Annotated in this window: 133 protein-coding genes, 1 other RNA gene and 1 riboswitch (2 of these 135 only partly in view); of the genes, 30 read left to right on the plus strand and 104 right to left on the minus strand. The window is 40.6% G+C overall.

Features of this window, described 5'->3' with window-relative positions:
* The 3 genes from MHI58_RS10365 to cdaS form a co-directional block, all read right to left on the minus strand.
* Positions 1-476, minus strand: the 5' portion of a protein-coding gene (locus tag MHI58_RS10365) for a superoxide dismutase family protein (protein ID WP_045034996.1). It extends 103 nt beyond the left edge of the window; 476 of the gene's 579 nt are visible here — the first part of the coding sequence; it begins with the start codon at positions 474-476; its stop codon lies off the left edge, out of view.
* A 77-nt stretch (positions 477-553) separates the two neighbouring features.
* Positions 554-1885: a LysM peptidoglycan-binding domain-containing protein gene (locus tag MHI58_RS10370; RefSeq protein ID WP_056408581.1), complete on the minus strand. Its 1332-nt coding sequence runs from the start codon at positions 1883-1885 to the stop codon at positions 554-556.
* Positions 1886-2287: 402 nt separating this feature from the next.
* Entirely contained in the window at positions 2288-2914 is a 627-nt protein-coding gene (gene cdaS, locus MHI58_RS10375) for a sporulation-specific diadenylate cyclase CdaS (protein ID WP_024718575.1), read from the minus strand.
* A 266-nt stretch (positions 2915-3180) separates the two neighbouring features.
* Here cdaS and MHI58_RS10380 point away from each other — a divergent pair, with 266 nt between their 5' ends.
* Positions 3181-4545 (plus strand): MATE family efflux transporter, encoded by a 1365-nt coding sequence (locus MHI58_RS10380; protein ID WP_045034997.1) that lies wholly within the window; start codon positions 3181-3183, stop codon positions 4543-4545.
* A gap of 21 nt (positions 4546-4566) precedes the next feature.
* Here MHI58_RS10380 and bshB2 read toward each other — a convergent pair whose 3' ends face one another.
* The 4 genes from bshB2 to rarD form a co-directional block, all read right to left on the minus strand.
* On the minus strand, positions 4567-5232 hold the full coding sequence (bshB2, locus tag MHI58_RS10385) for a bacillithiol biosynthesis deacetylase BshB2 (protein WP_024718573.1): 666 nt from the start codon (positions 5230-5232) through the stop codon (positions 4567-4569).
* A 17-nt stretch (positions 5233-5249) separates the two neighbouring features.
* Positions 5250-5600 carry a YojF family protein gene (locus MHI58_RS10390; RefSeq protein ID WP_024718572.1) on the minus strand — a complete coding sequence of 117 codons (351 nt, stop codon included), beginning with the start codon at positions 5598-5600 and terminating at the stop codon, positions 5250-5252.
* The gene (locus MHI58_RS10395; protein ID WP_008346472.1) at positions 5597-5878 is read right to left on the minus strand and encodes a hypothetical protein; all 282 of its coding nucleotides are present in this window, start codon (positions 5876-5878) and stop codon (positions 5597-5599) included. Before MHI58_RS10395 ends, MHI58_RS10390 begins: the two co-directional genes overlap by 4 nt.
* Positions 5879-5956: 78 nt before the next feature.
* Positions 5957-6859 (minus strand): EamA family transporter RarD, encoded by a 903-nt coding sequence (gene rarD / locus MHI58_RS10400; protein ID WP_024718571.1) that lies wholly within the window; start codon positions 6857-6859, stop codon positions 5957-5959.
* Positions 6860-6954: 95 nt separating this feature from the next.
* Between rarD and MHI58_RS10405 the strand changes: the two genes are divergently transcribed.
* A complete protein-coding gene (locus MHI58_RS10405) occupies positions 6955-7428 on the plus strand; it encodes a spore gernimation protein GerT (protein WP_024718570.1) in 474 nt (157 codons plus the stop codon).
* 40 nt (positions 7429-7468) lie between these two features.
* Here MHI58_RS10405 and MHI58_RS10410 read toward each other — a convergent pair whose 3' ends face one another.
* Both MHI58_RS10410 and MHI58_RS10415 read right to left on the minus strand, forming a co-directional pair.
* Positions 7469-7687: a hypothetical protein gene (locus tag MHI58_RS10410; protein WP_003215921.1), complete on the minus strand. Its 219-nt coding sequence runs from the start codon at positions 7685-7687 to the stop codon at positions 7469-7471.
* 75 nt (positions 7688-7762) lie between these two features.
* Positions 7763-8095 carry a winged helix-turn-helix transcriptional regulator gene (locus MHI58_RS10415; protein ID WP_008346466.1) on the minus strand — a complete coding sequence of 111 codons (333 nt, stop codon included), beginning with the start codon at positions 8093-8095 and terminating at the stop codon, positions 7763-7765.
* A 141-nt stretch (positions 8096-8236) separates the two neighbouring features.
* Here MHI58_RS10415 and MHI58_RS10420 point away from each other — a divergent pair, with 141 nt between their 5' ends.
* The 3 genes from MHI58_RS10420 (at position 8237) to MHI58_RS10430 (ending at position 10788) form a co-directional block, all read left to right on the plus strand.
* Positions 8237-8854: a nitroreductase family protein gene (locus tag MHI58_RS10420; RefSeq protein WP_017359679.1), complete on the plus strand. Its 618-nt coding sequence runs from the start codon at positions 8237-8239 to the stop codon at positions 8852-8854.
* 237 nt (positions 8855-9091) lie between these two features.
* Positions 9092-9310 carry a DUF3311 domain-containing protein gene (locus MHI58_RS10425; protein WP_017359680.1) on the plus strand — a complete coding sequence of 73 codons (219 nt, stop codon included), beginning with the start codon at positions 9092-9094 and terminating at the stop codon, positions 9308-9310.
* Complete coding sequence (locus MHI58_RS10430; protein ID WP_041507073.1) at positions 9295-10788, plus strand: sodium:solute symporter; 1494 nt, start codon at positions 9295-9297, stop codon at positions 10786-10788. Before MHI58_RS10425 ends, MHI58_RS10430 begins: the two co-directional genes overlap by 16 nt.
* A gap of 40 nt (positions 10789-10828) precedes the next feature.
* Here the strand turns inward: MHI58_RS10430 and MHI58_RS10435 are convergent, their stop codons facing one another.
* Entirely contained in the window at positions 10829-12214 is a 1386-nt protein-coding gene (locus MHI58_RS10435) for a S41 family peptidase (RefSeq protein WP_045034998.1), read from the minus strand.
* A 151-nt stretch (positions 12215-12365) separates the two neighbouring features.
* Between MHI58_RS10435 and MHI58_RS10440 the strand changes: the two genes are divergently transcribed.
* From MHI58_RS10440 to MHI58_RS10450, 3 genes are all read left to right on the plus strand, one after another.
* Positions 12366-13064: a class I SAM-dependent methyltransferase gene (locus MHI58_RS10440; RefSeq protein ID WP_045034999.1), complete on the plus strand. Its 699-nt coding sequence runs from the start codon at positions 12366-12368 to the stop codon at positions 13062-13064.
* Positions 13065-13156: 92 nt separating this feature from the next.
* Positions 13157-13408, plus strand: a complete 252-nt coding sequence (locus tag MHI58_RS10445; protein WP_045035000.1) for a hypothetical protein — start codon at positions 13157-13159, stop codon at positions 13406-13408.
* Between the two features lie 142 nt (positions 13409-13550).
* Positions 13551-14903 (plus strand): IS1182 family transposase, encoded by a 1353-nt coding sequence (locus tag MHI58_RS10450; protein WP_045035328.1) that lies wholly within the window; start codon positions 13551-13553, stop codon positions 14901-14903.
* A 127-nt stretch (positions 14904-15030) separates the two neighbouring features.
* On the opposite strand, the gene MHI58_RS10455 is transcribed toward MHI58_RS10450, so the two are convergent.
* The 5 genes from MHI58_RS10455 to MHI58_RS10475 all read right to left on the minus strand — a co-directional run bounded on the left by MHI58_RS10455 (position 15031) and on the right by MHI58_RS10475 (position 17938).
* Positions 15031-15861 (minus strand): D-alanyl-D-alanine carboxypeptidase family protein, encoded by an 831-nt coding sequence (locus MHI58_RS10455; protein WP_017367458.1) that lies wholly within the window; start codon positions 15859-15861, stop codon positions 15031-15033.
* Positions 15862-15929: 68 nt separating this feature from the next.
* Positions 15930-16625 (minus strand): purine-nucleoside phosphorylase, encoded by a 696-nt coding sequence (gene deoD, locus MHI58_RS10460; protein WP_007500754.1) that lies wholly within the window; start codon positions 16623-16625, stop codon positions 15930-15932.
* A 110-nt stretch (positions 16626-16735) separates the two neighbouring features.
* The gene (locus MHI58_RS10465) at positions 16736-17053 is read right to left on the minus strand and encodes a hypothetical protein (RefSeq protein WP_007500756.1); all 318 of its coding nucleotides are present in this window, start codon (positions 17051-17053) and stop codon (positions 16736-16738) included.
* 54 nt (positions 17054-17107) lie between these two features.
* Entirely contained in the window at positions 17108-17716 is a 609-nt protein-coding gene (locus MHI58_RS10470; protein WP_045035066.1) for a phosphatase PAP2 family protein, read from the minus strand.
* A 51-nt stretch (positions 17717-17767) separates the two neighbouring features.
* A complete protein-coding gene (locus MHI58_RS10475) occupies positions 17768-17938 on the minus strand; it encodes a YozD family protein (RefSeq protein WP_008346445.1) in 171 nt (56 codons plus the stop codon).
* A 118-nt stretch (positions 17939-18056) separates the two neighbouring features.
* On the opposite strand from MHI58_RS10475, the gene MHI58_RS10480 reads away from it, so the two are divergent.
* Positions 18057-18191, plus strand: coding sequence for a hypothetical protein (locus tag MHI58_RS10480; RefSeq protein WP_017359686.1), 135 nt, complete (start codon positions 18057-18059; stop codon positions 18189-18191).
* Here the strand turns inward: MHI58_RS10480 and MHI58_RS10485 are convergent.
* The 7 genes from MHI58_RS10485 to cgeC form a co-directional block, all read right to left on the minus strand.
* Positions 18188-18868 carry a hypothetical protein gene (locus MHI58_RS10485; RefSeq protein WP_008346441.1) on the minus strand — a complete coding sequence of 227 codons (681 nt, stop codon included), beginning with the start codon at positions 18866-18868 and terminating at the stop codon, positions 18188-18190. The genes MHI58_RS10480 and MHI58_RS10485 overlap by 4 nt on opposite strands.
* 147 nt (positions 18869-19015) lie before the next feature.
* Positions 19016-19240 (minus strand): YozE family protein, encoded by a 225-nt coding sequence (locus MHI58_RS10490; RefSeq protein WP_003215834.1) that lies wholly within the window; start codon positions 19238-19240, stop codon positions 19016-19018.
* 79 nt (positions 19241-19319) lie between these two features.
* Positions 19320-19601: a YokU family protein gene (locus MHI58_RS10495; RefSeq protein ID WP_024718564.1), complete on the minus strand. Its 282-nt coding sequence runs from the start codon at positions 19599-19601 to the stop codon at positions 19320-19322.
* Positions 19602-19603: 2 nt separating this feature from the next.
* A complete protein-coding gene (gene ablA, locus MHI58_RS10500; protein WP_045035065.1) occupies positions 19604-21004 on the minus strand; it encodes a lysine 2,3-aminomutase in 1401 nt (466 codons plus the stop codon).
* A gap of 116 nt (positions 21005-21120) precedes the next feature.
* Entirely contained in the window at positions 21121-22497 is a 1377-nt protein-coding gene (locus MHI58_RS10505) for a sigma-54-dependent Fis family transcriptional regulator (protein ID WP_045035064.1), read from the minus strand.
* A gap of 156 nt (positions 22498-22653) precedes the next feature.
* Positions 22654-23949, minus strand: a complete 1296-nt coding sequence (locus MHI58_RS10510; RefSeq protein WP_045035063.1) for a glycosyltransferase family 2 protein — start codon at positions 23947-23949, stop codon at positions 22654-22656.
* Positions 23950-23967: 18 nt separating this feature from the next.
* Entirely contained in the window at positions 23968-24288 is a 321-nt protein-coding gene (gene cgeC / locus MHI58_RS10515) for a spore maturation protein CgeC (protein ID WP_007500768.1), read from the minus strand.
* A gap of 208 nt (positions 24289-24496) precedes the next feature.
* Here cgeC and MHI58_RS10520 point away from each other — a divergent pair, with 208 nt between their 5' ends.
* Together MHI58_RS10520 and MHI58_RS10525 are read left to right on the plus strand one after the other, a co-directional pair.
* On the plus strand, positions 24497-24898 hold the full coding sequence (locus MHI58_RS10520) for a hypothetical protein (RefSeq protein WP_007500770.1): 402 nt from the start codon (positions 24497-24499) through the stop codon (positions 24896-24898).
* 183 nt (positions 24899-25081) lie between these two features.
* Positions 25082-25876, plus strand: coding sequence for a DUF3880 domain-containing protein (locus MHI58_RS10525; RefSeq protein ID WP_231101331.1), 795 nt, complete (start codon positions 25082-25084; stop codon positions 25874-25876).
* 28 nt (positions 25877-25904) lie between these two features.
* On the opposite strand, the gene MHI58_RS10530 is transcribed toward MHI58_RS10525, so the two are convergent.
* The gene (locus MHI58_RS10530) at positions 25905-26627 is read right to left on the minus strand and encodes an acylneuraminate cytidylyltransferase (protein WP_045035061.1); all 723 of its coding nucleotides are present in this window, start codon (positions 26625-26627) and stop codon (positions 25905-25907) included.
* A gap of 254 nt (positions 26628-26881) precedes the next feature.
* Between MHI58_RS10530 and MHI58_RS10535 the strand changes: the two genes are divergently transcribed.
* Positions 26882-27910: an SDR family NAD(P)-dependent oxidoreductase gene (locus MHI58_RS10535; RefSeq protein WP_045035060.1), complete on the plus strand. Its 1029-nt coding sequence runs from the start codon at positions 26882-26884 to the stop codon at positions 27908-27910.
* A 53-nt stretch (positions 27911-27963) separates the two neighbouring features.
* Here the strand turns inward: MHI58_RS10535 and msrB are convergent, their stop codons facing one another.
* Complete coding sequence (msrB, locus tag MHI58_RS10540; RefSeq protein WP_045035059.1) at positions 27964-28395, minus strand: peptide-methionine (R)-S-oxide reductase MsrB; 432 nt, start codon at positions 28393-28395, stop codon at positions 27964-27966.
* The gene (msrA, locus tag MHI58_RS10545; RefSeq protein ID WP_041507060.1) at positions 28395-28928 is read right to left on the minus strand and encodes a peptide-methionine (S)-S-oxide reductase MsrA; all 534 of its coding nucleotides are present in this window, start codon (positions 28926-28928) and stop codon (positions 28395-28397) included. Before msrA ends, msrB begins: the two co-directional genes overlap by 1 nt.
* 138 nt (positions 28929-29066) lie before the next feature.
* On the opposite strand from msrA, the gene MHI58_RS10550 reads away from it, so the two are divergent.
* From MHI58_RS10550 to MHI58_RS10560, 3 genes are all read left to right on the plus strand, one after another.
* Positions 29067-29498: a MarR family transcriptional regulator gene (locus MHI58_RS10550; protein ID WP_007500780.1), complete on the plus strand. Its 432-nt coding sequence runs from the start codon at positions 29067-29069 to the stop codon at positions 29496-29498.
* A gap of 52 nt (positions 29499-29550) precedes the next feature.
* Positions 29551-29811 (plus strand): hypothetical protein, encoded by a 261-nt coding sequence (locus MHI58_RS10555; RefSeq protein ID WP_008346413.1) that lies wholly within the window; start codon positions 29551-29553, stop codon positions 29809-29811.
* Positions 29812-29928: 117 nt separating this feature from the next.
* Positions 29929-30597, plus strand: a complete 669-nt coding sequence (locus tag MHI58_RS10560; RefSeq protein ID WP_045035058.1) for a DUF4397 domain-containing protein — start codon at positions 29929-29931, stop codon at positions 30595-30597.
* Between the two features lie 192 nt (positions 30598-30789).
* Here MHI58_RS10560 and ypmT read toward each other — a convergent pair whose 3' ends face one another.
* The 7 genes from ypmT to ilvA form a co-directional block, all read right to left on the minus strand.
* Entirely contained in the window at positions 30790-30987 is a 198-nt protein-coding gene (ypmT, locus tag MHI58_RS10565) for a protein YpmT (protein ID WP_008346409.1), read from the minus strand.
* A 24-nt stretch (positions 30988-31011) separates the two neighbouring features.
* Positions 31012-31578: a YpmS family protein gene (locus MHI58_RS10570; RefSeq protein ID WP_024718556.1), complete on the minus strand. Its 567-nt coding sequence runs from the start codon at positions 31576-31578 to the stop codon at positions 31012-31014.
* A 9-nt stretch (positions 31579-31587) separates the two neighbouring features.
* Positions 31588-32349: an SGNH/GDSL hydrolase family protein gene (locus tag MHI58_RS10575; RefSeq protein WP_017359696.1), complete on the minus strand. Its 762-nt coding sequence runs from the start codon at positions 32347-32349 to the stop codon at positions 31588-31590.
* A gap of 69 nt (positions 32350-32418) precedes the next feature.
* Positions 32419-33009 (minus strand): SCO family protein, encoded by a 591-nt coding sequence (locus tag MHI58_RS10580; RefSeq protein WP_045035057.1) that lies wholly within the window; start codon positions 33007-33009, stop codon positions 32419-32421.
* A 22-nt stretch (positions 33010-33031) separates the two neighbouring features.
* Positions 33032-33874: a DegV family protein gene (locus MHI58_RS10585; protein ID WP_017359697.1), complete on the minus strand. Its 843-nt coding sequence runs from the start codon at positions 33872-33874 to the stop codon at positions 33032-33034.
* A 187-nt stretch (positions 33875-34061) separates the two neighbouring features.
* Positions 34062-34313 (minus strand): YpmP family protein, encoded by a 252-nt coding sequence (locus MHI58_RS10590; protein WP_008346400.1) that lies wholly within the window; start codon positions 34311-34313, stop codon positions 34062-34064.
* Positions 34314-34349: 36 nt separating this feature from the next.
* On the minus strand, positions 34350-35618 hold the full coding sequence (gene ilvA, locus MHI58_RS10595; RefSeq protein ID WP_045035067.1) for a threonine ammonia-lyase IlvA: 1269 nt from the start codon (positions 35616-35618) through the stop codon (positions 34350-34352).
* 180 nt (positions 35619-35798) lie between these two features.
* Between ilvA and MHI58_RS10600 the strand changes: the two genes are divergently transcribed.
* Together MHI58_RS10600 and MHI58_RS10605 are read left to right on the plus strand one after the other, a co-directional pair.
* Complete coding sequence (locus MHI58_RS10600) at positions 35799-36767, plus strand: sigma 54-interacting transcriptional regulator (protein WP_024718555.1); 969 nt, start codon at positions 35799-35801, stop codon at positions 36765-36767.
* Between the two features lie 13 nt (positions 36768-36780).
* Positions 36781-37416 (plus strand): hemolysin III family protein, encoded by a 636-nt coding sequence (locus MHI58_RS10605; RefSeq protein WP_008346394.1) that lies wholly within the window; start codon positions 36781-36783, stop codon positions 37414-37416.
* A 38-nt stretch (positions 37417-37454) separates the two neighbouring features.
* On the opposite strand, the gene MHI58_RS10610 is transcribed toward MHI58_RS10605, so the two are convergent.
* From MHI58_RS10610 to MHI58_RS10665, 12 genes are all read right to left on the minus strand, one after another.
* Positions 37455-38078, minus strand: a complete 624-nt coding sequence (locus MHI58_RS10610) for a 1-acyl-sn-glycerol-3-phosphate acyltransferase (RefSeq protein WP_035703293.1) — start codon at positions 38076-38078, stop codon at positions 37455-37457.
* Between the two features lie 19 nt (positions 38079-38097).
* Positions 38098-38586 carry a type 3 dihydrofolate reductase gene (gene folA / locus MHI58_RS10615; RefSeq protein WP_024718553.1) on the minus strand — a complete coding sequence of 163 codons (489 nt, stop codon included), beginning with the start codon at positions 38584-38586 and terminating at the stop codon, positions 38098-38100.
* On the minus strand, positions 38583-39377 hold the full coding sequence (locus tag MHI58_RS10620) for a thymidylate synthase (RefSeq protein WP_017367468.1): 795 nt from the start codon (positions 39375-39377) through the stop codon (positions 38583-38585). The genes folA and MHI58_RS10620 overlap by 4 nt, the downstream gene beginning before the upstream one ends.
* 103 nt (positions 39378-39480) lie before the next feature.
* Positions 39481-40008, minus strand: a complete 528-nt coding sequence (locus tag MHI58_RS10625) for a phosphatidylglycerophosphatase A (RefSeq protein WP_008346387.1) — start codon at positions 40006-40008, stop codon at positions 39481-39483.
* Between the two features lie 18 nt (positions 40009-40026).
* Positions 40027-40644, minus strand: coding sequence for a YpjP family protein (locus MHI58_RS10630; RefSeq protein ID WP_024718552.1), 618 nt, complete (start codon positions 40642-40644; stop codon positions 40027-40029).
* Positions 40645-40910: 266 nt separating this feature from the next.
* On the minus strand, positions 40911-41708 hold the full coding sequence (locus MHI58_RS10635) for a class I SAM-dependent methyltransferase (protein ID WP_017367470.1): 798 nt from the start codon (positions 41706-41708) through the stop codon (positions 40911-40913).
* Positions 41709-41773: 65 nt separating this feature from the next.
* Positions 41774-42208, minus strand: a complete 435-nt coding sequence (locus tag MHI58_RS10640; RefSeq protein ID WP_045035056.1) for a BrxA/BrxB family bacilliredoxin — start codon at positions 42206-42208, stop codon at positions 41774-41776.
* A gap of 81 nt (positions 42209-42289) precedes the next feature.
* On the minus strand, positions 42290-43966 hold the full coding sequence (gene ilvD / locus MHI58_RS10645) for a dihydroxy-acid dehydratase (protein WP_007500822.1): 1677 nt from the start codon (positions 43964-43966) through the stop codon (positions 42290-42292).
* A 310-nt stretch (positions 43967-44276) separates the two neighbouring features.
* Positions 44277-45416, minus strand: coding sequence for a conserved virulence factor C family protein (locus MHI58_RS10650; RefSeq protein WP_045035055.1), 1140 nt, complete (start codon positions 45414-45416; stop codon positions 44277-44279).
* Positions 45417-45446: 30 nt separating this feature from the next.
* A complete protein-coding gene (locus tag MHI58_RS10655) occupies positions 45447-46070 on the minus strand; it encodes an HD domain-containing protein (RefSeq protein WP_024718551.1) in 624 nt (207 codons plus the stop codon).
* Between the two features lie 2 nt (positions 46071-46072).
* A complete protein-coding gene (locus tag MHI58_RS10660; protein WP_007500827.1) occupies positions 46073-46555 on the minus strand; it encodes a glutathione peroxidase in 483 nt (160 codons plus the stop codon).
* Positions 46556-46629: 74 nt separating this feature from the next.
* Positions 46630-48312 carry a formate--tetrahydrofolate ligase gene (locus MHI58_RS10665; protein WP_045035054.1) on the minus strand — a complete coding sequence of 561 codons (1683 nt, stop codon included), beginning with the start codon at positions 48310-48312 and terminating at the stop codon, positions 46630-46632.
* 138 nt (positions 48313-48450) lie between these two features.
* Here MHI58_RS10665 and metA point away from each other — a divergent pair, with 138 nt between their 5' ends.
* Together metA and MHI58_RS10675 are read left to right on the plus strand one after the other, a co-directional pair.
* Positions 48451-49359, plus strand: a complete 909-nt coding sequence (gene metA / locus MHI58_RS10670; protein ID WP_045035053.1) for a homoserine O-succinyltransferase — start codon at positions 48451-48453, stop codon at positions 49357-49359.
* A gap of 227 nt (positions 49360-49586) precedes the next feature.
* Positions 49587-50738 carry a diglucosyl diacylglycerol synthase gene (locus tag MHI58_RS10675; protein ID WP_007500831.1) on the plus strand — a complete coding sequence of 384 codons (1152 nt, stop codon included), beginning with the start codon at positions 49587-49589 and terminating at the stop codon, positions 50736-50738.
* A 35-nt stretch (positions 50739-50773) separates the two neighbouring features.
* Here MHI58_RS10675 and MHI58_RS10680 read toward each other — a convergent pair whose 3' ends face one another.
* Positions 50774-51475 carry an AIM24 family protein gene (locus MHI58_RS10680; RefSeq protein WP_007500832.1) on the minus strand — a complete coding sequence of 234 codons (702 nt, stop codon included), beginning with the start codon at positions 51473-51475 and terminating at the stop codon, positions 50774-50776.
* 267 nt (positions 51476-51742) lie between these two features.
* On the opposite strand from MHI58_RS10680, the gene cspD reads away from it, so the two are divergent.
* The gene (gene cspD, locus MHI58_RS10685; protein WP_003215784.1) at positions 51743-51943 is read left to right on the plus strand and encodes a cold-shock protein CspD; all 201 of its coding nucleotides are present in this window, start codon (positions 51743-51745) and stop codon (positions 51941-51943) included.
* 51 nt (positions 51944-51994) lie between these two features.
* Here cspD and MHI58_RS10690 read toward each other — a convergent pair whose 3' ends face one another.
* From MHI58_RS10690 to MHI58_RS10700, 3 genes are all read right to left on the minus strand, one after another.
* Entirely contained in the window at positions 51995-52177 is a 183-nt protein-coding gene (locus tag MHI58_RS10690; RefSeq protein ID WP_008346368.1) for a hypothetical protein, read from the minus strand.
* A gap of 171 nt (positions 52178-52348) precedes the next feature.
* The gene (locus MHI58_RS10695; protein WP_008346366.1) at positions 52349-52531 is read right to left on the minus strand and encodes a zinc-finger domain-containing protein; all 183 of its coding nucleotides are present in this window, start codon (positions 52529-52531) and stop codon (positions 52349-52351) included.
* A gap of 1 nt (position 52532) precedes the next feature.
* Complete coding sequence (locus MHI58_RS10700; protein WP_007500833.1) at positions 52533-53204, minus strand: ribonuclease H family protein; 672 nt, start codon at positions 53202-53204, stop codon at positions 52533-52535.
* 94 nt (positions 53205-53298) lie between these two features.
* Between MHI58_RS10700 and MHI58_RS10705 the strand changes: the two genes are divergently transcribed.
* The 3 genes from MHI58_RS10705 to MHI58_RS10715 are packed head-to-tail and all read left to right on the plus strand — an operon-like array spanning position 53299 to position 54554.
* The gene (locus tag MHI58_RS10705) at positions 53299-53988 is read left to right on the plus strand and encodes a queuosine precursor transporter (RefSeq protein WP_007500834.1); all 690 of its coding nucleotides are present in this window, start codon (positions 53299-53301) and stop codon (positions 53986-53988) included.
* A 1-nt stretch (position 53989) separates the two neighbouring features.
* A complete protein-coding gene (locus MHI58_RS10710; protein ID WP_017359712.1) occupies positions 53990-54385 on the plus strand; it encodes a reverse transcriptase-like protein in 396 nt (131 codons plus the stop codon).
* Between the two features lie 43 nt (positions 54386-54428).
* A complete protein-coding gene (locus MHI58_RS10715) occupies positions 54429-54554 on the plus strand; it encodes a hypothetical protein (RefSeq protein WP_008346357.1) in 126 nt (41 codons plus the stop codon).
* 40 nt (positions 54555-54594) lie between these two features.
* Here the strand turns inward: MHI58_RS10715 and MHI58_RS10720 are convergent, their stop codons facing one another.
* The 7 genes from MHI58_RS10720 to MHI58_RS10750 all read right to left on the minus strand — a co-directional run bounded on the left by MHI58_RS10720 (position 54595) and on the right by MHI58_RS10750 (position 62391).
* On the minus strand, positions 54595-55482 hold the full coding sequence (locus MHI58_RS10720) for a 5'-3' exonuclease (RefSeq protein WP_045035052.1): 888 nt from the start codon (positions 55480-55482) through the stop codon (positions 54595-54597).
* 274 nt (positions 55483-55756) lie between these two features.
* Positions 55757-56020 carry a YpbS family protein gene (locus tag MHI58_RS10725; protein ID WP_045035051.1) on the minus strand — a complete coding sequence of 88 codons (264 nt, stop codon included), beginning with the start codon at positions 56018-56020 and terminating at the stop codon, positions 55757-55759.
* A 41-nt stretch (positions 56021-56061) separates the two neighbouring features.
* Positions 56062-59655: a dynamin family protein gene (locus tag MHI58_RS10730; protein ID WP_368004318.1), complete on the minus strand. Its 3594-nt coding sequence runs from the start codon at positions 59653-59655 to the stop codon at positions 56062-56064.
* 131 nt (positions 59656-59786) lie between these two features.
* Positions 59787-59894 carry a Fur-regulated basic protein FbpC gene (gene fbpC / locus MHI58_RS10735; RefSeq protein ID WP_306172627.1) on the minus strand — a complete coding sequence of 36 codons (108 nt, stop codon included), beginning with the start codon at positions 59892-59894 and terminating at the stop codon, positions 59787-59789.
* Between the two features lie 64 nt (positions 59895-59958).
* Positions 59959-60468: an isoprenylcysteine carboxyl methyltransferase family protein gene (locus tag MHI58_RS10740; protein ID WP_045035049.1), complete on the minus strand. Its 510-nt coding sequence runs from the start codon at positions 60466-60468 to the stop codon at positions 59959-59961.
* Positions 60468-61565, minus strand: a complete 1098-nt coding sequence (locus tag MHI58_RS10745; protein ID WP_039165634.1) for a type III polyketide synthase — start codon at positions 61563-61565, stop codon at positions 60468-60470. The genes MHI58_RS10740 and MHI58_RS10745 overlap by 1 nt, the downstream gene beginning before the upstream one ends.
* A gap of 319 nt (positions 61566-61884) precedes the next feature.
* Positions 61885-62391 (minus strand): GrpB family protein, encoded by a 507-nt coding sequence (locus tag MHI58_RS10750; protein WP_041507047.1) that lies wholly within the window; start codon positions 62389-62391, stop codon positions 61885-61887.
* A gap of 805 nt (positions 62392-63196) precedes the next feature.
* Here MHI58_RS10750 and MHI58_RS10755 point away from each other — a divergent pair.
* On the plus strand, positions 63197-64051 hold the full coding sequence (locus MHI58_RS10755; protein ID WP_041507046.1) for a polysaccharide deacetylase family protein: 855 nt from the start codon (positions 63197-63199) through the stop codon (positions 64049-64051).
* A gap of 64 nt (positions 64052-64115) precedes the next feature.
* On the opposite strand, the gene pbuX is transcribed toward MHI58_RS10755, so the two are convergent.
* From pbuX to MHI58_RS10815, 12 genes are all read right to left on the minus strand, one after another.
* The gene (gene pbuX, locus MHI58_RS10760; protein WP_041507045.1) at positions 64116-65435 is read right to left on the minus strand and encodes a xanthine permease PbuX; all 1320 of its coding nucleotides are present in this window, start codon (positions 65433-65435) and stop codon (positions 64116-64118) included.
* Positions 65432-66016 (minus strand): xanthine phosphoribosyltransferase, encoded by a 585-nt coding sequence (gene xpt, locus MHI58_RS10765; RefSeq protein WP_008346333.1) that lies wholly within the window; start codon positions 66014-66016, stop codon positions 65432-65434. The genes pbuX and xpt overlap by 4 nt, the downstream gene beginning before the upstream one ends.
* A gap of 118 nt (positions 66017-66134) precedes the next feature.
* Positions 66135-66234: riboswitch (purine riboswitch) on the minus strand.
* 341 nt (positions 66235-66575) lie between these two features.
* Complete coding sequence (locus MHI58_RS10770) at positions 66576-68081, minus strand: carboxypeptidase M32 (RefSeq protein ID WP_024718539.1); 1506 nt, start codon at positions 68079-68081, stop codon at positions 66576-66578.
* A 127-nt stretch (positions 68082-68208) separates the two neighbouring features.
* A complete protein-coding gene (locus MHI58_RS10775; protein WP_045035048.1) occupies positions 68209-70146 on the minus strand; it encodes an ATP-dependent DNA helicase in 1938 nt (645 codons plus the stop codon).
* A 75-nt stretch (positions 70147-70221) separates the two neighbouring features.
* Positions 70222-70419: a hypothetical protein gene (locus tag MHI58_RS10780; RefSeq protein ID WP_017359721.1), complete on the minus strand. Its 198-nt coding sequence runs from the start codon at positions 70417-70419 to the stop codon at positions 70222-70224.
* 106 nt (positions 70420-70525) lie between these two features.
* Positions 70526-71680 (minus strand): class I SAM-dependent RNA methyltransferase, encoded by a 1155-nt coding sequence (locus MHI58_RS10785; protein ID WP_039165648.1) that lies wholly within the window; start codon positions 71678-71680, stop codon positions 70526-70528.
* A gap of 108 nt (positions 71681-71788) precedes the next feature.
* Positions 71789-72170: RNase P RNA component class B (gene rnpB, locus MHI58_RS10790), an RNA gene on the minus strand.
* A gap of 60 nt (positions 72171-72230) precedes the next feature.
* The gene (gene gpsB / locus MHI58_RS10795) at positions 72231-72536 is read right to left on the minus strand and encodes a cell division regulator GpsB (protein ID WP_008344631.1); all 306 of its coding nucleotides are present in this window, start codon (positions 72534-72536) and stop codon (positions 72231-72233) included.
* A 75-nt stretch (positions 72537-72611) separates the two neighbouring features.
* Positions 72612-73154: a DUF1273 domain-containing protein gene (locus MHI58_RS10800; RefSeq protein WP_045035047.1), complete on the minus strand. Its 543-nt coding sequence runs from the start codon at positions 73152-73154 to the stop codon at positions 72612-72614.
* 50 nt (positions 73155-73204) lie between these two features.
* Positions 73205-73441 (minus strand): spore coat protein CotD, encoded by a 237-nt coding sequence (cotD, locus tag MHI58_RS10805; RefSeq protein ID WP_072368252.1) that lies wholly within the window; start codon positions 73439-73441, stop codon positions 73205-73207.
* 314 nt (positions 73442-73755) lie between these two features.
* Positions 73756-75003 (minus strand): ribonuclease H-like domain-containing protein, encoded by a 1248-nt coding sequence (locus tag MHI58_RS10810; RefSeq protein ID WP_368004319.1) that lies wholly within the window; start codon positions 75001-75003, stop codon positions 73756-73758.
* A 23-nt stretch (positions 75004-75026) separates the two neighbouring features.
* On the minus strand, positions 75027-77273 hold the full coding sequence (locus MHI58_RS10815) for a DEAD/DEAH box helicase (protein WP_041507040.1): 2247 nt from the start codon (positions 77271-77273) through the stop codon (positions 75027-75029).
* Positions 77274-77433: 160 nt separating this feature from the next.
* On the opposite strand from MHI58_RS10815, the gene MHI58_RS10820 reads away from it, so the two are divergent.
* On the plus strand, positions 77434-78552 hold the full coding sequence (locus MHI58_RS10820) for an NADH-dependent flavin oxidoreductase (protein ID WP_234710323.1): 1119 nt from the start codon (positions 77434-77436) through the stop codon (positions 78550-78552).
* A gap of 49 nt (positions 78553-78601) precedes the next feature.
* Here MHI58_RS10820 and MHI58_RS10825 read toward each other — a convergent pair whose 3' ends face one another.
* A complete protein-coding gene (locus tag MHI58_RS10825) occupies positions 78602-79108 on the minus strand; it encodes a PTS glucose transporter subunit IIA (RefSeq protein ID WP_008344623.1) in 507 nt (168 codons plus the stop codon).
* Between the two features lie 168 nt (positions 79109-79276).
* On the opposite strand from MHI58_RS10825, the gene MHI58_RS10830 reads away from it, so the two are divergent.
* Complete coding sequence (locus MHI58_RS10830; protein WP_007500867.1) at positions 79277-79696, plus strand: Hsp20/alpha crystallin family protein; 420 nt, start codon at positions 79277-79279, stop codon at positions 79694-79696.
* Between the two features lie 21 nt (positions 79697-79717).
* Here MHI58_RS10830 and MHI58_RS10835 read toward each other — a convergent pair whose 3' ends face one another.
* The 3 genes from MHI58_RS10835 to MHI58_RS10845 form a co-directional block, all read right to left on the minus strand.
* Positions 79718-80170: a YppG family protein gene (locus tag MHI58_RS10835; RefSeq protein ID WP_017359729.1), complete on the minus strand. Its 453-nt coding sequence runs from the start codon at positions 80168-80170 to the stop codon at positions 79718-79720.
* Positions 80171-80278: 108 nt separating this feature from the next.
* Positions 80279-80659, minus strand: a complete 381-nt coding sequence (locus MHI58_RS10840) for a YppE family protein (protein ID WP_234710322.1) — start codon at positions 80657-80659, stop codon at positions 80279-80281.
* 49 nt (positions 80660-80708) lie between these two features.
* Positions 80709-80942: a DUF5446 family protein gene (locus MHI58_RS10845; RefSeq protein WP_224558417.1), complete on the minus strand. Its 234-nt coding sequence runs from the start codon at positions 80940-80942 to the stop codon at positions 80709-80711.
* Between the two features lie 196 nt (positions 80943-81138).
* Here MHI58_RS10845 and sspM point away from each other — a divergent pair, with 196 nt between their 5' ends.
* Entirely contained in the window at positions 81139-81243 is a 105-nt protein-coding gene (gene sspM / locus MHI58_RS10850; protein WP_017359731.1) for an acid-soluble spore protein SspM, read from the plus strand.
* Between the two features lie 23 nt (positions 81244-81266).
* Here the strand turns inward: sspM and MHI58_RS10855 are convergent, their stop codons facing one another.
* A complete protein-coding gene (locus tag MHI58_RS10855; protein ID WP_045034305.1) occupies positions 81267-82223 on the minus strand; it encodes a DUF2515 domain-containing protein in 957 nt (318 codons plus the stop codon).
* Positions 82224-82269: 46 nt separating this feature from the next.
* On the opposite strand from MHI58_RS10855, the gene recU reads away from it, so the two are divergent.
* Both recU and MHI58_RS10865 read left to right on the plus strand, forming a co-directional pair.
* The gene (recU, locus tag MHI58_RS10860) at positions 82270-82905 is read left to right on the plus strand and encodes a Holliday junction resolvase RecU (protein ID WP_017359733.1); all 636 of its coding nucleotides are present in this window, start codon (positions 82270-82272) and stop codon (positions 82903-82905) included.
* Positions 82906-82924: 19 nt separating this feature from the next.
* Positions 82925-85597, plus strand: coding sequence for a PBP1A family penicillin-binding protein (locus MHI58_RS10865; RefSeq protein ID WP_045034306.1), 2673 nt, complete (start codon positions 82925-82927; stop codon positions 85595-85597).
* A 35-nt stretch (positions 85598-85632) separates the two neighbouring features.
* Here the strand turns inward: MHI58_RS10865 and MHI58_RS10870 are convergent, their stop codons facing one another.
* From MHI58_RS10870 to MHI58_RS10950, 17 genes are all read right to left on the minus strand, one after another.
* Positions 85633-86142, minus strand: a complete 510-nt coding sequence (locus MHI58_RS10870) for a YpoC family protein (RefSeq protein WP_045034307.1) — start codon at positions 86140-86142, stop codon at positions 85633-85635.
* Positions 86139-86801: an endonuclease III gene (gene nth, locus MHI58_RS10875; protein ID WP_008344602.1), complete on the minus strand. Its 663-nt coding sequence runs from the start codon at positions 86799-86801 to the stop codon at positions 86139-86141. Before nth ends, MHI58_RS10870 begins: the two co-directional genes overlap by 4 nt.
* A gap of 17 nt (positions 86802-86818) precedes the next feature.
* A complete protein-coding gene (locus MHI58_RS10880; RefSeq protein ID WP_045034308.1) occupies positions 86819-87523 on the minus strand; it encodes a DnaD domain-containing protein in 705 nt (234 codons plus the stop codon).
* A 97-nt stretch (positions 87524-87620) separates the two neighbouring features.
* A complete protein-coding gene (asnS, locus tag MHI58_RS10885; protein WP_024718525.1) occupies positions 87621-88913 on the minus strand; it encodes an asparagine--tRNA ligase in 1293 nt (430 codons plus the stop codon).
* Between the two features lie 116 nt (positions 88914-89029).
* On the minus strand, positions 89030-89515 hold the full coding sequence (gene tseB / locus MHI58_RS10890) for a cell wall elongation/penicillin-binding protein regulator TseB (RefSeq protein WP_041507034.1): 486 nt from the start codon (positions 89513-89515) through the stop codon (positions 89030-89032).
* Between the two features lie 12 nt (positions 89516-89527).
* Positions 89528-89698: a YpmA family protein gene (locus MHI58_RS10895; RefSeq protein ID WP_008344594.1), complete on the minus strand. Its 171-nt coding sequence runs from the start codon at positions 89696-89698 to the stop codon at positions 89528-89530.
* Positions 89699-89830: 132 nt separating this feature from the next.
* Positions 89831-92623, minus strand: coding sequence for an ATP-dependent DNA helicase DinG (dinG, locus tag MHI58_RS10900; RefSeq protein ID WP_045034309.1), 2793 nt, complete (start codon positions 92621-92623; stop codon positions 89831-89833).
* 114 nt (positions 92624-92737) lie between these two features.
* Positions 92738-93121 carry an aspartate 1-decarboxylase gene (gene panD, locus MHI58_RS10905; RefSeq protein WP_045034310.1) on the minus strand — a complete coding sequence of 128 codons (384 nt, stop codon included), beginning with the start codon at positions 93119-93121 and terminating at the stop codon, positions 92738-92740.
* Complete coding sequence (gene panC, locus MHI58_RS10910) at positions 93114-93980, minus strand: pantoate--beta-alanine ligase (RefSeq protein WP_039165690.1); 867 nt, start codon at positions 93978-93980, stop codon at positions 93114-93116. The genes panD and panC overlap by 8 nt, the downstream gene beginning before the upstream one ends.
* On the minus strand, positions 93977-94816 hold the full coding sequence (panB, locus tag MHI58_RS10915) for a 3-methyl-2-oxobutanoate hydroxymethyltransferase (RefSeq protein ID WP_008344587.1): 840 nt from the start codon (positions 94814-94816) through the stop codon (positions 93977-93979). The genes panC and panB overlap by 4 nt, the downstream gene beginning before the upstream one ends.
* Before the next feature lie 199 nt (positions 94817-95015).
* Entirely contained in the window at positions 95016-95999 is a 984-nt protein-coding gene (locus MHI58_RS10920; protein ID WP_045034311.1) for a bifunctional biotin--[acetyl-CoA-carboxylase] synthetase/biotin operon repressor, read from the minus strand.
* On the minus strand, positions 95972-97174 hold the full coding sequence (locus MHI58_RS10925) for a CCA tRNA nucleotidyltransferase (RefSeq protein ID WP_045034312.1): 1203 nt from the start codon (positions 97172-97174) through the stop codon (positions 95972-95974). Before MHI58_RS10925 ends, MHI58_RS10920 begins: the two co-directional genes overlap by 28 nt.
* Positions 97167-98312 (minus strand): N-acetyl-alpha-D-glucosaminyl L-malate synthase BshA, encoded by a 1146-nt coding sequence (bshA, locus tag MHI58_RS10930; RefSeq protein WP_024718520.1) that lies wholly within the window; start codon positions 98310-98312, stop codon positions 97167-97169. The genes MHI58_RS10925 and bshA overlap by 8 nt, the downstream gene beginning before the upstream one ends.
* A gap of 2 nt (positions 98313-98314) precedes the next feature.
* Positions 98315-99019 (minus strand): bacillithiol biosynthesis deacetylase BshB1, encoded by a 705-nt coding sequence (gene bshB1 / locus MHI58_RS10935; protein WP_041507027.1) that lies wholly within the window; start codon positions 99017-99019, stop codon positions 98315-98317.
* Positions 99006-99425: a methylglyoxal synthase gene (gene mgsA / locus MHI58_RS10940; protein WP_035702930.1), complete on the minus strand. Its 420-nt coding sequence runs from the start codon at positions 99423-99425 to the stop codon at positions 99006-99008. Before mgsA ends, bshB1 begins: the two co-directional genes overlap by 14 nt.
* A 17-nt stretch (positions 99426-99442) precedes the next feature.
* Entirely contained in the window at positions 99443-100246 is an 804-nt protein-coding gene (gene dapB, locus MHI58_RS10945) for a 4-hydroxy-tetrahydrodipicolinate reductase (RefSeq protein WP_017359745.1), read from the minus strand.
* Between the two features lie 5 nt (positions 100247-100251).
* A complete protein-coding gene (locus MHI58_RS10950; protein WP_008344575.1) occupies positions 100252-100587 on the minus strand; it encodes a nucleotide pyrophosphohydrolase in 336 nt (111 codons plus the stop codon).
* A gap of 137 nt (positions 100588-100724) precedes the next feature.
* Here MHI58_RS10950 and MHI58_RS10955 point away from each other — a divergent pair, with 137 nt between their 5' ends.
* Entirely contained in the window at positions 100725-101597 is an 873-nt protein-coding gene (locus MHI58_RS10955) for a YitT family protein (protein WP_003215598.1), read from the plus strand.
* Positions 101598-101628: 31 nt separating this feature from the next.
* Here MHI58_RS10955 and ypjB read toward each other — a convergent pair whose 3' ends face one another.
* The 15 genes from ypjB to trpC all read right to left on the minus strand — a co-directional run.
* Complete coding sequence (gene ypjB / locus MHI58_RS10960; protein WP_008344572.1) at positions 101629-102435, minus strand: sporulation protein YpjB; 807 nt, start codon at positions 102433-102435, stop codon at positions 101629-101631.
* 65 nt (positions 102436-102500) lie between these two features.
* Positions 102501-103094, minus strand: a complete 594-nt coding sequence (locus tag MHI58_RS10965) for a DUF1405 domain-containing protein (protein WP_007500909.1) — start codon at positions 103092-103094, stop codon at positions 102501-102503.
* A 102-nt stretch (positions 103095-103196) separates the two neighbouring features.
* Entirely contained in the window at positions 103197-103964 is a 768-nt protein-coding gene (locus MHI58_RS10970; protein ID WP_008344567.1) for a menaquinol-cytochrome c reductase cytochrome b/c subunit, read from the minus strand.
* Positions 103965-104005: 41 nt separating this feature from the next.
* Positions 104006-104680, minus strand: coding sequence for a menaquinol-cytochrome c reductase cytochrome b subunit (gene qcrB / locus MHI58_RS10975; protein ID WP_003215804.1), 675 nt, complete (start codon positions 104678-104680; stop codon positions 104006-104008).
* A gap of 2 nt (positions 104681-104682) precedes the next feature.
* The gene (locus MHI58_RS10980) at positions 104683-105189 is read right to left on the minus strand and encodes a ubiquinol-cytochrome c reductase iron-sulfur subunit (RefSeq protein WP_007500911.1); all 507 of its coding nucleotides are present in this window, start codon (positions 105187-105189) and stop codon (positions 104683-104685) included.
* Between the two features lie 144 nt (positions 105190-105333).
* Positions 105334-105780, minus strand: a complete 447-nt coding sequence (locus MHI58_RS10985) for a YpiF family protein (protein WP_045034313.1) — start codon at positions 105778-105780, stop codon at positions 105334-105336.
* Between the two features lie 61 nt (positions 105781-105841).
* Positions 105842-106381, minus strand: coding sequence for a ReoY family proteolytic degradation factor (locus MHI58_RS10990; RefSeq protein ID WP_008344562.1), 540 nt, complete (start codon positions 106379-106381; stop codon positions 105842-105844).
* 75 nt (positions 106382-106456) lie between these two features.
* Positions 106457-107728 carry a lipopolysaccharide assembly protein LapB gene (locus MHI58_RS10995; RefSeq protein ID WP_045034314.1) on the minus strand — a complete coding sequence of 424 codons (1272 nt, stop codon included), beginning with the start codon at positions 107726-107728 and terminating at the stop codon, positions 106457-106459.
* Between the two features lie 290 nt (positions 107729-108018).
* On the minus strand, positions 108019-109305 hold the full coding sequence (gene aroA, locus MHI58_RS11000; protein ID WP_368004320.1) for a 3-phosphoshikimate 1-carboxyvinyltransferase: 1287 nt from the start codon (positions 109303-109305) through the stop codon (positions 108019-108021).
* 10 nt (positions 109306-109315) lie between these two features.
* Positions 109316-110431 (minus strand): prephenate dehydrogenase, encoded by a 1116-nt coding sequence (locus tag MHI58_RS11005; protein ID WP_045034315.1) that lies wholly within the window; start codon positions 110429-110431, stop codon positions 109316-109318.
* A gap of 117 nt (positions 110432-110548) precedes the next feature.
* Positions 110549-111646, minus strand: coding sequence for a histidinol-phosphate transaminase (gene hisC, locus MHI58_RS11010; RefSeq protein WP_045034316.1), 1098 nt, complete (start codon positions 111644-111646; stop codon positions 110549-110551).
* A gap of 11 nt (positions 111647-111657) precedes the next feature.
* Positions 111658-112461: a tryptophan synthase subunit alpha gene (trpA, locus tag MHI58_RS11015; RefSeq protein WP_045034317.1), complete on the minus strand. Its 804-nt coding sequence runs from the start codon at positions 112459-112461 to the stop codon at positions 111658-111660.
* Positions 112458-113657 carry a tryptophan synthase subunit beta gene (gene trpB, locus MHI58_RS11020; RefSeq protein ID WP_007500937.1) on the minus strand — a complete coding sequence of 400 codons (1200 nt, stop codon included), beginning with the start codon at positions 113655-113657 and terminating at the stop codon, positions 112458-112460. The genes trpA and trpB overlap by 4 nt, the downstream gene beginning before the upstream one ends.
* Positions 113638-114306: a phosphoribosylanthranilate isomerase gene (locus MHI58_RS11025; protein WP_045034318.1), complete on the minus strand. Its 669-nt coding sequence runs from the start codon at positions 114304-114306 to the stop codon at positions 113638-113640. The genes trpB and MHI58_RS11025 overlap by 20 nt, the downstream gene beginning before the upstream one ends.
* A protein-coding gene (gene trpC, locus MHI58_RS11030; RefSeq protein WP_045034319.1) for an indole-3-glycerol phosphate synthase TrpC crosses the window boundary here: on the minus strand, positions 114303-114382 show its 3' end. 673 nt of this gene lie beyond the right edge of the window; 80 of the gene's 753 nt are visible here — the last part of the coding sequence; the start codon falls outside the window, past its right edge; it ends in the stop codon at positions 114303-114305. The genes MHI58_RS11025 and trpC overlap by 4 nt, the downstream gene beginning before the upstream one ends.

A 114382-nucleotide genomic window follows, 5' to 3' on the forward strand; every position in this document is an offset into this window, starting at 1 on the left:
CTTCGCCCGTTTTGATCAACCAATTGATTCGGGCCTCCTTTGACCGTCACATTCGGAACATTCACAACGACGTCAATTTGACCATCTGCCCCTACTTCTAAATTAGGCATATCTCCAGCATGATGCCCTTTTGGGTTGTCGAAGCCATGCTCTCTATGGGTCGGATTAAAGTGAGCCCCCGCCGTTTCAAAATCTGGCGTTTCACATATTCCTGTTTCATGAATATGAAAGCCGTGAGGACCTGGCGGCAGTCCTTTCGCTTTCACATGCAGATCCAGCCCATTTTCTGAGGACTCTCTTATTTCAATGCTCCCTATTTTTTGCCCGCTTTCGTTTATGAGTGACGTTGTGACTGGTGCTTGTTTAGGTGCGGCAACTTCTCTTGTTTCTTCTGTCGTTTCTTTTTTCGGCGGTGCATGACATGCTGATGCGGTAAAGATCAAACATATCATGATCATCCACACTGACTTTTTCATTTATGACTGCCCCCTTTTGTTATCAGTATGGACAATCACAGCATTGGGCAAACAAAAAAAGCCGAAAATCGGCTTTTTTAGAAGAAACGTTTCGCACCTAGGTAGGCTTTTTTCCAATAAGGATTGCTTAAGTTTGAAATTCCTACTCCGCTGTCACTTGCATGAAGGAAATCTCCTCCACCTAGATATAGTCCCATATGAGAAGGACCTGCTTTGTACGTTGTGAAATAAACAAAATCTCCAACTTGTGGTGTGCTGACAGGCGTCATCATATTCCAGTATCCTGCTGTACTCAATCTAGATACTGATGAAACCTTATTAATGAGATAGTAAACAAAGCCGCTGCAATCGAATCCAGCTGGTGTATTGCCGCCCCATCTGTAAGGTATGCCTGTGAGCTTTTTACCTTCTTGAATCATTGTCGTGATTTTTGCATTCATTGGAACGTCATTTTTATTATTGTTGACCGGTGTTGTTGAACCGTTTGACGTAGAACCATTAGATCCAGTTGAACCGGAAGCTGTTCCGTTGATTTTTAATACTTGTCCAATTCTAAGCACATCACTTTTCAAGCTGTTTGCTGTGCGGATTGATTGAACCTGCACCTTAAACTGATTCGCAATTTTCCATAATGAATCACCTGATTTAACCGTATAAGATGTGGTTTTACTACTTGAAGACTGATTGCTGTTTGAAGGCGTGCTAGGTTGAGCAGGTGCTTTCGGCTGACTTGGTTTTGACGTTACCGTTCCTTTTACCTTCAATACTTGATTTGGATAAATCGTATCAGATTTTAGCGAGTTCAATGTTTTAATTTCACCAATCGACATATTTAACGAATTGGCAATTTTCCAAAGTGAATCGCCTAATTTGACTTTATATGTACTAGATGCTGATGACGAACTATTAGAATTCGTTGATTTGTTACTTGAGCCAGAATTAGATGTTGAGTTTGAATTTGAGGACTGGCTGCCGCTCGTTTTCGTCGTTCCAGACACTTTCAGCTTTTGTCCAGGACGAATGAGGTCACTGTTTAAGCTGTTCAAACTTTTCAAACTTGCAACTGACATTTTGTGATTCTTCGCAATCAGCCATAATGAATCCCCAAGCTTGACTGTATAGCTAGATGTTGTTGAAGCGCTTGATTTCGTTGCTTTTGAACTTGTTGATGAGCTGGATTTTGAACTTTTTGCACTAGGAATCTTTAAGCTTTGTCCTGCAAAAATCATCGTCGTTTTTAATTGATTAAGAGATTGAAGTTCCGAAATACTTGTGTTGTACTGTTCGGCAATCTTCCAAAGTGAGTCACCGCTTTTCACCTTGATCGTCTGTGCTTCTGCCGGTGCAGCAATAACAGCTGAGCCTGCGATCGCTGAAACTGTGAGGCCGGTTACTACTTTTTTCTTCATAGATGAATCTCCGCCTTTCATGATTTCGTCCCATAAGACTTATGTACTAGTTTTGAGTTTAGCATTTAATGGTTCTGCTTCTCTTGCACTATTTTATCTTTATTTCTATTATATTACTCGACATGAAGACGTTGGGCAATACTAAATAGGTTAGAGCAGCAAACTCAAAATGCTAAAACAAAGCCATATCGTTTCTATCGGCTGTTTGCTGTATTTATAAACAATTTTTAAGGAATTTTTAAGTTGACGTTTAGAAATTTGTCAAAACAAGCACGTTGCTAGTTTCATAGTTCTATTCTACATGACAAATTTTTCTGTATCAAATGACTTTTTACTTAATTGCCTGTTTTTTCTCCTCAATAAAAAAAGCACCCTTCCCAATGAAGAATGCTGTGTTCATGTTTACTTTCTGATTTCTTGATCTTTTACAGTTAACGGATAGAGGACGCCTTCTTTCGCAAACGACATTTTTCCTGTTTCTTCTGATACCACAAGAACAAGGGCATCAGTCATGCCAGAAAGTCCAATGGCTGCCCGGTGTCTTGTCCCAAGAGAAGGGCTGACTTTTTTTGAGGTGAGCGGTAGGACATTTGCAGCGGAAACAAGCGTGTTTTCTTTTACTAAAAGGGCGCCATCATGAAGTGGGTTTCCAGGATAGAAAATGCTTTCTATTAATGATGCGCTAATTTTCGCATGGAGGTTTGTCCCTTTTTGTATATAATCCTCCACCTCATCTCTCCTTTGAATCACAATCAGTGCGCCATGCTTTTGTTTTGATAAGTTCTCAATGGCTAAAGAAAATTGAGCAAAACCTGGTGTGAATTCTTCCATATATGCTTGTAAATAAAACGAGGAAGCCTCTGCATGCATTTCATTAAACTGATCATGCAATGATTCGAGTTCACAAAGAAGGCATTGTTCCGTCTGGTCAAGCGAATCGACGATTTTCCTTGCATCCATCATAATTTGCGTCAAATGAGATTTCATTTCTAACTTAAACATCGCTTCTTCATTTGTGCGATTGATCATCTCACCATATCCCTCCTTCTTTCGCTTGTGTCATAAAATAACAAATTGTGCACATTCTATTTGTATGGAGGTGAATTCAATATGACCATTCAAAAAGTGATTCAATATGCTTGCAGCATTTTAGGTGTTGTCAGTCTTTCTTTTATTTATGCCCAAATGTTCAAAAAAACGAAGCCCTGAAAGAAAAATAATCCGACGGAGAATTGATTTTTTTACATAGCGTGATATAATTCCTCTCGTTATTTCTGTTCAGAGAGGAACTTATGATGAGAGAAACGAATAGCATTCGAGCAAAGTTGGCACAATTTTTAACCATATTGATTCCGATTTTAATTACACAAGCAGGTCTTTCGCTCATCACATTTTTAGACACGGTGATGTCTGGAAAAGTGAGTGCAGAAGACCTGGCAGGTGTAGCGATCGGTTCGAGCATTTGGACACCTGTTTATACTGGTCTTGCTGGTATTTTAATGGCTGTTACCCCTATTGTAGCTCAGTTAATGGGCGGCGGCCGCAGGGAAGACGTTCCTCGTGCAGTCTTCCAGGCCATTTATTTATCTTTTCTTTTAAGTATCGTGGTGATTGCCATTGGATCGTTGTGTGTTCCTTTTATTTTAGGGAGACTTGGGCTTGAACCATCCGTAGAAACCATTGCCCGTCATTTTCTCAGCTTCCTTGCTATTGGGATCATCCCGCTTTTTGGTTATTCAGTCATGAGATCGTTCATTGATGCATTAGGAAAAACACGTGTGACGATGTTCATTACGTTAACCGCACTTCCTATTAATTTTGTTTTAAATTATCTCTTTATTTTTGGAAACTTTGGGTTTCCAAAGCTTGGCGGTGCAGGGGCAGGTCTTGCATCTGCGCTGACGTATTGGGCGATTTTCATCATGAGTATATGTATTGTCATCAAAGCCGAACCGTTTGCATCCTTTCGGTTGTTTCAGACATTACCTCGTTTTAACGTCTCCCGAATGGGTCAAATACTGAAAATCGGTATCCCTATTGGGTTTGCAATCTTTTTTGAAACAAGTATTTTTGCAGCTGTCACGCTTTTAATGGGTCACTTTGATACCGTGACAATCGCTAGTCACCAAGCAGCGATGAACTTTGCTTCTATTTTATATATCCTGCCGCTTAGTATCTCAATGGCTTTAACGATTGTTGTAGGTTTTGAAGCCGGTGCCATGCGTTATAAAGACGCAAAAAGCTACAGCTATATTGGTATTGCAACAGCTGTTTTGTTCTCATTATGTACCGCAGCACTCATCTTGTTATTTAGACCTGAGATCGCTGGTTTATATACAACTGAATCAGCTGTTTTACAAATGACACAGCACTTTTTGATGTATGCGATCTTTTTCCAGCTGTCTGATGCGATCGCTGCACCCATTCAAGGGGCTCTGCGCGGCTATAAAGATGTGAATTATACACTGATTGCTGCGTTTGTCTCTTACTGGGTCATCGGCCTTCCAGCTGGCTACTTGATTGGCACGTATACCTCATTTGGAGCGTTTGGTTATTGGATTGGTCTGATTACTGGGCTTGCCGCAGGTGCCATCGTCCTATTTGTTCGTCTCAGGTTGATTGAAAGACGTATGCATTCTGCAACAGGAAAAGGCAGCTGACTGAAGTCAGCTGCCTTTCATTTAGTCATTCCATTGATACGTCCAGAAAATTTCTTCATCAAACCATTTTTGAACGACTGGTTCTTTGTTTTTCAACTTTTGTTCAAGCTCTCTTAGCATGCCTTCTGTTTGTGTTCTATGCGCTCTTAGTGCATTTAATTTGATATCGGCTACATCAGTAATATCAATCACAATATCGGCATTTCCTAGCACTTCTTCTCGATTTTTCGTAATGGCCATGCAGTATGTGACAGGACGGTCTTCTTTTTTCTTGCGGTATAGAGCACGAATGACCGCTTCACCTGTCGCGTCATGATCAGGGTGTACACCATGACCTGGATAAAATGTGACAATAAGGGTTGGTTTCACTTCATCAATAATACTTTCCATCACATCCGCTAAATACTCATCATCTTCAAATTCCAACGTTTTATCCCGAAGACCAAGCATTCGCAAGTCTGTGACATCCATTTCTTTACATGCATTGATTAATTCCTGTTTTCTTAATTCAGGAAGTGTCTCACGGTTAGCATATGTTGGACTTCCCATATTTCTTCCCATTTCTCCAAGTGTCCCGCATGCATACGTCACTGGAATTCCACGTTTTCTGCTTTGCGCGATGAGCCCTGCGACCCCGAAGGATTCATCGTCGGGGTGAGGCAGCATCACAAGTACATGTTCGTTCATCACTGTTCCCCTCTCTCCTACACCTGAAATGGTGTTTCACTAATTTGTAATGAGATCGCTAGTTTTCCGTCTGGCAGATGTCCTGCTAACAGCAGGCGACCTTTTTCATCAAACACGTAATCGGTTAAACCTTCTGCGTAAATCCAGCCATCTTCTGTTTTCATTCCGACTCGGTATGGACCTTGTCCTTTTATTTTAGCCTGTGAATAGACGACTTTTGCGTTGCGGATATACGCCACGACCGTCATATTTTGCTCATTCACATGAGCTGAATAAGAACCAGTTGTCGTTTCAAGATGAACGAAGACTGGCCGATTTAAAAACGATTCAAGATGTGCTGTGACATCTTCCGTTTGAATTGGTTTCATGAGTGGTTCCTTCCTTCATTTTGAATTAGTTCTCGCAGCTTTTTTGTATGTAAGCTGATCAGCTGTAGTTGATGACCCTGTTCAATCGTGCTTTCTAAAATTCTTTCCACAGCGAGTACATACTTTTGATGCAATGACTTTCTTGCGCGAGGATGGGTGCGTGCATCAAGCAAATCATCTCGTATCGCCTCGTGTAATGAAGTCATATCCACTACATCAAGCTGCCGATTTTTCCATAAAGATTGATAAGCGTGTGCAAGCTCATCGACTGATGACATGAGATCACCTCTACAGTTTTGGTAACAACTTATTATGACATGATCCGCCTGCAAAAAAAAGCAAACTGCTTCGTCTCTTTAATGAGAATTCGCTGTTTTTTTCATTCGCAGTTGAGAGGTTGTAAATAGTAAAATCGCCACCCAAATACAGAGGAATGTCACGATTTTTGCTGCAGATAAGTGTTCGTGATACACAAACAGCCCCAAAAAGAGTGTAATGGTCGGTGCAATATACTGCAAAATACCAACTTGATATAAAGGAATTCTTTTGGCTCCTTCAGAAAATAAAAGAAGCGGTACAGCTGTAAAGACACCTGCAAAAAATAATAGCCCAAGAGAGCCGAAGCTGCTCGGATTCATCGTGACAACAGGTTCTTTTAAGAAGAAGAATAAGTAAACAAGCGCAGCTGGTGCAAGAAGCAGTGTTTCAATGGTTAATCCAATGGCACTCGTAAAACTCATTCTTTTTTTAATCAGTCCATAAAACCCAAAACTAAAAGCCAATACGAAAGCCACGACAGGAAATGAGCCGTACTGAACAGTTGAGATGATGACCCCAGCTGCAGCAATGAGAATGGCGGTGGTTTGCATTTTATTCAGTCGTTCTTTTAAGAAAATGATGCCTAGTAAAACTGATACAAGCGGATTAATATAATACCCTAAACTCGCTTCCAGCATAAGATCGTGATTTACAGCCCAAATGTATACATACCAGTTGACCGAAATTAAAATAGCCGATAAAAGTAATGAAAAAAGTGCTTTTCCATCTATCATCAGACCTTTCACAGTCTGCATCGCTGGACGGACTTGCTTTAAATATAAAAGAATACCGCACATAAAAACAAAGGACCATACTATTCTGTGCGCTAAAATTTCGCCTGACGAAATATGCTCCATCAGTTTCCAATATAATGGGAACAATCCCCATAATGTAAAAGATGCAGCCGTATATAAGACACCTTTTGATTGTTGTTCGTTCAATCTAACCATTCCTTTCTAAACCTATCGTATATTATAGCACGCACATCACTTTATGGGCATATACTAATTCAGGGCATTTAGAAAGGATGATTTGCATGTTTGACTGGAACCGATTATTCCCTTTTCAAAAGCAATTTTCAAAAGAAGCGTTAAAAAATTCAGATCCTAAAGACGTTGAGCAATATGTCAATCAAGTCATGGAAAGTGTTTTCGGCTCCAATTATTCTGCTCAATTCCCCTTTCAGGATCCGCTGTCTCAGCAGCAGAAAACAAGAGAGACAGACGATAAAAAAAAGAAAGAGCCGAATGTTGAAGTATTTGAGACGACAGATCACGTGTTTGTCAAAATAGAGCTCGATCGTCCGAACACGGAAAAGGTAAAAATCAAACATACAGCCAATCTGCTGTTTATTGATCATTTTCCTGAAGAGAATAAACAAAAGAAGGTTGTCCTGCCTGCTGCTGTGAAAAGAAAAGGAACGAAGGCTTCGTATCAAGATGGTATTTTAGAAATTATGTTTTTAAAGCATGATGATCCAGGCATTTCTGAAATTGATATTCCATTATAAAAAGCCTGCTTTGAAATGGAAGCAGGCTTACTCTTTTTTCTTAATAATATGGTGGATATCCGCCGCCATAAGGTGGTGGAACAGGCGGTGGTGGTGGCGGGTAATATGGACGAGGATAATTAAAAATCGCACTTCCTAGAAATCCGCCAAGCAGTCCGCCGACTAAAGGAGCGCCAAAACCAAAAAACAAAGGGACTCTAGATTCATATGGCGGAATGCCAGGGGCACCGCCTCGAAAATACGGAGTATGAGGGTACATGCTTTTCTCCTCCTTTGTCATGTGCCTAACATCAGCATATTCATTAGGAGACAAAACGTTTGGGCAAACCTAAAACTAGGCTTGCTCCTTTTTCACATGAGATCCAGCATACTCCCCTGCCCAGCGCGATACTTCTCCGAACACACCATGTAATGCACTCCCTTTTTCGGTTAGACAATAGATGACTTTGACTGGCGTTTCAGGAAGTACAGTGCGCTTTATGATTCCTTCTTGCTCAAGCTCTTTTAAGCGTTCTGCGAGCATTTTTTGACTGATGGATGGAATAATGTCCGTCAGGTCTTTAAACCGCTTCGGACCGTCAAGCAATACATGAATGATGAGACCATTCCACCTTTTGCCAAGAAGCAAAAAAGCTTGCTGAATGTTTGGACATAATTGAAATTCCATATATTTCAGCCTTTCTTTTCATAATCGTTTGACAAACTAACGGTATACAATTTAAAATATATCTCTAGTTACAATAAGTAAGTTTCTCACTTTTTTATTTATTGTACCATACTATTTGCAAAAACGGGAGGAAATATCCATATGGCGAGCGATCAAAAAACGATTGACATTTTAAAAGAAAGAGCTTCAGTAAAAGAGTATGATACAACTCATGAAATGACAAAAGAAGAGTTAACAGAGCTTCTTGATATCACAACAAAAGCACCATCTGCTTGGAACCTTCAGCATTGGCATTTCACTGTTTTCCATAGTGCTGAATCAAAAGCAAAACTTCTTCCAATTGCTTACAACCAAAAACAAGTCTCTCAAGCATCAGCTGTGATTGCTGTGCTAGGTGACCTTGAAGCCAATCTAAAGGGTGAAAAAATCTACAGTGAGCTAGCAGAACAAGGCTTCATCACAGAAGATATTAAAGAAACACTGATGACGCAAATCAATGGTGCTTACCAAAGCGAGCAATATGCACGTGAAGCTGCGTATTCAAACGCTTCGTTAGCTGCTATGCAGTTAATGATTGCGGCGAAAGCAATGGGATATGATACATGCGCAATGGGCGGTTTCAGCAAAGAAGCGTACGTGAAAGAATTCAATGTGAGTGGTCGATACGAACCAGTGATGTTGATTTCTGTCGGGAAAGCAGCAAAAGAAGCTCACAAAAGCAATCGTTTTGACATCGAAGAAGTATCTGATTTCCTATAAAAAACGGCACAGTCTCAGCGTCATGCTGGGGCTTTTTTATTTGCTCTAAATATTATTTTTCCATACTTATTTTCAAGTCTTCCTTTCTCATTCTTCAGTATTTACCTCTTTTTAAAAATGAAAGCGTTATATTAGTATGATATTCATAAAAATGATTGTTTTTTCTGAAAATGGTCTTGTGATCTAATCTGACAACTGCTATTATTATGAAATTACAAAATATTAGAGGAGGAAAACATGAACAAAAAACTGATACTGGCGCTACTCATCGCGATTCCATTCATTGGACAGCTTGCACTGCTCCCCTTTGTGAATCGTATTCATCCATTTGTCATCGGGCTGCCTTTTTTCCACTTCTGGCTCTTACTATGGATTGTACTCACACCCGTTTGCACATTTATCATTTACAGGATGCAACATTCAAATGGAGGAACTGACGAATGCAAGGAAACTTAACAGCTTTATTGATTACTGCAAGTATCATTTTCATCGTCGTGGTCATCGGTTTTGCCGCTGGTCGTGATAAATCATCAAGACAATCAGTCGAAGAATGGTCTGTTGGCGGGAGAAAATTTGGCGGGCTTCTCGTCTGGTTCCTTGTTGGCGCAGACTTATATACTGCTTATACCTTTTTAGGGCTCACAAGTACAGCTTATACAGCGGGAAGTGTTGCTTTTTTCGCTATCCCCTATTCAGTTCTTGCTTATTTTATTGCGTATTTCTTCTTACCAAAACTTTGGACGGTTGCAAAAAATCACAAGCTGACAACACTTGCTGACTATGCACGTGAGCGATTTGACAGTAAACTGTTATCTAGTTTGATTGCCATTGTTGGTGTACTCATGCTCATTCCATACATTTGTCTTCAGCTAAGCGGGATTCAAGATACGTTAACTGTCGCTGGAACGAGTTATATTAATGTGAATGCAGTTGTTATGATTTCATTTATTTTAGTTGCACTTTATACATTTTTCAGTGGTATTAAAGGTCCTACATATACAGCCATTATTAAAGATATTCTTGTTTGGGTGATCATGCTCTTTATGGTCGTTTCCCTCCCGATTATTCATTTTAACGGCTGGACACCAATGATGAATACGTTAGCTAAGGAAGCTCCACAGCTTCTGACGATTCCTGAAAGCGGCCCTAAAGGCATTTTGTGGTTTATTACCGCATCAGGTGTTTCTGCACTCGCATTATTTATGTGGGCTCATGCAGCAACTGGTGTTTTCACAGCCAAAAGCGCAGATGCCATCCGTAAAAACAGTATGTTTTTACCTCTTTACAACATTGTATTGATTTTGGTCATCTTCCTTGGCTTCATTGCCTTTTTAGTCTTACCGGAAGATACAAATCCAAGATTTGCTCTTCTTCATTTAATTCAGACGTCATATGGCGGCGTGATGCAGGGGCTTGCGTATTCAACGATTGCACTTGCTTCTCTCATTCCATGTTCGATCATGGCCATTGGGGCGTCGAATTTATTTGCCAATAATTTGTACCGTGATTTAATCCATCCAAATGTGTCACCTAAACGGTTAACGATCATTACACGTTCGATGGTATTTATCGTGATCGGTCTTGCTCTTTTATTCGGTATGCTGTTCCCGACTGCGCTCGTCACGCTTCAGCTGATCGGTGTTTCTGGAATGGTTCAAATTTTCCCAGCCATTGCCATCAGCTTGTTCTGGAAAAAACAATCGAGAGAAGCAACGATTGCGGGGCTCATCGTAGGAATTATCGTGACCTTTACAGCGAATATGACACAAATGACATTCGGCCTTTATGAAGGCTTTCTCGGTTTACTAGCAAACGTTGTGGTCATCTTGATATTGAATCCATTCTTCCAGAAGAATGTCACATCTAATTCTGTGACAAGTGATTTGTTTGAAAAGAATGGGAAAACAACGGAACCTGTGGCTAACAAAGCGTAACACAAGAAAAAAAGCAGTCCCCTGATGAGGACTGCTTTTTCTATTTCATTTCTTTTTTCAACACTTCAATGGCTTTTTTCATTTGCGTATCATTTTTCTTGAGCTTATCTTGGATGTTTGTCATCAGTACCGTCGTTGTGTCCCCTGTCAGAATACCATCAGCCTTTAGATCGTGATCTGATTGGAACCTTTTCACGACCGACTGGAATGCTTGATCATATTCTCCATTGGCTTTTGCTTTGTAGCCAAGCGCTTGGAACATTTTTTGAGCCGCTTTGACTTCATCTCCATCATCATTCAGTTGATACGTCTTTTTCGGACTTAAGTATGGCAGCTTCGCATAACTCGGCAGAGATGCTTTCACCTGTGGCTCAATTCCTTTTTTGTGAATCCAAGACCCGTCTGGTGTCAGCCACTTGGCAATGGTTAATTTCACACTAGAACCATCATTGTAGCTTTGGGCATTTTGAACAGTCCCTTTACCAAATGTCTTTTCTCCAACAAGTTGAATGCTAGAGGATTGGTGCAGAGCTGCCGCCATGATTTCAGCAGCACTCGCTGAACCGCCGTTTACAAGAACAACTGTCGGCTGATGAACTTTGCGTTCTTTTTCCGCTTTGTACACTTGTTTCTTTCCTTTTTCCTCAACCTGCATAATGACTTTTCCTTTATCGATAAAGTCATTGCTCATTTCAATTGCTTCTGTCATAATGCCGCCTGGATTATCTCTCAGATCAATGACAAAACCTTTTGCCCCTTTTTTCTCGAGGTCATCAATCGCTTTATCTAACTCTTTAGACGTGGTTTCAGCAAAAGACGTGATTTGGATTTCGCCTATTTTATCTTTTGTTAGTTTTGCATACACCGTTTCAAGTGGAATCGTATCTCTTGTGATTGTCACATCCACATTTCCAACACCTTGTCGGTTCAAATGCAGTTTGACATCCGTTCCTTTTTTCCCTCTGATAATAGAAACGGCTTTATTCACTGACATGCCTTTTGTACTTTTACCATCCACTTTTAAAATACGATCATGAGGTTTCAAACCAGCTTTTTCAGCAGGAGAGCCTTTAATCGGTGCGACAATTAAAATTTGTCCATCCTTCTCTTCTACTTGTGCACCAATTCCTTCAAATGAAGATGAAATGGTGTTGTTAAACCCTTCGGCTTCCTCCTGATCCATATATGTAGAGTATGGATCATCAAGTGATGCAATCATGCCTTGAATCGCACCGTCTACTAGTTTTTGATCATCCGTTTTTTCGTAATACTCGTTTTTTACCTTCGTATATGCAGCCATGAGTTTACTAAACTTCTCATCTCCTGAAACGCTGACAGCACCTTGTTTTGTGATCACAAATGTAATCGCTGAGGAAAGTGCTGCTGTCACCAGAATGGCTATCACGAACTTGAATTGTTTTTTCAAAAAAACACCACCTTTATCTCCTTTCATTATTATCAAGGACGATTCTTCATCCGTCAACCAAAGGATCAAACTTCTATTTGAAAAGATAAGCCATTTAGCCCTGCAATGCATAATCTTTAGAGAGAAACATGATAAAGAAAGAAGGGATTCCATGAGTGACTATGTAGAAATGCTTGCCTATTTTGGTGTATCAGGTGCCCATCCTGGTGGAATTGAGCTAACTAAAACGATGATTGAGCATCTCAACCTGGCGTCTGACGATCGTATACTGGATGTTGGATGCGGCACAGGACAAACAGCCGCATATCTAGGACATTTAGGTTATGAAGTAGAGGCGATTGATACACACCCTTTGATGATTGAAAAAGCCAATCTGCGATTCGAGCGGGAACAACTACCTTTCCGTGCACAGCAAGCATCGATCGAACACCTGCCATTTGCAGATGACTCGTTCTCTCTACTGATCAGTGAATCTGTTTTAAGCTTCACCCATTTACCTGCTGCGCTTGCTGAGATAAAACGGGTGCTTGCTCCTGGAAAACAATTGATCGCAAATGAGGCTGTGTTAAAAGTGCCGCTTTCCTCAGAAGAACAGGCAGCCATTCGGGAGTTTTATGGGTTTCACTCCCTCTTTTCATTTTCTGAATGGAAAAAACAGTTAGCGTCCGCAGGATTCCGTGACATTCAGATTCTCTCATTCGATGAGCACATGGTGCAGGAGGAGCCGACCGAAATGGAATTATCAGATCAAATACCACCTTCTCTTTATGATACATTGCAGACACACTATGACCTGATTCAAACACACCGAGAACATCTGAGTCACCTTGTATTTGAATGTACAGTATAAAATGAGCGAATCTCCTATATGTTTTGTCCAAACTCTATGAAGTCTTTCGCATAGGATAAGAGTGAAAAGAGTTTGTCATAAGGAGGAAAAACATGGAGCGCTACTACAAACTTTGTCAGCAGCATATGGGGAAAGTAGCTAGAATTACTGATCGTCATGGCAGAGTACATGTTGGACGTATTGAGCGGGTGACAAACCGCAAAGTTTATATCCGACCAGTCGGCGGGTCCCGCGGGGGCTTAGGATTTGGCTATTACGGAGGTTATTATGGCTGGGGTCCAGCTTATGGCATTGGACTCGGTTTTATTACCGGCTTCGCATTAGCAGGTTTGCTCTTTTTTTAAAACGGCGTATAAAAGAAGGCCTCCCAGCTTTGGGAGGCCTCAGGCTGTCGAGAAAATCTCGACAGCTTTATTTTTTCCCTTAAATTTTCCACTACCCCATTTTATAATAGAGAAAAGCATACTAAAGGAAGGTGTTTTTCTCATGTTCCACACTAGAAATTCTTCTCAGCACGAAGCCGAATTTGTATTACTAGATCAACTGGTCGAAGAGGATCACCTGCTTCGTAAAATTGATCAATACATTGATTTTTCATTTATCATAGACAAAGTAAAACCATATTATAGTGAGAATAAAGGTCGTCCTTCTCTCGATCCACTCATTTTGTTCAAAATGATGTTCATCGGATACCTGTATGGTATCCGTTCTGAAAGACAACTTGAAAAAGAAATTTACTATAACATGGCGTATAGATGGTTTTTAGGTTTGAACATCAATGACCCCGTTCCTCATCACTCGACCATTAGCTGGAATCGTCGTACTCGATTCAAAGATACAACGATTTTTCAAGACATTTTCGACGAGATCGTGCTTCAAGCTATCAATCATGATATGGTAGGAGGCCGCGTTCTTTTTACTGACTCCACTCATCTTAAAGCCAATGCCAATAAACATAAATATACGAGAAAAACGATTGAGCAGGATACCCAGAACTATATAAATGATTTAGAAGAAGCGATCCAAGAAGATCGGGTGGCACACGGAAAAAAGCCCTTAAAGGTAAAAGAGGAGGTGAAAACGGAAAAAGACATTCGTCAAAGTACGACTGATCCTGAAAGTGGCTATCTTTATCGTGAAAACAAACCGGAAGGCTTTTTCTACCTAGACCACCGTACAACGGATATGAAGTACAATATCATCACGGATGCCCACATCACGCCCGGTAATGTCCATGATTCTGTTCCGTATCTTGATCGGTTGGATCACCAAATCGCACGATTTGGTTTTCAAGTAGAAGCTGTTGCCCTTGATTCTGGTTATTTGACGACCCCAATCTGTAAAGGTTTATCAGATCGCCGTATTTTTGGTGTCATCGCACATAGACGCTTTCATCCAACAAGAGGTTTATTTGAGAAGTGGAAATTCAAGTATGACTCTGAACATGATCATTACATATGCCCAAATGGTGAGAAGCTATTATATACAACAACTGATCGAAAAGGTTATAGGTTCTACAAATCAGATCCTAAAAAATGTACATCGTGTCCTTTCCTTGAAAGATGCACAAGGTCGAAAAATCATCAAAAAGTCATCTCAAGACACATATGGGAAGAACATAAAGAAAAGATCAGACAAAATCGTCTATCTGTCTCTGGAAAAGAGCTATATAAAAAAAGAAAAGAAAAAATAGAGCGAAGCTTTGCAGATTCAAAACAACTGCACGGGCTTCGCTACTGCCGGTTGAGGGGAAAACAAAATGTGAGTGAGCAAGTTCTTCTCACAGCTGCCTGTCAGAACATGAAGAAGATTGCCACACATCTAGCGAAGCTAGGTTAGGTGTGTGGGAGGCCTTTTTCATTCAATCTCATCCATCATCATTACGATGAAAATAAAAAAGATTGTAGAAAAACATGAGTTTCTCTACAATCTGAGGCCTCCCAGCTTTGGGAGGCCTTTTATTTGTTTATATTTTCTTCACTTTGTTCATGTACTCTTCAAATGTTAAATCATGATCATGCATCGCTTTTGCAGCTTCTTTCCCTACATAGCGCAGGTGCCACGGCTCATATTCATATTTCGTGATGTCTTCTTTCCCTTTTGGATAACGAATGATAAAGCCATATTTATAAGCATTTTTGGCTACCCATTTACCATCAGGTGTTTCACCAAATTTTTCAGAGATTTCAAAGCCGGCACTTTTTGAGGAAATATCCATAGCTAGACCTGTTTGATGTTCACTTTCCCCTGGTAAGGCTACGGCTTCTTGGGCTTTTTCTTTCCCTTTTAGTTTCACTTCACTATCAAAAATGACTTTTTGACGGTCATAGGAACGATAGCCCGATACTGCAGCAAGCTCAAAGTTTTCCTTTTTAGCACCTTTGAATAACTTCGCAAGTGCCTCCGCTGCTTCTTTTCGAATATATCGTTTTTCAATATCCTCTGAAAAAGAGAATTCCACTTTTGGTACAACGAGATCAGAAGGTTTATAGGTTCCTGGCAGTGCATATTCTTTGTTCACTAAAGCAAGCACATTTTCAGGGTTTTGAATGGTCTTCAGTCCGCTCACTACCTTGATGTCATTGAAATATTCACTCTTTAACGTCAGCTCTTGATTAGATGAATCTGCCGTATCGTTTGAGTTTTGCTGGGGTGATGAACTTGCTGCGTTCTTTTGTTCGTTTGTTTTGTTAGATTCAGTGGTACCGCTTTTCTGATCCAGCAACTGGCAGCCTGATAATGCGGCCGTCAAACCAAGAATCGATGCGATTGAGAGTATTTTATAGCTTTTCTTCATGACATACCTTCCTTTTGCTCTACTAAAAAAATAAAGATGCGCTACATCGTAGCACACCCATTATACTATTATAAAACAGAATCTAGTGCAATTAAGATCATTTCGTCAAATGTCGTTTGACGCTCTTCAGCAGTTGTTTCTTCTCCTGTTAGCACATGATCACTCACTGTCAGAATCGACAACGCTTTTCTGCCAAATTTTGCAGCAAGCGTATAAAGAGCCGTTGTCTCCATTTCGATCGCTAGAATTCCATATTGGTCCATCAGCTCAAGTGGTTTTTCATTATAAAATTGGTCTGCTGTAAATACATTCCCAACACGCACAGCTACATTTTTCGCTTCTGCTGTGTCGTAGGCTTTTTTCAGTAAACCAAAATCAGCACATGGTGCGTAATCAATCGGTCCAAATGCCACACGGTTCATTTGAGAATCTGTTGATGATGTTTGAGCTAAGATGACGTCACGTACATTGACATCTTTTTTGATCGCTCCGCAAGAACCGACACGGATTAAGTTTTGAACATCATAGCTTTGGATCAGCTCATTCACATAGATCGAAATAGACGGTACGCCCATTCCAGTACCTTGTACAGAAATGCGTTTTCCTTTATATGTTCCAGTATAACCATACATGCCGCGCACTTCGTTATAGCACACAACATCTTCTAAATATGTATCTGCAATATATTTCGCACGAAGCGGATCGCCTGGCAGCAATACCGTTTCTGCAATTTGTCCTTTTTCTGCTCCAATATGTACACTCATTTTTTAGCCTCCACTTACGTTTAACATGTGTTTAGTCCCATTTATTATAAACGATTGAGATCAAAAAAGAAAATACCAGCTGAAAGTAAAGCTGGCATCGTCGTTTATATTTAACTCATCGTCATTAGGCGTTCACTGCGTTTCCATCCTGCCGGAAAGAGCTGGTAGTAGCACTTCCCTTTTTTCTGGTCATCAATCACAACGATATCCCCTGTTGTGATAAACCGTGCATTGTAATCATTAGGGACTGTATCTTGTACATTAAATGTCGAGAATGCTTTTTCCAGTACATCAAGGTGTGTCCTGCCGCCAATCTTTGTCCGGTACACAGGCTGATGCCCGCTTTCTGCACCATATTCAGGTGTTTGATAAATGGTTAAGTGATAAGCTGAAGGTTTCTTTTGAAAAAATCTCAATGTCAATTGCATTCAAATCCCTCCCCTTTTATATAAAATTGGCTGGGATCTATGAATTTCCTTCTTCTATTTTTGTCGAATGACGGACAATTTTTCGTCAATCTTTTTACATATGAGAAATAAAGCTAGTCCTATCGCAAAGCCCCCTGCTACATCAGTGACATAATGAACACCGATATACATCCTGCTGATGCCGATCATCAGCACACAACATCCTGTCACCATGTAGACTGCTTTTTGTCTCTTTTTCAGCCACGGAACCATTTCAATTAATAGATAGGCGATAAATGGATAGATCGTTGCCGCATTCATAGAATGACCGCTCGGAAAGCTGTAATAGATCTCATTCACTAGATGATCAAAGGCTGGACGCTCTCTAGCAAACAGTCCTTTCAGTTCATGATTGACCGTTTTTTCTGCTATATATAGTAGAAAAAGCAGCATAATAGAGTGGTAGCGTTTATACATAAACAGCACCACGCTAAAGATGAGCATGATTGGGACAAGCAGCGCACTGATACCAAAGTCAGTCAAAGTCAGCATGACATCATTTAAAAAAGGAAGTCTGATGTTTTCAAACGATAAGATGATCTGGTTGTCCAACTCCTGGAACATGCCAGACACCATAAGCGCTGCGATGGCGCCAAACAAAAGGAAAAAAATGATGACATACACGCGAAACAATTCCCCTCCCTTTCTACTCAGAATCTCTTCAAAGTATAGTGCCTACCGCGCCTCTTCTTCAACTATCATTGCTTTCCTCAGCATATATTCAAATGTAATATCGGCAAGCTCAAACGTTTCCAGCTCAGATGGTATGTACCCTCTTTTGACCAGCTCCGTGTAGAAGAATTCTGCAATTTCCTCTGTATCAATCACCAAATCTGCTTCTTTCATTGCTTTCCGCCTCCTTTTTATGATGTATGAACGCTGCCTTATTTTTATTACAGTTTGTCATAATGGCTTATTCCATACATATAAATGCAGTAAACGAAAAGAAAAGGGGCATGAGGCAATGAAATGGTTAAGCATTTTAGATGGACATACTTTTGATCAGGTGATGGGCCGTATCTTGAGGGGTTGGTTTTATGTGATTGCTTTTTTCTGTGTTCCTTACTTTTTATTCGTGTTAGGACAAGTCTTCTTTTAACCAAAATGCTCGTTTAAACTTTCCAAAATAAAGTCCATCATATCCTTATATTCTGGGTCTTTGAAAAATTCATAGAGAATTTTATAATCATTGTAAATGTCAAGAAGCTCATCCACTATAGATACAGCGAGAAATTCTAGTGATGCTTCGCTTTCTTGTTTCTCTTCTAACTGTAATAGAGCGGTTTGCACCATATCTTCCTCTATTTCTTTTGAGGTTTCTCCAACGTAATGCACAAAAAGAAGCTGATGAACAAACTGATCCATCTCATATTTCCTTAGGACAAGCGTCAAGTCTTCTTCTTCTGTTTCCAGCCATTCTCCGTCTTTTAACCTTGTCAGTTCATAAATGACATCTTCCCAGCCATCTTCAAGGTAGCGCCATATCTCAGTCCGATGGCCAATGATTTTAAATAGCTCTTTCCCGTAATCCTTTACATATACAACATCGCCAATGAGGAACTCATATTCAATGTCCAGCTTTTCCGTATCTACAATCACCCCGTCGTACTCATCGTAAAGCTGGAGTGATGTTTCAAAATAAAGCACCTCATTATGATTGACCTCATATAGATAATGTTGGTCAATTTGATGGACTTTTGTTATCGTTCCAACTGTGCCGTACATGACAACGACGACAATATCCCCTACTTTATATTTTGGTGCTTTCGCCTTCATTCTGTCTCCCCCTTGCCCGACTTTTGGTCTTAACGTATCGTATGCCGGCGCAAGGAATTCTGCATGGGCAACCACACCATGCAAAACGCCATTTTATTTCTTCATGAAAAAACCGCTTCTTCCATACGGAACAAGCGGTTGTGTGTGTTATTTTTTTTTGACTTCTACTTCGTATTGCTCAAAAGCCTCATCAAATGTCGTCATGGAGCTTAAATAGTCCCCATTTAACTCTAAATAGGCACATAGCTCATGATAATCAGTGGATGCTTTAGGAAAGCTGTGATCTTCATAAGCAGCATTTGCAAAATGACTGATTTCATCCTTCGGTTTTGGATGTCTGTACTTCATTAAATAATGGTAAAACGACTTCACCTGTTTTTCCCTCCGCGACACTCTATTTTGTTGTTATATTATACAGGAATTTGATGACTTGTATAGGCGGAGGTACAACTTATGAAGAAAAATCAAAGTAATTACGCTTTAATAACCGCTCCATGCTCATTAATTCTTCATATGAGATTTTTTCTGGAAGTTTTGTTTGATCGACTAAAATTAATTGATCTTCTATCTCTTTTACTGTCTCATCCTTCTGATACGTCATCCCGCAATGCGTGCAAGAAATCGAAGGCGTTTCCAAAATCTCAATCGATTGTGTGCCCGTGATGAGTTCCCAATAGACTGTGGTCTGTCCTGCGTTCGCTTTCTTCTCCTCACACCAATCACATGTCAGCAACGTTATTTCTCCTCCTTTACGGTTTGTTCTTTTTTGAGCTGGGCTTGATATTTCTTCTCTTTTAATTCATCTCGTTTTTCGCGTTTGTTTTTGAGCGTATCATGTTCAGGATTCGTTTCATAAGACTCTCTTCGTTTCATTCGGCTTAAATTTTCAGGCGTAAAGGATCTTGCTTCATCCTCAAATAGAGCTGTTATGCCAATGGCCGGTTCTTTCTTTTCTTCATAGATTTCATTAAAATACGCATCCGCTTGGCCTGCGACGTAATGTTCCGGCTCCGGATAAGAGGTGATCACACCTTCAAAGTTACGCAGGACCACTTTCTCTGGGCTTTGAGATAATAAATAATTTGGCTGTAAGGTGATCTTACCTCCTCCGCCTGGTGCATCTACAACAAAGCTTGGCACAGCATAACCACTCGTATGTCCTCTTAAGCCTTCAATGATTTCAAGGCCTTTTGAAACAGGTGTTCTAAAGTGGCCGATCCCCTCAGATAAATCACATTGATAAATATAATAAGGTCTGACGCGAATCATGACGAGATCATGCATCAGCTTCTTCATAATTGGAACACTGTCGTTAATTCCTGCTAGGATCACCGCCTGATTGCCAACAGGGACGCCAGCATTGACAAGTCGCTCACACGCTTCTTTCGCTTCTTTTGTGATTTCAATGCTTGTATTAAAGTGAGTGTTCAGCCAAACCGGATGATATTTTTTTAAAATCTCACACAATTCATCTGTAATTCTCTGCGGAAACACGACCGGTGCACGTGTTCCAATTCGAATGATTTCAACGTGAGGAATGTCTCGTAAGTTTTTCAAAATGTATTCAAGCACTTGATCATTAATTAACAGCCCGTCACCGCCTGAAATTAACACATCCCGCACTTCAGGGGTTTCTCTAATATATCCAATGGCGGCATCTAATTGCTTTTTCGGCACGCCCATCCCGATCTGACCGGAAAAGCGCCTTCTCGTACAATAGCGGCAGTACATGGAGCACTGATTTGTGACAAGAAACAGCACACGATCTGGGTAGCGGTGCGTTAAACCTGGAACAGGTGAATCCTCATCTTCATGGAGCGGATCTTCGAGGTCATATTTTGTTTTATGAAGCTCCTCTGCAATCGGTACAGACTGCATACGAATTGGACATCTTGGATCGTCTGGATTCATCAGTGAGGCATAGTAGGGTGTTATGTTGAGTGGAATGGTTTTCGTGGAAATCTTCACCCCTTCTTTTTCCTCTTCTGTTAAGTTCACGACTTTTTCTAAATCTTCAAGCGTTTTGACCGTATGCGTCAGCTGCCAAATCCAGTCGTTCCACTTTTCCTCGGGTACGTCCTTCCAAAGTTCAATGTCCTTCCAATGTCGCGCAGGTTGATACAGTTTTTGATGCATATCCATTCCCCCTATCAGCATTCACTTTATACTATGCAAGTTATGTGCCAACATGGGAAAATGCCCCTATTCTTTACAAAAGGAGCTTTTCCGTCACATTCACCTGTTTGAAGTGCCTACTTTTCGGCATCTGTATATTTTTTTAGTTTATACTGCAATGTTTGTCGAGGAATTTTTAAAGCGGCTGCCGTTTGCTTAATATTCCCTGCGTGCTGTCTTAAAGCTTCTTGAATCAGCGTTTGTTCAAATGACGTCACTTGACTTTTTAATGAGGACTCTGGCGGATGACTTTCTATCTGATGCGTCCGCAAATGGGCAGGGAGATATGCTGGGGTGATTTCTTCTGCTTCCTTTGGCATCATCAAGACGGCATGCTCGATCGTATGTTTTAATTCTCTCACATTCCCTGGCCATTGATGGGCCATAAATACTTGGACAGTTTCTTCAGAAAGGCGGTTGACGTTTTTAGAAAATTGATGATGATACGTTTGAATAAAGTGGCGGGATAACAGCTGGATATCATGCTTCCTTGTGCGAAGCGGCGGGATATGAAATGATGACACATGCAGTCTATAAAATAAGTCTTCTCTTAACATTTGCTTTTTAACGGCTTCAAATGGGTCGATATTGAGTGCCGTAATCACTCTGACATTTACTTGAACCGCTTTTGCATCACCTATCCGGCGGACGACACCATCCTCTAACACACGCAGTAATTTTGTTTGAAGCGTAAGCGGCATCGCTTGCAGCTCATCAAGAAAAAGCGTACCGCCATCTGCTAACTCAAACAGCCCCTTGCGATCTATTGCGCCCGTATAACTTCCTTTGACAGACCCGAATAACAGACTTTCAAGTAGCGATTCTGGAAGGGCAGCGCAGTTTTGCGGGATAAAGACTTGATCTTTCCGATCAGATGCATGAACAATCGCTTGTACGAGTACCTCTTTTCCTGTCCCAGTTTCCCCGAAGACCATAACGGATGAAGGATATGCAGCAGCTTTTTTCGCTTTCTCCAGCATCTCTTTTAAGTGTGGATCATTTGTTAAAAATGAAGAAAAATCATGCATTTGAGTGGAGCCAGGCGCACCATCCGTTCGCTTTTTTTGATCTAAACGATTCGAAAGTGCCGACAGCTTCGACACATCCTTCGCTACTTCTACCGCCCCAATTAACTTGCTGCCTTCTATAATGGGCAATGTGGTGTTGACGGTCTCAATTTTTTCTCCATTTTTATTCAAATAGGTTTGCAAAGAATGATAAATGGGTTTTCCTGTTCTAAGTACATGCATGAGTGTACTTGTCTTTTCAGTTAATGAAGGATACACATCCAGTATGTACTTGCCAATCACCTCTTCTTTCGCTAAACAGTCGAACTTCGCTGCATTATGATTATAAAAGATGGTGACCCCTTGATCGTCTACAACGTGAATCGCTTCATCGATGGCTTCTAAAATTAATTCAAACCAATCCGCTCTTTCGACAACCTTCCCCACTATTTCCCCCTCACTTTCTATGCCGAAAATCCGGCACTGTATTGCCCAATTTTCAGCGGCTTGATGATATTCAACGTGTTCCCCTATCCTTTTCACGTTTCGCTTTTTCCTTTCGATCTCCTGCTTTTTTCGTCAATTCTAAAAAAAGCACCCCTCTTATAAGGAGTGCTTTCGCCCTGACGTTTGATAAAGAGACAAGTCAAATTCCTGAAGTGACTCCATATACAGCGGCACAATTGGCTTTCCTTCTTGAAAACATGCAAATTGAGAAGGTTGTAGTTTGATTGGCTGATGGTAAAACGCAAATATTTTCACTACCTCAGGGACAATTCGGCAAAAGGTATCATGCACAAATAAATAGACATCTTGTTTCCATTTAAACAGCCGTCTATTTGGCGGGCTGAATATAGGAGATACTTGAATGATCTTGCCCTCCTCAAACGTCTCCAGCTGCTGTTTTGTTACCGTGTATATCTCCTTTTGATGAAACTGAAAATATTGCACATCACGTCTTGAAGCAAACCGCCTTTTTGTCTGATGTTCAATATAATAAAATGTTCTGCCGTTATCTGCGGTGACGACTGTATAATTCGGGACTGTCAGCGGCTCGTTCATTTCATATTTCATCGCACATAACGAGGGAACACGAATCGCACGCCTGTTCTTTTCATTCACCCAGCGCCTGTCAATGCGATGAAGATATCCGCTAGCGATTTGATAATAAGCGCCTTCTCTTTCAATCACAGCTCCGTCAATTAAATCGTAGGGCATACTCGCAAACATATGATGGAATGATTGTGGCGTTTTATATGTGGTATCAAGTACTTCTTGTAATGGAAAGAACGCAGCAAAATGATTCAGTCTCATCCAAAACACAGAGTCAGCATGATGCCAATGTTTCGGTTCATCGGCCCAGTATTGTCCGTATTTTTCATGAATAAGCGGAAGCAGCCGGCTTCTATGCATAACAGAGCAATGGTCGACTTGAAAGGATGCATGCTCCAACACTTGATCTGCTTCTCGAACGAAGCTCGCCGTTTCCACCAAATGCTGATTCACATGCACGACACGCTGCGAGGAATAGACGATATCTATGTGAGGCTTCGATTGAAAAACCTCGACCATTTTCTCTAAACGATCTTTTCTGTAGACTGTATCATCAGTTACATAACAAACCAGCTCACCTGTTATACGTGTTAATGCTTCATTAATTAGCGTTGCATAACGTACAGTCTTCAGCCGGTTTGCAGGATGAATTTGATGAGAATACAATTGAATGCGCTTATCCACTAAATAAGGCTGCATCTTTTGGATCGTTTCTTGTTCAGAGCCATCATCCATGATCAAAAGCTCCCAATGCTGATACGTTTGTTCTACCACACTCTTTAGCACACGTTCAATGAAATCAGGTTTGTTGTAGCTTGTTAATATCACTGATACTTTCATGACCATTATCCTTTTTTAAATAGATTAAAAAGCCCCCCAGCTGACAATGTTCACATAAGGAACACTTACTCTTAGTTGATTTGTCGCATTTTTAAAGACTGCTACTGAGTCAAACAATTGTACGACAACCACGTTTTGCAGCACATCTCCATTGACTAAATGAACACGCGGCAGCGGAATGCCGAGCTCAAGCCACGGGCGCAGCAATTCTTTAATCTCTGACGCACTCCCTTCCTCACTTTCCTCTAAAAGATGAAGAAGAAGTATAATCAACACAACTTCAAGTATTCCTTCTGTTTCTAGTAATTCTTCGTTCCAGCCATTTAATAGTTGTTCAAATTCCATTCAGATTCCCTCTTTCTTCTCGTTTGATCTTTACTAGAGTATGAGGATCACTTCATTTAGCATCAGCATTTGAAAACATTTTTCAAAAATGTGTGAAGTCATTAAATGAAAAAAAGAACAAGGAATGAGCATTCTGCTTATACCAAAAAAAGAGAACGGCATATACATAGTGGTGTGTTTGAATGGATGAAGAAAGGATGGGGAAAACATGAGCGAAAAGCGTGCCGAATTAAAAAAAGAGCTATTAAAGCTGTTTTTCAAACCGCTTAGTCATGCGTTAACAGTTAATCTCGAAGAAGGAGGAGTTCAAGTGGAAGAAAAATTGAACGATTTATTTAGTGAGGTGGCTGCTGAAGCATCACCTTCAGATTCTGCTACAACACTCGACGTATCTCAACCAGCAAGATGGATTTTCGCAAGACTTGCACCTGGAACAGTCATTAGCATTGTCATGGACTCAGGTGACTTAATCGGACCCGTACAATTCGTATCATTCGATGCTTCAACAGGTGTTGTTTTCGTCACACAAGAAAGCTCTGTGACACCTACGGGCTCTGCAACGACTCTATTAGATGTAGATAAAGTAGAAAGTGTTACGTTCACATCTTAATGTGAGAGGGCCATCATGAAGCTTCTTTATATCAGCTCTGGCTACGGTGGAATCTATCGGATGTTCGATCAATGGATAGAAGATAGCTTCATTGATTCCCCCTTTTCATGCGTCAAGCTGGAAAGGGAAACTCTACCCGCTCATATGCACAAAATCCGGACATTTTCTCCGGATTTTGTTTTCATGATGATCGGTGACCATATTCCAACAGAACTGCTTCATCAATTCAAACAAGAAAAGATCCCCGTTGTACTGTGGATGACAGAAGACCCTTTTTATATAGATGTGTCAGCCGCATGCGCAAATGATGCACAGTTGATCTTAACGATTGACGAAGGTGCTTTGTCATTTTACAAACAACTGGGCGCTGATCACACGCACTACTTTCCCATTCCGACCAATACACACGTATTTCAGAAAAAAGAATCACCACATGAGTCGTGCATCTATGACATTGCACTCATTGGCTACCCTTATCCAAACCGCATCAAAGCCATCGATACACTCTTACATCAAAACAAATGGCGCATTCTCGTTGCAGGTAAAGAATGGCATCGCCAGTTGAATAAATCACGTAGACGATATCGCGATCTCACACTGATGACCCACTGGCTGAATCCCGAGCAGATGGCAGATATCTATCAAACATCAGCCATTGTTCTGAATCCGCACAGACCCGCGCAATTTGCCTATAATCAAAACAAAGCCAATGTTCAAAATATGAGCCTCAACAACAGAGCTTTTGATATCGCTGCAAGCGGAGGCTTTCAGTTGACAGATCTACAACCGTCACAGGCATTTTCAAGCTTCGCTTTTTACACACATGAAAACGATTTGATTGAACAGGTCGAGCACTATGTAACAACCCCTCAACAAAGACAATCGGTTGCAGAGAACAATTACGAGCAAGTCGTTCGCTGGAACACATTTGATACGCTGCCATACAGACTTTATGAAATAGTCAAAAGCGCCCTATGACCGGGCGCTTTTTCTAATTGCCATCATCTTATGCTGTTCCTTCTGCATCTTGTCGAGCCAATAAAATCTTCTCTGCCTTTTTCCGATCTTCCTCACTTTTCACAACAAGCGATTGCGTATGATCCATCATATATGCACCAACAGATCCTTCTAAAAAGGAATGAATGCATTCTTTTGCATATGGAACATGAAACGCATAGACAGCTCCATTTAAACGCCCATACGTATAAGGGTGCTCCTGAGTTGGTACAAAAAAATAATGATTGTCCTTATACAGGCTGGCTTCATTGGTGTCATGAAGTGTCCAAGTTTCATTTGGATTTTCTAACGCCTCTGTAAAAGAAGCCGCACAATCATATCCCCCCTCTACTAGAAGCTGTAAGCAGTTCTCAATATCTGCCGTCTGCCTTAGTGGTGATGATGGATGCAAATACAAAACAATATCAAACGTCTTTCCCTCTCGTTCTAAATAAGCAAGTGCATGCTTCACAGCTACTAAAGAAGGTGTTTGTTCTGTCACATGTGTGCTTGGCAGTTCAATCACATTTGCTCCATAGTGGGACGAAATGATTTGAGTATTCACATCCTCTGAAGATACGATGACTTCATCTAATTCAATCATTTGTAATAATGGCTGAATGGTCCAATAGATCAGCGGCCGCTCCGCCAATACGCGAATGTGTTCAGCATGATGTCCCTGCTTGCTGCTAAAAGCTGGTATCATAGCTAAAATACGATTTCCCCTATACATGTATGATCTTCTCCCCTCGCGCAGCTCAGTATCAGAGAATAAATTCTGAGAGCTGAACTGATCACCGTACTGAAGTTCTTTAGGTGCCTCGCTATTCTACTTAATCTTCTATCTCTACATATTCTATTAAGTCGTCAAGCAGATGGTTATAATTGGTTCACCTAATTTATGCATGAAGTGGTTCTTTTCCTCAAACGTCTTCCACTCTTTCACATATGATGCAAAGTAGAGAAATGAGAGTTGGGGGATTAGATATGTCCAAACAAATAGAAACGAGTTTGAAGACCTTTTTTCGTGACAAAATCATCTTGGTCACAGGCGGTACGGGTTCGATTGGCCGGCAGATTGTGAAAAAATTAACAGCCTGCTCTCCTAAAAAGGTCATTGTCTTCAGTAAAGATGACAGTAAACAATACATGATGAAAAATGAATATGCGGCAAATCCAGAGGTTGTATTTGCACTTGGAGATGTGAGGGATGCCAGCCGCGTCAGGCAGCTTGTCAAAGGGGTAGATATCATCTTCCATGCAGCTGCACTCAAACAAGTACCCACCTGCGAAGATAATCCGTTTGAAGCTGTCCAAACCAACATCATCGGCGGACAGCATGTCATTGAAGCAGCACTTGAACATGAAGTTAGTCATGTTGTCAACATTTCAACTGACAAAGCGGTTTCTCCGACAAATGCCATGGGAGCTACAAAATTAATTTCAGAAAAATTGTTTTTTCAAGCGAATGAAAGTATTTCAAATCAGAAAACGAAGTTTTGCTCTGTCCGGTTTGGCAATGTGCTTGGATCAAGGGGTTCCGTCATCCCCATCATGCTTCAACAGTTGTTAAATGAACAACCTCTAACTGTAACTGATCCTAAGATGACACGCTTTTTTATGTCTATCGAAGAAGCTGTATCTCTCACGCTTGAAGCAGCTATCATGATGAAAGGCGGCGAAACATTCATCCTCAAGATGGAGTCATTACAGCTGGCTGATCTATTGAAAGCATTTCATGAATATGCCGGTCTGATCAATGTTCCTTCTCCTGATATTCTCGTTGTCGGAAAAAGACCTGGAGAAAAACTTCACGAGGAGCTCACATTCCCTCACGAGGCAGATGCACTGTTTGAACATGAACAATTTTATGCCATTTTACCAAGACCACATCTTCACCCTCATTTTCAAAAAGTTCATTTGACCCATTACACATCAAACGAAGCACCGCTCATTACAAAAGAGAAGCTGTTTCACATCATTGAACAATTACATCATACCCACCATAAAAAATAAAAAAATCGTCACACGGAAGCAGCTGACTTCCATGTGACGATTTTTAAAATCAATTATTGAAAGATGTGTTTCAAATGAGCATAGCCTTCTTTTTCAAGATCATCCTTCGGGATAAACTTTAAAGCGGCAGAATTAATACAATATCGAAGACCGTTTGGCCCTGGGCCGTCAGGGAATACATGACCAAGGTGAGAGTCGGCCGTCTTACTGCGAACTTCAGTCCGCACCATGCCATGGCTCGTATCTACTTTCTCTTCTACCTCTTGATCTTCAATCGGCTTTGTAAAACTTGGCCAGCCGCAATGGGCATCAAATTTATCTAAAGAAGAAAACAATGGCTTGCCTGAAATGATATCTACATAAATGCCCTCTTCCTTATGATCCCAAAATTCATTTTGAAATGGCGGCTCAGTGCCATTATTTTGCGTCACTTCGTACTGCATTCGGTTTAATTCTTTGATGCGCTGCTCTTTTTCGTTAGCCATTATTTATCACTCCAATGAGATTGAATAAAACCTGCTCTGCCCGAACCGACATGGTATCGTTCGTAGTGCATTTTGTTCTTTTTATAATAATGCTGATGATATTCCTCAGCAGGATAAAAAGGACCAGCCTCTAAAATTTCTGTCACGATTGGCTTTTGGAAAATTCCGCTTTGGCTCAGCTGCTCTTTTGATGTTTCTGCAAGTTGCCTTTGTTTTTCATTGTGGACATAAATCCCTGTACGGTAGGACTCTCCTCTATCACCAAATTGTCCTCCATCATCTGTTGGGTCTATTTGCTGCCAATATAGTTCTAATAGCTTCTCATACGGAAAAATGTCTGGATCAAAGGTAATTTGAACGGCTTCTCTATGGCCTGTCGTATTTGTACATACTTCTTCATAGGTTGGATTCACTGTATGTCCGCCAGTATACCCTGATTCAACTTTGATAATGCCTGGCTGTTCATCAAAAGGTTTAACCATACACCAGAAACAGCCTCCTGCAAATGTGGCTAATTCTTGTTTTTCAGACATATTAGTGCCCCCTTCATTTAAAAAATGGTATCATCATATTATAACATGATAAAAAATAATGAAAATGATACGACTTGTATACCTAAAAACAAAAGAAAGCATTCTGTCGTATCTTAAAATATAATGGGGGTTTAATGATTGGAACAAAGAAAACAAATGATGTATGAAATGGATACTTTACTGAGAACCGTATTTAAGCAAATACGTTATGAAATTAACAGCTTGCTTGAAAACGAATTATCTCGGAATGAATTTCTCATTTTAAATCTGCTGCGTGAACAAGGCGCAAAAAAAGTAACGGAATTCGCCTCAATTCTCGGTGTATCAGCAAGCCATATTACAGCTGTAACCGACACGCTTGTAGAAAAAGGCTGGATCACTCGTATCCGTTCAAAAGAGGATCGACGCATCATCAAAATCCACTTAACCGATAAGGGTAAGGAAATTACTGAGCATTTTGAGAAAAAGAAAACAGAATACTTCATGGAACGATTTGAATCATTTGATGATGAAGAACTGAAAACGATGATCAAGTTATTTAAAAAGCTGGATAAAAGTCAAAAGGATTAAGCATAGATTTTAGCGTGGAGGACATGCTACGGATAAAAAGGTGGAATGAACCATGACAAGTCCATATCTTTGTCCGAACTGCAAAACCAACAGAACGCGTTTTAACCTCATCGAGCAGCATTCAGAACCTGTGAAACTTGATCCAGCAACTGGAGCTATTGTCGAAACATATGAAGGAGATCAGCTTTCTCCTTTTCACATGAACTATCAAGGACCGAAAATCAAAGTCCAGTGCGGCGTTTGCGGATTAATTGAGGATGAAAAAACGTTCATTAAGCTGGCTGAATATCATCAATATTCATCTCCTTCTTAATACGAGAGCCTGACACTTTTTGTCAGGCTTTTTTCTATGTTTCTTTTGCCTATACAGATCGTCCCTTTCTTGCATACGCTACAAAAAACACATTGTAGAGAAAGAAGGGATAAAGACGTGCAGCAGCTCTACGAGATGAATCAATTTCTATATCGTCCATTAGCTACCTTTCCCCCATACCATCCGAGAAACACCATTTCCAAAGCTATTATTCGATTATTTCACGCTGCACCGGATTTAAGTGAGCTTGCTGTATTTGTAAATCAGCAGCCAATCCAAAAAAAGCTGCCATACGGTCAGCTGTCTGCTTATATGGAATGGGATGAGGGTGTTTATGAGATAGAAGTATTCAAGCTGGCTACAAAAGAAAGAATTCTTTCTTCTCGTATGATGATTAATGGAAACGAGACTTACACGCTATGTATCACAGGAGCTCGTACCGGCTTTGCGCTGCTCACAGAAAAGCAAGACTCGCTGATTAAGCAAGAAGAGCTATCAGCACTCACGTTTATCCAGCTGTCACCAGACCTCCCTTTCATTGATATATATGAACGAGATCAAGGCATGTTATCAAAGGAACTCGGATATGTGAACGGCACCCAAACCCACCACTTCTCTCCGAATAAGTATCACTTTGAATTAAAAGCTGCCGGTACTCAAAGTGTACTGCTTGATATTCCGAAAGTTCACCTGCAAACAAAGCGGGCCTATCTTATTTTACTTCATGGATTTGCAAACGGAGAGCCAGAGCTAATGGCAAAAGTCGTCTTGTCTCACCAAATGTAAAAAGAGCCTTTCCAAATGGAAAAGGCTCTTAGCGTGTAGACAAACAAACCCTCGCATTCGGTGTCAGTCCTGCGTGCTGGTGCTCACGAATGTCACATTCACTCTGCGCCGGTACTCGTCCTTCCTAGAATGCAAAGATTTTCAATCACGCTGAAAATAAGATAAATAGCCTTTCCAAATGGAAAAGGCTATTTACGAGACATCTTCAGCTTTTTCTTGTTTTTGAAAATCAAAAGCAAGAATCATGGTACCTAAAAATAATGCACAATAGGCGATATTTAAGTAAAACTGGTCGATATTTTCTGCTTTCAAATGAGAGGCAGCTGTCATGCCAAAGTATGCAGCAAATAAGAGCGACAGTAAACTAAAATATTGATAGACTCGCTTCATAGTTTCACTCCTGACTTACACGTTCTATTGCTTTGGATGATAATATGAGAATTCAATTTCATCATTCTCAAGATCAATTTTGTTCGCTTTGACATACATATCATTCGTCAGCGGCATTTCTGAAAGGCGCACTTCCACCGTTTTTTGGTCTGGTTTCACATGAACGAAATCAGGCAGTTCATAGAATTGACCCATGTAGCTTAAAACAAAACTGATTGGGATGCTTAATTGTCCAATTGAAAAGTCATCTACTTTCAGCAGAACATCCCCATTATCTTCAACAGATGGTGTAAATGATACATTTGCATTAATCGTTGAAGAAAAAGCTTTGATTGCACCTGTTACTTTCACATCTTGGTCAATCGCAACATGAAAATCGGGCATATCGCTTGATCCTTGGTTTTTCAAATAATCATTGACAAAGCTGGTAAGCGACTCTTTTGAACTAGAAATGTTAAAAGCATACTCGCTGTTCACTTCTTTTTTCGAAGCGGATTGATCGCTTGGCAGCAGCATGAAAATACCGCATACAAGAACAATCAATAGATTAATTGACAGTAAAATAAAAAATAAACTCTTCCATTTTTTCATCTTTTCACCCTATTCCTTCGGCAGTCCTTCTTTTTTCACTTCTGAGAATAAACGATTTGCCATAAGAGAGTACCCCTTTTGGTTTGGGTGGAAATCATCATCTGCCAGTAATTTTTCATCTTTATCATCTTCAAATAAATCTGCTACATCGATCATATCAGCATTGCCGTCTTTTTTTAGTTCTTTTTCGGCAGCAGCATTCCAGTCTTTGACGACCTCATCAATATCTCTCAGCTCAGACAAGCTGAACTTAAAAGGATTGTACATACTGACATACATGATCTTTGCATGGTCATTATGCTCCCTTAATTGAGCAAGAATGGTCTTAAAACGCTCTTCAAAAGGACCTTGCTCTTTTTGAAAAGGAGCAAATGTCAAGTTGAGCACATTTTGACGGACGACATGCATTAAGTCATTTCCGCCGATCGTAAAGAAAATATAATCAGCGTCTTTCAGTCCATCCTGCACTTTTTTTTCTTTTAATCTTTTTAATAAATCTACCGTTCTACTGCCTTTAATGGCATAGTTTTTTAATGTAACAGACTGTACACCGTCCACCGCTTCTATCTTGTCACGGGTGATGCCGGCATACCCTTTTTTATTTTGATCTCCGATTCCTTCTGTTAAGGAATCTCCAACCGCTGCGATCGTAATATGTTCTTTTACGTTTTGTGTGTCTTCTAGTTTATCCTTTATGCCAGCCTCTTGTGCGGAACATGCAGAAAGAACAAAAGCTAGAGACATCACAATCAAAATCAAACGAGCCTTCAAACGATGATGTCCCTCCTTTTTCTGATTAAAAAAGTGTATCATGTTTTCGCTCATTTGAACATCCTTATACTAGCTTCGATTCAGTGTTTTGATGTCCTTGATGATTTCATCATATGGCGTATTTTGAACACCATCATAGTTTTTCATCACTTTTCCTTCTTGATCAACGAGGAAAAACAGAGATTGGTGTATCACTTGGTCTTCGTCTTCAGGTTTTTTCACAATCGTCTTAAAGCTTTTCATTGCAAATTTTTCAATCGCTGACTGCGAGTAACCAGTGAGAAAATCCCAATTTTTAAAGGATAATGGATATGCTTTTGCAAATTTCTTTAGCTTTTTCGGTGAATCCACCTCTGGGTCGACGCTAAATGAAATGATGTGCGCATCCAATTTTTCTTCTTTTAACCGTTTTTGTAGCTCTGTCATATGTGCGGTCATCGGCGGGCAAATCGTTTCACAGCTTGTGAAAATAAAATCTGCCACCCAGACTTTCCCCTTTAAATCGTCGAGCGACACCTTTTGACCATCCTGGTTTTGATACTCAAACGGCTGGATTTGATAATTTAACGCATCCTTGATTTGTCCATTTGAACATGAGACTAAAAGAAGCACGCTTATGATCGTAAGCGCACCAAATAAGGCTCCCCTTTTTGTATACATGACAATTACATCCCCTTTTCAATCAATCGGTATAAAAAGTAAAGCCTATAGCGCCCTTACCAGTATGACAGGAAATAATCGGTGTTGTATAAGCGATGTCAACTAGTGCATCAGGTGTGTGATCAAGCAGTGCTGCTTTAAGCTTTTCTGCAAGTTCTAATGCGTCTGCATGTGCAATCCCAATTGCCTGAACGGTTTTCCCTTTCACCGCCTGTACATACTGTTTTGTCAAATAGCGGACAAGAGCGGAGTAACTTCTCACATTCGCTTCTGGTGTGTATATGCCGTCTGTTAAGCTGGCAATTGGTTTAATATGAAGAAGTGAACCGATCAGCGCCTTTCCTCTTCCAATTCGTCCACCTTTCACGAGATTTTCTAATGTATCGATTGTGACAAATAGCTTTGTTTTAAGACGAATTTTGTCCATTTCTTTGAGGATGTCATCACGGCTTGCCCCTTTTTTTGCAAGCTCTGCTGCTTTGGTGACTTGAAACCCTAAACCATAGGAAATAAAATTCGAATCGATGACAGTAATATTTCCGTCTACCATTTTAGAAGCGCTTTCAGCAGTTTGAACCGTACCACTCATCCCACCAGTTAAATGGATACTAATGACTTCGCTTCCATCTGCCGTCAGTTTTTCATATAATTCGACGAATTGACCGATGGCAGGTTGAGACGTTTTCGGCAGTTCCTCAGCGGCCTCCATTTTTTCAATAAATTCATCTGGCTGTATGTTCACTCGGTCAATATAATCAACCCCAGAAATGGAGATATTGAGCGGAATGACATGAATGGAAAGATCATTGATTTTTTCTTGCGGAAGGTCCACAGTTGAATCTGTTACAATTTTAATTTGTTTCACTATCGTCTCATCCTTGCTGTCTTAGTCTTTACATATGATATTACCTTATTTCGTGCATACTTGAAAACAACTGTCAGAACGTTTTTGAAATTGTCACATTTTCTTCTTTTCATGTAAAAAATCCTTGCCAAGATGAGTAGCCGCCATTTGAAAATGGCCGCTCACTCTCTTTAGCAAAGATTCCAATTTACGCATTGTGTTTTAGTGTAGGCTCTTGGTAGATCTGTTCATATGTGCTCCACTTGACGTTACGTTTCACATCCTCCCTGAAAGAGTACACATGCCTCTTTCCCTTAGATACATAGACTTTTTTCAAGAAAGCTTCAAGTCTAAAGGTGAGCATGAAACCATAGGATTCATCTCCCTTTAAAACAGGGACTTCTGTTACCTTGATCTGAGCTCCATCCATCCGTCTAAAACATATTGTTTTGAGCAGCACAAACGATCAATCCTCTTTTCCAATTATCTGCTAAGCCTAAATAAATAGGTGGAATAAATCTTGATCTTTATTCACTTCAACATAGTGGAAGCCTTTTTTATTCATTCGGTCAATCAGCGCTGCATAGTCATCTCTTTCTTTCAATTCGATCCCAACAAGCGCAGGTCCTTTGCTTCGGTTATTCTTTTTCGTATATTCAAAGCGTGAGATATCATCATTTGGCCCTAACACTTCATCTAAAAATTCCCTGAGAGCACCTGCTCTTTGCGGAAAATTAACGATGAAATAATGCTGGAGTCCTTCATAAATCATGGAGCGTTCCTTGATTTCTTGCATTCGGCCAATGTCATTATTGCCTCCGCTAACAATACAAACGACATTTTTCCCTTTAATCTCCTCACGATGTGCATCTAAAGCCGCGATCGGTAACGCACCTGCTGGCTCAGCTACAATTGCGCATTGATTATACAGCTCTAAAATGGTTGTACATACTTTTCCTTCTGGTACAAGACTAATCTTATCGACAACAGACTGAAGCGACGTAAACGTCTTTTCGCCAATCCGCTGAACCGCTGCTCCATCTACAAACTTATCTATTGAATCAAGTGTGACAACCTCCCCTTTCTCGTGGGAAGCATGAAGTGAGGCGGCACCAAGTGGCTCGACTGCAATAATTTCTGTTTCTGGTGCGATATTTTTAATATACGTGCCAACGCCAGATAACAAACCTCCGCCCCCAACACTTGCAAATAAAAAGTGAGGCTCCACTTCGATATCATTTAATATTTCTACAGCAGTTGTTCCTTGTCCTGCCATGACATCTAAATCATCAAATGGATGGATAAATTCCCGCTTTTCCTTATCTCCGCATTTGACTGCTTCATGATACGAATCATCAAAGGTATCTCCGGTTAAGATAATGTCAACATATTCTTTTCCGAAAAGCTCCACTTGAGATACTTTTTGCCTTGGTGTGGTAGCAGGCATAAAGATTTTCCCGTGGATACCTAAATATTTGCAAGAATAGGCAACGCCTTGTGCGTGATTTCCTGCACTGGCACAAACAATGCCGTTTTCTAGTTTTTCTTTTGGCAACTGGCTCATTTTATTAAAAGCGCCTCTTAATTTAAAAGAACGAACAACTTGCAGGTCCTCTCTTTTTAAGTAGACATTACATTCATATCGTTCAGAAAGTCGCTCATTTTTTTGAAGTGGTGTATGAATCACTACATCCTTCAAATTTTGATGGGCTTTTAAGATGTCTTTCACTTGAATTAGCGTGTTTTCTTTGAGCAACGGTTTCATGTACAAGATCCTTTCTCTTTAACCTTATTTAATTTGTCATTATAACATGAATATTCAAAAAATAAATCAATAGATCATGGATCGGAGATAAATTTCATGAACTTTTTCGTTTTTCTATACATTTGTTCTAATTGGGTGTTATAATAAAACCAATTAGAACCAAAAGAAAGGAATCGCTCGATGACCACACATCCGTTTGCTAATATATATGGAGAACACCAAGATATAAAACACGCCATTCATTTGGCAAAACAATTCACGAAAAACGATCAGCCTGTGTTGATCACAGGTGAAATTGGAACAGGCAAATCACGCTTTGCACAAGAAATGGCCCATTCATTTGCTGCGCAGGCTTCGATGAAATATATCTATTGCCCCATTGTAGATGAAGTGACTTTGCAGGAAGCATTTACTCATGCGGCAAATCATGTGCTTTATTTAGACGAAGTCAGCGCACTCAGTATTCCTATGCAGCATCAGGTCATTCGTTTTCTCGAAGATTCTCCTGCAACAAAAATCATTGCTTCTTCGTCTTTATCATTAGAGGCGATGAGCGTTTCGTCCAGTTTTTTACCTGAGCTGTTTTATCGGCTCAATGTGCTTCATATCCCTCTCCCGCCTTTAGAAGATCGAAAAACAGATATTCCTATTTTAACCGCTGCTTTCTTTCAAGAACTGAACATGACGCCTGATATCGACTCAAGTGTATGGGAAGTCTTACAGCAATATTCGTTTGAAGGGAATGTCCAGGAGCTCAAAAATATCGTTCATTATGCAGCCGCGATTCTCGAAGGGCAAACAGTTTTCTTGCATCACTTGCCACCTTTTGTATTATTACCTCAACAAACAGCTGGTAAAGGAAAAAAAGAAGAACACCAGCTCACGCTTATGGAGAAACAAGAATTTGTTTTCTTACTCGAAGCCATTAAGTCTCTAAATGAAAAAGGAGAAGCAGCCAGCAGACGTATCTTGTCTGAGTTAAGCAAACAAGGCGACATCCCGCTGACCCCTCAGCAAGTCAGGAGTCGATTAGATGATCTTGAGAAAAAAGCCTATGTGACAAAAGGGAAAGGCAGAGCTGGAACGAAGATTACACTTGAAGGTCTCTCATTTCTGAAGTCGCTTGATGGTTATATACCGGTTCAATAAAGGAGGACATCCATTGTTTACTGTAAAAGAAGAAATTGCCAACGCGATTACACATGGCATTGGCGTCATTTTATCCATTCCCGCCATTGTTTTTCTCGTTTTATTCGCTGTTCAATACGGCACTGTCACTGACATTATTAGCTTTTCGATATTTGGCGCGTCGATGCTGCTGCTTTATTTAAGCTCTACTTTGCTTCATAGCATTCGGCACAAAAAAACAAAAGATGTATTTGAAATCCTTGACCACTCTGCGATTTATGTATTGATTGCTGGTACATATACGCCATTTTTGCTTGGCCCATTAAAAGGCGCACTTGGCTATACTCTTCTTGCAATCGTATGGGCGCTTGCTGCAGGCGGTATCGTTTTTAAAATCTTTTTCGTCAAACGGTTTATCATTGTATCCACCCTTGTTTATTTATTAATGGGCTGGATGATTATCATCGCAATTAAACCTCTGTACATTCAATTAACAGGAGCTGGATTCAGCCTCTTACTATTAGGCGGTATTTTGTATTCAGTCGGAACGATCTTTTATATTTGGCGGAAAATTCCCTATCATCATGCGATTTGGCACAGCTTTGTTCTCGGCGGAAGTGCATCCATGTTCTTCTGCATTCTATTTTATTGTGTCAACATCCCAGCATGATCAAAAAACCAGCATCCACATTCGGATGCTGGTTTTTTCTATGCGCGCTTTTGTGCGTAATCACTCATTTTGACCGGTGCTTTTATATGGATATCGACATTAACTGGACGAAGTCTTTTGACGATCTTCCCTGTTAAAAGACGGTCTGTGCCGCTTGTTTCAACCGGAACAAGTGAGCAGTTACATTCTTCAGCAAGCGTTTCTGCCATGACACGATACTGTTCAGAAAGCAACAGACTCTGGCCAGATAGAACTCTTTCTCTTGCTTCTTCTAATAACGCCTCATCAGATTGATTCTGCTTGATCACCGCCATCTTCTTCAACCATTGTTTTAAGATGGGATAGCGAAACAGATGCGGTTTTGCCATAAAAGCAAATGGCTTCTCTAAGTGACCAATCAGCAAGGTCGTCGTCACTGGATGATGTGCTTCTGTGACATAAATAACAGGACCATCTGGCAGCTTTTTTTGCTGATGAATGGTCATGACCGATCCTGATTGATCAATACACCCTCTGGCAAACCTTTTTGCATGCTCATGGATGAGATGCATTCGTTTCGTATAGGAAATGCGTGGATCCGTTAATTCATGATCATACAAATGCCTTATACTTTTAAAAAAGGATACAACAACATAAATCGTTAAAAACCAATAACGAAACAACCGTACTCCTCCTACTCACTTATCCTTCTTTTCTGTCATAGACGACAAATTCATAATTGTAGGGGTTCTTTTCGTCACGATGGCCTTTTTCACGTGATACAACCGTCCAATTCTCTTCATCGTAATAAGGGAAGAAACGGTCGCCTTCAAATGAATGATGAATGTGCGTGATATATAGACGATCTGCATATGGCATCATTTCCTCATACAGCTTAGACCCGCCAATGATCAATAATTCTTCCTCGGTCTTCGCAATGGTTAAAATATCATCGATTGAATGGACCACCTCGCATCCTTCAGCTTGAAAAGAAGAACTTGTGGTCAACACGATATTCCGGCGGTTAGGCAGTGCTCGTCCAATTGATTCAAACGTTTTTCTGCCCATGACAATGGTATGGCCACTTGTGACTTTTTTAAAATACGCTAAATCAGCGGGTAAATGCCAAGGCATTTGATTATCTTTGCCAATGACTCTGTCTTTTCCTGTCGCCACTATCATGGAAATCATACACTGACTTCTCCTTTAATATGCGGATGTGGATCATAGTTCTCGAGCACAAAATCATCAAACGTAAAATCAAAAATACTTTTGACATCTCTAGTGATGCGAAGCTGCGGAAGTGTGCGCTCCTCACGCTCTAATTGCATTTTGACCTGCGGAAGATGATTTTGATAAATATGAGCATCTCCTAGCGTATGAATAAACTCTCCTGGCTCAAGGTTGGTCACTTTGGCAATCATCATCGTTAGAAGTGCATACGAAGCAATATTGAAAGGCACACCTAAAAAGATATCTGCCGAACGTTGATAGAGCTGGCACGATAATTTACCGTTTGATACATAAAATTGAAACAAGCAATGACAAGGAGGCAGCGCCATCTGATCAATTTCTCCTGGATTCCACGCACTGACAATCAATCTTCTCGAATTAGGATGATTCTCAATATCATGAATCAGCTTGCTGATCTGATCTACTGTCTCTCCGTCTCCACTCGCCCATGATCTCCACTGCGCACCATACACACGCCCTAGCTCTCCATTTTCATCTGCCCATTCATTCCAAATACGGACGCCATTTTCTTGAAGATATTTGACATTTGTATCACCTTTTAAAAACCACAGTAACTCATGAATGATTGATTTCAGGTGTAATTTCTTTGTTGTTAATAAAGGAAACCCTTCCTGTAAATCAAATCTCATTTGGTAACCGAACGTGCTGATAGTGCCTGTTCCTGTTCTGTCACCTTTTTCATCCCCGTGCTGTAATACATGACGGCATAACTCTTTGTATTGTTTCATTTTTTTCATCCTTTATTTATGTTCTTGTTGTAGTTTACCTTATTTCTGCTTTTGTTGAAACCAAAAAAACATGTCTGCAAGATGAGCAGACATGTTTTTCTTTTTATGCTTGATTCACTCGATCCTGCTCTTCGTCCTTAATATCTTGGTGAGAGTGAGCTATGCGACTTGCTGCTGCAGCGGCAAGCGCAGCGACAAGGTCATCGAGGAAGGTGTGTACTTCACCAGGACGACCTTCATCTAATTCTCTAATAATACCAAATTTCTCTTTGTCTAGATAACCGAAGTTGGTCAAACCGATTGATCCATATACATTGACAATGGAAAGCGGAATAATCTCATCAATTCCATATAGCGGTTCATCTGTTTCAACTAAATGCTGCAAAGGTTCTGGCAAAAGCTTTTTTTCTGCCAGCTGATCAAGAGCAAGTCCTGTCAAAACTGCGTGGACAATTTCCCTTTTATTCAGCACTTTTTCAACATTTTCAATGCAGACACTAAGTGGAAGATTTGGGTTGTATTTCTCTTGGAGTTTCAGCACAATGTGTGCAATATCTTCTATTTTCACTCCACGCTCGTTTAACATCTGTTTTGTAATGCGAACCATTTCGTTCATTGTATACTTTTTCAATTGGCATGACATCTCCTTCTAGTGGCTCATCCAGCTCGGCGGGGTGTTTTTATCCCAGTAAATATTACCGAGTTCATGATGCGTCTGGAATCCATCTTCTGCTGTATGGTAGTGAAAGTTAAACCAATATCCGCTGTGAGGCGGCTGATCTCTCCTGACATGAAAACGAAGCAAATCTTCTCCAGTCTTTCTATTATAAATGTGGAAGATTTTTTCCCCATTTCCGCTTGAAGGCTGATCAGTTAAAACAACATCTTGAAATTTTTCGTCATCTTTGAAATTTGTTAAAAAATCGGTTAACACTTGTTCAATTTTTGGTTGAATCTCTTCTCTATACTCGTCCTCAATGACAGGTGTGATTTTACGACCAAATTTGAGAAAGGATTGGTTTTCTGCACTTGATAGAACCTCTTGCTTATATTGCTCAAAGGGGTCTACCCGCTCTTTGTTGTCTTCTTGCGATAATTCCCAGCTGCGCGTATCATCTGATGTATCATAAACTGCTGTATAAGGTGATTTATCAGATGAAGAAAGTTCAGATGGCTTGTCTGTCATCAAAGCTGATGGAGGAGAGATTAAACCAAAAGTCGCAATCGTAAAGAGTGCAACGAGCGTTTTTCTCATCCACATTTTCATGATATCTAATTCCTTCCATAAGTTATCATACTGCTATTCTAGCATATAATGAATTTTCAGTCATTCAATTTGGTCATTGAGTTGAGACTTTCTTTTTCATGATAAAACGTTTACAATAACAGTAACGACGACTAAAATTTGGGAGGAATGGATATGCTTGAAGGGTTTTTCATCACAGCTTCCTTGCTGACGTTATTTTATTTTGTCTATATGGAGATCACCGATTAAAAGCCCTGAAATAGGGCTTTTTTAATTGTTAAGAGTGATTAAAGTTTTGTTGATTTGTCTTCTTCTATTGAGATATATCCGTAATGGAATTGGGCGGTTTTACGTTTCATCACCTGAAATTGATAGGAATCAGTGGTAAATCGTGTGCTTTTCCAATGATCTTTTAAAACCACTCTTTTTCTAGCCACTCTCATTGCTTCTTTCACAGCGGTTTCATGGTCAAAATGATGCTCAGCTGCATGACGAAGCGGCATCATACTAGCAGACTCTTGTATGGTTTCTTCAAACATTGGGTCAAAATAGACGATATCATAGGATCGATCAGGGAGCTTCTTTAACTGCTCAATACTATCCCCGCTGATGACAGATATCCGTTTCATCGCTTCGTCTGCCTCTTTCACACCCGTTTCCCAAGTGCTGAGTCCTTCTCGAACAAGCAATGCCGTCATTGGATTTTTTTCAATACCGGCCACTTTTCCATTGGCTCCTGTAGCGCAGCTTGCGGTAATCGCATCAGATCCTAAGCCAAGCGTACAATCTAAAAAGGAATCGCCCGGCTTTAATTGTGCTGCTTCTATTAATGGATCTTTTTCCCCTCGCAGAACCCGCTTCACCCTAAACATCGCTGAGCTTGGATGGAAAAAGAACTTTTCACCATTTGGCTGATACCATTCAAATCGTTCTTTCCCAACAACCAGTACATCCCCCCGCTTGATCGCAAGCTGTTTGACAGATTGTTTGCGCCGCTCGATATACTCACCATGCAAGTCCTTTGCAAGGGCCTTTGCCGTTTCAATTGTTTGTTCATTTGCTCTAAAGCTTGTTGTAATGAGCATGACGTTCCTCCATCATAATCAAGAAAAAATGCCCTGATGGATCACAGGACATTTCAACATTTGTATTAGCAATGTTTTTCAAATGCAGATAAGACGTTCTTCATAATATCTTCCATTTCATGACCTTCAATTTCGTCACGCGGGATAAAATGAACAAGTTCATTTCCTTTTAAAAGTGCCATAGATGGAGAAGATGGCTCCTCACCTGTGAAGTATTCTCTCATTTTAGCCGTTGCTTCCCGGTCCTGACCAGCAAAGACCGTCACCATTCGATGTGGTGCTTTTTCTGCTTTCATGACAGCTTGAGTAGCAGCAGGGCGTGCTAAACCGGCAGCACATCCGCATACGGAATTGACGACAACAAATGTTGTTCCTTCTGCTTCCTGCATCGTTTTTTCTACTTCTTCTTCAGTCGTCAATTCTTGAAACCCTGCACTTGTCAGTTCTTGGCGCATTGGTACGACGAGCTGACGCATATATTCTTCATATGCCATTGACATAAAAAAGCCCCCTCTATAATCCTTATGTTGTGAATAAAGGATACTATAGAGAGAGCCAATTTTCAAATGTTCAATTTCACATTAAATTTTCATGATTCCGCCTGTATTGGCTGATGTCACAAGTTTTGAGTATCTGGCAAGGTAACCTGTTTTTACTTTTGGCTCAAAGCCTTTCCAGTTTGCTTTTCTTTTTTCCCATTCTTCTTCCGGGACATCTACGCTTAAAATGCGTTTTTCGATATCGACAACGACATGATCACCATTTTCAACAAAGGCAAGCGGGCCACCTTCTGCTGCCTCTGGAGAAACGTGTCCAATAGACAATCCGCGAGAAGCACCGGAGAATCGTCCGTCTGTAATTAAAGCAACCTTTGGACCAAGTCCCATTCCAACAATTTGTGAAGTTGGTGCAAGCATTTCAGGCATACCGGGACCGCCTTTAGGTCCTTCATAACGAATAATGACAACATGTCCTGCTTCTACTTTTCGATTAATGATTCCTTCAAGTGCTTCCTCTTGGGATTCAAATACGATCGCAGGTCCTTCATGACGTGTGATGCCGTCTTGTACACCGCCTGTTTTAATGATTGCTCCATCTGGCGCAAGGTTTCCAAATAAAACGGCTAAACCGCCCTTTTCAGTAAATGGCTTGTCAATTGGATAAATGACGTTATAATCTTTTACCTCATGACCTGCAATATTCTCGCCTAACGTTTTCGCTGTGACGGTCATGGTATCTAAATGAAGAGCCCCCTCTTTTTTGGACAATTCATTTAGTGCAGCGGTCACTCCGCCAGCTTCATGTAAATCTTCAATATATACATCTGAAGCTGGAGCAAGTTTCGATAAATGCGGTACACGTTCTGCGACTTCATTGATGCGTTCAAGTGAATATTCAACGCCTGCTTCATTTGCAATCGCCAATGTATGAAGAACTGTATTGGTTGAACCACCAAGTGCCATATCTAAAGCAAATGCGTTATCAATCGCTTTTTCGGTGACAATATCACGTGGTTTAATGTCTTTTTTGATCAGCTCCATCAATTGTTTTGCTGACTTCTTCGCAAATTCTCTTCGTTCTGGTGAAGTCGCCAAAATGGTTCCATTTCCAGGAAGAGCAATCCCTAGCGCCTCTGCTAAACAGTTCATTGAGTTTGCTGTAAACATACCAGAGCAAGATCCGCATGTTGGACAGCCAAATTGCTCTAATTCGTTTAATTCCTCTTCATTAATTTTCCCTGATTGGTATGCGCCTACGCCTTCAAAGACAGAAGAAAGAGAAATTTTTCTACCATCACTTGTTCTACCAGCTTCCATCGGTCCACCACTGACAAATACAGTTGGGATATTCACACGCATGGCAGCCATCATCATACCTGGCGTGATTTTATCACAGTTAGGAATACAAACCATGCCATCAAACCAGTGTGCCGACACCACGGTCTCTACTGAATCAGCAATGATTTCACGGCTTGGCAATGAATATCTCATCCCAATATGCCCCATCGCAATACCATCATCTACCCCAATTGTATTGAATTCAAATGGAACACCGCCAGCTTCACGAATGGCTTCTTTCACAATTTTTCCGAATTCCTGAAGATGGACATGCCCTGGGACAATATCAATATAGGAATTACATACGGCAATAAACGGTTTGCCAAAATCCTCATCTTTTACCCCAGCTGCTCTTAGTAAGCTTCGGTGAGGTGCTCTGTCAATTCCTTGTTTAATCATATTACTGCGAAGTTCTGCCATCTGTTTAAAAAGCCTCCTATACTACTAGTCTTGTTGACTGTATGATTTTGAGTTCATTTTATTTTACAAATTTTCTGTTTATTTAGCCACCTATAATAGATAGTGACTGATTTCTCTGCTGAAGCAAGTGCTCAGCAAGGATTGTGTCATAAAATCTGACCTCCAATATTCTATATTGGTACTACTATATAGAGTTTTTTCTCATATTTCAACAATATTCAAAATAATTTTTCTAAAAAAATTTTTCTGCCAATAAAAAAGCCATTTTCAGAAAACAAGCTGCCTTTTATTGGCAGCCTGCTCCTCTTTCTTATGATTCTGATGCATTTTTTCTACTTTCTGTCATTTGCTTCCACACAGAGCCTTTTGCTTCTTCTCCGTGCTCAATTCGTTCGATGGCCATTTTTACTTGAAGACTGACTTCAAATTCAGGGTCCTGCTCCGCTTCTTTTAAAGCTTCTAGTGCTGTTTCGTCACCTTCTTCATAAAGGAACATGGCCGCACGCCAGCGGACAAGCTTACTTGAGTCCTTTAAGGCTTGGATCATCGCTTCAATCGCACTAGGATCACCAAGATCCGAAATACAATCTCCAGCAGTTCTTCTAACCGTCACTGTTTTATCTTCAAGCCCTTTATACAAAATAGGCAAAATGGCTGGATCTTCAATCATGCCAGCATTCACAACAGCTTGTCTGCGAATCGATGTTTTTGGATCCTCCATCGCTTTCATTAAAACAGGTATATCTTTTTTCTCTGGCTGCATTTGCTCTAAATGAGCAAAACGTTTCTTCCAATCTTCATCGCGCAGCATCTCTTCTGTCACATCATATGCTTTTCGGTTCACTTGTTTATCTACAGCCTCTTGACCTTCCTTCACTGCCTCTGTTAAACGGGATAAACGCTCGTCGTCATATGCAGCTTGCAGCTCTTCTGTGACTTCTTGACCGATATCAGCAAATTCTCCAAAACGTACGCCATGTTCTTTCCACACACGTTCAAATACAACATTATCTGAACTGCTTCTTAACTTTAAAATCGCTGCCTGGAAACGTTCAGGCATTCCAAATCGTTCTTCTCTTTCACCGTCTGTCAGCTTCACCTGCATCGGAATCCCATTAAACATTTGAACAAACACTTTGACTTCTCCAAATGTGTCATCACCTGACTGCGATTCTCCCTGAAGCCCTTCTGTTTCTTGTCCAAAGGCTTCTCTGACTTGCTGTAAAATACCTTGCCAGTCAAATTTCGCATTGCGCTCAACCGCTAAGAAATCGGCTACATGGTAAACACCTTTTACACCTTCAATGGTTAAAATGCGCTTAATCATCTCTGGCGCTTCATCTTTTTGATCTTTTTTGTAGTTATTGCTTTTACCGCCTGCAAGCGCTTCTGTCAAAATGACTTTCATTGTATTCGGGCTTGGCGTTGGTTCTATGGCAGTTATTTTCATCTATACATCCTCCTTACACACATAAAGACCCTACTCATCTGTAAGGCCGCATTCTTCTTTCCATGTCTTAATAAATAGACACATAAACTCATGTCGCTCATGAGCCAGCTGCTTTCCAGCACGTGTGTTCATCAAGTCTTTTAATTGAAGCAGCTTTTCTTGCATATGCAAAAGTACTGTGCCTTGATGAGCACCCTCTGTATAGTGAGGCTCCCCTTTTGCACCTGCATATGTAAACACCCTTGCAATCCCAGTTGCACCTATCGCATCCAGTCGATCTGCATCTTGAACAATGGCGCCTTCTAATGTCACTGGCTTATGCTGCATATGCCGGTGACGAAAAGACATCGTTGTAATGATATCCATGATATAGCGAATATCTCGCGTGTCCACTTCCCACAAAAGGAGCTGCTGCTTGAGATCATGCGGTGAAAGCTTCCATTCACTAGACAGCTTGTCATCAATTACATCATGGACAATCGCTGCCATTTCAATGACAAAAAGCGCCCCGCCCTCCTGTTGTGCAATATGGACGGCAAGCTGGCGCACACGATTGATATGAGCTTCATCGTGTCCAGTCGGTTCATTCTTTAGCTGTTTTGAAACAAAGGAGGCAGCTGCCTCCAATTGTTCTTGCTGCTTACTCAAATTCATGCTTATTTCTCCAAAAGAGCGATAATGGAGCTTTCTAATTCTTTTGGTGGTGTTTTAGGAGAGAATCGTTCAGTCACTTCTCCGTTTTGGTCAACGATAAATTTTGTAAAATTCCATTTCACCGTTTTTGTACCAAGCACACCTTTCGCATGACTCGTTAAGTATTTGAAAAGCGGATGCGCATTGTCACCATTGACATCTACTTTTGCAAACATCGGGAAGGTCACACCATAGTTTAACGAACAGAATTCTTGAATTGCTTCTTCCCCTTCTGGCTCTTGATTCATAAATTGATTGCACGGAAATCCTAAAATTTCAAGGCCCTTTTCATGATATTGATCGTATAACTCTTGTAATTGTTTAAATTGAGGGGTCAGTCCACATTTGCTCGCTGTGTTCACGATGATCAGTACTTTCCCTTTGTAATCTGCCATTGATTTTTCCTGACCGTTAATGGTCTTGACCTGAATATCATAAATTGACATCTCATAGCCTCCTAGGATTCACTTTTTCCTATCGTAACATGCTTCTTTTAGAAAATCGCTTTTTATGCTTCCTGCTAAAAGAGTCCAGTCACACTGCCGTCTTCTAATAAATCCATCTCAAGTGCCGCAGGTTTTTTAGGGAGACCTGGCATGGTCAGAATGCTTCCCGTTAGTGCAACGATAAAACCTGCTCCTACAGATGGTTTTAACTCTCGAATCGTAACGGTAAAGCCTTTTGGTCTGCCGATTAAAGCCGGATCATCCGATAGTGAATATTGTGTTTTTGCCATACAAACAGGCAAATGGGCCCAGCCATTTTTCTCAATTGCAGCTAGCTGCTTTCTTGCTTTTGATGTAAGGTTGACGCCGTCTGCACCATAAACCACTTTGGCGACTTTTGACAACTTTTCTTCAATGGAATCTTGCTCCTCATATAAATAAGAAAAGCTGTTTTCATTCTTTTCAATGAGTGTCGTGAGCTCTTCGGCAAGTGCTACGCCGCCAGCTCCCCCTTCTTCCCATACATTGACGGCTTTGACTGGATGTCCATTCGTTTCGCACCAGTTTTCTATTGCTTGAATTTCTTCTTTTGTATCGGTAATAAAACGGTTCACTGCAACGATGTATGGTAGACCGAAGGCTTGCACTGTTTCAATATGCTTCTCTAAATTATGTATACCTTCTAATACAGCCTGTGCATTTGCTTCCTTGAGCTCTGTTTTCTGCATTCCGCCATGCATTTTAAGCGCCCTGACAGTTGCTACAATGACAACAGCGCCTGGTTTAAAATCACCGGCTCTTGTTTTGATGTGAAGAAATTTTTCCGCGCCGAGGTCTGCACCAAATCCCGCTTCTGTTACGACGTAATCTGCTAGTTTTGCCGCCATTTTTGTGGCAATTAAACTATTGCATCCATGTGCAATATTGGCAAAGGGACCACCATGAACAAGGGCTGGAGTTCCTTCAATCGTTTGAACAAGGTTGGGTTTCAGCGCATCTTTTAAAAGCAAGGTTAATACGCCTTCATATCCTAGATTTCCAACTGTGACCGGTTCACCTTCTTGATTGTAGGCAACAACAATAGAAGAAAGACGTTTTTTTAGATCGTTTAAGTCGTCTGCTAAACAGAGGATGGCCATCATTTCGGATGCAACCGTAATATCAAATCCATCTTCTCTAGGGTACCCATTTAATTGACCGCCAAGTCCTACGACCACTTGTCTTAGAGCACGATCGTTTAAATCTAACACTCGTTTCCATACAATTCGGCGTGCGTCGATCCCAAGCTCATTTCCGTGATGGATATGATTATCAATAAAAGCAGATAAAGCGTTATGTGCAGATGTAATCGCATGAAAATCCCCTGTGAAATGAAGATTGATTTCTTCCATAGGTAACACCTGTGAATATCCGCCGCCAGCTGCACCACCTTTAATACCCATTGTGGGACCTAGTGAAGGTTCACGCATGGCAATGATCGCTTTTTTCCCGATTTTCTCGAAGGCTTGACCGAGGCCAACTGTTACGGTGGACTTCCCCTCACCTGCTGGCGTTGGGTTGATCGAAGTCACAAGAATCACATTTCCTTCTTTTTGTTCCTTTAAACGGTCAAAAATAGTCAAAGATATTTTCGCTTTTGTGAAACCATAGCATTCTAATTCTTCGTCATGTATGTGTAATTTTGCTGCGATGTCTTGAATCGGTCTCAGCTTTGCCTTTTGGGCAATGTCAATATCTGATAAATGCTTTGTGATCATGATTAATGGCCTCCTTTTTTGACAGAAACAGCTTTCTTTTTTGCTCTATTTTTCATTGTAACATAATTGAAACATTGAAATATCGCCAGAAAGTTCCTATAATGAAGTGAAATTAGCTTTGGTTCAGGGGGTGGCGAGTTGCCTATTAACATACCAGTTCATCTGCCGGCAAAACAAATACTAGAGAGCGAAAACATTTTCGTCATGGATGAGACAAGGGCATTCAAACAAGATATCCGTCCTTTGAATATCGTGATCTTAAATTTAATGCCAAAAAAAATACAAACTGAAACGCAGCTGCTGAGAATGCTCGGAAATTCTCCTTTGCAAGTGTATTTTACATTTTTGATTCCAAGTACACATACACCGAAGAATACATCGAGAGAGCATCTAGATGAATTTTATACGACCTTTGAATCGATTCGCCATAAAAAATTTGATGGCATGATCATTACAGGTGCACCAATTGAGCATTTAGCTTTCGAAGAAGTTTCCTATTGGAAAGAACTGCAGGACATTTTGGATTGGAGTAAAACGAATGTGACGTCTACTCTCCATATATGCTGGGGGGCACAGGCTGGTCTTTATCATCATTATGGCATTGAAAAAATCAAGCTTCCAGAGAAAAAATTCGGTGTTTTTGAGCATCTTGTCAAAGAGAAAAAAGAAAGATTAGTAAGAGGTTTCGATGAAGTATACTATGTCCCACATTCTAGGCATACAGATATTAATACAGAACAATTAAAAAACACGCCGAATCTAAAAGTATTGAGCACGTCTGAGGAAGCTGGTGTTTGTTTAATTGTTTCAGATGATGATAAACAAGTATTTTTAACTGGACATCCTGAATACGATACAGATACATTGAAGCAGGAATATGAAAGAGATTTGTTGAAACATGATACAGTCAAAAAACCCGTCCACTATTTCATCGAAGATGGAGACACATTAGTTCCAGTGAACCGATGGAAAGCCCATGCTACTTTGCTGTTTATGAATTGGCTTAATTACTATGTTTATCAAGAAACACCATATGTGTGGGAATAAAATAGACTGTAGTCTGATGATAAATGCGTAAAATGTGTTAAAATACAAATGGCTCTGTCTTCCATTATCAATTTAGTCTGTTTGTTTTTTAAAATTAGTTTAATTCTTTCGTAACGAATGATATGCTCTCGCTGTTTATATGTTATCTTTATGTATATGTAGACCTATGAGATTTATAGTTTCGTACGAAGTTTTGTTGTTGTTGATTACATTTGAGGTGAATATTCTTGAATACCAATAAAAAAATATTAATCTTGACCGCAAATTATGGAAATGGACATATGCAGGTTGCAAAAACACTGTATGATGAATGCAAATCCCAAGGGTTTGAACATGTGATAGTTTCTAATTTGTATCAAGAATCAAATCCCATTGTGTCCGAAGTGACTCAATATTTATATTTAAAGAGCTTCTCCATTGGGAAACAATTTTATCGCTTGTTTTATTACGGTGTAGATAAAATTTACAATAAACGCAAATTTAACATTTATTTAAAGATGGGAAATAAGCGTCTTGATGAATTAATTCAATTACACAATCCGGATATCATCATCATTACATTCCCGATGATTGTTGTACCTGAATACCGAAACAAAACAGGTAAAGTCATTCCAACATTTAATGTGATGACAGACTTTTGTCTTCATAAAATTTGGGTACATGAAAACATTGACCGATACTATGTTGCAACCGATTATGTGAAACAAAAGCTAGTAGAAATCGGCACACATCCAAGCGATGTCAAGGTAACAGGCATTCCGATTAGACCACAATTTGAAGTAGACGTGCCTAAATCGATCATCTATAAAAAATATGGATTATCATCAGACAAAAAAGTCCTTCTCATTATGGCGGGTGCCCATGGTGTACTAAAAAATGTGAAGGAACTGTGTGAAGCACTACTTCTTGACAGTGAAGTACAAATTGTTGTTGTGTGCGGTAAGAATGCAGCGCTGAAGCAATCGCTTAGCGAACTTGAACAAGCACACCCAAATCAATTGAAGGCGCTTGGATATGTGGAACAAATTGATGAATTGTTCAGAGTAACGGACTGTATGATTACAAAACCGGGCGGAATTACATTAACAGAAGCAACAGCAATTGGTGTCCCAGTTATTCTTTACAAACCTGTTCCAGGACAAGAAAAAGAAAATGCTCTTTTCTTTGAAGATTACGGCGCTGCCATTGTCATCAACAGACACGAAGACATTTTAGAATCTGTCACCAACTTGCTGCAAGACGAAGAAAAATTAGAATCCATGAAACAAAACATCAAAAAATTACACTTAAAACAGTCTTCTCAAACCATTTTAGAAGATATCGTCGAACAATCAGATCTGATCATGAGCAACAAATCGTATGCTCAAGCATTATCATAAAAAGGTGCCCGTCATTGACGGACACCTTTTTTCTTTTAACCTTGATTTCCATTCGTTGTATATACTTCTTCAAACGGCTGAACAACAACAAAGCCACTTCCGCTAAACTTCATTTGAATGGACTCTCCGCTTCCCCTGCCAATAAACGTTTTGAACGATACATCTGTCACAAATTCAGTCTGCAAATCTCCTGACCATGCGACTGTCGCATTCGGATCTGTATAAACAGAATCACCTGGCTGAACAATCAGCGTCAGCGGTTCGTAATGACTTGTGATTGCCACAAGACCTGGTCCTTCAAGTTTGACATTAAATAATCCGCCTGCAAGCATGCCAGACACCTTTTTCATTAATTTAATATCCCACCGAACAGACGGTTCAAATGCGAGCAAGTCGTTTCCATTAACGAAAATAGACTCCCCTTGAGCCAATCGAAGAATTGAGATTTTTTTCCCTTGGTCTGCTACATATAATTTCCCATCACCTGTGGCCTTCATCAAAGAGGTTCCTTCTCCTGATAACATTTTTTTGAACATCTTTGACACACCGTGTTCAAACACACCTTCACGTTCAAACTTTATTTTCCCGCGATATGAAACCATGGAGCCTGTTTTTGCCCAAATGGTATCCGTTAAATTAATTTCTAACAATCTTGGTGTTTCAAGTTCAAAGACCCCTTCCCCTTTGTCTTCTTGCTGCGTATTCTGAACAAACTCCTCAATCGTGTAACGATTCATGACGCACCTCTTTCTGTATTTTTACTATATACGGACAAGTTATACGTTAGGTTTCATGAGATTAGGACGTTTTATAGATAAATGTCATTCACTAAAAAAACAAAAAAATCAAACATTCTGCTCAAAATTTGGCTTGCCTGCTTGACGCTTTACTTTTGATGGTGTATAGTGGAACCATCATTTAACAACTTCTTAAGTCGTTAGGTGATGAAAAATTTTTTTTAGTATGCCAAAAGGTGTGCTACAGTACTAGGAGGAAAAAGTAATATGCAAAACGGTAAAGTAAAATGGTTCAATAATGAAAAAGGTTTCGGCTTCATTGAAGTTGAAGGCGGAGACGACGTATTCGTTCACTTCACAGCTATCGAAGGTGATGGTTACAAATCTCTAGAAGAAGGACAAGAAGTTTCTTTTGAAATCGTTGAAGGTAATCGTGGACCTCAAGCTGCAAACGTAACAAAAATCTAATCAACTCAATCAATGATGAAACGACAAAATAAAGAGAGGCGTATGCCTCTCTTATTTGATTTTCAGCTGAATTTCAATCGCTAAAATATTTTGCTTTAATCTTTGTTCAATTTCAGAGATATCTTTTTCGAGAAAAGGTCTTCCCTTCTTTGCTACATCTACCAGTTGCTCTAGATCACTGTACACCTCTTGAAATGTTCGATGTAATACCGTTTCAAAATCCTTATTATCCATGCCGGCCTTCCCCTTTTCCTCTATTATCCGTCACTTAGTCAAAAAGTAACTCAACCAAAACTTTCTATAGTTATATCGGCTCATTTTTCAGAATATGTTCTTTTTTTACACATTCTATTCGTTTTTTTTCGTGAACGCGTGATACATCTAGGGGAAAACCGGAGTGTACGCTTATTTTTTAAGTAATTCATTCCCGTATTGTTTGATCTTCTCTCCTACCGTGCATTGCTGTATACAAAAGGAGTGCGCGTATTTTTTGCCAAATTCTTTACGAAAGTGCTTCTTAATCAAGCAATCTGAACAATACGTGTCTTGAAGATCTGTTAATTCTTTTACTGCTGTTTTTTTATCCACTTTATTCAGCTCCGTCTGCTTCTAATTTCAACTTACTTTCGATGGGGACGTCTGCAAGTATCTGTCTGGCAAGCTGATCTGCTTCTGCATTTTGTTTACGATCGATGACTTCATATGTTGGCGTGAGCTTCAGCTCTTTGATCGCAGCCTCAATTCGGTCGAGCCATTTGTTATGTATATCATCATAACAAGGCCATTCTCCTTTGAGCTGATTCATCACCACAAGAGAATCTCCTCTAATCGTAACAGAGTTTCTGCTGGCTCCCAGTTCTTTTAAAGCTTTTACCGCTTCAAATAAAGCCGCATACTCTGCCTCATTGTTCGTGGTGCTCTGAAAAGGCTGATTCTTCCTTAATCGGTATGCATCCTGTCCGAGCTGATAATACACGACAATTCCAAGCCCAGCATCACCTGTTTCTTTGCGAAAACTCGCATCAAAATAGACCTGAAGCTGATCGGGTTCAAGCCTAAGTTCTTCGTTTAGCTTTTCAAGTTCTTTCGTCGACCACATCGCACCCTTTTCATCTTCAAATGATAGAAGTGACTGCGGTTCTTTTTTGTCTATATGTTTTGCTAAAAGCAAGGCCTCTTTGAGCTCCATCCAATCTTCTTGGAAAAAAGCAATGGACCCAATCGATTTCACTTTCATTGTATAGTGCGCTCTTAGTTTCATTGATCACATCGCCTTCCCATACTTTTAAGGTAAACGTTCGTTATGCTATAATCAAAAAGTTACATTTTACATTTAGAAAGGAAGTTCATGTCACTTGTTTAATGAAGGTATTTGGATCTTATTTGCGATCATTAATTTTATCATTGTTCTTCTATTTTATAAAGGATTTGGCAAGATGGGGCTTTTCGTCTGGATTGGTTTTGCAACAGTTGCTGCCAATTTACAAGTGGTCAAAACCGTTGAATTATTTGGCTTAACGGCAACACTTGGCAACATTTTATACGGCAGTGTGTTCTTTGCAACGGACGTCCTAAATGAAAAATATGGACAAACCGAAGCGAAAAAAGCTGTCTGGATTGGCTTTGCCACCCTTTTAACATTAACTGTTGTCATGCAGGAGGCTTTGCTTTTCCATCCCGCTCCATCTGACATTTCCCAATCATCATTAGAAACGATATTTGGCTTTATGCCAAGGGTCGCTCTTGGTAGTCTTGCTGCTTATATCATCAGTCAAATGTTAGATGTTTATGTATATTCGTTTATTCGCCGGATATTTCCTTCAGATGGTGCGCTCTGGCTGCGAAATGCGGGGAGTACAATGATTAGCCAGCTGCTTGATACACTCGTTTTCACAACCATTGCCTTTCTTGGGACCTACCCATTCCATATATGGATCGAAATTTTCATCACGACTTATGTGATTAAATTTATCGTCGCTGCCATTGGCACACCTTATGCCTATGCGGCGAAAAAAATGGTTCCGATTGATGAAAGGGGGAAATAAATTGCCAGCTGAAATATATATTGACGGTGCTAGTGCCGGAAACCCAGGTCCATCTGGCATCGGCATTTTCTTGAAATATGACGGAAAAGCTGAGTCTTTCTCCATTCCTCTTGGCATCATGAGCAATCATGAAGCAGAGTTTTCCGCGCTCATTGAAGGCATGAAAATTTGCGTAGAAAAAGGATTACGGACCGTTTCATTCCGCACTGATTCACAAGTAGTGGATCGTGCAGCCAATGCAGGATTTGCTAAAAATCCATCTTTTCGTCATTTTATCGAAGAAATGCTGCAGCTTCAAAGCGAATTTGATTTATTTTTCATTAAGTGGATTCCGAGCAAGGAAAATCAAGTGGCTGATCAGCTCGCTAGAAAAGCGATTCACCTTTCAAAAGGATGAATCGCTTTTCTTTTGGTTATGCTAATGTGTGAGGTGATACGAATTGGATAAAGAGAACAGAGGCCGTGTCACAAACGGAACGACTCCTCAAGGTGATGCGCAGACAAAAGATAAACAGCCAATATCGCAATTAGAAAATAAGGCGAAAAAAAGCAACACAAAGGGCTAATACATGTAGCCCTTTGTTTCTTTTCTGCATAAGAACAACCTTAACTGATTCCTAATTGACTTAAGCGGTTAACCATTGGTTCGATCCCTTTGATTTGATGCAAGCGAAGCATTGTCGCTGCCCGCTCTGGGTCCATTTTTATTTTTGTTTCGTCAATCGGACAGCTGAGTGGTACATCACATTTAATTTCTGCCAGTATACGAGAAAGCTTCAGATCTTCTAATCCTGCTTGCATTTTCTTTTGCTGAGCTGCCGTTAATGCATGAACATTTTCTAACAGTCGATCAATCGTTTCATACGTTTGAATAAATTTCAATGCTGTTTTTTCGCCGATTCCTTTTACACCAGGGTAATTATCGCTAGCATCACCCATCAGCGCTTTCATATCAATCAGCGCCTTTGGAGATATGCCCATTTCCTCTTCAAAAAGGGCTTTTGTATAATGCTTATAATTCCCGATGCCTTTTTGCATTAAAGCCACGGTCACTTGTTCATTCAAGATCTGCAGCAAATCTTTATCTCCTGTTAAGACGGTCACATGTGCTTCGTTTTGATAGATTGATGCAAGCGTTCCAATACAATCATCTGCTTCAAAACCTTTCACACCAATGTTCATGATCCCCAGTTCTTCTGTCGCCTCTTTTGCTAAATCAAACTGTGGGATAAGCTCAACAGGCGCCTCGCCTCGATTGGCTTTATAATCTTGAAACAATTCGTTCCGGTATGTCTGGCTCCCCATATCCCAGCAGCATACGATATGAGTCGGTTCAAATGTTTGGACAGCTGTTAACAAATGCTTCAAATAACCATTCACTCCATTTGTCGGCACACCACGATCATTTATCATAAAATTACGATGGACAGCTGTCGCATAAAACGACCTAAAAAGAAGTGCCATTCCATCTACAAGTAAGACGTGTTTATTCATTCATCTAAACTCCCTTTTTATAAACAATACTCCTATTCTATCATAGAACATCGAAACGAACATAAAAAAGGCGCCTTCTTCTTTTGATAAAGAAGAGGCAGCCCGATTACTTTTTACCATATTGCATTTTTTTCGTTTCCGCTTCTGCGTAGGATGGCATGCCTTTTTCCTTCGGCATGCGCTCCTTCTGCTGCTTTACGTTTTGCTTTTTTGCCATGATCATTCCCCTTTCTGGTTCATTTGTTAAGATGACCAAAAATGAGAAAGTTACTCTTTAATTCTGTTTACGCTGGGTGTATTCCTCCACCATCTCAATCGTGACATGTTTACGAAGCGGAACAATTCCGCCTCGGGCAAGCTCATTCATTTTAGACGTAATGGCGTTGATCTCATCTGTTGAAAATGGTTCATTGTGTTCACATTTTTTCACAGCCGATTCAATCGCCTGCTCTCTTTTTTGTTCAAGTGCAAGAAAAGATTGGATGTGGGCATGTTGTTTCTGTGAATGTGCAGAAATTTCTTCGTGTACGCTCGTCATCGTCTATCAACTGCTTTCTTTTTTATATAGTCTACCATGAATCATATCGTTTTCAACTGGTTCTTCCATTCATTTGTTTGTTCATAAACTTGTTCAATGACCGCCTGTTTTTCAGCATCTGTTGTAAGGCTCGTCATAAATGTCTGTTTTTGCTCATTGAGCTGTTGGAGAGCATCTTGTTCGTACCTTTCCGTATAGGTCTTCACTAGCTTTTCATATCTGCTCAGCAACTCTTCTTTTTCGTTATCTGCCCAACGTGTTGTCATTTGATGTAGAACATCTCGAATGGCTTCAATAAACGTAGCCTTTTCATTTTGTTCAAAGAAGGCTTTCGCTGATTTTTGTTTCTTTAAAAGCGGCTCAAATGGTGTAATCTCTGCTTCGACTTCAATTTGTTTTAGCTCAGCATTTTTCTCCTCAGCGGCTGACAGGCTGAGAGAAAAGTAAGGATCTTCCGCACATGCAGCCTGCATCCCTTTTTCCCACTCCTCCTGGAAATAATGGTGGATAAACGATTCCATTCGGATATCAAGTGCCTTGAGCTCCTGCACAAATTCAAATTCATACTCCTTTAACGCTTTCTCAAGTGCCATTTTTAACTGCTGACCAAAATTCCCTTGAGATATGCCAGGATAAAAAGCCGACTTTAATAGATCATTCGCAAATAATGAAAGCCGCTGTACAATATGATAGAGCTGTTCATGCACGTCTTTTTTTACGCTTTCGGTCACAAGTTTAGACCGTTTCACATCTTGCATTTTTTCGAGAATGGCTTCATAGGATGTCTTGATGTTTTTCTTTTCAGCTTCTTTCTCATCTTCTGATTGATGCAAGGTCGCACGTAGTCTATCGACCGTTGTACATAATGTATTAGCTTCAAAATGCAAAAGTTCAATGGCATCTTTCGTTAATTCTTCCTCAATAAAATAGTCGAGCTGTTTTCTCAGTGTTGCATATTGATTATAAGATGTCGGCTCTTTCCCTTCGATCTCTTCCTTACTAGACACATGATGCAGGTTTGGATTGCGGATGCCTTCTTTTGTGAGCTCGCTTCGTACATAGTCAAATACGGTTTCAAGCTCTGCTTGATCCTTAGCCAAATCAGCCGCATTGATGATAAAGAACATTTTATCCATGCTAAAGGAATCTTTTACGAGTCCAAGCTTCCGTAAAAATGAGCGATCAGCTTTTGAGAAAGAATGCTGATAATACGTTAAATAAAGAAGGGCGTCTGCATCCTTCATATACTGGAAGGCGATTTCTGTATGACGCTTATTCATACTGCTAGCACCTGGTGTATCGACAATCGTCAGCCCTTTATCTGTCAGAGGTGTACTTAAATACACCGTCACTTCCTTCACCACACAAGAAACAGATTCTTCCGCTACATAAGGCTTTAATTCTTGAAGTGTGACATGTAAATTGGTTTGGTTGTCAATGTCATCATGAAACTTGGCATAGGCTTGTAGAAAATGTTCTACAATGATTCGGTGATCCTGTTCGAGCTGCCGTTTTTTCAGCACTCTTTCCAGCTTTGCCTTAAATGAATCTCCTTTTTCTGTTGTGATCGAAAATCCAAGAATCTGATCGAGTTCCTCTAGAATGTCCTGCTTGGTTTTAAACACCACTTTGACACTTTCATGAGGATGATCTTCCGTAGGTCGTGTCAGTTTGTTAATTGTTGCAGTTGTTGGCGTAGGAGATGATGGTAACACCTTCCGTCCAACAAGCGCATTGGCAAAAGAAGATTTTCCAGAACTAAAAGCGCCAAATAAAGCGAGTGTAAATTCTTTTGCCTGTAGCCGTTCTGTTCGTTTTTCAAAGGAATCTCTTTGAGACTTTAGAATATCTAAAGGCGATAAAATGCGGGAAAGCTCTTTAAATTGTGCAATCGATTGTGCTGTTGTTAAATGCTGCGATTGACGGTATTGATCGCGCTTTGTCCGTTCAGCAGCTTGATCGCTCTCTTCAACATGAATTGATGCGCGATTCTTCTCCAGTTGGTCGTGCTGCATCCATTGCTTTTTCGCATAAAACCAGTCACCTGGGATAGGCTCATCCGTTCCGTTTTGCCAAATATCCCATAAATGCTGAATATCCTGTCTTATTTGTTCATTTTTTTCGTTATACCCCTCAAGGCTCTGAAGCTCTTGTTTCGCTTGCTCCCATTTTTTCTCTTGCTTCTCCTGTTCATTTTTGAGCTGGTCTTTCAAGGTTTCAATCATCTGTTCAATCAATTGAAGCGCTTGCTGTTTCGCCTGTCTTTTCAATGCTTCACCAGCATCTTTCGCATATTGAAGAACATATTCGTTAGAAAAAGTTGCCCCTTGGTGAATGACCTTTTCAAGCAGGGATTCTTCAATAGGTGTCTCAAATGCCATGGCTTTGTCTAATAACGCTTCCCCAAGCTGATGCTGTTTTATTTCTTTTTTGAGGAGCTCGGCAATGTGCCAGTCAACTTCCGCTTTCATTCTCTTTTTTACATCTGCTAAGAAATCATTTGCCCGCTTTTCCTTTTCCTGCTCGGTTTTATTTTTGGCAAAAAGTAAACCTACTTTAAAGCCAGGTGCTTTTGATTCGATATAGTCACTTGCAAGCTCTCGCATCTTAAATGGCGTGAGGTTTGCATTTTTTAAGATGTTCTCTACTTCAGAAGACACTTCATCTTCTACCTGCTTTGCACCATTTTCAATAAATCGGCGTTTCTCTTCTAGTTCTTTCACTTCATTCCTTTTTTCTTGAAGCTGCGCGTCAAGGTCCTCTTCATGCAGTTCTTCTTTTAACGAGTCTATATGTTCTTTTAAAACATGTTCGATTTTCTGCTCTGTATAGGCTCGAAGTGATGCTTTAGGCATGGTTTGTAATTCTTGTAGTTTCTTCACTAAACGGATCATTTCGTTTTTTGGGTGTGCCTCATCCGTCACGGAAGTAAAATATAGATGTTCTTCTTCAATGCCTTCTTTTAAAAGCATCTCAACGACTTGTTTTTTGTAGTTTTCAAAAGTTGTCTCTTGTTCATCATGCCGATCCACTTGATTGACGATGAAATAAAGATTGGGCACTTTCTCTTTAATCGAGCGAATGAAGCGAATGTTTTCTTCAGAATGGACATGGTTATAATGAATGACATAAAAAAGAGCATCCGCTTGATGAAGAATAGAAGCAGCGGATAAAAAGTGCGCATGATCCGTTGAATCAATTCCCGGCGTATCAATGAGTGCCACTTTTTCTTCAAGTCCACTATAATCACCGCTAATTTCCACCATCTCAATTTGTTCCCCATCTTTACAAAAACGCTGCACCGCTTCTTTATCATAAGAACCGCTCATTTTTGCAAAACGTCCATCAGACGTATGGAGCTGAACTTCACTGACCCCTTTCCTGACAACAACCAAGTTTGCACTCGTTGGAATTGGGCTTGTGGGCAGGATGTGTTCATGAAGAAGATGATTCACTAGTGATGACTTACCAGCAGAATAGTGGCCGGTAAATGCGATATATACTTCTTCTTCAGCTTCCTTTTTCATAATAGATGCAAGTTTGGCTGCGCGCTCGTGATCATCCCTTTTCAGAAGGCTTTGATATAAAGCACCTGTAGTTTGAACGAGCGAATCTCGAATAGACAAGTCTTTCATGACGATAAACCCCTTTGTTTTTAGAAAAGTCAGTTATGTATGTGTACCATTTTACACAAAATAAAGAGATTTTTCTTCTGATCTGAGGAAATAAAAAAATCTGCTGCCCGATCAGTCGCAATGGACTGCAATCAGGAAGCAGATTTTTTTGAAACACCTTTTAATACGAAGCCAATCAATAAGCTGTATACACAGACCGTACCGAGTAAGAAAATCATTGTCATGTGATCACCGTCCATCCTTCATGATTGAGAATGTTTATCATTAATGAAAGTGTAGCACAATTGATAATGATTTTCAATATTAATTTAGTAAATACTGATTCAGTGCTTTTTCTTCTGTTTGAATTCTGACCATCATCATCCATCCATTTAAACACGTAAACAAAATGGCAGTAATAAATGCGTTAAATAGCAGCGGAATGAACATCAGTTCAATCGCCACCACCACATAGTTAGGATGCTTTAACCAGCGATACGGCCCCTTTTTCACAATCATCGCATTTGGAACGACTAAGATTTTTGTATTCCAAAACGTTCCAAGTGAACATAGTGCCCAGTACCGAATCACCTGGGTAGCAAACAGAAACACAAGCAGCAATAGGAAAAAACGAGACGGTTGACGATGCAGCAGCCATGTCTCTCCAATAAGCGAGAGGAAAAAAGCTGCATGCATAGCGACCATATAAGGATAATGGCTTGCACCAAATTCAATCGCTCCGAGCGCCTTCACTTTCTTTTCATTTCTTTTCGCCACAAGCATTTCAATGAGACGCTGACAAATGAAAATGCCAATCACTATCCAGAAAATCATCACGAGAGCCCCTCCCATTTCATGAGCAATAATTCTGACGAAAAGCCTGGACCAAGTGCTCCGCAAAGCCCCACCTGTCCTGCATCTAGTGACTGATGTTCAAGAAAATGCTTCATGACATATAAAACGGTGGCAGAGGACATGTTTCCATGCTGTTTCAGAACCTCTTTTGAAGAAAATAGCTGATGCTCTTGTAAAGATAGGCTTTCAAGATAGGCATCAATCACTTTTTTTCCTCCAGGGTGAGCAAGAAATACAGATACATCCTCTGTTGAAAACCCTAGCTGATGTAAAAATTGATCCACTTGCTCTTTTAACCACCCAGAAATGATGGATGGAATGTCACGTGAGAAGATGACCCGAAATCCGTCGGCGGTAAAATCCCATCCCATCACATCCTCAGAATCTTTCATGGTCACTGACTGCGTGCCAAGCACTTTAGGTACTGTTTTTAACCGCGTATACTTAGAGGCAGCCTTTTCTCCAGTTAAAAGAACGGCCGCAGTCCCATCACCAAACAGCGAGGTTCCAATTAAATTGCTTTTTGATTGATCTTGCGGCTGAAAAGTGAGGCTGCAAAGCTCGCAGGCAACAACGAGCACTTTCGCTTCTGGATACGCCCTGATGTATTCATAAGCTCGAGATAAGCCTGCCGCCCCGCCCCCGCATCCTAACCCCCAAATTGGCACTCGTTTCGTATAAGGAGAAAATGGAAGAACATTCATCAGCTTTGCATCAAGACTTGGTGTTGATAACCCTGTACTGGAGATGAAAAACAAAGCATCAATCTCATCAAAAGGAACTGGCATTGTAAGAAACGCTGTTTCATGCAGACAGTGAAAAACGGCTTCTTTCGCATGTGCCAATGCTTTTTCGATATAGAGGTTGTTTTTCTCTTCAAAAGAGTGATGTTCTTGATACCAATCAATAGGCTGTACAAACTGCCTGCTCTCTATTTCGCCATTATTAAAAGCTTTTAATAGCCGATCAATATCTTTAAACGATCGTTTAAATTGAGACCTTGCAAATTGAGCAGCTGCTTGCTGATCCACATGATGTTTTGGCAGACTTGTTCCAACTGAAAGAATGTATGCCATCGGCTTCACCTCTTTTTTCGGTTAATATCCCCAATCAAAAAAAGGATATACATGCCAAAACGACACAATTCAGTCAAAATATTTTCCTCCGTCTAACTTTTTGTCTTGACGACAATTGATAAATATTGGATAATATAGGTGAAAACATGATGTAGTTTTCCTCCTTCACAGGTTCGTTCCAAGCCAAGCGAACCTGCTTTTTTTATGCAATTTATGTTCAAAAATAATGGTGATTTAATGAAAAAAAAAAGAACTCCGTTAATTGGGAGTTCCTCTGTGAATGACCTCTCTTATGAACATCTAAATAGCAAACCCTCACCTATATCTTTTCGAGGATTGACTTAATAAAAGCAGTTTTTTCATGTGCGTATTTGTGTTTATCATTTCCATGTAATCTTGATAATTTAAGTTTAAGCTGTTGGTACTCACTTCTAGCTTGCTCATTATTTCTCAAGTAATCTCTGAAATTTAACTGTTCAAGTAAATACTTATTATGTCTTTGGTACATATGGATTTGATGTGTTCGTGGTTCTCCTTTATTAAAGTAGTGTCTTTCAGGTAATACGTCTGTTCCTTTATATGAGTAACCGAGTCCTTCCAACGCTATTACACATTTTTCTCCATCAAAAAAATGTTCTATTTCAATTGCAATATCAATAATTGGCTTAGCGCTTAAACCTTTTACTGCTGTACTTCCAATATGGTGTACATTGATTATGTATTGACCAATATCACCTATTATCTTTCGCTTTTCACTTTCAAATTCTTTTGTCCACTCAATAGACCAAGGAACTAAAAAGACTTCCCCTCTTGGTAATCCTAACATTTACTTATCCCACCTTTTAACACCCATTTGGAGAATGTTAATAAACCAACTTTATCATAGGTCCCATATGGAGAGAGCAGACAGATTTCAACAATCATCCTATTCGTTTAGATCTATTTCTTGGTTGATGTCATTCAATACGATTCTTAACCATTCACTCTCATCTTAGTTTTATATCTAAAGAACAAAAATGATTATTAATAGAGTTAGTTAACATAGCTTTATGCAAAAAAACACCTCTCAAATGAGGAGTGCAGACCGTAGACAAACCCCACCTTTACTTCAAGTAAAAGTGCTGTATGAAAGGAATAAGCAAATGACTTTTCACGTTCACCTTTTACATAGTAGCCAATCTCTGATTCAGTTGTACTGACTTTGCTTTCTTTTGTTTCTTCTTTATTTTGTAGGGTAAGAGCTTTTCTCTATGTATTTCGCGATTGATAGCCTCTATCTCCAATATCCACATGAGCATCCTTTTTTTCAATGAAATCGGCATTTTACAACACTTTCATACGGAATCTCCTTTCACTTCGCATTAATGGTTAAATCTGTTGCTATCTTAGCGTATAAATACCAACTTTTCGATCACTATTCAGAATTATTTCATTTAAACATGAATGGATCACCTTTTTTTCTGATCAACACAAATAAATAACCATAAAATACTAATTTATTTGATGATTATATATGAAAAGGGGTTTTTTTCCTGTATACTTAATCAATATGAACACCATGAAAAACAGTGAAAAAAGACAGAATCTACTACATGATTCGGCACAAAATTTAATTGACTGGAGTGATTGTCATGAAAAAGGTGTCCAAAAAACAGACACCCTACAACACGATATTTCTCTCGAAGATAATTGGTTTAGTGCTTCTTACACTGTTTCTCGTTTTTATCTGGGATATGTCTAAACTCCATTTGCAGGCGACAAATGGGCAAGCAAAAATTGTTACTAGCAGTGACTTCCGAGACACAAGTATCAGTCTGAAAGCAAAAGATCATTCTACAAGAACATTGGATCAACAATTTAAGACCAATCCAAACCAACAGGCAACGAATAAAACGGTCTTTTTAACATTTGATGATGGCCCTACAGCTACATCAAATCAGCTGTTAAATGTCTTAAAAGCACATCAAGTGAAGGCGACATTCTTCATGCTTGGACCACAAATCCAAGCTCACCAAGCAGCGGTGAAAAGACTTTATCAAGAAGGACATCAATTAGGGCTTCATGGCATGACGCATGATATAAACCGCTTTTATCAGAACAGTGAGTCTCCCGCAAATGAAATGAGAGAAGCTCAGCTCATTCTTGCTTCTGTTACAGGCGTTTACACCCGTCTTGTGAGAACACCTTATGGCAGTGTTCCAAATTTAACATATGATCAAAAAGTACGTTTAAACCAAAATGGCTTTATTTACTGGGATTGGACGATTGATAGCCTTGACTGGAGATATAAAAACTCACAATATGTTCAAGAGGTATTGAATCAACTGCAAATGTTTGAGAAAAATAAACCATGGGAACCAAAAGTTATTTTAATGCATGATCAACCCTCTACCACGAACTTTTTAGATAGCCTGATTACACAACTAAAAGCAAGGGGCTATACTTTTGCAGTCATTAACGAAACAATGCCGCCGGTACAACATTAATAGCACTAATCAAAACAAGCCCGTATCCAAAGGATGCGGGCTTTCAGCTCTCCAAGAGAAGTGATTACATAACAGATTGCTTAGGTTCTTCCATTAGCTCCTGCTCTGTTTCTTTTTTAAAAGGAATCATGTGATAAATAATATGAAGCAAAATAGCGGTAAAGCTTCCGGCGACAATTCCGTTACTTGTTAACAATTTAATCGATTCTGGCAAATGATCAAACATTTGCGGCACAACCGTTACTCCGAGCCCGATGCCAACTGAGCATGCGACAATGAGTAAGTTTTCCTGTTTTGCAAAATCGACGCGTGAGAGCATTTTAATCCCATACGCAATGACCATGCCAAACATGGCGACCATTGCACCGCCTAGAACGGATTTAGGAATAATCGTTGTAAATGCCGCGATTTTAGGAAAAAGGCCAAATACCATTAATAATACACCTGTCACCACAATGACCTGATTTTTCTTCACACCTGTTAATTGGATCAATCCAACGTTTTGGGAGTAGGCTGTGTATGGAAAAGCGTTGAAGATACCGCCTAATAAGACGGCAATTCCCTCTGCACGATATCCCTTTGCTAAATCTTTCTCTTTTAATGAACGATTCGTTAAATCTCCGAGCGCAAAGTATACACCCGTTGATTCGACTAATGACACAATGGCCACTAATGTCATCGTCATGATTGGTGCAAACTCAAAAGTAGGCAACCCAAAGTAAAAAGGTTCAATGATGCGGAAAACTTGTGCATTCGCCACTTCTGCCGTCTCTACCTTCCCTAAGAAAGTCGCAACTGCTGTCCCAAGTAGAATGCCGATTAAGATGGCAATGGCTTTCATGAATCCCTTTGTAAATCGATAGAGAAGGACAATAATAAACAACACTAGAAAAGCAAGTCCAAGATTCTCAAAAGAACCATAGTCTGCACTTCCTTCACCACCTGCCATATTGTTCATGGCTACCGGAATTAAGGTAATTCCAATGATCGTGACGACGGAACCTGTGACAACGGGCGGGAAGAATTTCACAAGCTTCCCAAAGAAAAATGAAAGAGCAATGACAATACACCCTGCCGCGATAATACTTCCATATATAGACGAAATTCCATATTTAGAGCCAATCGCAATCATAGGAGATACCGCAGTAAATGTACAGCCTAGTACAACAGGCAAACCGATGCCAAAAAAACGATTTTTCCATACTTGAAGCAGTGTGGCGGCACCGCACATGAAAATATCTGCCGAAATTAAGTACGTCAGCTGGGCTGGCGTGAGCCCAAGCGCATCTCCAACAATGAGCGGGACAAGAACCGCACCTGCATACATCGCCAGTACATGCTGTATCCCTAGCGAAAGGGTTTTGGCTTTTTTAGTGGCACTCATGATTGTACCTCGCGTACAAACGTGACTTTTCCTTCCTCAAGCGATTCGATACGTGCGAGTGACTCGACTCTATAGCCCATTTGCACAAGCTCTTTTCTTCCAGGCTGGAATGATTTCTCGATAACAATTCCAAAACCAGCTACTTTTGCTTTCGCTTGCTTTGCGATTGCAGCTAGTCCCTTAGCGGCTTCTCCATTTGCTAAAAAGTCGTCGATGATTAACACACAATCATCCTCACTAAGGTGCGTGTTAGAGACAGCGATCGTACTTTCTACTTTTTTGGTAAAAGAATACACACTTGCTGTCAAAAGGTTATCCGTTAAAGTCAGTGATTGCCGCTTTCGGGCAAAAACAACTGGCACATGAAGGGCAAGTCCAGCCATGACAGCAGGTGCAATACCAGAAGATTCGATTGTGATAATTTTAGTAATTCCATCATGCTTAAATAATCTAGCAAACTCTTGACCGATCTCATGCATTAACACAGGATCAATTTGATGATTTAAAAAAGCATCTACCTTTAGCACTTGATTTGACAGAACGATTCCTTCGTTCTCGATCTTTTGACGTAACAATTCCATCATTCTTCCTCCCAGCATATTAGCAACTTTCATTTTTTTGCATAAAAAAAGCATTGCTGTCCATTAAGGAGCAAGCAATGCGAAAACGATCCACGGGATCTTCAGCTCATACAAAAGCTGTTTCATTTTGCTCACTCATAGTCGGACGGTATCGGTGTCCGGTAGAAACTTGCGTGCCTTCATCACGCGATTATATGAGTGTTTCATAGTGTTCAAATTATAACAAGATTTCAGACGCTTGGAAAGCACTTTTCTAGAAAAATACCGAACTTAAATAATCATTAAGCTTTAAACGTTCGTTTTTAGAATATTCAACCAGCAAAAAAGCACCCTGCTGATTAAAGGGTGCCTCAGATTGTTGACAAAGAGCTAAAATGAACTTTACTTTAGCCCTTTGTCTTCTTTTCAGCGTGATAGAAAACCTTTGCAGTCTAGGAAGGGCGAGCACCGGAGCAGAGCGAATTTAACACTCGTGAGCACCGGCGCGCAGACCCTGACAACGAATGCGAGGGTTTGTCTACACGCTGAAGCACCCTTCTGATCAAAGGGTGCCTTTCATTTATGATAAATACAGTTTCGTGTACTTATCTGTTAAATAATCAATTAAGTATTGAACATTTAATTCTTCACCAGTTGCGTCTTGAATGATCTCAGATGGCTTTTTCCGTTTTCCGTGCTTGTGGACATGTTCAGTTAGCCATTCTTTTATCGGTGCAAAAGACCCATTTTGAATCAGTTCATCAAAATTCGGTAAATCTTTGATCATTTGCTGTTTTAATTGCGCCGCGTACATATAACCAAGTGCATATGAAGGGAAATAACCAAAACTACCATCAGACCAGTGAACATCCTGCAAAATACCAAGCGCATCGTTAGGCGGCGTAATGCCAAGATATGCTTTATATTTTTCATTCCATAACGCTGGCAGATCTTCAACGGCTACTTCTTCATTGAAAATGGCTTTTTCAATTTCATAGCGAATAATAATGTGAAGCGGATACGTGAGTTCATCTGCTTCAATTCGAATGTAAGTCGGCTTCGATTCATTCACCGCATGCACAAATTCTTCTAAAGTGACATCTTTAAATTGTTCAGGAGATGCCTCTTGCAGCTTTTGATAATACGTTTTCCAGAAATCTTCATGTCTGCCGATAAAGTTCTCAAAGAAAAGAGACTGTGATTCATGAATACCCATTGATGTCCCGTCACATAAGAGCGTTCCGCTCAGTGCCTCATCAATATTTTGTTCATAAATGGCATGGCCGCATTCGTGAATGGTGCCAAAGATCGCCATGCGAAAATCGTGCTCATCATAACGCGTCGTCACACGTACATCCCCTCTGCTTAATGTCACAGCAAATGGATGAACCGTTGTATCAAGTCGTCCTGCGTCAAAGTCATACCCTAACTCTTTTAAGAAAAAGAGACTCAGCTCTTTTTGTTTGTCGATCGGGAAGCTTTTCGATAAAAACGAAGTATCTGGTTTATTTGGCGAAGCTTCAATTTTTTTCACGAGAGGAACGATGGCGTCTCGGAGTGCACCGAATTTTTGATCGAGTTGTTCAACCGTCATATCCGGCTCATAATTATTGAGCAGCACATCATATGGTGTTTTTTTCACGCCCCAGTACTGAATGAAACGCTTGTTAAAATCAATCAGCTGTTTTAAATAGGGTGCAAAGAGTGAAAAATCTGATTTCTCCCTTGCTTCTACCCAAACATGTTCTGCTTTTGATTGAAGAATGGAGTATTCTTTAAATTCTTCTTTTGGAATTTTACTGTTTTCATCATATTCTTTTTGCGATAATTCGAGTGCCTTCTGCGTGTCTTTTGACAGCTTTTCTTTCTCTTTATTTAATGCATCAAGAAGATCTCTCATTTCATCAGAAGTCTTCATATTAAAGATATCGCTGGATAATTGACCGATGGTTTCTGCTCTGAAATCAGCACTTTTTTTAGGCGCTTGTGTTCGAGAGTCCCAATAAAGTAAATGAAGCGCCTCTGTATAATGGGCGATTTTTCCTAGTAATTGATAAAACGCTTTCTCTTTTGATTCAAGACTCATGCGTTCGTTCCCCCAATCAATAAAATATGTATGTACGTTTCAAGGCTACTTCAATAAATGTTCTTTTGTCAATGAAAAAGGAGGATACGCTGATCGTATCCTCCTTTTATTGAATGGTTTTCTATCATTAAGAGATCACTGGCCTTACTGGAAGAACGGATTCAATTTTACTTTGCAGCTCAATATCTTTCTGACTGCCAAAGTAAATATGAATGCTGCCAGCATCTTGGCTTGTCCGAATCAGTCTCCCAATGCCCTGCCTGAGACGAAGCAGCATGTACGGAAGGTCTACTTCAGTAAATGCATCTTTCGCTTCATTCCGTTTTGCTTCAAATACTGGGTCATGCGGTGGATATGGAAGTCCCCAAATGACCACATTTGTTAGAGACTGTCCTGGAATATCCAGCCCTTCCCACAAGTGAACGGAACATAACACAGATGTTTCATCCGCTTGGAACTTTTGAACAATGGTACTGATCTCCTCGTCTCCTTCAAAATACACATGGAAAGGCAGTGATTCATTTGATGCATCGAGCTGCTTTCTAAATACATGCAGTTCATCAAATGAAGGGAATAAAATAAGAGATCGACCGCCATTTTCTTTTACCTGAGATAGCACGTGCTGACCTTTTACAGCTGACTCTGTCATTGGCTGCTGAATTCCGTGGAAATACATTTGCATTTGCTCCTCATAATCATACGGCGAAGCCACACTCATGGATAAATAATCTTTGATCCCAAGGCTTTCAGCTAAATAATCAAATGATTGATTTTCAGATAACGTAGCAGATGAGAAAATATAAGGGATTTTTTGCGAAAATACCTTTTCACCGAGAACTTCTGCTACCGTTTTTGGCATGACGACAAAGGTGGTATCTAATTCTTGCTTCTCCAGCCAGCTAATGGCATTTTTCTGATAAAGCGACAGAGAATACGCCATCTGCTCAATGTACTCTTCCACAACAGACAATTCGTATTGATCAATTGTGTACATCTCTGATTCAAATACGAGCGCTTCTCCAATCTTCTCAAGCAAATCACATAATTCACTTGCTGAACGCTTTACCTCATCTACACGACCAATTTCAAGACGGTGTGATCCTTTGATTTCTTTGGCATTCGTTTTTAAGAGATAAAAGAACTGATCGTTTGTTGCAAGTGCATCTTCAACAAGCTCTGCAAACTCTTCACGAATATCATTTTGCAAGAGACGCTCCAAAAACGTCTCAAGTGTTGATTGCTTCACTCGGTATGTTAGCGCTTTTTGTGCTGCAAATTCAAGAAGATGTCCTTCATCAAATACAACAGAGCTATGCTCAGGAAGGAGCGGCAGCTGTCCTTCACGTTTACGTGACTCCTTTGTCCATACATGCTCCATGTAAAAGTCATGAGAACAAATGATGAGATCTGTTGCTTTTCGGTAATGGTCTCTTGATAAATTCAAGCCACAGCGGTGCCGCATGTCGCACGTTAAGCAGTCCTGAAAAGAGTCATAACCAATTCTTGACCACTCATCATTTGTTAATTCTGGATACTCTTTTCGATCACCATACGGATAAAATGTCTGCATCCCATGAGATTCATGAACAAATGAAGGAAGCGATTCATAAATATCGAGCCACTTCTCATCATCTTCACGTTGCATCGTTTTCTCTAGTTTCTTTAAGCATAAATATTGATCATGCGATTTACTTAATCTCGCATCTATTTGAATATCAAGGTGATTGGCAATTTTATAGATATCACCTTCTTGTTTGACCAGCTGTTCAATTAACGTTTCGTCTGCACATGCAATGATCGCAGGTTTCCCTGTATATCTTGCATATGTGACCGCAAATAAAAGATAAACGATTGTTTTGCCTGTGCCTACCCCAGCTTCGGCAAACATCACACTTTTTTCTTTAAAGGCCCTTTCTAACTGAAAAGCCATGAATATTTGTTCATCTCGAAGATCAAAGCCCTTTTCTGGCAAAATGTCATAAAAAACATCACCAATCCAGTTGCCCAGTTCTTCGTAAAAATTATGTTCTTTTGTTAATGAAAAAGGCAAACGAGATGCTGTCACCTGCTTCAACCCCCAACTTTTGAATCATTCAGACATTCAATAGTAACATTTATGCTGGGGTATGACAATCTTTTTTTAAGAGCGCAGGCGATGCTGGTAGCTTTCCTTCATTAAAAATGCGTGCTCTGAATGGTCTATGTAGTTTTGAGCCATTGCTAAGTTCTCGATGGCTGCCGTAAGTTTAGCAGATTGTCCCGTTTCAATCCCTTCTATTTCTCGGGCTGTTGAAGCGAGTGCTTTTTGAATTAACTGAAATTGATCATAATGAATCATGAAGACACCTCTTTTTTTAAAATCAAGTTCAGTTTATTCCGTCCCGTCAAGACTTATACCGTTTTAGCATAAAAAAATCCACACCTTCTCGTGGTGTGGACATTTGTTACGATTCAGTTGTTTGCTTCCTAGGCCGACGTTTTCCCCAGTATTGATAATAGTCTGTTTTAATAAATCCATTAAACAGTTTTCTCTTTTTCGTCGCTTTTCTTCCGAAACACTCTTCGAATTTTTCATGTGACGTTAAAATGTAAATGGACCACGTATCTAGGTTTTTCAATGCTTCGCCCATGCCTTGATACATTTTTTCCACAGCTGGCTTATCGCTGAGACGTTCACCGTAAGGCGGATTTCCGACAATCACACCATACTCATCTTTTGTTTGAAAGTCTTTCACTTGCATTTGCTTAAATTGAATCAGTTCACTAAGACCAGCTTCTTCTGCGTTCAGTTTCGCAATCTCTACCATACGATGATCAATATCGCTCGCGATAATGTGAAGCGGCTGATCATAGTTCGCCTTTTCTTCTACTTCAAGGCGTGCTTTGTTCCAAACGTCCTCACCGATCCATTCCCATGATTCAGATGCGAACTCACGGTTAAATCCAGGGGCAATGTTTTGTCCAATCATCGCTGCTTCAATAGCAATTGTTCCTGATCCGCAAAAAGGATCGACAAACGGACGGTCAGGTGTCCAGTTCGTTAATAAGACAAGCGCCGCTGCAAGGGTTTCTTTAATCGGCGCGCCCCCTTGATCTGCACGGTATCCACGTTTATGAAGACCCACACCAGACGTATCAAGCGTCAGCAATACTTTATCTTTTAAAAGCGCTACCTCGATTTTGTATTCAGGGCCTGTCTCTTCTAGCCATTCAGACTGTATGTTGTAAGATGATCTAAGTTTTTGCGCAATAGCCTTTTTGACGATGCGCTGACAATCCGGCACACTGGCAAGCTGAGATTTAACAGATTTACCAATGACGGGAAATGTGCTATTTTTCGGTAAAAATGCGGCCCAGTCAATGGCTTTAGTCTGTTCAAAAAGCTCATCAAATGTTCTAGCCGAAAATTCAGCAACTTGGACCTTGATCCGGTCTGCTGTACGCAGCCATAGATTCGCACGGCAGATGGCAAGCGCATCTCCTTGAAAAATAACTTTTCCGTTATCTACGGTGCACTCATACCCGAGGTCTCTTACTTCTTTTGCAACTATCGCTTCAATTCCCATTGGCGCTGTTGCGATGAGTGTATAGGTTTTCATTTGTTTATCACCTGTTTTCTCGTTCTTTTCTTAATCAAGATAAAAGCTCTCCATATGTAGAAATAGGAGAGCTTTGATTTCATCATGTTTATGATAACGGATATAACGTTCTGTAAGCCATGTTTTGTTCCATCGTACTGCAAACGGCAAAAGCCTCGTACTCAGGTGGTAATCATCTATCTACAGAATTCTCTGTCCTTCTCTCCGTTTGGTTCCTTTGAGAAAGTTCCCCTACCAAGTTTGGGTTTCTCGCTCGAGGGGTTTACCGCGTTCCACTCTCACCATTTCTAGTGAGACTTCGTCACTGTGGCACTTTCAAGGATACTTTGCCATATCCTAAAAGGACGTAGGCATTTTTCCTGCCGTCAGCCTTTCCCAGGCTGCCCTGGCTTATTTTTTCGCCAGGCACGAACACTACGGGCATCTCAGCACCGTGCGAGCATGGACTTTCCTCTGCAATGTCAAAGCATTACAGCGATTACCCGAACGTTAATCAACATGCGTTATTATAAACGACAATGTCATCTGACACAAGCTTTTTTGGTATTACTCAATCATAAAGTTTGCTGCCGAAAACGTGTTTCTCAAGATTAGATAGTCTTTTTAAAATATCAAAGTTTGTTGTATTGGACTGTGCAGGCTGTCTTTTCCCTTGCTCAACCGCTTCTTCAAGCTGTTTTGACAAGTGAAGGTTTTCTTGTTGGAGTTTTTCAATTTCTTGATGGAATGTCTCATAGTCTTTAATGACCATATCTAGAAATTTATCGACTTCTTCTTGTTTATACCCTCGGACACCTGTTTTAAATTCTTTTTCTAAAATTTCTTTCGCAGAAAGCTTTACTTTATCAGCAAGCATCTTTTTCACCTCATATCGTGAATTCATAGTATATTTTTTCAGAAATACGTGACGTTGTCAAATTTTCTCTTGCTTTTAGTCAAAAAACGGATCTTCCGCCTCAACCTGTGCTCTTAAATCATCCATTGTGATATACATAATTGGGTAGTCGGTATAGGTTTCAGCTTCTTTGATCATATATTTTGGCGAGCCTTCGTGCTCGGGATCATATAAGACGAGAAGGCCGTCCGTTTTTTCAATAAAAAAGCGGTTCTTTTGTTTAAATTGTGCCGGACTTTCATACGGTCTATGCGTGACACTTTCTACAAAATCAGCTTGTGCAAGAACGCCTTCATACAGCTCTTTATTTTGTTCATTCCAGCGCTCTTCCTGTTCATAAAATGGTGTAATGACAGCAAGTTTTAAATCTGGAAACTCCTCTTGAAGCTCAAAGACCACTTCAGCTGTCCATATTTCTGCCCCTAACTGACCTGAAATGAGCACCCATTCCAGCCCGTCTTCAATGAGTGCCGTCAGCCTTTTCCGAAGTTCCGCTTTTATGTATTGAAGTGCAGGCTCGTCTTGTTTGAAGATCCCAAGCTCAAATGGCTTGTACCCTGTGACAGCAATATTTTTCATTTTTTCACCTGCTTTTAAAAAAAGGGACTTATAAAAGTCCCATTTTCACTTTATCTGTTACAGCAAGGTCCACCGCAGTTAAAGTGTTGATGTGTTGCCGGGTCCACCTGAGAAAACGTATGCGGGAAGTAGTGAACATGTTGGAAATTTTGGTGATGAACATTTGTTACATGCTGCGGGTGGATGTGCGGCACAATTGTAGTTGACTCACTGTGCGTACAGCAGTGATTCGTTGGATGTACAATTGGCTGTGTAACATTTGGATTGCAATGATGATGATGGTACATGTAGCATTCCCCTCTCCTTGATTTTCTTACATTAATAATGTATGAATCAAGAGGTGTACATGTACTAATGCATTAACCTATTTTAAAAGTTTGCAAGAAAAACATCTTTATAGTTTGAAAACACAAAAGCGACCAATATGACAACAAGAAAAAACAAGTAGAAAAGACCCTTATACATGCTCTACGCTCCTCATTCAATATCTAACGTTATTTTACAGGATTCGTGACTTTTCTACAATAAAAGTGCTAAACAATTTTTATTTTCGGCCGAGAGCCGAACGTTGTCATTTTTTGCGCTTTCCCAGGCAATAATTTCATTGCCCAGCTTTTCTTAAGAGCCTCTTTTCTCGCTTGTCAAGTTCCACAATGTCTCGTTCACTTAAAGACGATCGTGATAACAATGTTTGGGTAATGGAAAGGGCTGCTTTTGGATCTTTTTGACGGTGTTCTTCATACTTTGCAAGCTCTACACCCGCTTTTAATCTTAAATGAACATCACTTGATTCAAATAGACGTCCCCATATGCATGCCGCTTCATCCCATTGTTTTAATCGCTTGTACTGTAACGATAGATCATAAGCTGCTTGATCCGCATGCTCAAACGCTGCTCCCGTTAATTCTTGCAGGTGCTTTGTTGCTTCCTGCACATCACGGTGAGCAAGATGCCACTTAGCTAATGCATATTTCTCATCGTCTTCCTTCACCGCATCTTTGGATAAGATTTTTTTAGACAAATGAATGTAGAGACTGATTAACGATAAGACATCAAGTTCATTGTGAGTCAAAATTCCTTCAATCAGTTTCGGGTTTTGTTCCTTTAAAAAGTGAAAATAGATCATTGGTGCGAGGAACCCCGGTGTATCTCCCTCTCGATTGACGTGCAGTTCCTCTTTTTCTACAACCGAAAGAGCCATACGCTCATATTTATGTTTCCACAATCTCCTTGACCCATGCAGAAGGTCAAAATGACCAAATTCAGGTAGAGCAGGTATTTGATCGCGTAATAATGTATGCCTCGTTTTGACTTGAGGCCAATCAAATGATTTTCCATTATATGTCACTAGCGATTCAACATCCACCTCACTAAGAAAGCTTTTGTAAAGTGCCGCTTCATTTCCTGGATTTGTGAGCAAATGTTGCTTTACCACTACTTTATCTGAATAAACTCTCGCATGCCCAAGCAGAAAAATCATATTTCCCGTTCCGCCAGATAGTCCTGTTGTTTCTGTATCGAAGAAAAATAGCTCGTGAGGCTTGTAGCCTTTTGCAGAAAGTGAATGCTGAATCTCACTTTTGTTCCATGCACTCACCATCTCCGGCAGTTCTGCAAATGAATATCGCCCATGCTGATGGTCAAGTGGATAGGTCACTTCCCGAATGAGGCAGAAAGAATCTTCAAAGTAGTAAGGAGCTGCACCTAATTCCCCCCACTCTTTTAGAAATGGAATGTTTTCAGCCGTCACAGTGGGCGTTTGTCCCTCTTTTACTGCCCCACGCTTTTCATCTGACTGATTGTGCGACAGGTGTTTTTTCATTCTGTTTAATTTTCCTTTTAATGACATGAGTAGGTCTTTTCCCCCTTTCCTTAAAATCCTGCCATCAATTGAATGATACTGCTTTTTCCATCGATCTCTTTCATTTCCATGCCAATACAAGATGGACAGCCGTTCTCGCAGCTGCATCGCTCAATCAGCTGAGTGGCTGCACGGGCAATTTCATTAAAGCGAGCCTGCACCTCTTTACTTAAACCGATTCCACCTGGGTAATGATCATATAAAAATACGGTCGGTTTCCCGGTATGGGCTGCCTTTATTTGAGAAATGACATGAATGTCTGAACGGTCACACATGACAAACGCCGGAACAATATGCTGAAGAACATTGGCAATACCGAGCAACAGCTGTTCAAGTGTTTTTTCTTCAAATGTCCGCTCTGCTTCATGTAATTCAAACCAAGCAGCACTCGTATGAATCTCTTCTTCAGGTAAGTGAATCGGGCCGGAACCGATATTTTCACCGGTTGATAATCGAATTTTTTTGAAAATAGTCGGCATTGCATTGACGGTCACATCACCGTAGTGAACAGATACCGTCTCTTTCTCTGTTGTTTGATCAATTTCAAGCACCTTGAGCTGAACTGCTAAATTCGCATCTGTATAATATTCTACATCGACTTGTTTCACATAAGCCTTAAGATGTTCATAATCTAGCTTTTCCACTTGATACTGAACCCCTTCATGTAAATAAATCGCTTCATCATGAAGTAAAGTCATCGCACTGAATCGATCCATCTCCCCAATAATTCGAACATTCGCTACATCGGATTGATCGACAATGACGACATTTTCCTGACTGGCAGATCTCAGACTGATGCCATGAGCCGGGAACGATTGATCTGACCAATAATAACGGTTCCCGCTGAAATGAAGAACCCCTTCTTCATGTAAGTATTGCAAAATTTCTTCTACTTCCATACCGCCAAACTGTTCATCTTCTCGAAACGGTAGCTCGTAGGACGCACATTTTAGATGATCGACTAGGATGATAAGGTTCTCAGGATTGATTCTTGCCGATTCAGGTGGTCTGTTAAAGAAGTATTCAGGGTGTCTGACAATATATTGGTCAAGTGGCGATGAGCTTGCGACCATGATAATGAGTGCTTCCTCATGACGCCTTCCAGCTCGTCCAGCCTGCTGCCATGTACTCGCTACACTGCCAGGATATCCGGTCATGATACAGACTTTTAGCTGTCCAATATCTACTCCTAATTCTAGTGCGTTTGTGCTGACAACACCGAGAATGTCTCCTTCCCTTAAGCCTTTTTCAATCATGCGCCGCTCTTTCGGCAAATAGCCCCCGCGATAACCACGGATCGATTTAGGACCAATTTCTTTTTTCACTAGTTCTTGAATATGACTTAGGATGACTTCAACTCTTACCCTACTTCTAGCAAAAACAATCGTCTGAATTTTTTCTTTTAAAAATGTTTTAGCGAGCTGATTCACAACAGTGGCCGCACTTTGTCTAATGTTTAATGGCTTATTGACGACTGGCGGGTTGTAAAAGACAAAATTCTTTTTACCGCTAGGTGCTCCGTTGCGTTCAATGAGATGCACCTTGCTTCCGGTCAGCTGCTCTGCAAGCTCTTTCGGATTCGCAATGGTCGCTGATGTACAAATAAAGGTCGGGTCACTTCCGTAAAAAGCACAAATTCGTTTTAGTCTACGAATGACATTGGCGACATGACTGCCAAACACGCCTCGGTATGTATGAAGTTCATCAATGACAATATACTTTAAGTTCTCAAATAAACTGACCCATTTCGTATGATGAGGCAAAATCGCTGAGTGCAGCATATCTGGATTTGTGATGACAATATGTCCTGCCTGTCTGACGCGCTGGCGAATCGCTGGGGAGGTGTCCCCGTCATAGGTTTCACTGTGAATTGGAACATCCATCTCATGAATGATTTCGTTTAATTCACTTTTTTGATCTTGCGCAAGTGCTTTTGTTGGAAATAAATAGAGGGAGCGGCTTGTCTGATCTTCTGCGATCGACTGAAGAACTGGCAGATTGTAACAAAGCGTTTTACCTGAAGCTGTAGGTGTCACAGTCACCACATTCTCACCATCCATCACACGTTCAAAGGCTTCCTTTTGATGAATGTACAGTTCGGTCACACCTCTTTTTTCAAGTGCCACTTTGAGCCTGTCATTTACTCTTTCAGGAATTGGAGAAGTCAGTGCAGGCTTCGCTTCAATTTCATGCCAATGCTCGATCTGTTCATCTTTTTTTAAATCTTCTATGAGTTCGTTCATTGTTTTCTTCTTCATCTGGTATCCACCTCTCATTCTAGTGTACCGAATATTTGTTTGCATGACTAGGCGGCAATTTTTTGATGCACCGCTTGTGAGCAAATATTTTGATGTGTTGTAACAATATCTATTACACTTCTATAGTGAAATGATTTTATCAAGGAAGAAGATGATCAGATTGAAAAACGAATTTAAGCCTTTATTTGAACCTTTTACATTCCCAGGGGGTGCCTCTATTGATGGCCGTTTAGTCGTTGCACCAATGACACACTTCGGTTCTCATGAGGATGGCACGATCTCAAAGGAAGAAATTGATTTTATTACCGCTAGATCAAGCGAAATGGGCATGGTCATCACCGCATGTGCAAACGTAACGCCAGATGGTAAGGCGTTTGAAGGACAGCCTTCTATTGCAAGGGATGAAGATATACCTGGCCTTCAAAAACTTGCTTCTGCGATTCAAGCGAAAGGAACAAAAGCCATTATGCAAATTCATCATGGCGGCTCTCAGGCTCTCCCTCATTTAGTCCCAAACGGTGATGTCGTTGCGCCAAGTGATGTATTTAAAGATGGAAAACAAATTGCGAGAGCTTTGACAGAAGAAGAAATTCCTCACATCATCGACTCATTTAAAGAAGCAGCAAGGCGCGCAATCCAAGCAGGATTTGATGGGATCGAAATCCATGGAGCGAACGGATATTTATTACAGCAATTCTACTCCCCGCATAGTAATCAGCGTACAGATCAATGGGGCGGAAGCGAAGAAAAACGTCTCGCATTTCCAATTGCAGTTGTAGATGCAGTGAAAGAAGCAATCAAAGAGCATGTAACAAAACCATTTATCTTTGGGTATCGATTATCACCTGAAGAACCAGAAACACCTGGTTTAACCATGACAGAAACATTTACTTTAGTGGACGTACTTAAGACAAAAAACCTTGATTACTTGCATATTTCTTTAATGGAGATTGACTCTAAGGCAAGACGTGGTGCTGATACAAGTAAGACACGGATGGAGTTATTAAAAGAGCGCTGTGGTGACACGCTTCCACTCATCGGCGTCGGTAGCGTCATTACAGCTGAGGATGCACTGAATGCATACAATCAAGGGATTCCACTCATCGCTGTTGCAAGAGAAGTCATTGTTGATCCCGATTGGGCAGTAAAGATTAAAGAAGGCAGAGAAAACGAGATTGAAACCGTCATTAAACGCAGTCAAAAAGACAAGTACATGATTCCAGAGGGTTTATGGACTGTCATGGAAGCAAGTAAAGGCTGGGTTCCAATGGAGGATTAATGTCCTCAATAAAAAAACTACCCTATCAACTCAGGGTAGTTTTTTTGGATTATTTCATTTTCACTGTAAAAAGCTTGGACGTCTGCTTTTCTACAGAGCCCTTAGGTTCTTTGTCAAGATGTTCTACTAAATCACCATTCATGATGACAATTGGTGTCACTGTGCTTGCCGCTTTTTCTTCAATCAGCGCTAAATCACATGTAATGAGAGGATCACCTGCTTTCACTTTATCCCCTTCTTTTATGTGTGCTTCAAAGCCTTCACCATTTAATCCAACCGTTTCAAGTCCGATATGAATCAGAAGTTCAAGCCCCGAGAGTGTTCGAATCCCAATTGCATGTTTTGTATGGAAGAGTTGAATAATTTCACCATCTACTGGCGACACAATGGTTCCGTTTTTTGGTTTTACAGCTACGCCGTCTCCCATCATCTTTTGAGAAAAAACGGGATCTGGTACATCGGTCATATCCATTAACTCTCCATCAACTGGAGAATAAATGACTTCTTCCTTTACATCATCTTGGTTTTTTCCGAAACCGAATAATTTTTTCAGCAATGTTCATTTGCTCCCTTCAAGCTTTGCTTCTAGATCTATTCAGCGTATAAACCTTCACGCCCATACACCTTGCTTCATTCAACACTATTTAATCATAATTTTTTCCTCTCATCAATTGATAACCGCCTGAGCCCCTTTTGCATAGGCTGTAGATGAGAGGTGATTCAAATGAAACATGAAAGTGAAAAGAAACACGAGTTGTTAGCAAATGAAGACATTCTATATGAAGCAATTGAACAATTTTTTGCATCATCGCCGTTTCACGACATTTTAAATAGTGCAGAGGCGCTGATGACCACGAGCCATTCACTTGCATCCATTACAACCGATGTGACAGAAGATGATCAATATGTATATATTGAGATTCGATTTCCAGACCATTTTGTCGAAGGTGATATCGCACTAGAAGTGAAAGCGCAATATTTACACTTATCGGTACAGGAAAAAATCAAAACAGACACGACTTCCTCCTATTCGAGCTTTACCAAAACCATTTTAATGCCTGCAAAAATAGATGAAACCAATATGAAGAGCGTTTGGAAAGATCAATCACTTCGTGTGACTGCGCCAAAACAAACAACCCAATAGATGTATATCTATTGGGTTTTGCTATGCTTTAAAAATACTAGTAAATCCTTTCGCCAATGAGCCCACTTGATTCATTGTACTCATCATTTGTCCAGCAGTATCAAACATTTTATTAAAATCGTATTGCCCATTCGTTTTTTTAAATTGTGACAGCACACTTTTAAATTGAGATGATTGCTGTTTTTGCGGCCTTGGCAAAGGATAAGGATTCATAGGCTGCTGCATAGGCATCATGCCAGGCGGCTGCATTTGCGGCTGATTCATTGCTTCAGGCTGCGGCTGATAAGGCTGGAAGTTTTCCTGATATCCAAAAGGCGGCTGATAACCTGCAGACGGCGGCTGGTTCATTTCACCTTGATATGGGGGCATGAAATATTCTGGAGGCTGCGGAGGCTGCTGCATATCTGGATACGGAAAAGGCCGTTGCTGAAATTGATTCATTTCATAAGATGGCTGGTTTGAATAAGGGAACATGTATCTCGCTCCTCTCGCTCTGAAAACATATTGAAGTCAATGATATATTATGTTCAGGAAGCAGAAGATGTGCCTACAGCAGCCATAAGAAAAACGCAGGCTGTTTCATCAGCTGCGTTTGTTGATTTCTTCTATTAAAAGGTTCAGTGTATAAATCACTGACTCAACTAAATTTTTCACACGAGGTGCATGCTGTTTGCCAAAATAAGATTGCAGCACAACCTCTTTTCCATTTTCTTGGACGGCTTCAAGCTGTTCTTGATGTAAGTATCTAGGTTTGGCCTGATGAATAAATGAGGTAGCAGCAGTAAGCCACTCTTCCATTTGCTGATCAAATTTGACAACGGCCGGGCTAATATCGTTGTAAAAATCATAAACTGGGTATTCCTCTTCTGCCTTTCCCTTTAGGTACTGCTCGTATGCTTCTTCGATCCACGTGATCAACTCTTGTGTATGTTTAAGTAATGTTTGATTGTCCAAAGTGTTCACCTCTATGAACCATCCTATCAAACGTTTACTTATTGCTCAAATAGAAAAGCTATCCGGCGTGATATGCGGGTCTTGCCTGCAGCTTATACTCTGCTGCATGAATTTTCAATTCACATTCCTTCACTTCAGATTCAAGACGGTCAATGATTTGTTCTTGCTCCTCTACGGCAGCGTTTTTTGTTTTTTTGACAGCTAAAGACAGTTCTTCTTCCACCGCATCAATCTTTCGCTCAATTTCCTCTAACAACTGCATAATGGATTCTTTTGATACAAATTCGCTCATCATCAGATTCCTCCTTTATCATCTCTCGTTACATTCTCTTTTCTTTTGCTCCCTCCTTCATACATGACAAAACTAGAACTAAATCGCCAATCTAAGTGAAGATAAGCGCAATTTCTTCCATTTCGACACGTGCTTGTCCTTCTTTGTATGATCGCGTCCGATTGTGTAAATTCTAAGGACAAAGGAGGTAGATGTCATGAAAAAGCAGCAAGCACCAAAAGAGCAAAAAACAAAAGGGAAAGAAAACAGTACAGATCAGCTTGATAAAAAGCTCGGCGGTCCTAACCGTCCATCCACGTAAAAAAAGCAGGTACCCCCTGCTTTTTATTTATGCAAAAAATAGTGTTCTAATGAGAAAAGAAAACGAAGCTGCCTTTTTTTATGAAAATACCAGTCGGTCAGCTCAATTTGTTTTGGTAAACGCTCTGCTTCAAACAAGGATGGACTCAATTTCTTTTGAAACCAATCTTCCCTTTGATCGTCTAATGAATGTGTCATGACTGGATACACCGTTCTGAGGAAAGGGCTTGACCTTCGCGCAATCCCTAAAAACGGTTCAAAATCAAATCGAGATCCCGTATGCGGCACGGTATGCAAAAAATGATAAAAATCCGAAAACAAATCGGCTCGAAACAATAGTTTTGCTAGTTTTTTCCCTAACGTAATGCGCTCTTTTACTTGGGAAAACTTTCGTATGGTTAACCCATACAAATGCCCGTCTACTGTCGGAAAAACGACGGTTTGAAAATGTGCCCACTCGCTGAAAAGATATTGAATCGAGTGAAAAACATTCTTTTTCAGGAGAGGATTTTGTATAATAGGAGATTGTATAGTATATTGTTCATTTATGATGAGTGCATGCAGCAGTCGCTCTGTGTCACGCGTTTGCCAAAATCGTTCCCACTCAGCGCTCATAAAACGAGACACACCGAAATGGGACAGCAGATGAAATAAAGGTTTACGGCACCTTTTTGACCATTCATACAAGAGAAGCTGCGGGTAAGCATCTGAAAAGATCAACCAATTCGCTCTTTCATATGCTGTAAAGAACAGATGCCCTTGCTGATCCGTTAAACCCGGATGGAAGAGCTCGCCTTTTAAATCTGTCATCGACCATCCAGCATTTCTGGAGACAAAAGAAGCAAGCAGAGACCATTTCATCTCTGGATGACGGTCATAAAAGCGCTTGTACGCATTTGTCCTTGTCAGGTTGTCCTTATTTTTCGCTTTCGTTTCATGTAAAATATGCTGGGTAATCATGTGCTCTTGTTGTGACAACATGGTGATCTCTCCAATACAAAATGCATTAAAAGGAGGCTGAAACTTGATGATTCGGTATCCTAACGGAAAATCGTATCAGCCCATTCAACAAATTGGGACAAAAAAAAGAATCAGCGGCGAATCATCTTATAGTAACCGCGGGATGACGCTTGAAGCTGACTTAAATGAAACGAACCAGTACTATTTGGTCAACGGGATCGCAGTCATTCATAAAAAGCCTACCCCTGTTCAAATTGTCAATGTGGATTATCCAAAAAGAAGCGCTGCTGTCATTAAAGAAGCCTATTTTAAACAATCCTCCACAACAGACTACAACGGGGTATACAAAGGGCGCTATATCGATTTTGAAGCAAAGGAAACCAAAAGCACCACCTCGTTTCCGCTCAAAAATTTCCACGACCATCAAATTGAGCATATGAAACAGGTTGAAAAGCAAGGCGGTATTTGTTTTGTTATTATATCCGCATTTGGTTCCGTTTATTATTTGTCCGCTACTGACCTCTTCTTCTTTTGGGAGCGGCAGCAGCAAAACGGCCGTAAATCCATTAGCAAAGATGAATTAATGGAAGCAGGTCACCTCATGACACTTGGATATTCGCCAAGAATTGATTATATTAAAGTAGTGGAGACACTTCATTTTTCGGATGACAGCAAGCAACATTTACGTTCGAAAAAGGTTTAACACGAAAGGTTGAGATGTGATGTCTGATCAATTTACAAGTCGTGAACAGCGACGTAAAGCAAGTCAAGAAAACAATAAGAAGCAAAAGAACAAAAAAGGCAAAAAGAAAGCAGGTCTATTTAAAAAAATATTTTTATCTTTACTCGTGATTGGTCTTCTTTGTTTAGTAGCCGGAATCACAACTTTTGCCGTTTTTGCATCAAGCGCTCCTTCTATTGATGATAGCAAGCTAAAAACACCGTATTCTTCAAAACTTTACGATAAAGACAAAAAAGTCTTTGCAGAAGTCGGGGCGGAAAAAAGAACGTATGTCTCGATTAAAGATATACCCGATGTGGTAAAAGACGCGTTTATTGCAACTGAAGATGCACGTTTTTATAAACACCACGGGATTGATCCTATCCGTATTGGTGGTGCTCTTGTCGCAAACGTCGAGGACGGTTTTGGAGCAGAAGGTGGAAGTACGATTACACAGCAGGTTGTGAAGAACTCCCTGCTTAACAATCAAAAGACGTTAAAACGTAAAGTACAGGAAGTATGGCTCTCGATTCAACTTGAGCAAAAATACTCTAAAGATGAAATTTTAGAAATGTATTTAAACCGTATTTTCTTCTCTCCTTATGCTTATGGTGTTGGGAAAGCGGCTGAACAATTTTTCGGAGTGACAGATTTAAATAAACTAACTGTTGCACAGGCTGCCACACTTGCAGGTATGCCGCAAAGTCCATCTGCCTATAACCCAGTGAAACATCCAGAGGCAGCGGAAAAACGCCGTAATATCGTTTTAGGCCTAATGAAAAAACAAGGCTATATTTCAGAGAAAGAGTATGAGGAAGCAAAAGCAACACCTGTCAGCGAAACAGTTGTTTCAGCTGATAAATATAAGAGTCAAAACTCAAGTAAGTACTCTGCTTATATTGAAGAAGTCATGGAAGAAGTACAGAAAAAAGCCAAAGTAGATGTATCAACAGATGGATTAAAAATCTATACTTCTCTTGATCGAAAAGCTCAGGATCATCTGGATGACATTATCAATGGGGATTCAGCCGGATTTACGAAAGGTATGCAAGCTGGAGTCACCCTGCTGGATACAAAAAATGGTGAAATTCGTGCCATTGGTGGTGGTCGTGATGTGCCAGCCGGCGGCTTTAACTATGCCACTGATGCAAAACGCCAGCCGGGATCTACAATTAAACCAATTTTAGATTACGGCCCTGTAATTGAAAACAAAAAATGGTCAACATATCAGCAAATTGATGATGCGCCTTATACGTACTCTAACGGTACACCAATTAACAACTTTGACAGAAGACACTTAGGGAAAATGTCGATGAGAAGTGCTTTGGCACAATCACGAAACATCCCTGCTTTAAAAGCTTTCCAAGAAGCTGGTACAGATAATGCTGTTCAATTCGCCAATAACTTAGGTTTGGACTTACCTTCTGACATTCCTGAGTCTTACTCAATCGGCGGATTTGACGAAGGTGTCTCATCTCTTAAAATGGCTGGTGCATTTAGTGCATTCGGTAACAACGGATACTATAATGAACCGCATGCTGTAACGTCTGTTGAATTTAATGACGGGACGAAGCTTGACTTAACTCCAGATTCTAAAGCAGCCATGAGTGATTACACTGCATTTATGATCACAGATATGCTGAAAACTGCTGTACAATCTGGAACAGGTACACTCGCACAAGTACCGAATGTTCAAGTAGCTGGTAAAACAGGTACAACCAACTTTACACAAGATGATATTAATAAATACAACATCCCTTCTGGCGGGGCGAAAGATTCATGGTTTGTCGGTTACACACCGCAATACACAGCAGCTGTGTGGACCGGAATCGGCAACTCAAAAGATGCAGACGGCAAAATGTGGCTCACGGATTATGAACAACGTGTTGCCAAAGTTGTCTTCCAGAAATTAATTTCTCAAATTGATGATGGAAGCGGCTCATTTGAAAAGCCAGACAGTGTCGTTGAAGCAACGGTTGAAAAAGGATCAGATCCAGCGAAGTTAGCTGGACCAAACACACCAAGTGATAAGAAGACAACGGAATACTTCGTCAAAGGAACTGTCCCAACAAAAGTTTCTGACACATATGAAAAGAAAGAAGCTGACAAACCATCTGACTTAAAAGCGGTGTATGATGAAGAGAAAAAATCGATTACACTCACTTGGGGTTATGATGACGATGCAGATGCAACATTTAATGTGAAGCAAGCGGTCGATGATGGAGGCTATAAAGACATTCAAAACAGCTCTTCTAAAGAAGCCGTCATCTCTGATGTGAAGCCAGGTTCCACCTATAAATTCCAAGTGACAGCGACTGTAGACGATGTCACAAGTAAAGCTGCTTCTACCTTCCTCACCATTAAAGATGACGAAGAAGAGGAAGAAAAAGCAGATGATGAGAACAAAGAAGAAGAAGAGCCACAGCAACCTGATGATGAGCAAACAGATCAAACAGATGATAATCAAAACCAAGGCGGCACTGATGAGCAGAAGCCTGATGATAAAAAAGATCAAGGCGGAAATACCGAAAATGGTGATGGCTCAGACAGTACAAATGGAAACAGCAACTCACAGAGCGATGCCAATAAAGATAAAAAGAAAGACGACGAGAAAGCCAATTCTCAAAGCTCAAATACTCAGTCAAATTCTACTTCTCGCAAAGAAGACGAATAACAAAAAAGCACTTGCCGTATGTGGCAAGTGCTTTTTTAACGATTTTGTTTTAACTTTCTGAGTGCTTCGTATTTTCCATAATGCTTTTTGAGCTCTGTGTATAACTCGTCCAATTGAATAAAGCAATGATATTGAGTAGGTTTAAGTAAAATAAACTCTAATCGTTCTGTCCAGTTAATGGGGGCTACTGGAAACGTCTGTTGTTTGATTTCCTCCCAATCAAAGGTTTGAAGCTTCTCTCCTTTGATCCAGTAAAACATTGCAATCATACTGACAATGCCTTGCAGCATATCATCCTCTTCACACCGAGATTTTCTCGTTTGAAAGCGAGGAAGCATGTTGTCTTTTAATTCATTCCACAGATCAAACATCAAAGGAACAAATTCTTCCGTTTTCTCCCACGGTTGCTCATCTAGTAAAGGTTCTGAAGATAGATCAAATGCGAGTGGATTGATTCTTAATATATCCTTTTTTTCGCCGCTTATCTCTACCTTTTTCTCTTTTAGCTTTTCGACATATGAGGTGAAAACAGCTGCTCCGCTCATGCCAGCTTCACCAGCCCTTTTTTCAGCCTCTTCTGCCCTTCTCTGCACATATCAAGAAGTGGACAAGATTCACACTGTGGCCGCTGTGCCTTACAGTGATATCTGCCGAAAAAGATGAGACGATGATGGGTCACGGACCAATCCTCTTTTGGCACCTTCTTCATTAAGGTTTGCTCTACCTCAAGAACAGAATCCTTCCAGCGGCAAATCCCAAGTCGTTTGCTGACGCGCTCGACATGTGTATCTACTGCAATGGCGGGAATTCCAAAAGCGACAGATACAACGACATTTGCTGTTTTCCGTCCAACCCCTGGAAGCTTGATTAGCTCATCTCGATCTCTTGGCACTTCACCGCCATAATCTTCAATCAGCATTTGGCTTAATTTTTGAATGTTTTTTGCCTTATTACGATAAAGACCGATCGAACGAATATCCTGCTGCAACTCTTCAAGCGGCACACTTAAATAGTCTTCTGGTGTTTTATATTTTTGAAATAGATGTTTGGTCACTTTGTTCACTAGAACATCTGTACATTGCGCTGAGAGTGCGACAGCAATCACTAGTTCAAATGGATTGGAATGAACAAGCTCACACTCAGCCTCTGGAAACATATCTCCTATAATATCTAAACATTCATTGATTTGTTTTTTTGATAACATGCCTTCTCCTTTATTGGTTATTGTTCCAGCCAATTATAAAAAGGAACTTGTCGTTTATATGAAGATGTTTCTTCTTTTGAAGGTGGGGCTTTTTGCTGCGAACGGAAATGCTGGCTATGCTCTTTCGCTTCTTCCGCTGTTTTCAGCCCTTTCTTTTTCCACTCAAACAATATTCGATCGATATAGCGAAAATTTAATTTCCCTGATAAAACGGCTTCTCTTAGAGCAAGACGAATCATCTCAGCATCATGATGGTCTTGATCCATCCAGATCGAGAGTGTTTCCCCTTCAAGAGGAGAAAGTGGTCTGCCAAACTCATCTTCAAATAGCGCATATAAAGATTTTTCAGCCTGCACATGATTCTTTTGCAGGTCTTTCGCCTGTTTTGCTTCTAAAAAGTCATACAGCACACCCCATAAGGGTTCTACCGAGTACCGGTCATGCTGAATACCAGACCTGTCTTCAAACGGCTGGATCGAAATAAACCCTTTTTGAATCAAATACTGCACCATATAAGCACATTCTTCGGCCGAAATGGTCATACCATGTGAAAGCTCTTCAAATGTCTGAAAAAAGACGCCTTGTTCTTCATTCATTTTAATCTTTAACATGACCATCATTTGTGATTCATTCAGTCCTAATTGCTCATAATGGGCAATCAGGAAATTAGGCAAACTGGTCGAACCCATTTTCTGCATATCTATAAATTGCTGCCTTTTCATCGGATACACCTCTTCACTTTCAGTATATCACGTTTTCTCATACGTGCTGCCCTTAAGACGTTTGAAAAAGCCTCCATATGTTGGAGGCTTTCACGTCTTAAGGATATAAACGGTTTAATAATCTTGGGAATGGAATTGTTTCACGCACATGCGGCGCTCCGCTAATCCAAGCAACTGTTCGTTCAAGTCCAAGACCAAAACCTGAATGTGGTACAGAACCATACTGTCTTAATTCTGTGTACCATTTGTACGTTTCTTGATCTAACCCATGTTCTTTTAATCTTGCTTCAAGCAGATCTAAATCATGAACACGTTCAGAACCGCCGATAATCTCTCCATACCCTTCTGGCGCAATTAAATCTGCACAAAGGACGACATCATCACGGTCTGGTGCAGGCTGCATATAAAATGGTTTTAATGAGGTTGGGTAATGAGTGATAAAGACTGGTTTATCATAGCTTTCGGCGATCGCTGTTTCATGCGGCGCACCGAAATCATCTCCCCATTCGATGTCATCAAATCCTTTATCCTGCAAAAATTTAATCGCTTCATCATATGTGATGCGCGGGAATGGTGCTTTGATGTTTTCTAATTTTGCTGTATCACGGCCAAGTGTGTGCAGTTCTACTTTACAATTTTCAAGTACACTTTGAACAACGTGAGACACATAATTTTCTTGGTACTCAAGGTTCTCATTAAATTCAACAAATGCCATCTCAGGCTCGATCATCCAGAACTCGATTAAATGACGTTTCGTTTTCGATTTTTCTGCTCTAAATGTTGGACCGAATGAGAATACTTTTCCGAGTGCCATCGCAGCAGCTTCCATGTAAAGCTGTCCACTTTGAGAAAGGTATGCATCTTCATCAAAATATTTAGTAGCAAACAGCTCTGTTGTTCCTTCTGGAGCACTTCCTGTTAAGATTGGCGGATCCACTTTCACGAAACCTTCTTGATGGAAAAACTCATATGTAGCACGAATAATTTCATTACGGATTTTCATAATGGCATGCTGTTTTTTAGAACGCAGCCATAAATGACGGTGATCCATTAAGAATTCTGTTCCATGTTCTTTTGGTGTAATTGGGTAATCTGTTGCTTCGTGAATCACTTCAATGGATTTCACTTGTAATTCAAAACCAAGTGGTGAACGTTCGTCTTTTGTTACTTGTCCTGTGACATAGACCGATGTCTCTTGTGTCACTGATTTCGCAAGCTTAAAGACTTCCTCTTCCACCTCTGCTTTTACAACGACTCCTTGAATAAAGCCTGTCCCGTCGCGAAGCTGCAAGAATGCAATTTTCCCGCTTGAACGTTTATTGGCAATCCATGCGCCGATTGTTACTTCTTCATCGACGTGTTTAAACACTTGATTAATAGTTGTTTTCAACATATTTCCCTCCAAAGCCAGAAAGAAACTCACCTTGTTAGATAGGTGTGATTCTTTTTTCATACATTTTATTATAACCGTTCTAAATCAGCATGGTCAACGCAAGACAGAAGAAACTACGGTGTTAAATTTTTTTCCACTCGTCCTGTCGTAAAATCAACATAGCTGAAACTATATTGATTGTTCTCATTTAAGTACGTTACTTCCCAAAGGAGGACGTCACCTTCTCGTGCTAATTGAACATTTTTTAGCTTAGAAATGGTGTTCTCCTTTTGAACGGCTTGTACTGCTTGGGTTGAAGTAATGCCTTCTTTTGCTTTTTTAGCAATGACTTTTTCTTTTTTGCTGGCAGGTACCCACACATAGATCGCTTCGTTTTGTTTGTTTTTACCTTCCACAATAAATTGCTTTTCTTTCCCAACAAAGGTATCCACTTGCTCTACTTGTGCTAATGATGCTTGCTTTTTTGCTCGTTCAATCGCTGCCTCATGACCTTCTTCTTTTTGACCCATGGCAATTTGATAAATCCACGAAAAGCTAATGATGCCAATGAGTAAAACGAGCGCAGCAACGGATGAAATAATCCAAACTATTTTTTTCATGTCAAGCTTCCCCTATGTGCGATATATGGTAAATATCGCTTGATTTTGATCTTCTTGATCTAATGCTAATCCAAACATAAGATCTTCCCTTTTAAGCGTTCTGTTCAGCAAATCGACGATTTTGTATAGGTCTTCTGAATGCTTAATTTGAACAGTTGAAAGTACCTCTATTTTACTTTCCACTTCTAATTCCTCCTCGGTACGTAAATATTGTTAGTCATACTTTTCAATGTGAGAACCGATACTATTTTTACAACGGAACATAAAAAGCCGTTACGATAAATTAACTCCAAACCCACACCAGTGAAAGGCCGCTTATGACAGCGGCTTTTCGTTGTTGAGCTTTTCTATATACGCCTCAAGCGACTCTTTGGACATCTCGTGAACTGGCGCATGATGAAGTGATTCTAAAAATAGTTTTCCATACGAAGCGGTTTTCACTCGGCGGTCTAAAATCAGCAATGTTCCGATGTCTTTTTCCGAGCGCAGCAAGCGGCCGGCTCCTTGCTTAAACGTTAACACAGCTTCCGGGAGAGCGACGGCTTTAAAGGGATTCTTCCCCTGTTTTTTTGCAGCTTCACATTTTGCTTCAATGAGCGGTGAATCGGGTGGTCGGAAAGGAAGCCTTGCCATAATGACGGTCGTTAGCTCTGAGCCAGGAAAATCCACACCTTCCCAGAAACTCCCTGTTCCTAGCAAGATGGCCTGCTTCGCCAATTTGAACATTTTCGTCAATTTTACAGGGCTCCCGCCTGTCAAACCTTGAGCAAACAATGCCGATTGCATACCTTCTGATTTCAGCTCTTCATACACTGCTTTTAACATCTCATGTGAATTAAATAACACCAATATTTTCGCTTGATCCTGCTTTTCCATGATTTTAATATATGTTGCAGCTTGCTTCACATATTCGCGTTCATCACGGTTTGTGATCGGCGGCATGTCAGCAGGTACAACGACCTTAAGCTGTTTTTCAAGTTCAAAAGGTGAATCAATTTGGACAAGGTGTGGGTAAAAATCTTGCAGGCCAAAACGTTCCAAGCAATAATCAAAGCGTTGATTGATGGTAAGCGTCCCTGATGTGAGGACAACGCTTTTTTTGTTCATGAAGAACCGATCAGCTAGCAACTCCCCTGTATCTAGCGGCTGCGCGTGCATAAAGACAGCATTCTTGGCACCCTTTGCATCAATCTCAATCCAAACGGTTTCATCATTGTTTGGTTCAAAGATAAACCGGTACAGCGTACTGCAGAATGTCTGCATAAATGACATCACTTGATCGTATTCTTCTGCTTCAAATGCAAACTGCTCAATGAACTGACCACTTTTGTGAAGCAACTCATTTTTTTGCTGCTCATACAGTTTCTCACAAGCAATCAATAATGAACAAAGCTTACTCGCTGATTCTTTAATTCGGACCCACTGAGCATGTTTTGAATGATGACGGACTCTATGAATGAGACGATTGATGTCCGCTTTTGGTTTTGTCCTTTTGACAAAAGAATGAACGGTACTAAAAAATGCGTCACTTTCCATCTGAAGCTGCTGAAGATACTCGTCCATTTCAATAAAGGTGTCAGTTGATAAACCTGCCCCATGAAATCTCTTTTTCAATTTCTTAAGCAGCCCGCCTTGCAAAGAGCCAAGCTGCGTTAATTTCGCATGAAGCTGGATATAAGACGCACTGTCACCTAGCGTTTCATTGGCTGTTTTTTCAAATTGGTGGGCCTCATCAATCACATAGACATCTGCATGCTGAAAGATAGAAGCTCCTTCTGTTTGAGATAAAAGCAGACGGTGATTCGTCAAAATTAAATCAGCGGTTTGAGCCTTTCGTTTAGCCCGTTCATAAAAACAATGTTCTTTAAAACGGCGTTTTTTCGATGTAAATGGCATGTGCACACAAGAGATACGGTCTTTTATATTTGCAGCTCCTGACGGTAAATTCAGTTCAGACAAATCACCTGTTTCAGTGACAAGAAGCCACATTAAAATTTGCGCTTTTGTTAAGACAACATCATAGTTATCATCTTCCTCATGCAGGACATGCTCAAACTTATCTAAACAAATATAATGTGCCCGCCCTTTAAACACACAGGAGGCTGGCTCAAATGGGAGCAATTGCTTGAGTAGCGGAACATCGCGCTGAAGCATTTGCTGCTGCAGTAAAATAGAATATGTACTGATAATGACAGGTTTTCCTGATTTCTTTGCTTCTAAAGCAGCTGGTATAAGATAAGCGAGTGTTTTCCCGATTCCTGGCGCCGCTTCAATTAACGCATAAGCTCTTTCATGGAACGCATCTCTTACTTTGTTCATCATCGTGAGCTGGCCTTCTCTTACTTCATAGCCTTCTAATGTTTGAGGAAGCTTCTCTTTTATCTCCTCAAACAGCTGCTCGTCGTCAGCGCCTACTGCATATGTCGATTCAGTGATAGGATTGGTCACATCTTTCACAGCAAAAGATCCTACTTCTACAAGCGAATCATCCTGACTAGAGTGATTGGTTTCAAGCTGCTTAATTAAAAGTCCTATATCACTTAGAAGATAAGAGGATAATCTGCGCAGCTGTTTTAACACATTTGGCGGTGTATTCCTTAATTGATGTAATAAGGTTAAAAATAACATGGCAGTAACTTCCGCATCACTATCCGCCCTGTGCGGGTGGTCATGTGGAAGCATGAGCTCTTCGCTTAATTCAGTTAGCTTATAACCTTCAAGCTCAGGATAAAGAATTCTAGAAATTTCAACCGTATCAATCGCTAGCACATCCAGCTCATTTTTCCCGCATGCTTTTAGTTCATCGTTTAAAAAGTTCAAATCAAAATGAACATTGTGCGCAACAAAATAAGCGCCCTGTATGAGATCATACACCTCTTGGGCAATGTCCTCAAAAAACACCGCGTCATCAACCATGTGCTGCTTAATACCTGTCAGCTGTTCAATAAATCCAGGAATCGTTTTCCCTGGGTTCACATATTTTGAATACCGTTCGACGATTTGTCCATTTTCAATGACCACCGCAGCAATTTGAATGATTTTATCACCTTTTTTTGGTGAATTCCCGGTGGTTTCAATATCAACGACAACAAACCTTTGATCGGTCATAAAATGGACACCTCAATTCCTCGTTTCACTCATAGTGAAACACACTCTGGGCAATATAGCTGAAACAGAACAGCTTCCTTATATGAAACTGTTCTGTTTCCATGTGAGCGTGCGTTATAAAATCGTTCTCGCAGGCTCTTGCCCAATCATTTGTTCAATTTGATTTTGTTTATTTAACACGACCACTTTAGGTGTGTACGATTTCGCTTCTTCCTCTGACAACATCCCATAAGCGATAATAATGACTTCATCTCCTGGCTGAACCAATCTTGCTGCCGCACCATTTAAACAAATGACACCGCTCTTTCTTTCTCCAGGGATGATATATGTTTCAAGTCTAGCACCATTGTGATTATTGACAATTTGCACTTTCTCATTTGCCATCATGCCTGCCGCATCAAGCAAATCTTCGTCGATGGTAATACTGCCTACATAGTGTAAGTTTGCTTCAGTCACTGTCGCTTTATGAAGTTTCGAGGTCATAAAAGTTCTATACATGTTTTTCACCGCTTTCAGGAACATGGAAAATCACATTATCAATTAGTCTTGCCCGGGAGAACTTCACAGCAGTGGCAATGATCACTTGGCCCGTTAAGTGCTGAAGAGGTTCAAGCTCTGGGTAGGAGTAAATGTCAATATAATCGATTTCTCCACTCGTTTGAAGAATCTCCTCTTCCACTAATTGATAAATACGATTTACATCATGTTCACCATTTTCTACAGCTGTCTGTCCTTTTTTTAATGCCCGGTATAAAGCAGGTGCTTCTTGCCTTTCTGTTTCAGACAGATACACGTTCCTTGAACTTTTCGCTAAACCGTCTTCTTCTCGAACAGTAGGAACAGACACAAGGTGAAGATCAAAAAAGAAATCCTTGATCATCGCATCGATAACAGCGACTTGCTGTGCATCCTTTAGACCAAAGTATACATTGGTTGGTGCGACAAGGTGAAACAGCTTTGTCAGCACCGTGACAACGCCGTCGAAGTGTCCTGGGCGTTTCTTCCCGCATAAGACGTCTGTACGCTTTTGGACAGTCATCGTAATCGATGGCTCGTCTTTGTACATTTCCTTCACATCAGGTGTAAATAATATATCTACTCCAGTTTCTTCGGCAAGACGCTGGTCTCTTTTCATATCTCTTGGATAGGATTCAAAGTCTTCATTCGGTCCAAATTGCAATGGATTAACAAAGATGCTCATCACCACGATGTCATTTTGATCTCTTGCTTCTTTTGCAAGCGTAAGATGTCCTTCATGAAGGAAACCCATTGTAGGGACAAATCCAATGGAATGCTGCTTCTTTTGATGCTGCTTGATCATTTCTTTTAGTTCATGAATATGGGAGACAACCTTCATTCCTTGATCCCCCCATATAAACCATCAAGGACTTCTTCTTTCATATGAAAGGTATGAGCATCTTCTGGGAATGTGCGTGCTTTTACTTCTTTTGTATATTGTATGAGCGCTTCTTCTAATACAGCATCGATTTGCGCGTATTGTTTCACAAATTTAGGTGTTCTAGATACGCCGTACCCTACCACATCATGGTAAACGAGAACTTGTCCATCTGCTTCAGCCCCTGCCCCAATTCCGATCACAGGAATCTTTAGCATGTCAGTAATCCGTTTTGTCAGTTCACCAGGTACACACTCTAACACAAGAGCGATGGCGCCTGCTTCCTCGCATTTCAGACTATCTTCAATCAATTTCTGTGCACTCTCTTTGTCTTTTCCTTGCACTTTATAGCCGCCAAGGACACCGACTGATTGAGGGGTCAGCCCTAAATGGCTTACAACAGGAATACCGCCTCTTGTAAGTGCTTGGATAGATTCAAATACTCCGTCTCCACCTTCAAGCTTTAAGGCATCAGCACCGCTTTCTTGCATAATGCGTGCTGCATTTTTCATCGTTTCTTCTAATGAATAATGATAAGACATAAATGGCATATCCGTCACAACAAATGTGTCTTTTGCGCCTCTTTTGACTGCTTTTGTGTGATGAATCATATCATCCATCGTCACTTGCACTGTGGAATCAAGTCCAAGGACAACCATCCCAAGTGAGTCACCAACTAAGATCATGTCGACTTCCGCTTTTTCCGCTTGCTTTGCAGCTGGATAGTCGTATGCTGTCAGCATCACAATAGGTTCGTTTTGTTCTTTCATTTTGAAAAAATCTAACTTTGTCTTCATTTGTTCCTCCTCATTCTGGAGAGGAGATGGCTTGTCTGATCTCACACGCTTTTATCTCTCATGTGCAGACGAATCATCCCTCTGTCCAAGTCCCTTAGGATCAAGGCAGAAATTTATCAAATTTTTCTTCCTAACAGGTACAGTTCTTTTTCAGATACTGCCCACACGAAGTATATCAAAAATGTGCCGGGTGTTCCACTTAAGTTGACTTGATCTCAATGTCAGCGGAGTAGATGTTTTGGATTCCGTCTTCCGTTTCGAGTAAAAGAACGCCTTCATCATTAATCCCAAGCGCCGTTCCAGCATATTGCCCATTGACGGTGCGTGCGATGATACGCTTTCCAATGGTCATCGCATATGATTCCCATAATTGTTTGATCGGAGCAAAACCATTAGTCATATATTCATCATACCTTTTTTCAAAGATGGACATGATGGTTTGAATCAATGCCGCTCTGTCTATCTTTTCACCCAGCTCCATTTGCAAACTCGTCGCAACATCCTTTAATTCTTCAGGAAAATCATTTGACGTCTGATTCACGTTAATGCCTGGACCAATAATGACTGCGTGAACTTGGTCAGCTTCTGCTTTTAATTCAGTCAAAATACCAACGACCTTTTTTCCGTTTAGCAAAATATCGTTTGGCCATTTGATTGATGGACTGAGACCCGTTTGCTGCGCTATGGCTTCAGCGATGGCGACAGATGCTAAAAGCGTCATTTGCGGCGCTTTGTGCAGCGGTATTTCCGGCCGGAGAATCAAACTCATCCAAATGCCTGTGCCATTTGGTGAATGCCACGTTCTTTGAAGGCGGCCTTTTCCGTTTGTCTGATGATCACTGACAACAAGCGAGCCGTGCGGGGCTCCTTTATTGACGAGGTCATGGGCAATGAGCTGAGTTGAGGCGACTTCTTCTTGAAAATAAATATGCCTGCCAAACAGCTCTGTTTCCAAACCAAACAGAATTTCGTCTTCACTAATTTTGTCCGGTTTACGAAGCAGCCGGTATCCTTTTCTTCTGACCGCTTCGACCTCATATCCCTCTTTTCGCAAATCCTCTATATGCTTCCATACTGCCGTTCGGGAGCAGCCAAGCTCATCACATATTTGCTGGCTTGAGACAAAATCTTGCTCAGATGCTGTAAATAGTTCAATTAATCGTTTTCTAATCGCTGATCGCACGCTATGAGCCACTCCTCTATGGCTTCTTTTCGGTTTTCAAGCTGGTTTTGCAAAACGGCTTTTTTTACAGAAGAAAGCTCTTCTGCAATCCATTTACCAGCTGGCTTTTGCCGAAAGGCCATCAAATCTTTTCCTGACACTGCAAGGTCTTGAAGCTGTTTAATCGGCAACGCATCATATGAACGTTTCGCCGCCTCCAGCTCATCAAAGAAAATGCGGCGCTCATGTTTGAGCTGCGTGATTTTCATACTAGAAAGCAGGACATGTTCACCAGCTTCAAACATTTTTTCCGCATCCCAGTCACAATCAACATATTTGCAAATGGCGACGGCTTCTTTTAAAAGTTTCGTTGATAACTTCCATTCTTTTAAAAAGGACACCGCCTCCGCCTCATCTAGACCAAGTAAATGGATAAAGGCTCCCCACACCTCATCTAACCCATCCAATAAATAATACGGGAAAGCTTGGAACGTTTCATTCAGCTGATCCTTTTTGAGGCCGGGCAATTCTTCATACAATTTGGTGGAGATGAGCACCTTGATGGCTTGTTCACAGTAGCGGCCTTTTAAAAGTTTTTCCATTTCGATTTTTTTGCGTTCAACAGATATGTTAGCAAGCAGATGTTTATCTTTTTTCATTGCTTCTTCCGTCTCTTTAGAAAGCTCAAACCCGAGCTGGCTTAAAAACCGCACCGCTCTCATCATCCGAAGCGCATCTTCTTGAAAGCGGCATGCAGGATCTCCAACCGTTTGAATTCGTCTTCGCTTAATATCCCGCTTGCCGCCTACATGGTCAATGATGTCACCATGAATATCCATGGCCACTGCATTGATCGTTAAATCTCTTCTTAAAAGATCTTCTTTTAGTGATGAAATAAACGCCACTTCTTTAGGCCGTCGAAAGTCTTCATATTCTGATTCAGTCCGAAACGTAGTGACTTCATAGCTGACCCCGTCAAGTAACACAATAACAGTGCCATGCTCTTTGCCGACATCTACTGTTTTATCAAATAAAGACTCCACCACATCAGGTGTGGCATCTGTCGCAATATCGATATCCCCAATTTCCCTGCCTAAAAGGACATCTCTCACCGCACCGCCGACAAAATAAGCTTGATACCCATGTTCATGCAGTATATGTAAAATAGGGATCGCATGTGTGAATGGTTCATTCATCTTCAACATCACCTTCGATCAATTCTAAGTAAAGCTCTTCATACTCTCTCACAATTTTGTCAGAAGAGAAATTGGCTTCAACACTAGACTTGGCTGCCATCGATATTTGCTTATGGAGCGCATTGTCTTTCAGAATAGAGATGGCATGTTTTGCTGCTCCATCTACATCACCAAGCGGAACAAGGAATCCTGTCTCTCCATGTGCAATCACCTCTGGAATTCCTCCAACGTCTGTTCCTATACAAGGTACTCCGCATGCCATTGCTTCAAGTAGTACAAGACCAAAACTCTCTTTCTCAGAAAGCAGCAGCTTCAAATCACTAATCGAATAGAGCTCCTCCACCTTCTCTTGCTTTCCTAAAAATAACACGCGGTCCGTTAATCCAAGCTTTTTCACAAGCTCGCAAACAACCGATTTTTCAGGTCCGTCCCCAATCAGTAGCAGTTTTGCATTCACCTGTTCAGAAATCTGTTTAAACACATGGATTACGTCATGCACCCGCTTCACTTTACGGAAATTTGATACATGGATGACGACCTTCTCATCCTGCAGAAGACCATAATGCGTCTTCAGCACTTCGTGATCTTCACGCAAATATACACGCTCATCGACGAAATTATGGATCGTATCAATTTTTTTATTCGGTTTAATCAGATCGTATGTCTGCGCAGCTAATGAATGTGATACAGCCGTTACGCGGTCAGATGATTCGATCGCAAACCGGATAACTTCCTTTAAAGATGGGTCATAGCCTAAAACCGTAATATCCGTCCCGTGAAGGGTGGTGACGACTTTGACAGACTGTCCAGTCATTTGTTTGGCTAAGAACGCACAGACAGCGTGAGGGACCGCATAATGCGCATGAATAATATCAAGCTTCTCTCGTTTTGCCACTTCTGCGAGTTTACTTGCCAGTGCAAGGTCATAAGGCGGATATTGAAACACAGCATATTGAGTGACATCCACCTCATGAAAATAAATATTCGGATACACTTTATTGAGTCTAAACGGAATACTTGAGGTAATGAAATGAACATCGTGCCCTTTTTCAGCTAAACGTTTTCCAAGCTCTGTGGCAATAATGCCCGAACCGCCAACACTCGGATAACAAGTGATTCCGATCTTCAATTTTTTCATAATTACCCCCCAAGTAAGTCATCGTCCATCAAAAGTGGCTTCTTTGTCAGAAACCCTTCTGCAAAAGCTTTATTGACTTCCCTTCCATACATCGACTCTCTCATTTTGACAAAATCGATATAACCATTTACAAGCGGTGTCTCCACTGAACTCTCTGTTTTGACAAATTGGCTTTTATACGCATGTAAGCTATCAATTTTTTGCTTCATCTCGTCTGAAATATCAATCACAAAATCTGGACGATGGTGGCCATTAATCATGTAATAATACATCTGGCTTATTTTATGCGCTGGCTGCTTGTATGAATCTTCAAATTTATGTATACCTGCAGAAAAAGCGGCCTCTTCTACAAGTGAACCCGCATGACCATGATCAGGATGCCGATCTTGGTGGTGCGGGGCAAAAATAAGTCTCGGTTTGTATGTTCGGATGACACCTGCAATTTCTTTCATCGCTTCGTCATTCAGATAAAGTCCTCTATCTGGCAGCGTGAGCTGGATTCGAGTCGTGACGCCTAAAATGGCAGCGGCTGCTCTGGCCTCTTCTTTTCTGCTTTCAACCGTTCCATTTGAAGATAATTCAGCCTGAGTCAAGTCACAAATCCCAACACGTGCCCCTTTTTTTACGTATTTTGCAATCGTTCCACCCATACCGATCTCTACATCATCGCTATGGGCACCGAATGCAAGGATATCAAGTGGTTTCATGCGTTCCTCCGTTTTTTGCTACATCTCGAAAATCAAACGTACCTTTATTTAAATTCCTGACTAAAATTTCAGCGGTCCCCATATTGGTTGCTAATGGGATGGCATACACATCGCAAAGCCGGATGAGTGCAGATACATCCGGTTCATGCGGCTGTGCAGTGAGAGGGTCTCTAAAAAAGAGCACAAGATCCATTGCATTATCAGCAATCATAGCACCGATCTGCTGATCTCCTCCAAGTGGTCCTGATTGGAAACGATGAATGGGCAGCCCAGTCGCTTCTTTCACTCTTAAACCTGTGGTTCCTGTTGCATAAAGTGTATGATCTGCCAAAAGATCTCGATACGCAATGGCGAATTGAATCATGTCACTTTTTTTCTTATCGTGAGCGATTAAAGCAATGTTCATCAGGGATCCACTCCTTATTAGTCGATAATATTTTCTAAACCATAGACGAGTTGATCAATATGCATCACCTGTTCAACAGAAAGCTTCACACCTGACATAAAGGATGCACGGTTATAAGAATCATGACGAATCGTGAGCGTCTGTCCGTCCATTCCAAACAGCACTTCTTGATGAGCAATCATGCCTGGAAGCCTTACGCTGTGAAGGCGGATGCCATCATAATCTGCTCCTCGTGCACCTTCGATTAGTTCTTTTTCTTCAGGGTGCCCCTGCTTTTTGCTTTCTCTTACTTCAGCAATCATTTCAGCTGTTTTTAGTCCTGTACCGCTCGGAGCGTCCAATTTTTTATCATGATGAAGCTCAATGATTTCAACATCAGGAAAATAATTTGCTGCCATTTTGGCAAACTTCATCATTAAAACAGCACCAACAGCAAAGTTAGGCGCAATAATACAGCCTATCCCTTTTTCTTCTGTTAATTGCTGAAGTTCTTTTAGGTCGTCTTCTGAAAAACCTGTTGTGCCTACGACTGGACGTACGCCATGTTCAAGGGCTTTTTTTGTATGTACTTTCCCGATTTCTGGGGTCGTCAAATCAATTAATACATCCGGTGCTGTTTCTGAAAGACACACGTCAATATCCGTATAAATGGGCGCATCAGATGTTGTATGAAGCACATCTGATAGCTTTTTCCCCTCATGTGTGTGATCAAGTGCTGCTACTAGTTCAAAATGGCTTGTTTCTTCTGCCAGCTTGACAGCCTCTATCCCCATTCTTCCTCTTGCTCCAGCGATTACAACTTTGATGGTTTGATTCGTCATCTTCTCTACTTCCCTTCTTTTTTCGTCCAGCGGTCTTTGTCTCTTGTATTGAATTTATGCATCACACGATCATGGGCTTCTTCAAGTGATATATTGAGTGAATTGGCAAGGCATGTTAACACAAACAGCACATCGCCAATTTCTTCTTCCATGCTTTTTTCTGTTTCTGTTGTTTTTTTCGGCTTTTCTCCATAGTAATGGTTGACCTCTCTTGCCAGCTCACCTAATTCTTCTGTCAGACGGGCCATCATGGCAAGCGGGCTGAAATAGCCTTCTTTAAATTGTCCTATGTAATCATCGACTTCTTGCTGCACGTGACGCAGCGTTTTTTCATTCGTCATGAAGCTCATCCTCCTATCCATCTCTTACATGTTAGCGAAATCATAAATATTTGACAAATGTTTAAAACTCAGTTTGCTTGTTTCTCTTCCATACCATATAATATTATCGCTGTCTAAGCAAAAAAAGGAGTGATCTTTTGCTAAAAGAAATTCGTCTTAAAAATATCGTATTTATTTTAATAGGATCTGCGATTTTTTCTTTCGGCCTTGTTCATTTTAATATGCAGAACAACTTGGCGGAAGGCGGATTTACAGGTATCACACTGCTTTTATATTTTCTATTTCACATTGACCCATCTATTTCAAACCTTGTTTTAAACATTCCGATCTTTTTTATCGGCTGGAAAATGCTTGGCAGAACCATGTTTACATATACAATTGTCGGAACCGTCAGTCTTTCTGTCTTTCTAGCCATCTTCCAGCGCTTTCAAATACATATGCCTCTTCAGCACGATTTAGCCTTAGCCGCACTCTTTGCAGGTGTATTTATCGGAACAGGCCTCGGAATCATCTTTAAATTCGGCGGGACAACAGGCGGCGTGGACATTATTGCAAGACTGATCAACAAACATTATCAAGTCGCAATGGGAAGAACGATGTTTATCTTCGACGCATGCGTCATTACCATCTCTCTCACCTATTTAAATTACAAAGAAGCCATGTATACACTTGTTGCCGTATTTGTTGCTGCAAAAGTCATCGACTTCATGCAAGAAGGCGCTTACGCTGCCAAAGGAGCGATGATTATTTCTGAAAAGGATGACATCATTCAAAAGAAAATCACAGAGGAAATGGAGCGCGGAGTGACCATTTTAAAGGGTGTCGGCTCCTATACGAAACAGGAACGCAACGTCCTTTACTGCGTCGTTCCAAAAAATGAGCTTGTCCACCTCAAGAGCGTCGTAACTTCCGTCGATCCTCATGCCTTTGTATCAGTGAGTGACGTGCATGACGTACTTGGTGAAGGCTTCACATTAGATGAACATAAAAAGCCGCTCAATCCCCACTAAAAAAAGAAGCCCGATAACGGTGCTTCTTTTTTTATGATTTTGGATAATCGGCTTGTCGCTTTTGCTTTTTTTCTTTTTCAGCACGGTATTTCCTAAACCCAACATACGTTAGAGTGAGTAAAATCATACTTCCTGTTGTTAAGATGACCCATAAAAGCGATGGATCCGCTTCATCTTGATCAACGTTCGCAAACACACTTGATAAATCTTCTTCAAGTTTCGTGAGACGCTCAAGCTTTGTCCCACTCGATGCTTTTAAAAATTCACCTTGTTCAATTACTTCCATGTGCTGCTTAATCGTCTGCAGCTTTTCAGGCGAGATATCAATGGTTAAACTCGGATAAATCATATCATACAATGAAACCAGCTCATTCCAAGTTTCATAGAACGTCGTCGATTCTGGATCTTTTACTTCTTTCTTTAATGTCGGAAAAGACCCCATAATCGGCTTCTCGAGCGAACCCCAAAGAGGTTCCGAATTTGATTGTATCGCATCAAGAAGCATTCTAAACTGAGAGGCATACCGAAGTTTTTCGCGCTCATTTAAGTCTTCCTGCGGGAGTCCTTTAATGATATCTTGATAGCCAAGTGTAATTTGCCGAACCTGCGTATTCGTCAGAGTTCCACGCCAATTCTCAGCTTTAAATGTCTTTTCAGCATATAATGCGACTTGTAATGCCTCATCATATTTAGCTTGTCTCGTTAATTGAAAGATTGAATCTGATAGTTCCGTTAATTCTTGCAGCGCTTTAGCAGCTGTTGTTTCCTCACCTTTTGCAGCAGCTGGATGCAAGACGAGAAATAATAATAGAATCATCGCGATTGACTTTCGTTTCATGCAAGTCCCTCCTAGCCTTTCTCCATACAGCGTATGAAGAAAAGGACAAGGTTAGACCAACATTGTTAAGGGAGTTCAAGCTTGACCGATTTTTTCGAGAGGACAAGATAATACGAAACAAGAAGAACGGCAATACTTAACCAAAACGTCACGTAGCCGATCTCATTTGAATAGGCAGAAAGCATAGAATAACGCGGCATCATTCCAAACACATAATCAATCACATCATTATGTAAAATCCATATGCCTGCTACAACCAAATGACGCATGTGAAAACGATAATACGGCGCAAATAACACAGCCTGTACCGCCATCGCAAAGTGCGAACCAATTAGCATATATCCTTCCCACGGAAAATCATCAACAGAAACGAGCACGAAAAGATTCATCCCTACAGCCCATAATCCATATTTGATCAAGGTGACAAGGGCCAGTGCTTCAAAATAAGGAGCATGGCGTTTCATTAGAAAGGCTAGTAATACAAATAAAAAGAAAAAGCTTGCCGTCGGACTGTCCGGTACAAAAGGTAAAAAGACAGCCGGCGTCTCTACGAGCTGCGGAATATACCAGTAATAGCCGTACGCAGTGCCAAGAAAGTTGACAATGAGCACGAGCACAAGCATGTAGCGTGTGGCTAGCAGATATTGAATCCATCTCATATTTCTCTTCACTCACGATCTGTTAAAATCAGAAAAAAGCTGACAGCGCCAGCTTTTTTCTCCTTTTGAGTATATCCTTGTACTTGCATTTAAACAACTGAATTATTTAGATTTGACCTCAGATAAATATTTCGAGAGCTTTTCAAGTTCTTCATCGCTGCCTTTAAAAATGCCCTTAGGCATGTTGCCTTTTCCTTCTACAGCGATTTTCGCAATTTCCTCTGGTGCTAAGCCATTGTCAACAAGTGACGGTCCAGCTGCCCCTCCTTGCATATTATCTCCGTGACAGGAGATACATGTCTGCTCTTGATAGATTTTATACTCTTCAGCTGAGGTATCAATCTCTGCTTCTTTCTTGATTTCACCTTGCTTCGCTGCTGCTTCCCAGTCATGAGTAGCAACAGACTCCCATGTTAAATAGGTTGCTGCACCAACTGCAAGAATCATCATCCCAACTGCAATTGGTCTTCGATATGGCCTACGTTCAGGACCAGAATCAAGAAATGGTGCGAGTAAAAGAGCACCAAACGCAATTCCAGGCATAATCATTGCGCCAACCACCGTATAGCTCCCTGCAGCAAACTCATATTTTAACAACTGGTATAAAAATAAGAAATACCAGTCTGGCAGCGGAATATAGCCCGTATCTGTCGGATCAGCCATCCGCTCAAGCGGAGGTGCATGAACAACAGTTAGGACAAGAAATCCAATTAAAAAAACAGCACCTACAAGCCATTCCTTTAAAAGAAAGTTCGGCCAAAAGGCTTCGGTTTTTCCCGGATATTCGGAATAGTCTTTAGGTATGTTAGGTTTTCTTTCTGCCGGTATCCTGGAATCTCCGACAAACTTCATCCCTTTTCCCCTATGCAAAGTCATCCCCTCCTCATTGAACATTCATCAAACGCAAAATTTTACAGCGGTCCAGAAATTCCTTGCTTACGAATCATAATAAAGTGGGCAGCCATCAGCCCAAATAATGCCGCTGGCAAGAAAAAGACATGGATAGCGAAAAATCTCGTCAGCGTTTGTGCACCTACAATGTCAGGATGACCTGCAAGCAGCGTTTTAATCTCTTTCCCAATGAAAGGTGTCGCCTCTGCAATTTGAAGACCAACCTTCGTCGCAAATAGCGCCTTCATATCCCACGGTAAAAGATATCCTGTAAAACCAAGTCCAAGCATCACAAAGAAAATGAGCACACCGACAATCCAGTTTAGCTCTCTAGGCTTTTTATACGCCCCTTGGAAAAAGACCCTCAGCGTATGTAAAAACATCATAACAATGACTAGACTCGCACCCCAGTGGTGCATCCCTCTTACAATCTGTCCGAATGCCACTTCATTTTGCAAATAATAGACAGATTCCCATGCGTTTTTAATATCCGGTACATAATACATCGTTAAAAACATGCCCGAAAGGACTTGAATGACCGTCACAAAAAACGTTAAACCGCCAAAACAATACACAAAAGCAGAGAAATGATGTGCTGGATTGACGTGCTCTGGCACTTCATGATCCGCAATGTCTCTCCATATCGGTGTGATGTCCAGCCGCTCATCTACCCAATCGTAAATCTTGTTAAGCATCGTTACCCTTCCCCTTTCGGCACAGCTTTTCCAAGATAGAGGTATCCGTCCTTCACTTGCTGCTTATAATGGTCAAGCGGTGCAAGCGGCGGAGTTCCGGGTACGTTTGTACCATCCTTGTCGTACAGCCCATAATGGCATGGGCAGAAAAATTTGTTTGGATTTTTCGGATCACTGTTCCAGTTCACTGTACATCCTAAATGTTTACAGATTGGCGATAAAGCGACAATTTCATCCCCTTCTTTGTACACCCATGCAGACCTAGATTCCTTTGACTCATACCATGCATCTACTTGATCAATTTTAAAGTCAAAGCGCTTCGGTTCTTTTGTCAGTTCATCTACACTGACAACTTGAACCATATCCTGATCCTCTGTTCCTTTTAGCACAGGGTCAAGCGCAAAGCGAACCATAGGCATGAGCATTCCAGCGGCCATAAATCCCCCCACGCCGGTCAACGTGTAATTCAAAAATTGACGCCTGGACACTCCATGTCTCTTCTCGCTCATTTTTTTCTCCCCCCCTCAGGTCGTCAGCTACTTTATAACTGAATTAGAAAAAATTTCATAAAACTAGGACACCCTCATAATATATCAATCTATTCACAAGGTCAACAGCCTAAAAAGCTATGTACAATGCAAATGTAAGGGTTTTTATGACGGGTTCCATTTTTGTAACAAAAAGTTCAAAATTTGTTCTACACTGTCTTGAATGACTTTTTGCTTTAAATTGACCTTTAAATGCTCAAGCGGAACAGACTGCAATATAAATGCCGATTCGCTCACTTCTATCTGTTCTTTCCATTTGTTATCAGATGTGATAAACACAACATGCTGAAAATGTTCTTGCAATGATTGTTTTAGTGCAAGTATGTCTTCTTGCTTACGATTATTTACTTCTAAATATGTATGTGGAGGAAAAAGAAACACTCTGCCTTTCAGTTGCCTTTCAAGATCCTCTGCCACAAGCATTGTAAACTCACCTAAAGACACGGTTTGTTTGATATGGCTTGCATTTATCCCAACTAATGGAATGATAGCGGTATCAATGTAATCTTTAGATTGTAAAAAGAGATCCGCGTCCTCCGCCTGAAACTTCATCTAGTTCCCCTCTTTCATCACATAAGCCCTGCCTGTATAGGGCAAGGCTTATTGGCTTGGTTTATGATAATAGGCTTAATTCTTTTGCTAACTTATTAAATGTTTCTTGATCATGACGGTCAAGCGCTTCATCGATTTCTTTCATCAGCCGTTCTTTTTGGAAAGTAGCGATAGAATGCTCTAGCACTTTTTCAGCAAGATCTTTATCTTTTTCATTTTCATAAAGATCTTTAGGAATATGAGGATTTGTTTCAAGTACAGCGGCATATTCCGGCGAACGATATGCAGATCGGAAATTCAATTGAATAAACAAATCTTGCTGTTTATTCAAACGAATATCATGAAATGATTTTTCTGCATCTGTCGTCATGATATTTTCTTTATAAAATCTAAAGGGAACTTCATCCACACAGTGTGTTGACATAATAATTCCCCTTGGGCAAAATTCTGCTTGCTCTACAAAATGAACCTTTTCCATCAAAGAGTCGTGACTCATTAAATAATTTAATATCCAAACACACTCTCTTCGCTTTAACTGATAATGGTTTAAGAACCACCGGATAAATTCCTTCTTTTCATTGACAGAAACAGGGGTCTGCATGTTATTCCCTCCTCTATCGTAAATTAAATTGCTATACATGAATTATTCAACAAACCAGTTCTTCATTCCTGCAAACTATAAGGAAATTTCGTCTTCAATTCTTAAAATCGTTTCTTCAATTTCTTCATTCGTGCCATCTTTCTGAAGAACTTTTCGTAATAACGGCAAGGCTTCTTTTTGTCTGCCTTCTTCTAAAAGGAACGAAGCATATTCATATAAAAAGTCACGTTCCTCATCAAAATCAGGCAGAGCAAGTTTGAAATACTCAGCGGCTTCATCGTATTCTTCTCGTCCGACAGAAGCAGAAGCAGCATACCAATTCCATTTTGGATCTTCTTCCCCAAAGCTTTTAACCTCTTTAATCACATCCAGAATTTCATCAAACAGCTCTTCATTTAAATAGATCGCAAGCAGCGTTTGAACCGCTTCAATATATCCTGGATCAAGAGCTAGTGCTTCTTGAAGCAATTTTTTCGCATCTTCCGAATGGCCATTTTTCAAATCAATCTTTGCCCCATATAAATATAACTCTTTGTTATACTCATCCACTTTAATTCCTTCTTTTACCATCTCTAAAGCTTCATGATATAGTCCTTCTTCCTCATAGCTTTTGGCTAAAGGCATATAAAGTGATGAATACGAAGGATCAATATCTTTTAGTTCAGAGAGCTGCTGAATAGCCGTTTTCGTTCTGCCAGCCCTCATCGCTGTAAATCCGTAGCCAAAAAGTGTATTTGGATCCACTTGATCTTTTACAGCCTTTTCATACCATTCAAGGGCATCTTCAAATTCTCCAGCTGTGCTTAATGATTCAGCGAGCCGCTGATATACATTGACACCACCAATTTCATTTTGTTGATCGGCCACTTTGTAGAAATAGTCGGCTGCTTTCTTTGAAAGACCTTGAGAAAAATACAATTCCCCTAAAGCAAAATCAATGACGGCTTCATGAGGTAGTAACTCTTTCGCTTTTAAAAGCTTTTGTTCACTAACTTCAAATAGTCCTTGCATTTGATACAAATCTGCCATTAACAATAAACTCTCTGGATACGCATCGTCATTTTCAGGAATCGTTTCAAGAACTGCTATTGCTTTCTCTTCTTCATCAGAGTCTATTAACAGCTCTGCATAAAAACAGGTCAATCCTGTTTCTTCTGGATATAAATCATGTAAATCACTAATGAGATTCCGTGCTTTATCAATATCTCCCCAGTCATAATATAACTGAGCTGCCTGCGCTTTTTCTTCATCATGAAGATGCTTCTCTGCTTGAGCAAGTGTTTGGAGTCCCTTTTCAGTCTCACCCGCCTCAACTAATTTTATGGCTTCTTGTAATGAACTATTCAAATCAAACCGTTCCTTTCTGTTTCCAAAAACCTAAACTGTTGTTACTTCATATCATAATCGACAGCTGCATATCCAGCAAATATGTTGCTCTTTTAACATGAAGCCATTTTTTGTGTTTTGAAGACTCTTTTTCAATCAATACTTTACTAAACTGATGATTTGTAAACCGAATACGCTAAAAAATTGTTTTTGAATCAGCAAAATGCTCTTTTTCAAGGTTTCACCTTGAGACAAGCTATGCTATAGTTCTTTCAAATATGCAAAAGGAAAGAAAAAGCCTGAGGAAATCCTCAGACTGTTTGCGTTAAGTATTCAATGTGTTCAAAGAAATTTGGATAAGATACACGTACTGCATCTGTATCTTCAATCTCGATTGCTTGCTCTGTTATACATGCCGCAATTCCTAACATCATACCAATTCGATGATCTCCGTAGCTTGAGACGACTGCACCGCCTTTAAGGCTCGTTTTACCATGAATCTTCATTCCATCATCTGTTGCTTCAATATGAGCACCTAGTTTTTTAAGTTCTGAAACGACTGTATCAATCCGATTGGTTTCTTTCACTTTTAATTCAGCAGCATCTCTAATGATCGTTGTTCCTTCTGCTTGAGTAGCTAGGAGCGCAATAATAGGAATTTCGTCGATGAGTCTAGAGATCATATCACCTGAAATGTCGATCCCTTTTAATGAAGAGGTAGAGATCGTTAAATCACCGTACGGTTCTCCGCCTTTAGCATCCACTTCTTGAATGTCGAGGTCTGCACCCATTTGTTTTAGCACATCTATAATACCAGTTCTCGTTTTGTTCAAACCGACATTTCTCAATACAATCCGGCTGTTTGGAACGATAGATCCAGCCACTAAGAAAAATGCAGCTGAAGAAATATCTCCAGGGACAAATACATCTGTTGCTTTTAACGTTTGTCCACCTTCAATTGAAACACTTTGTGCATCTTCATGTAGCGAGACACCAAACATTGATAACATTCTTTCGGTATGGTCTCTTGATTTATGCGGTTCAGTTAACGTCGTTGTTCCTTCTGCCTGCAGTCCAGCTAGAAGGACAGCCGACTTAATCTGGGCACTGGCAACTGGAGACTCATAAGAGATAGCTTTTAAATTACCCCCACGTATAGAAAGCGGTGTATACTCGCCATTTGCTCTACCATCGATCTTGGCTCCTAATTGTCTGAGCGGACCTGTTACCCGTTTCATCGGTCTTTTGGCAATACTTTCGTCTCCGATCAGCGTACTGTGGAACTCACAGCCAGCCAAGATTCCCATCATTAAACGAATGGTTGTGCCAGAGTTACCAACATCGAGAATATCGCTCGGCTCTTTAAGTCCTTTTAGTCCCTTACCATGAATGACAACATCTGTACCTTTTTGTTCGATGTCGACACCCATTTTTCTAAAACAATCAATCGTGCTTAAACAATCAGCGCCAGGAAGAAAGTTTTTTACTACTGTAGTCCCGTCAGCAATAGCGCCAAACATCACAGATCTATGAGAAATGGATTTATCTCCTGGAATATGAATTTCTCCATTCATAGGAGCACTTTTATGAATTTTCATGTTCCTCACCTCAATCAGCATAAAATGTATCGTAATTTGCTCTATTTTTTATACAGAGTTCTGCCCGCTTTCGATCGTCATCTGTTTGAAAACTAATGCGTAAAATCCCGTTAATGTCTTCTCGCGTTTCAATAATACGGATATTTGTAATACTGATGTTTTCATTTGCTAGATATCCTGTAATTTCCGAAATAACACCAGGATGATCCGGCACATCGACATAAAGATCATAAAAAGCAGGGATCGCTCCTTTTTTCCTCAGAGGCAGCCCGTCGCGATATTCCTTGGCCTCTTGGAAATAAGAGAATAACCCCTCAGCATCTTCTTGTTGCACAAAGGATTCAATGCGGTCAATCTCTTTTTTCCATTCATGAAATCGGTCTAAAATCTTGTTTTTATTGTGCAAAAGGATATCGCGCCACATTGCAGGATTACTTGATGCAATACGGGTAATATCTCGAAAACCTCCAGCAGCAAACCGTTTTACAAGAGGAAATTCTTCTTCAAAATGATGCGCTTGATGCACAAGACTGGCAGCGACGATATGTGGAAAGTGACTAATCACACTTGTCACAGCATCATGTTCTTCGGGTGTCATTTCAATGAAATGAGCATTGGTTCCCTTCAGTAGATCCTTCAAGCGGTCAACAGCTTGACGACTTGTTACCTTTGCTGGCGTTAAAATGTAGAATGCATTTTCAAATAAAAAGTCTTTTGCTGCAATGACACCTGACTTATGAGACCCTGCCATCGGATGCCCGCCAATAAATTGGTAATGATCAGGCAACGTTTTTTCAGCAAAGTGAACGACCTTTTGCTTTGTGCTCCCTACATCCGTAATCGTGAGCTCTCTTTCAATACCAGATGCTGCAATATCACTTAACATTTTGACGGTTTGTTGTACTGGCGTTGCCAAAATAATCGTTGCTGATGCTTTTAAGCCTTCCATCAAGGACTCGGCAGTCGCGTCGATGATTCCTAGTTTTGTTGCAGCAATCATTTGTTCTTTAGAGACATCATAGCCTACAATTTTTTTATGTGGAAATTCTTTTTTAATCGACAGTGCAATAGAACCACCAATTAAACCAAGCCCAGCGATTAATATGGTTTCGTTTGCTTCATTCATGTTCATCACCTGATTTTTCGCGTAAATTAAACAAGCTGTTTCAATAGCTTATATGTATATTGGATGAGTTACAACGAAAGCCATATCCCATAAACAGGATATGACTTCATTGTTATGCTACGCACGAATGCCTTGTAATAAATCGGCAAGTGTAGTTAGGATTTCTTCATTTTGCTCCTTTGTTCCAACAGTAATACGTAAAGAAGTTGGGAATCCGAGAGCTTGACCAGATCGAACGATATAGCCCTTTTTCAAAAGTGCATTGAACAGCTCATCTGCATCTCTTTTAAAATCAATCAGCACAAAGTTTGTTTGAGATGGATATATAAATAATCCAAAACGGTCTGCAAATTCTTGATATTGTTTAAGACCTGCTTCATTTTTTTGTCTGCACGATTGAATGAAGTCTTGATCTTTAATGGCTGCACGTGCAGCTGCCTGAGCGATACGACTTGTATTAAAGGGCTCTCTCGCAGGTTCAATGGCGGTAATCAACTCCTCTGAGGCAACCCCATAACCTACTCGAAGTGCCGCAAGTCCATATGCTTTAGAGAACGTGCGCAGTACAATGACATTTTGATAGGCTTTTAATAGAGATAAACTGTTCGGAAAGTCTTCAGCGCGAACATATTCAAAATATGCTTCATCTAGAACGACAAGCACGTGAGCAGGCACTTGATCTAAAAACGATACGAGCTCAGCCTCTGACAAATGATTTCCTGTCGGATTGTTCGGGTTACACACCCAAACGACTTTTGTGTTGTCATCCATCGCTTCCAGCATTCCCTTTAGATCATGAGCTCCACCATTTAAAAGTGGTACTTCTCTAATCTCTGCATGCTCAATCACTGCATTGTGACGGTATTGCGGGAATGACGGGGATGGGATCACCGTATTTGTATGTTGATCAAGGAATGCCCTAGCAATAATTTGCACAAGTTCATCTGAGCCATTCCCGAATATTAATTGTTTTTCATTTACTTGTAGAAACTCAGCCAGTTCCGTTCTTAAACTTGCGCTGTATCCGTCTGGATAAATCGCTAAATGTTCAAGTTCAGCTTGTATGGCCTCTCTTGCATGTGTGGAACATCCAAAAGGGTTTTCATTTGAAGCCAATTTCACAATTTTGTCTAATTGATATTCTTTTTTGACCTCTTCAATTGGTTTCCCAGGTTGATACGGTTTTAGCTGTTTTAATTGATCTTTGATTTGCAAAATGTTTCACCTCATTTGAATGAATAGAGGGGACTAAATGTTTTTGCATATGTTTCAAATTCTCTTAAAGCCTCTTGGCGTGTATCACTTGCTACTAATTGTTCTTGAAGCTCTTCAATTTTTTTGACAAGCGCACTGCCGACAACGACACCATCACTCATTTTATTCATTGAGTCTACTTGTTCTCTTGTTGAAATACCAAAACCTACAGCAACTGGTATTTGACTCAACTGTTTTACTTGTTGAATAAAATCTGTAATCGATGCGTCGAAAGATTGTCTGACACCTGTGACGCCGAGAGATGAAACACAATACACAAAACCTTCTGCCTGCTCTACAATTTTTTCTAATCGTTCCTTGCTTGTTGGTGCAACGAGTGATATATATGAAATGTCGTGTGCTTGACAGTTCTTCTGCAGCTCGCTGCTCTCTTCAAAAGGCAAGTCGGGTGTTAAGAGCCCCGAAATATGATTTTTGTGCAGTAAAGCGAAAAAGTATTCTGTGTCTAATTGTAACACAGGATTATAATACGTAAATAGAATTACAGGAATTTTTACGCCGTTTTTTTTCATCTTTCCTGCTAATTCTATCGCTTTTACGATATTCATACCATGATGAAGTGCTCTTTTAGAAGCTCTTTGAATGACAAGGCCGTCCGCTAACGGATCGGAATACGGAACACCTAGTTCAATCGCATGTGCCCCTGCTGCTTGAAGCGCGAGGGCTAAATCAATGGTGATCTCTTCTGATGGATCACCCGCTGTAATAAATGGAATAAATAATTTCTGACCTTGCTCTAATTGAAATGTGATCATTTTGTTTCACCCTCACTTTCAAGCACATTCATTAATGTATGCACGTCCTTATCTCCTCTGCCTGACAAGCAGACAAGAACAATGTCGTCTTCACTCATGTTCTGGCTCATTTCAAACGCTTTTGCTAAAGCATGTGCAGATTCGATCGCTGGCAGGATTCCTTCTTTTTCTGTGAGCAGCTTTAACGCATCTAGTGCTTCTTGATCTGTCGCACTCACATATTGAACCCGGCCGCTCGCATGCAAATACGCATGCTCTGGTCCGATCCCCGGATAATCTAATCCAGCTGAAATCGAATAAGGCTCAATAATTTGACCAAATTCGTCTTGAATCAAGTATGTCAAAGATCCATGTATGACACCTTTTGTCCCTTTCGTGATGGTCGCTGCATGAAGCGGAGTGTCGATTCCTTTCCCAGCAGCTTCTACACCAATGATATCGACTTCTTCATCTAAGAACGCCCGGTACATTCCTATCGCATTGCTCCCGCCGCCAACACAGGCAACGACTTTATGAGGAAGCTGCCCTTCCTTTTCAAGTATCTGGGCTTTTGCCTCATCTCCGATCATCCGCTGAAATTCACTGACGATTTGAGGATACGGATGAGGTCCAACGACTGAGCCGATCATATAAAAGTGGTCACTGCAATGCTGGACCCAATAGCGGATGGCTTCATTGGTTGCATCCTTTAATGTTCCGTTCCCGCTTGTGACAGGTATGACTTCAGCGCCAAGCAGTTTCATTCGGAACACATTGAGTGATTGTCTTTCCACATCTTCTTTTCCCATAAATACAGTGCAGGATAAACCGAATTTTGCGGCCACCGTTGCAGCAGCTACACCGTGCTGACCTGCTCCTGTTTCGGCGATGATATTTGATTTTCCCATTTTTTTCGCTAGCAGTGCCTGCCCAAGCGCATTGTTAATTTTATGAGCGCCTGTATGGTTTAAATCTTCTCTTTTTAAATAGATTTTAGCACCACCGAGATATGCCGATAATTGATCAGCGTATGTGAGTGCAGTTGGTCTGCCTGAATAGTTTTTCAAAAGCGATATATATTCCTTTTGAAAAGCAGGGTCTTCTTTTAATTCACGAAAAGCTTGTTCGATCTCCTCTAGTGGCTGCATGAGCGTTTCAGGAACGAATTTCCCTCCAAATTCTCCATATCTGCCAATCTCATTTGGATATGCGTACATGGTTCAACATCCTTTCTTCGAGCACTTTCATCTTTGTACTGCTTTTCTTCCCGTTTTCTTCTATACCGCTTGAAAGGTCTATGGCGTCTGGACCAAAAGCAAGCAGATCTATTATGGTGTCTGGCGTGATCCCGCCAGCAATAGCGCAAGTTTTTCCCAGTTGTTTTGCATGCTGAACATATGAAGGCACCGCCTCCCATGCAAAAGCTGTTCCAGAACCGCCTCTCATTCCTCTCACTTTCGCATCAATGAGAAAACCATCGACACTTGGAGCAAATGCCGTCATATGTTCAAGTGTGTCGTTTACATCGGGCTCGTGATGGAACACTTTCCAAACGAGCGCCTTCGTTTGTTGTTTGATGTCGCTTGCATCTTCTGGCGTCTCATCGCCATGAAGCTGCACAATATCTAAAGGGAGGTTGTTTGTGATCTCGCACACTTTTGGTGTTTTTTCATTCACAAATACGCCCACTATCTCTTTTTTACATTTTACTTTTGACAGCCAGTGTTTCACTTGATCTGGATGAACTTGTCTTTTACTCGGCGCAAAAATAAAACCGATGGCATCCGCTTGAGATTGCGAGATGCATGCGACATCCTCTTGTGAGACAGCCCCGCAATATTTTAAGTAAGGCTTACTTTCCTTCATTCTCCGAACAATGCCTGAACGGCTTTCTCCTGTGATTGTTCCCTCATTAAAGATTCACCAACAAGAACGGCATTTG

Source organism: Bacillus sp. FSL K6-2869 (assembly GCF_040869405.1).
GTDB classification, from domain to species: domain Bacteria; phylum Bacillota; class Bacilli; order Bacillales; family Bacillaceae; genus Bacillus; species Bacillus altitudinis.

Coding starts and splice junctions, on each gene's coding strand:
- MHI58_RS10370 (WP_056408581.1), bottom strand. CDS start 1,885: ATGAAGAAAAAAGTAGTAACCGGCCTCACAGTTTCAGCGATCGCAGGC.
- cdaS (WP_024718575.1), bottom strand. CDS start 2,914: ATGATCAATCGCACAAATGAAGAAGCGATGTTTAAGTTAGAAATGAAA.
- MHI58_RS10380 (WP_045034997.1), top strand. CDS start 3,181: ATGAGAGAAACGAATAGCATTCGAGCAAAGTTGGCACAATTTTTAACC.
- bshB2 (WP_024718573.1), bottom strand. CDS start 5,232: ATGAACGAACATGTACTTGTGATGCTGCCTCACCCCGACGATGAATCC.
- MHI58_RS10390 (WP_024718572.1), bottom strand. CDS start 5,600: ATGAAACCAATTCAAACGGAAGATGTCACAGCACATCTTGAATCGTTT.
- MHI58_RS10395 (WP_008346472.1), bottom strand. CDS start 5,878: ATGTCATCAGTCGATGAGCTTGCACACGCTTATCAATCTTTATGGAAA.
- MHI58_RS10405 (WP_024718570.1), top strand. CDS start 6,955: ATGTTTGACTGGAACCGATTATTCCCTTTTCAAAAGCAATTTTCAAAA.
- MHI58_RS10410 (WP_003215921.1), bottom strand. CDS start 7,687: ATGTACCCTCATACTCCGTATTTTCGAGGCGGTGCCCCTGGCATTCCG.
- MHI58_RS10415 (WP_008346466.1), bottom strand. CDS start 8,095: ATGGAATTTCAATTATGTCCAAACATTCAGCAAGCTTTTTTGCTTCTT.
- MHI58_RS10420 (WP_017359679.1), top strand. CDS start 8,237: ATGGCGAGCGATCAAAAAACGATTGACATTTTAAAAGAAAGAGCTTCA.
- MHI58_RS10425 (WP_017359680.1), top strand. CDS start 9,092: ATGAACAAAAAACTGATACTGGCGCTACTCATCGCGATTCCATTCATT.
- MHI58_RS10430 (WP_041507073.1), top strand. CDS start 9,295: ATGCAAGGAAACTTAACAGCTTTATTGATTACTGCAAGTATCATTTTC.
- MHI58_RS10440 (WP_045034999.1), top strand. CDS start 12,366: ATGAGTGACTATGTAGAAATGCTTGCCTATTTTGGTGTATCAGGTGCC.
- MHI58_RS10445 (WP_045035000.1), top strand. CDS start 13,157: ATGGAGCGCTACTACAAACTTTGTCAGCAGCATATGGGGAAAGTAGCT.
- MHI58_RS10450 (WP_045035328.1), top strand. CDS start 13,551: ATGTTCCACACTAGAAATTCTTCTCAGCACGAAGCCGAATTTGTATTA.
- MHI58_RS10455 (WP_017367458.1), bottom strand. CDS start 15,861: ATGAAGAAAAGCTATAAAATACTCTCAATCGCATCGATTCTTGGTTTG.
- deoD (WP_007500754.1), bottom strand. CDS start 16,625: ATGAGTGTACATATTGGAGCAGAAAAAGGACAAATTGCAGAAACGGTA.
- MHI58_RS10465 (WP_007500756.1), bottom strand. CDS start 17,053: ATGCAATTGACATTGAGATTTTTTCAAAAGAAACCTTCAGCTTATCAC.
- MHI58_RS10475 (WP_008346445.1), bottom strand. CDS start 17,938: ATGAAAGAAGCAGATTTGGTGATTGATACAGAGGAAATTGCAGAATTC.
- MHI58_RS10480 (WP_017359686.1), top strand. CDS start 18,057: ATGAAATGGTTAAGCATTTTAGATGGACATACTTTTGATCAGGTGATG.
- MHI58_RS10485 (WP_008346441.1), bottom strand. CDS start 18,868: ATGAAGGCGAAAGCACCAAAATATAAAGTAGGGGATATTGTCGTCGTT.
- ablA (WP_045035065.1), bottom strand. CDS start 21,004: ATGCATCAAAAACTGTATCAACCTGCGCGACATTGGAAGGACATTGAA.
- MHI58_RS10510 (WP_045035063.1), bottom strand. CDS start 23,949: ATGGTCATGAAAGTATCAGTGATATTAACAAGCTACAACAAACCTGAT.
- cgeC (WP_007500768.1), bottom strand. CDS start 24,288: ATGGAATTTGAACAACTATTAAATGGCTGGAACGAAGAATTACTAGAA.
- MHI58_RS10520 (WP_007500770.1), top strand. CDS start 24,497: ATGAGCGAAAAGCGTGCCGAATTAAAAAAAGAGCTATTAAAGCTGTTT.
- MHI58_RS10525 (WP_231101331.1), top strand. CDS start 25,082: ATGATGATCGGTGACCATATTCCAACAGAACTGCTTCATCAATTCAAA.
- MHI58_RS10530 (WP_045035061.1), bottom strand. CDS start 26,627: ATGTATAGGGGAAATCGTATTTTAGCTATGATACCAGCTTTTAGCAGC.
- MHI58_RS10535 (WP_045035060.1), top strand. CDS start 26,882: ATGTCCAAACAAATAGAAACGAGTTTGAAGACCTTTTTTCGTGACAAA.
- msrB (WP_045035059.1), bottom strand. CDS start 28,395: ATGGCTAACGAAAAAGAGCAGCGCATCAAAGAATTAAACCGAATGCAG.
- msrA (WP_041507060.1), bottom strand. CDS start 28,928: ATGTCTGAAAAACAAGAATTAGCCACATTTGCAGGAGGCTGTTTCTGG.
- MHI58_RS10555 (WP_008346413.1), top strand. CDS start 29,551: ATGACAAGTCCATATCTTTGTCCGAACTGCAAAACCAACAGAACGCGT.
- ypmT (WP_008346409.1), bottom strand. CDS start 30,987: ATGAAGCGAGTCTATCAATATTTTAGTTTACTGTCGCTCTTATTTGCT.
- MHI58_RS10570 (WP_024718556.1), bottom strand. CDS start 31,578: ATGAAAAAATGGAAGAGTTTATTTTTTATTTTACTGTCAATTAATCTA.
- MHI58_RS10580 (WP_045035057.1), bottom strand. CDS start 33,009: ATGTATACAAAAAGGGGAGCCTTATTTGGTGCGCTTACGATCATAAGC.
- ilvA (WP_045035067.1), bottom strand. CDS start 35,618: ATGAAACCGTTGCTCAAAGAAAACACGCTAATTCAAGTGAAAGACATC.
- MHI58_RS10600 (WP_024718555.1), top strand. CDS start 35,799: ATGACCACACATCCGTTTGCTAATATATATGGAGAACACCAAGATATA.
- folA (WP_024718553.1), bottom strand. CDS start 38,586: ATGATTTCCATGATAGTGGCGACAGGAAAAGACAGAGTCATTGGCAAA.
- MHI58_RS10620 (WP_017367468.1), bottom strand. CDS start 39,377: ATGAAACAATACAAAGAGTTATGCCGTCATGTATTACAGCACGGGGAT.
- MHI58_RS10630 (WP_024718552.1), bottom strand. CDS start 40,644: ATGAAAATGTGGATGAGAAAAACGCTCGTTGCACTCTTTACGATTGCG.
- MHI58_RS10635 (WP_017367470.1), bottom strand. CDS start 41,708: ATGCTCATTACAACAAGCTTTAGAGCAAATGAACAAACAATTGAAACG.
- MHI58_RS10640 (WP_045035056.1), bottom strand. CDS start 42,208: ATGTCAATGGCATATGAAGAATATATGCGTCAGCTCGTCGTACCAATG.
- ilvD (WP_007500822.1), bottom strand. CDS start 43,966: ATGGCAGAACTTCGCAGTAATATGATTAAACAAGGAATTGACAGAGCA.
- MHI58_RS10650 (WP_045035055.1), bottom strand. CDS start 45,416: ATGAAAATAACTGCCATAGAACCAACGCCAAGCCCGAATACAATGAAA.
- MHI58_RS10655 (WP_024718551.1), bottom strand. CDS start 46,070: ATGAATTTGAGTAAGCAGCAAGAACAATTGGAGGCAGCTGCCTCCTTT.
- MHI58_RS10660 (WP_007500827.1), bottom strand. CDS start 46,555: ATGTCAATTTATGATATTCAGGTCAAGACCATTAACGGTCAGGAAAAA.
- MHI58_RS10665 (WP_045035054.1), bottom strand. CDS start 48,312: ATGATCACAAAGCATTTATCAGATATTGACATTGCCCAAAAGGCAAAG.
- MHI58_RS10680 (WP_007500832.1), bottom strand. CDS start 51,475: ATGAATCGTTACACGATTGAGGAGTTTGTTCAGAATACGCAGCAAGAA.
- cspD (WP_003215784.1), top strand. CDS start 51,743: ATGCAAAACGGTAAAGTAAAATGGTTCAATAATGAAAAAGGTTTCGGC.
- MHI58_RS10690 (WP_008346368.1), bottom strand. CDS start 52,177: ATGGATAATAAGGATTTTGAAACGGTATTACATCGAACATTTCAAGAG.
- MHI58_RS10700 (WP_007500833.1), bottom strand. CDS start 53,204: ATGAAACTAAGAGCGCACTATACAATGAAAGTGAAATCGATTGGGTCC.
- MHI58_RS10720 (WP_045035052.1), bottom strand. CDS start 55,482: ATGAATAAACACGTCTTACTTGTAGATGGAATGGCACTTCTTTTTAGG.
- MHI58_RS10725 (WP_045035051.1), bottom strand. CDS start 56,020: ATGACGAGCGTACACGAAGAAATTTCTGCACATTCACAGAAACAACAT.
- MHI58_RS10730 (WP_368004318.1), bottom strand. CDS start 59,655: ATGAAAGACTTGTCTATTCGAGATTCGCTCGTTCAAACTACAGGTGCT.
- fbpC (WP_306172627.1), bottom strand. CDS start 59,894: ATGGACGGTGATCACATGACAATGATTTTCTTACTCGGTACGGTCTGT.
- MHI58_RS10740 (WP_045035049.1), bottom strand. CDS start 60,468: ATGATTTTCTGGATAGTGATTGGCATTTTCATTTGTCAGCGTCTCATT.
- MHI58_RS10745 (WP_039165634.1), bottom strand. CDS start 61,565: ATGGCATACATTCTTTCAGTTGGAACAAGTCTGCCAAAACATCATGTG.
- MHI58_RS10750 (WP_041507047.1), bottom strand. CDS start 62,391: ATGTTAGGATTACCAAGAGGGGAAGTCTTTTTAGTTCCTTGGTCTATT.
- MHI58_RS10755 (WP_041507046.1), top strand. CDS start 63,197: ATGAAAAAGGTGTCCAAAAAACAGACACCCTACAACACGATATTTCTC.
- pbuX (WP_041507045.1), bottom strand. CDS start 65,435: ATGAGTGCCACTAAAAAAGCCAAAACCCTTTCGCTAGGGATACAGCAT.
- xpt (WP_008346333.1), bottom strand. CDS start 66,016: ATGGAATTGTTACGTCAAAAGATCGAGAACGAAGGAATCGTTCTGTCA.
- MHI58_RS10770 (WP_024718539.1), bottom strand. CDS start 68,081: ATGAGTCTTGAATCAAAAGAGAAAGCGTTTTATCAATTACTAGGAAAA.
- MHI58_RS10780 (WP_017359721.1), bottom strand. CDS start 70,419: ATGATTCATTATGATCAATTTCAGTTAATTCAAAAAGCACTCGCTTCA.
- MHI58_RS10785 (WP_039165648.1), bottom strand. CDS start 71,680: ATGAAAACCTATACACTCATCGCAACAGCGCCAATGGGAATTGAAGCG.
- gpsB (WP_008344631.1), bottom strand. CDS start 72,536: ATGCTTGCTGATAAAGTAAAGCTTTCTGCGAAAGAAATTTTAGAAAAA.
- MHI58_RS10800 (WP_045035047.1), bottom strand. CDS start 73,154: ATGAAAAATATTGCTGTCACAGGGTACAAGCCATTTGAGCTTGGGATC.
- cotD (WP_072368252.1), bottom strand. CDS start 73,441: ATGTACCATCATCATCATTGCAATCCAAATGTTACACAGCCAATTGTA.
- MHI58_RS10810 (WP_368004319.1), bottom strand. CDS start 75,003: ATGTCATTAAAAGGAAAATTAAACAGAATGAAAAAACACCTGTCGCAC.
- MHI58_RS10815 (WP_041507040.1), bottom strand. CDS start 77,273: ATGAAGAAGAAAACAATGAACGAACTCATAGAAGATTTAAAAAAAGAT.
- MHI58_RS10830 (WP_007500867.1), top strand. CDS start 79,277: ATGAAACATGAAAGTGAAAAGAAACACGAGTTGTTAGCAAATGAAGAC.
- MHI58_RS10835 (WP_017359729.1), bottom strand. CDS start 80,170: ATGTTCCCTTATTCAAACCAGCCATCTTATGAAATGAATCAATTTCAG.
- MHI58_RS10845 (WP_224558417.1), bottom strand. CDS start 80,942: ATGAGCGAATTTGTATCAAAAGAATCCATTATGCAGTTGTTAGAGGAA.
- sspM (WP_017359731.1), top strand. CDS start 81,139: ATGAAAAAGCAGCAAGCACCAAAAGAGCAAAAAACAAAAGGGAAAGAA.
- MHI58_RS10855 (WP_045034305.1), bottom strand. CDS start 82,223: ATGTTGTCACAACAAGAGCACATGATTACCCAGCATATTTTACATGAA.
- recU (WP_017359733.1), top strand. CDS start 82,270: ATGATTCGGTATCCTAACGGAAAATCGTATCAGCCCATTCAACAAATT.
- MHI58_RS10865 (WP_045034306.1), top strand. CDS start 82,925: ATGTCTGATCAATTTACAAGTCGTGAACAGCGACGTAAAGCAAGTCAA.
- MHI58_RS10870 (WP_045034307.1), bottom strand. CDS start 86,142: ATGAGCGGAGCAGCTGTTTTCACCTCATATGTCGAAAAGCTAAAAGAG.
- nth (WP_008344602.1), bottom strand. CDS start 86,801: ATGTTATCAAAAAAACAAATCAATGAATGTTTAGATATTATAGGAGAT.
- MHI58_RS10880 (WP_045034308.1), bottom strand. CDS start 87,523: ATGAAAAGGCAGCAATTTATAGATATGCAGAAAATGGGTTCGACCAGT.
- tseB (WP_041507034.1), bottom strand. CDS start 89,515: ATGAAAAAAATAGTTTGGATTATTTCATCCGTTGCTGCGCTCGTTTTA.
- dinG (WP_045034309.1), bottom strand. CDS start 92,623: ATGACCGATCAAAGGTTTGTTGTCGTTGATATTGAAACCACCGGGAAT.
- panD (WP_045034310.1), bottom strand. CDS start 93,121: ATGTATAGAACTTTTATGACCTCGAAACTTCATAAAGCGACAGTGACT.
- panC (WP_039165690.1), bottom strand. CDS start 93,980: ATGAAGGTTGTCTCCCATATTCATGAACTAAAAGAAATGATCAAGCAG.
- panB (WP_008344587.1), bottom strand. CDS start 94,816: ATGAAGACAAAGTTAGATTTTTTCAAAATGAAAGAACAAAACGAACCT.
- MHI58_RS10925 (WP_045034312.1), bottom strand. CDS start 97,174: ATGAATGAACCATTCACACATGCGATCCCTATTTTACATATACTGCAT.
- bshA (WP_024718520.1), bottom strand. CDS start 98,312: ATGAAAAAATTGAAGATCGGAATCACTTGTTATCCGAGTGTTGGCGGT.
- bshB1 (WP_041507027.1), bottom strand. CDS start 99,019: ATGAAACCACTTGATATCCTTGCATTCGGTGCCCATAGCGATGATGTA.
- mgsA (WP_035702930.1), bottom strand. CDS start 99,425: ATGAACATTGCTTTAATCGCTCACGATAAGAAAAAAAGTGACATGATT.
- dapB (WP_017359745.1), bottom strand. CDS start 100,246: ATGACGAATCAAACCATCAAAGTTGTAATCGCTGGAGCAAGAGGAAGA.
- MHI58_RS10950 (WP_008344575.1), bottom strand. CDS start 100,587: ATGACGAATGAAAAAACGCTGCGTCACGTGCAGCAAGAAGTCGATGAT.
- ypjB (WP_008344572.1), bottom strand. CDS start 102,435: ATGAAACGAAAGTCAATCGCGATGATTCTATTATTATTTCTCGTCTTG.
- MHI58_RS10965 (WP_007500909.1), bottom strand. CDS start 103,094: ATGAGATGGATTCAATATCTGCTAGCCACACGCTACATGCTTGTGCTC.
- qcrB (WP_003215804.1), bottom strand. CDS start 104,680: ATGCTTAACAAGATTTACGATTGGGTAGATGAGCGGCTGGACATCACA.
- MHI58_RS10980 (WP_007500911.1), bottom strand. CDS start 105,189: ATGAGCGAGAAGAGACATGGAGTGTCCAGGCGTCAATTTTTGAATTAC.
- MHI58_RS10985 (WP_045034313.1), bottom strand. CDS start 105,780: ATGAAGTTTCAGGCGGAGGACGCGGATCTCTTTTTACAATCTAAAGAT.
- MHI58_RS10990 (WP_008344562.1), bottom strand. CDS start 106,381: ATGCAGACCCCTGTTTCTGTCAATGAAAAGAAGGAATTTATCCGGTGG.
- aroA (WP_368004320.1), bottom strand. CDS start 109,305: ATGAAAATTCATAAAAGTGCTCCTATGAATGGAGAAATTCATATTCCA.
- MHI58_RS11005 (WP_045034315.1), bottom strand. CDS start 110,431: ATGAATGAAGCAAACGAAACCATATTAATCGCTGGGCTTGGTTTAATT.
- trpA (WP_045034317.1), bottom strand. CDS start 112,461: ATGATCACATTTCAATTAGAGCAAGGTCAGAAATTATTTATTCCATTT.
- trpB (WP_007500937.1), bottom strand. CDS start 113,657: ATGTACGCATATCCAAATGAGATTGGCAGATATGGAGAATTTGGAGGG.
- MHI58_RS11025 (WP_045034318.1), bottom strand. CDS start 114,306: ATGAAGGAAAGTAAGCCTTACTTAAAATATTGCGGGGCTGTCTCACAA.